General features: G+C 39.6%; 101 protein-coding genes, 4 tRNA genes, 1 rRNA gene and 1 riboswitch (1 of these 107 running past the window's edge). Of the genes, 58 read left to right on the top strand and 48 right to left on the bottom strand.

Features of this window, described 5'->3' with window-relative positions; translation table 11 throughout:
- The 3 genes in view from DPV95_RS08305 to DPV95_RS08295 are tightly spaced (at most 9 nt apart) and all read right to left on the bottom strand, a layout consistent with a single transcriptional unit that may run on beyond the window.
- Nucleotides 1-1,126: the 5' portion of a Bcr/CflA family multidrug efflux MFS transporter gene (locus DPV95_RS08305; RefSeq protein ID WP_111406926.1), read on the bottom strand. Its footprint begins 74 nt before the window's first position; only the first 1,126 of its 1,200 coding nucleotides appear in the window; its start codon is at nt 1,124-1,126; its stop codon lies off the left edge, out of view.
- 1 nt (nt 1,127) lies between these two features.
- Entirely contained in the window at nt 1,128-1,826 is a 699-nt protein-coding gene (gene rsuA / locus DPV95_RS08300) for a 16S rRNA pseudouridine(516) synthase RsuA (RefSeq protein ID WP_111406925.1), read from the bottom strand.
- A gap of 9 nt (nt 1,827-1,835) precedes the next feature.
- Nucleotides 1,836-2,465 carry a DUF1919 domain-containing protein gene (locus tag DPV95_RS08295; RefSeq protein WP_049367717.1) on the bottom strand — a complete coding sequence of 210 codons (630 nt, stop codon included), beginning with the start codon at nt 2,463-2,465 and terminating at the stop codon, nt 1,836-1,838.
- A 200-nt stretch (nt 2,466-2,665) separates the two neighbouring features.
- On the opposite strand from DPV95_RS08295, the gene DPV95_RS08290 reads away from it, so the two are divergent.
- Together DPV95_RS08290 and DPV95_RS08285 are read left to right on the top strand one after the other, a co-directional pair.
- A complete protein-coding gene (locus DPV95_RS08290) occupies nt 2,666-3,940 on the top strand; it encodes a malic enzyme-like NAD(P)-binding protein (RefSeq protein ID WP_049370485.1) in 1,275 nt (424 codons plus the stop codon).
- 146 nt (nt 3,941-4,086) lie between these two features.
- Nucleotides 4,087-6,012: an LTA synthase family protein gene (locus DPV95_RS08285; protein WP_165818934.1), complete on the top strand. Its 1,926-nt coding sequence runs from the start codon at nt 4,087-4,089 to the stop codon at nt 6,010-6,012.
- Between the two features lie 69 nt (nt 6,013-6,081).
- Here the strand turns inward: DPV95_RS08285 and ytfE are convergent, their stop codons facing one another.
- The gene (ytfE, locus tag DPV95_RS08280; protein ID WP_111406923.1) at nt 6,082-6,756 is read right to left on the bottom strand and encodes an iron-sulfur cluster repair protein YtfE; all 675 of its coding nucleotides are present in this window, start codon (nt 6,754-6,756) and stop codon (nt 6,082-6,084) included.
- 214 nt (nt 6,757-6,970) lie between these two features.
- Here ytfE and DPV95_RS08275 point away from each other — a divergent pair, with 214 nt between their 5' ends.
- A complete protein-coding gene (locus DPV95_RS08275) occupies nt 6,971-7,822 on the top strand; it encodes an endonuclease/exonuclease/phosphatase family protein (protein ID WP_111406922.1) in 852 nt (283 codons plus the stop codon).
- 58 nt (nt 7,823-7,880) lie between these two features.
- On the opposite strand, the gene DPV95_RS08270 is transcribed toward DPV95_RS08275, so the two are convergent.
- Nucleotides 7,881-9,356 carry a leucyl aminopeptidase gene (locus tag DPV95_RS08270; RefSeq protein WP_111406921.1) on the bottom strand — a complete coding sequence of 492 codons (1,476 nt, stop codon included), beginning with the start codon at nt 9,354-9,356 and terminating at the stop codon, nt 7,881-7,883.
- Between the two features lie 105 nt (nt 9,357-9,461).
- On the opposite strand from DPV95_RS08270, the gene lptF reads away from it, so the two are divergent.
- Complete coding sequence (gene lptF, locus DPV95_RS08265) at nt 9,462-10,553, top strand: LPS export ABC transporter permease LptF (RefSeq protein WP_111406920.1); 1,092 nt, start codon at nt 9,462-9,464, stop codon at nt 10,551-10,553.
- Between the two features lie 11 nt (nt 10,554-10,564).
- On the top strand, nt 10,565-11,638 hold the full coding sequence (lptG, locus tag DPV95_RS08260; protein WP_207974267.1) for an LPS export ABC transporter permease LptG: 1,074 nt from the start codon (nt 10,565-10,567) through the stop codon (nt 11,636-11,638).
- Nucleotides 11,639-11,731: 93 nt separating this feature from the next.
- Here the strand turns inward: lptG and fbp are convergent, their stop codons facing one another.
- Nucleotides 11,732-12,736, bottom strand: a complete 1,005-nt coding sequence (fbp, locus tag DPV95_RS08255; protein WP_065243994.1) for a class 1 fructose-bisphosphatase — start codon at nt 12,734-12,736, stop codon at nt 11,732-11,734.
- Between the two features lie 198 nt (nt 12,737-12,934).
- On the opposite strand from fbp, the gene DPV95_RS08250 reads away from it, so the two are divergent.
- The 5 genes from DPV95_RS08250 to DPV95_RS08230 all read left to right on the top strand — a co-directional run bounded on the left by DPV95_RS08250 (nt 12,935) and on the right by DPV95_RS08230 (nt 19,454).
- Nucleotides 12,935-14,299, top strand: a complete 1,365-nt coding sequence (locus tag DPV95_RS08250; protein ID WP_111406919.1) for a patatin-like phospholipase family protein — start codon at nt 12,935-12,937, stop codon at nt 14,297-14,299.
- Between the two features lie 246 nt (nt 14,300-14,545).
- Nucleotides 14,546-14,938, top strand: a complete 393-nt coding sequence (gene merR, locus DPV95_RS08245) for a mercury resistance transcriptional regulator MerR (protein WP_007526597.1) — start codon at nt 14,546-14,548, stop codon at nt 14,936-14,938.
- 28 nt (nt 14,939-14,966) lie between these two features.
- Nucleotides 14,967-16,625 (top strand): mercury(II) reductase, encoded by a 1,659-nt coding sequence (gene merA / locus DPV95_RS08240; RefSeq protein ID WP_049384183.1) that lies wholly within the window; start codon nt 14,967-14,969, stop codon nt 16,623-16,625.
- Between the two features lie 225 nt (nt 16,626-16,850).
- Nucleotides 16,851-18,107, top strand: a complete 1,257-nt coding sequence (locus tag DPV95_RS08235; RefSeq protein ID WP_232088510.1) for an ISL3 family transposase — start codon at nt 16,851-16,853, stop codon at nt 18,105-18,107.
- 201 nt (nt 18,108-18,308) lie between these two features.
- On the top strand, nt 18,309-19,454 hold the full coding sequence (locus DPV95_RS08230; RefSeq protein ID WP_049367017.1) for a 5-methyltetrahydropteroyltriglutamate--homocysteine S-methyltransferase: 1,146 nt from the start codon (nt 18,309-18,311) through the stop codon (nt 19,452-19,454).
- A 137-nt stretch (nt 19,455-19,591) separates the two neighbouring features.
- Here DPV95_RS08230 and lysS read toward each other — a convergent pair whose 3' ends face one another.
- The 8 genes from lysS to DPV95_RS08190 all read right to left on the bottom strand — a co-directional run bounded on the left by lysS (nt 19,592) and on the right by DPV95_RS08190 (nt 29,434).
- Entirely contained in the window at nt 19,592-21,100 is a 1,509-nt protein-coding gene (lysS, locus tag DPV95_RS08225) for a lysine--tRNA ligase (RefSeq protein ID WP_049367016.1), read from the bottom strand.
- Between the two features lie 292 nt (nt 21,101-21,392).
- Complete coding sequence (gene nrdB / locus DPV95_RS08220; protein WP_049362524.1) at nt 21,393-22,523, bottom strand: class Ia ribonucleoside-diphosphate reductase subunit beta; 1,131 nt, start codon at nt 22,521-22,523, stop codon at nt 21,393-21,395.
- A gap of 9 nt (nt 22,524-22,532) precedes the next feature.
- Entirely contained in the window at nt 22,533-23,444 is a 912-nt protein-coding gene (locus DPV95_RS08215; protein WP_049367015.1) for a hypothetical protein, read from the bottom strand.
- Between the two features lie 100 nt (nt 23,445-23,544).
- Complete coding sequence (nrdA, locus tag DPV95_RS08210) at nt 23,545-25,815, bottom strand: class 1a ribonucleoside-diphosphate reductase subunit alpha (protein WP_111406918.1); 2,271 nt, start codon at nt 25,813-25,815, stop codon at nt 23,545-23,547.
- 272 nt (nt 25,816-26,087) lie between these two features.
- Nucleotides 26,088-26,669 (bottom strand): division/outer membrane stress-associated lipid-binding lipoprotein, encoded by a 582-nt coding sequence (gene dolP / locus DPV95_RS08205; protein WP_049380346.1) that lies wholly within the window; start codon nt 26,667-26,669, stop codon nt 26,088-26,090.
- Between the two features lie 83 nt (nt 26,670-26,752).
- Nucleotides 26,753-27,337, bottom strand: coding sequence for a D-sedoheptulose-7-phosphate isomerase (locus DPV95_RS08200; RefSeq protein WP_049365806.1), 585 nt, complete (start codon nt 27,335-27,337; stop codon nt 26,753-26,755).
- A 12-nt stretch (nt 27,338-27,349) separates the two neighbouring features.
- Nucleotides 27,350-27,709, bottom strand: coding sequence for a YraN family protein (locus DPV95_RS08195; RefSeq protein WP_111406917.1), 360 nt, complete (start codon nt 27,707-27,709; stop codon nt 27,350-27,352).
- Nucleotides 27,710-27,712: 3 nt separating this feature from the next.
- A complete protein-coding gene (locus DPV95_RS08190) occupies nt 27,713-29,434 on the bottom strand; it encodes a penicillin-binding protein activator (RefSeq protein ID WP_111406916.1) in 1,722 nt (573 codons plus the stop codon).
- Nucleotides 29,435-29,503: 69 nt separating this feature from the next.
- Here DPV95_RS08190 and rsmI point away from each other — a divergent pair, with 69 nt between their 5' ends.
- The 5 genes from rsmI (at nt 29,504) to DPV95_RS08165 (ending at nt 36,080) form a co-directional block, all read left to right on the top strand.
- A complete protein-coding gene (gene rsmI, locus DPV95_RS08185) occupies nt 29,504-30,352 on the top strand; it encodes a 16S rRNA (cytidine(1402)-2'-O)-methyltransferase (RefSeq protein WP_049380348.1) in 849 nt (282 codons plus the stop codon).
- 81 nt (nt 30,353-30,433) lie between these two features.
- Nucleotides 30,434-31,882: a metalloprotease TldD gene (tldD, locus tag DPV95_RS08180; protein ID WP_111406915.1), complete on the top strand. Its 1,449-nt coding sequence runs from the start codon at nt 30,434-30,436 to the stop codon at nt 31,880-31,882.
- A 307-nt stretch (nt 31,883-32,189) separates the two neighbouring features.
- Nucleotides 32,190-33,731, top strand: coding sequence for a Re/Si-specific NAD(P)(+) transhydrogenase subunit alpha (gene pntA / locus DPV95_RS08175; RefSeq protein WP_111406914.1), 1,542 nt, complete (start codon nt 32,190-32,192; stop codon nt 33,729-33,731).
- Nucleotides 33,732-33,741: 10 nt separating this feature from the next.
- A complete protein-coding gene (pntB, locus tag DPV95_RS08170) occupies nt 33,742-35,121 on the top strand; it encodes a Re/Si-specific NAD(P)(+) transhydrogenase subunit beta (RefSeq protein WP_049367006.1) in 1,380 nt (459 codons plus the stop codon).
- A 119-nt stretch (nt 35,122-35,240) separates the two neighbouring features.
- Nucleotides 35,241-36,080 (top strand): hypothetical protein, encoded by an 840-nt coding sequence (locus DPV95_RS08165; protein WP_049367005.1) that lies wholly within the window; start codon nt 35,241-35,243, stop codon nt 36,078-36,080.
- 103 nt (nt 36,081-36,183) lie between these two features.
- Here DPV95_RS08165 and yedF read toward each other — a convergent pair whose 3' ends face one another.
- The 4 genes from yedF to moeA all read right to left on the bottom strand — a co-directional run bounded on the left by yedF (nt 36,184) and on the right by moeA (nt 39,870).
- On the bottom strand, nt 36,184-36,453 hold the full coding sequence (gene yedF / locus DPV95_RS08160) for a sulfurtransferase-like selenium metabolism protein YedF (protein ID WP_005696304.1): 270 nt from the start codon (nt 36,451-36,453) through the stop codon (nt 36,184-36,186).
- A gap of 40 nt (nt 36,454-36,493) precedes the next feature.
- Nucleotides 36,494-37,717 carry a selenium metabolism membrane protein YedE/FdhT gene (yedE, locus tag DPV95_RS08155; protein ID WP_049367004.1) on the bottom strand — a complete coding sequence of 408 codons (1,224 nt, stop codon included), beginning with the start codon at nt 37,715-37,717 and terminating at the stop codon, nt 36,494-36,496.
- Nucleotides 37,718-37,930: 213 nt separating this feature from the next.
- Nucleotides 37,931-38,653 carry a molybdopterin-synthase adenylyltransferase MoeB gene (gene moeB, locus DPV95_RS08150; protein ID WP_049367003.1) on the bottom strand — a complete coding sequence of 241 codons (723 nt, stop codon included), beginning with the start codon at nt 38,651-38,653 and terminating at the stop codon, nt 37,931-37,933.
- Nucleotides 38,653-39,870, bottom strand: a complete 1,218-nt coding sequence (gene moeA / locus DPV95_RS08145; RefSeq protein ID WP_049367002.1) for a molybdopterin molybdotransferase MoeA — start codon at nt 39,868-39,870, stop codon at nt 38,653-38,655. Before moeA ends, moeB begins: the two co-directional genes overlap by 1 nt.
- Before the next feature lie 155 nt (nt 39,871-40,025).
- On the opposite strand from moeA, the gene folE reads away from it, so the two are divergent.
- On the top strand, nt 40,026-40,682 hold the full coding sequence (folE, locus tag DPV95_RS08140; protein WP_049367001.1) for a GTP cyclohydrolase I FolE: 657 nt from the start codon (nt 40,026-40,028) through the stop codon (nt 40,680-40,682).
- Between the two features lie 39 nt (nt 40,683-40,721).
- Here the strand turns inward: folE and aroA are convergent, their stop codons facing one another.
- From aroA to DPV95_RS08125, 3 genes are all read right to left on the bottom strand, one after another.
- Nucleotides 40,722-42,020: a 3-phosphoshikimate 1-carboxyvinyltransferase gene (gene aroA, locus DPV95_RS08135; protein ID WP_049367000.1), complete on the bottom strand. Its 1,299-nt coding sequence runs from the start codon at nt 42,018-42,020 to the stop codon at nt 40,722-40,724.
- Nucleotides 42,020-42,856 carry a formyltetrahydrofolate deformylase gene (gene purU, locus DPV95_RS08130; RefSeq protein WP_049366999.1) on the bottom strand — a complete coding sequence of 279 codons (837 nt, stop codon included), beginning with the start codon at nt 42,854-42,856 and terminating at the stop codon, nt 42,020-42,022. The genes aroA and purU overlap by 1 nt, the downstream gene beginning before the upstream one ends.
- Nucleotides 42,857-42,927: 71 nt before the next feature.
- A complete protein-coding gene (locus tag DPV95_RS08125) occupies nt 42,928-43,332 on the bottom strand; it encodes an H-NS family histone-like protein (protein ID WP_049366998.1) in 405 nt (134 codons plus the stop codon).
- Nucleotides 43,333-43,628: 296 nt separating this feature from the next.
- A riboswitch (Lysine riboswitch) is annotated at nt 43,629-43,806 on the top strand.
- A gap of 60 nt (nt 43,807-43,866) precedes the next feature.
- On the opposite strand from DPV95_RS08125, the gene DPV95_RS08120 reads away from it, so the two are divergent.
- Nucleotides 43,867-45,387 (top strand): Na+/H+ antiporter NhaC family protein, encoded by a 1,521-nt coding sequence (locus tag DPV95_RS08120; protein ID WP_049366997.1) that lies wholly within the window; start codon nt 43,867-43,869, stop codon nt 45,385-45,387.
- A gap of 61 nt (nt 45,388-45,448) precedes the next feature.
- Here DPV95_RS08120 and cls read toward each other — a convergent pair whose 3' ends face one another.
- Entirely contained in the window at nt 45,449-46,909 is a 1,461-nt protein-coding gene (gene cls, locus DPV95_RS08115; protein ID WP_049366996.1) for a cardiolipin synthase, read from the bottom strand.
- Nucleotides 46,910-46,927: 18 nt separating this feature from the next.
- Here cls and DPV95_RS08110 point away from each other — a divergent pair, with 18 nt between their 5' ends.
- The gene (locus tag DPV95_RS08110) at nt 46,928-47,605 is read left to right on the top strand and encodes a TIGR01621 family pseudouridine synthase (protein WP_049366995.1); all 678 of its coding nucleotides are present in this window, start codon (nt 46,928-46,930) and stop codon (nt 47,603-47,605) included.
- Between the two features lie 10 nt (nt 47,606-47,615).
- Here DPV95_RS08110 and DPV95_RS08105 read toward each other — a convergent pair whose 3' ends face one another.
- Nucleotides 47,616-48,926, bottom strand: a complete 1,311-nt coding sequence (locus DPV95_RS08105; protein WP_049366994.1) for a cation:proton antiporter — start codon at nt 48,924-48,926, stop codon at nt 47,616-47,618.
- Between the two features lie 232 nt (nt 48,927-49,158).
- Between DPV95_RS08105 and xthA the strand changes: the two genes are divergently transcribed.
- Entirely contained in the window at nt 49,159-49,962 is an 804-nt protein-coding gene (gene xthA, locus DPV95_RS08100; RefSeq protein ID WP_049366993.1) for an exodeoxyribonuclease III, read from the top strand.
- 9 nt (nt 49,963-49,971) lie between these two features.
- Complete coding sequence (locus tag DPV95_RS08095; protein ID WP_049366992.1) at nt 49,972-50,745, top strand: TIGR01619 family protein; 774 nt, start codon at nt 49,972-49,974, stop codon at nt 50,743-50,745.
- 132 nt (nt 50,746-50,877) lie between these two features.
- Here DPV95_RS08095 and DPV95_RS08090 read toward each other — a convergent pair.
- A tRNA-Asn gene (locus DPV95_RS08090) sits at nt 50,878-50,953 on the bottom strand.
- Nucleotides 50,954-51,353: 400 nt separating this feature from the next.
- On the opposite strand from DPV95_RS08090, the gene uvrB reads away from it, so the two are divergent.
- Entirely contained in the window at nt 51,354-53,390 is a 2,037-nt protein-coding gene (gene uvrB, locus DPV95_RS08085) for an excinuclease ABC subunit UvrB (protein ID WP_049367949.1), read from the top strand.
- 36 nt (nt 53,391-53,426) lie between these two features.
- On the opposite strand, the gene DPV95_RS08080 is transcribed toward uvrB, so the two are convergent.
- Entirely contained in the window at nt 53,427-54,818 is a 1,392-nt protein-coding gene (locus DPV95_RS08080; RefSeq protein ID WP_049367950.1) for a DegQ family serine endoprotease, read from the bottom strand.
- A gap of 416 nt (nt 54,819-55,234) precedes the next feature.
- Here DPV95_RS08080 and aroG point away from each other — a divergent pair, with 416 nt between their 5' ends.
- Entirely contained in the window at nt 55,235-56,326 is a 1,092-nt protein-coding gene (gene aroG / locus DPV95_RS08075; RefSeq protein WP_049367951.1) for a 3-deoxy-7-phosphoheptulonate synthase AroG, read from the top strand.
- 123 nt (nt 56,327-56,449) lie between these two features.
- Nucleotides 56,450-57,367 carry a LysO family transporter gene (locus tag DPV95_RS08070; RefSeq protein ID WP_176697430.1) on the top strand — a complete coding sequence of 306 codons (918 nt, stop codon included), beginning with the start codon at nt 56,450-56,452 and terminating at the stop codon, nt 57,365-57,367.
- Between the two features lie 77 nt (nt 57,368-57,444).
- Here DPV95_RS08070 and hypF read toward each other — a convergent pair whose 3' ends face one another.
- A complete protein-coding gene (hypF, locus tag DPV95_RS08065; RefSeq protein WP_065242685.1) occupies nt 57,445-59,712 on the bottom strand; it encodes a carbamoyltransferase HypF in 2,268 nt (755 codons plus the stop codon).
- A gap of 13 nt (nt 59,713-59,725) precedes the next feature.
- The gene (hybG, locus tag DPV95_RS08060; protein ID WP_049370791.1) at nt 59,726-60,001 is read right to left on the bottom strand and encodes a hydrogenase maturation factor HybG; all 276 of its coding nucleotides are present in this window, start codon (nt 59,999-60,001) and stop codon (nt 59,726-59,728) included.
- Nucleotides 60,002-60,347: 346 nt separating this feature from the next.
- Between hybG and DPV95_RS08055 the strand changes: the two genes are divergently transcribed.
- The 12 genes from DPV95_RS08055 to fdhF all read left to right on the top strand — a co-directional run bounded on the left by DPV95_RS08055 (nt 60,348) and on the right by fdhF (nt 74,053).
- Entirely contained in the window at nt 60,348-60,947 is a 600-nt protein-coding gene (locus DPV95_RS08055; RefSeq protein ID WP_014065505.1) for a 4Fe-4S dicluster domain-containing protein, read from the top strand.
- Nucleotides 60,948-60,984: 37 nt separating this feature from the next.
- Nucleotides 60,985-63,006 carry a hydrogenase 4 subunit B gene (gene hyfB, locus DPV95_RS08050; protein WP_111406912.1) on the top strand — a complete coding sequence of 674 codons (2,022 nt, stop codon included), beginning with the start codon at nt 60,985-60,987 and terminating at the stop codon, nt 63,004-63,006.
- Nucleotides 63,007-63,016: 10 nt separating this feature from the next.
- Complete coding sequence (locus DPV95_RS08045) at nt 63,017-63,979, top strand: respiratory chain complex I subunit 1 family protein (RefSeq protein ID WP_049375572.1); 963 nt, start codon at nt 63,017-63,019, stop codon at nt 63,977-63,979.
- A gap of 11 nt (nt 63,980-63,990) precedes the next feature.
- A complete protein-coding gene (locus tag DPV95_RS08040; protein WP_111406911.1) occupies nt 63,991-65,436 on the top strand; it encodes a hydrogenase 4 subunit D in 1,446 nt (481 codons plus the stop codon).
- Between the two features lie 15 nt (nt 65,437-65,451).
- On the top strand, nt 65,452-66,090 hold the full coding sequence (gene hyfE, locus DPV95_RS08035) for a hydrogenase 4 membrane subunit (protein WP_005700907.1): 639 nt from the start codon (nt 65,452-65,454) through the stop codon (nt 66,088-66,090).
- 4 nt (nt 66,091-66,094) lie between these two features.
- A complete protein-coding gene (locus tag DPV95_RS08030) occupies nt 66,095-67,633 on the top strand; it encodes a hydrogenase 4 subunit F (RefSeq protein ID WP_049375570.1) in 1,539 nt (512 codons plus the stop codon).
- A gap of 19 nt (nt 67,634-67,652) precedes the next feature.
- A complete protein-coding gene (locus DPV95_RS08025) occupies nt 67,653-69,383 on the top strand; it encodes a hydrogenase large subunit (protein WP_049365604.1) in 1,731 nt (576 codons plus the stop codon).
- A 12-nt stretch (nt 69,384-69,395) separates the two neighbouring features.
- Nucleotides 69,396-70,043: a formate hydrogenlyase complex iron-sulfur subunit gene (locus DPV95_RS08020; RefSeq protein ID WP_049370802.1), complete on the top strand. Its 648-nt coding sequence runs from the start codon at nt 69,396-69,398 to the stop codon at nt 70,041-70,043.
- Nucleotides 70,040-70,816, top strand: coding sequence for an NADH-quinone oxidoreductase subunit B family protein (locus DPV95_RS08015; RefSeq protein ID WP_005697636.1), 777 nt, complete (start codon nt 70,040-70,042; stop codon nt 70,814-70,816). The genes DPV95_RS08020 and DPV95_RS08015 overlap by 4 nt, the downstream gene beginning before the upstream one ends.
- Before the next feature lie 44 nt (nt 70,817-70,860).
- On the top strand, nt 70,861-71,268 hold the full coding sequence (hycH, locus tag DPV95_RS08010; protein WP_049375568.1) for a formate hydrogenlyase maturation HycH family protein: 408 nt from the start codon (nt 70,861-70,863) through the stop codon (nt 71,266-71,268).
- Nucleotides 71,258-71,716, top strand: coding sequence for a hydrogenase maturation peptidase HycI (gene hycI / locus DPV95_RS08005; protein WP_080971641.1), 459 nt, complete (start codon nt 71,258-71,260; stop codon nt 71,714-71,716). Before hycH ends, hycI begins: the two co-directional genes overlap by 11 nt.
- A 177-nt stretch (nt 71,717-71,893) precedes the next feature.
- Nucleotides 71,894-74,053, top strand: a complete 2,160-nt coding sequence (gene fdhF, locus DPV95_RS08000; protein ID WP_232620862.1) for a formate dehydrogenase subunit alpha — start codon at nt 71,894-71,896, stop codon at nt 74,051-74,053.
- Between the two features lie 84 nt (nt 74,054-74,137).
- Here fdhF and DPV95_RS07995 read toward each other — a convergent pair whose 3' ends face one another.
- Genes DPV95_RS07995 through DPV95_RS07975 form a run of 5 tightly spaced genes read right to left on the bottom strand, consistent with a single transcriptional unit; the run spans nt 74,138 to nt 77,219 of the window.
- Entirely contained in the window at nt 74,138-74,779 is a 642-nt protein-coding gene (locus DPV95_RS07995; RefSeq protein WP_005696260.1) for an energy-coupling factor ABC transporter ATP-binding protein, read from the bottom strand.
- Entirely contained in the window at nt 74,779-75,423 is a 645-nt protein-coding gene (locus DPV95_RS07990; protein WP_065242688.1) for an energy-coupling factor transporter transmembrane component T family protein, read from the bottom strand. The genes DPV95_RS07995 and DPV95_RS07990 overlap by 1 nt, the downstream gene beginning before the upstream one ends.
- Nucleotides 75,420-76,031 carry a cobalt transporter CbiM gene (gene cbiM / locus DPV95_RS07985; protein WP_005696258.1) on the bottom strand — a complete coding sequence of 204 codons (612 nt, stop codon included), beginning with the start codon at nt 76,029-76,031 and terminating at the stop codon, nt 75,420-75,422. The genes DPV95_RS07990 and cbiM overlap by 4 nt, the downstream gene beginning before the upstream one ends.
- A 1-nt stretch (nt 76,032) precedes the next feature.
- A complete protein-coding gene (locus tag DPV95_RS07980) occupies nt 76,033-76,536 on the bottom strand; it encodes an HI_1622 family ECF transport-associated protein (RefSeq protein WP_005697614.1) in 504 nt (167 codons plus the stop codon).
- Nucleotides 76,536-77,219: a DUF4198 domain-containing protein gene (locus DPV95_RS07975; RefSeq protein ID WP_005697667.1), complete on the bottom strand. Its 684-nt coding sequence runs from the start codon at nt 77,217-77,219 to the stop codon at nt 76,536-76,538. The genes DPV95_RS07980 and DPV95_RS07975 overlap by 1 nt, the downstream gene beginning before the upstream one ends.
- Before the next feature lie 85 nt (nt 77,220-77,304).
- Between DPV95_RS07975 and DPV95_RS07970 the strand changes: the two genes are divergently transcribed.
- The 5 genes from DPV95_RS07970 (at nt 77,305) to hypE (ending at nt 81,329) form a co-directional block, all read left to right on the top strand.
- Nucleotides 77,305-77,718: a MerR family transcriptional regulator gene (locus tag DPV95_RS07970; RefSeq protein WP_005697590.1), complete on the top strand. Its 414-nt coding sequence runs from the start codon at nt 77,305-77,307 to the stop codon at nt 77,716-77,718.
- Between the two features lie 136 nt (nt 77,719-77,854).
- Nucleotides 77,855-78,196, top strand: a complete 342-nt coding sequence (hypA, locus tag DPV95_RS07965; RefSeq protein WP_005697604.1) for a hydrogenase maturation nickel metallochaperone HypA — start codon at nt 77,855-77,857, stop codon at nt 78,194-78,196.
- Nucleotides 78,197-78,382: 186 nt separating this feature from the next.
- The gene (hypB, locus tag DPV95_RS07960) at nt 78,383-79,189 is read left to right on the top strand and encodes a hydrogenase nickel incorporation protein HypB (RefSeq protein ID WP_005697615.1); all 807 of its coding nucleotides are present in this window, start codon (nt 78,383-78,385) and stop codon (nt 79,187-79,189) included.
- A 9-nt stretch (nt 79,190-79,198) separates the two neighbouring features.
- A complete protein-coding gene (hypD, locus tag DPV95_RS07955) occupies nt 79,199-80,311 on the top strand; it encodes a hydrogenase formation protein HypD (RefSeq protein ID WP_005697602.1) in 1,113 nt (370 codons plus the stop codon).
- A 4-nt stretch (nt 80,312-80,315) separates the two neighbouring features.
- A complete protein-coding gene (hypE, locus tag DPV95_RS07950) occupies nt 80,316-81,329 on the top strand; it encodes a hydrogenase expression/formation protein HypE (protein WP_005697589.1) in 1,014 nt (337 codons plus the stop codon).
- 67 nt (nt 81,330-81,396) lie between these two features.
- On the opposite strand, the gene DPV95_RS07945 is transcribed toward hypE, so the two are convergent.
- The 3 genes from DPV95_RS07945 to purR form a co-directional block, all read right to left on the bottom strand.
- The gene (locus DPV95_RS07945; protein ID WP_005697650.1) at nt 81,397-81,720 is read right to left on the bottom strand and encodes an HI1450 family dsDNA-mimic protein; all 324 of its coding nucleotides are present in this window, start codon (nt 81,718-81,720) and stop codon (nt 81,397-81,399) included.
- Nucleotides 81,721-81,833: 113 nt separating this feature from the next.
- Nucleotides 81,834-84,473: a phosphoenolpyruvate carboxylase gene (ppc, locus tag DPV95_RS07940; protein ID WP_065242690.1), complete on the bottom strand. Its 2,640-nt coding sequence runs from the start codon at nt 84,471-84,473 to the stop codon at nt 81,834-81,836.
- Nucleotides 84,474-84,645: 172 nt separating this feature from the next.
- Nucleotides 84,646-85,656, bottom strand: coding sequence for an HTH-type transcriptional repressor PurR (gene purR, locus DPV95_RS07935; protein WP_005696247.1), 1,011 nt, complete (start codon nt 85,654-85,656; stop codon nt 84,646-84,648).
- 402 nt (nt 85,657-86,058) lie between these two features.
- Between purR and DPV95_RS07930 the strand changes: the two genes are divergently transcribed.
- From DPV95_RS07930 to DPV95_RS07880, 11 genes are all read left to right on the top strand, one after another.
- Nucleotides 86,059-86,829 carry a glycosyltransferase family 25 protein gene (locus DPV95_RS07930; protein ID WP_065242691.1) on the top strand — a complete coding sequence of 257 codons (771 nt, stop codon included), beginning with the start codon at nt 86,059-86,061 and terminating at the stop codon, nt 86,827-86,829.
- 7 nt (nt 86,830-86,836) lie between these two features.
- Nucleotides 86,837-88,036 (top strand): hypothetical protein, encoded by a 1,200-nt coding sequence (locus DPV95_RS07925; protein WP_005696243.1) that lies wholly within the window; start codon nt 86,837-86,839, stop codon nt 88,034-88,036.
- Nucleotides 88,029-88,910 carry a glycosyltransferase family 2 protein gene (locus DPV95_RS07920; RefSeq protein ID WP_005696242.1) on the top strand — a complete coding sequence of 294 codons (882 nt, stop codon included), beginning with the start codon at nt 88,029-88,031 and terminating at the stop codon, nt 88,908-88,910. The genes DPV95_RS07925 and DPV95_RS07920 overlap by 8 nt, the downstream gene beginning before the upstream one ends.
- Nucleotides 88,911-88,932: 22 nt before the next feature.
- A complete protein-coding gene (locus DPV95_RS07915) occupies nt 88,933-89,736 on the top strand; it encodes a glycosyltransferase family 2 protein (protein ID WP_005696241.1) in 804 nt (267 codons plus the stop codon).
- 33 nt (nt 89,737-89,769) lie between these two features.
- A complete protein-coding gene (locus DPV95_RS07910; RefSeq protein ID WP_032822413.1) occupies nt 89,770-90,885 on the top strand; it encodes a lytic murein transglycosylase in 1,116 nt (371 codons plus the stop codon).
- A gap of 79 nt (nt 90,886-90,964) precedes the next feature.
- Nucleotides 90,965-92,104, top strand: a complete 1,140-nt coding sequence (locus tag DPV95_RS07905) for a cytochrome-c peroxidase (protein ID WP_032822415.1) — start codon at nt 90,965-90,967, stop codon at nt 92,102-92,104.
- 99 nt (nt 92,105-92,203) lie between these two features.
- Complete coding sequence (locus DPV95_RS07900) at nt 92,204-93,319, top strand: ABC transporter substrate-binding protein (protein ID WP_111406910.1); 1,116 nt, start codon at nt 92,204-92,206, stop codon at nt 93,317-93,319.
- Nucleotides 93,320-93,334: 15 nt separating this feature from the next.
- On the top strand, nt 93,335-94,384 hold the full coding sequence (locus tag DPV95_RS07895) for a FecCD family ABC transporter permease (protein ID WP_065286123.1): 1,050 nt from the start codon (nt 93,335-93,337) through the stop codon (nt 94,382-94,384).
- Nucleotides 94,384-95,157 (top strand): ABC transporter ATP-binding protein, encoded by a 774-nt coding sequence (locus tag DPV95_RS07890; RefSeq protein ID WP_005696236.1) that lies wholly within the window; start codon nt 94,384-94,386, stop codon nt 95,155-95,157. Before DPV95_RS07895 ends, DPV95_RS07890 begins: the two co-directional genes overlap by 1 nt.
- 13 nt (nt 95,158-95,170) lie before the next feature.
- Nucleotides 95,171-95,605 (top strand): pseudoazurin, encoded by a 435-nt coding sequence (locus tag DPV95_RS07885; protein ID WP_032822418.1) that lies wholly within the window; start codon nt 95,171-95,173, stop codon nt 95,603-95,605.
- Between the two features lie 70 nt (nt 95,606-95,675).
- Nucleotides 95,676-96,497, top strand: a complete 822-nt coding sequence (locus tag DPV95_RS07880) for an ATP-grasp domain-containing protein (protein ID WP_049367982.1) — start codon at nt 95,676-95,678, stop codon at nt 96,495-96,497.
- Between the two features lie 55 nt (nt 96,498-96,552).
- Here the strand turns inward: DPV95_RS07880 and DPV95_RS07875 are convergent, their stop codons facing one another.
- From DPV95_RS07875 to erpA, 12 genes are all read right to left on the bottom strand, one after another.
- Complete coding sequence (locus tag DPV95_RS07875; RefSeq protein ID WP_049367983.1) at nt 96,553-97,167, bottom strand: PM1805 family lipoprotein; 615 nt, start codon at nt 97,165-97,167, stop codon at nt 96,553-96,555.
- A 100-nt stretch (nt 97,168-97,267) separates the two neighbouring features.
- Complete coding sequence (locus DPV95_RS07870; protein WP_049367984.1) at nt 97,268-97,591, bottom strand: c-type cytochrome; 324 nt, start codon at nt 97,589-97,591, stop codon at nt 97,268-97,270.
- 5 nt (nt 97,592-97,596) lie between these two features.
- Complete coding sequence (locus DPV95_RS07865; protein WP_111406909.1) at nt 97,597-98,076, bottom strand: TlpA family protein disulfide reductase; 480 nt, start codon at nt 98,074-98,076, stop codon at nt 97,597-97,599.
- A complete protein-coding gene (locus DPV95_RS07860) occupies nt 98,066-98,737 on the bottom strand; it encodes an ABC transporter ATP-binding protein (RefSeq protein WP_111406908.1) in 672 nt (223 codons plus the stop codon). Before DPV95_RS07860 ends, DPV95_RS07865 begins: the two co-directional genes overlap by 11 nt.
- Before the next feature lies 1 nt (nt 98,738).
- Nucleotides 98,739-99,872, bottom strand: coding sequence for an ABC transporter permease (locus tag DPV95_RS07855; protein WP_049367987.1), 1,134 nt, complete (start codon nt 99,870-99,872; stop codon nt 98,739-98,741).
- Nucleotides 99,859-101,199 (bottom strand): ABC transporter permease, encoded by a 1,341-nt coding sequence (locus DPV95_RS07850; RefSeq protein WP_049367988.1) that lies wholly within the window; start codon nt 101,197-101,199, stop codon nt 99,859-99,861. Before DPV95_RS07850 ends, DPV95_RS07855 begins: the two co-directional genes overlap by 14 nt.
- Nucleotides 101,199-102,593, bottom strand: a complete 1,395-nt coding sequence (locus DPV95_RS07845; protein ID WP_111406907.1) for a Fe-S-containing protein — start codon at nt 102,591-102,593, stop codon at nt 101,199-101,201. Before DPV95_RS07845 ends, DPV95_RS07850 begins: the two co-directional genes overlap by 1 nt.
- 115 nt (nt 102,594-102,708) lie before the next feature.
- Complete coding sequence (locus DPV95_RS07840; protein ID WP_005696223.1) at nt 102,709-103,230, bottom strand: iron transporter; 522 nt, start codon at nt 103,228-103,230, stop codon at nt 102,709-102,711.
- A 28-nt stretch (nt 103,231-103,258) separates the two neighbouring features.
- Nucleotides 103,259-105,163, bottom strand: a complete 1,905-nt coding sequence (locus DPV95_RS07835) for an FTR1 family iron permease (protein ID WP_111406906.1) — start codon at nt 105,161-105,163, stop codon at nt 103,259-103,261.
- 219 nt (nt 105,164-105,382) lie between these two features.
- Nucleotides 105,383-107,782 carry a penicillin-binding protein 1B gene (mrcB, locus tag DPV95_RS07830; protein WP_111406905.1) on the bottom strand — a complete coding sequence of 800 codons (2,400 nt, stop codon included), beginning with the start codon at nt 107,780-107,782 and terminating at the stop codon, nt 105,383-105,385.
- A gap of 24 nt (nt 107,783-107,806) precedes the next feature.
- Complete coding sequence (locus tag DPV95_RS07825) at nt 107,807-108,160, bottom strand: YacL family protein (protein WP_111406904.1); 354 nt, start codon at nt 108,158-108,160, stop codon at nt 107,807-107,809.
- Nucleotide 108,161: 1 nt separating this feature from the next.
- A complete protein-coding gene (gene erpA / locus DPV95_RS07820; RefSeq protein WP_005696219.1) occupies nt 108,162-108,509 on the bottom strand; it encodes an iron-sulfur cluster insertion protein ErpA in 348 nt (115 codons plus the stop codon).
- A 125-nt stretch (nt 108,510-108,634) separates the two neighbouring features.
- Between erpA and map the strand changes: the two genes are divergently transcribed.
- A complete protein-coding gene (map, locus tag DPV95_RS07815) occupies nt 108,635-109,438 on the top strand; it encodes a type I methionyl aminopeptidase (protein WP_005696218.1) in 804 nt (267 codons plus the stop codon).
- 61 nt (nt 109,439-109,499) lie between these two features.
- On the top strand, nt 109,500-112,085 hold the full coding sequence (gene glnD, locus DPV95_RS07810; RefSeq protein WP_111406903.1) for a bifunctional uridylyltransferase/uridylyl-removing protein GlnD: 2,586 nt from the start codon (nt 109,500-109,502) through the stop codon (nt 112,083-112,085).
- A 45-nt stretch (nt 112,086-112,130) separates the two neighbouring features.
- On the opposite strand, the gene hemL is transcribed toward glnD, so the two are convergent.
- Nucleotides 112,131-113,414, bottom strand: a complete 1,284-nt coding sequence (hemL, locus tag DPV95_RS07805) for a glutamate-1-semialdehyde 2,1-aminomutase (RefSeq protein WP_111304645.1) — start codon at nt 113,412-113,414, stop codon at nt 112,131-112,133.
- A 119-nt stretch (nt 113,415-113,533) separates the two neighbouring features.
- Here hemL and wecA point away from each other — a divergent pair, with 119 nt between their 5' ends.
- From wecA to DPV95_RS07780, 5 genes are all read left to right on the top strand, one after another.
- Nucleotides 113,534-114,598, top strand: coding sequence for a UDP-N-acetylglucosamine--undecaprenyl-phosphate N-acetylglucosaminephosphotransferase (wecA, locus tag DPV95_RS07800; protein ID WP_049380007.1), 1,065 nt, complete (start codon nt 113,534-113,536; stop codon nt 114,596-114,598).
- A 182-nt stretch (nt 114,599-114,780) separates the two neighbouring features.
- Nucleotides 114,781-114,857: transfer RNA gene (locus tag DPV95_RS07795), tRNA-Arg, on the top strand.
- Nucleotides 114,858-114,887: 30 nt separating this feature from the next.
- Nucleotides 114,888-114,963 (top strand) — tRNA-His (locus DPV95_RS07790).
- A 24-nt stretch (nt 114,964-114,987) separates the two neighbouring features.
- A tRNA-Pro gene (locus tag DPV95_RS07785) sits at nt 114,988-115,064 on the top strand.
- A gap of 172 nt (nt 115,065-115,236) precedes the next feature.
- A 16S ribosomal RNA gene (locus tag DPV95_RS07780) occupies nt 115,237-115,343 on the top strand; the annotation flags it as partial.

The raw sequence follows: 115,343 nt of genomic DNA, 5'->3' as shown, positions 1-115,343 counted from the left end.
TTGTATAGAGCATTGGTGCCGCGGTTTCCATTTTAAAGCTTGCTACTAGAGAACCCATCACCGCACCGACACCAAAACGTACACTTCCCATTAATGAATTGGCAGTGCCAGCCATGGTTGGGAATTTCTCTAAAATGGAGGCTGTGGCATTGGACGATATGAGCGGGTTTTGTCCGACAAAAAAGGCTACGCCAATAGCCATTGACCAAAAACCGAAATCAAAAAGTGCGGTTAAAAATAACCAAATTCCTGAAATAAATTGTACCGCAATACCAATTTGTAACATGGTTTCCGCACCTAACTTCAGCACAAACTTCCCATTTAAATAAGACGTGGCTGTCATAATAGCGATATTAATCATAAAGAAATAGCCGAATTGATCGACTGGAATACCATAAATACCGATATAGACAATAGATCCAGCAGTGACGAAAGCAAATAAACCACCAAAACCAAAAGAGGCGGCCGCCATATAACCTAATACTTCTTTTTGTTTTGAAAGCATCATGAAGTTACGGGCAATGATATTTAGGCGAAGTGGAATACGATTTTCTTGTTTATGGGTTTCAGGAATAATGAAAAAGACGAGCAATGCCGCAAGAAATCCCATCGCACCAATCACATAAAAAATCATGTGCCAATGGAAAAATTTCACAATATATCCGCCAATCACAGGTGCAACAAGTGGTGCAATCATAAAGACAAGTGTGATGGTGGACATGATTCGAGACAGTTGATCTTTGCTAAATAAATCTCGTAATAACGCCCCAGAAAGCACAACAGGCGCAGCACCAAAGAAACCTTGAATGAAACGCAGTGCAGTGAAGCTACCAATAGAATGAATGCCGGTTAAAATAATAGCGGTGATCGCACCAATAATGACCCCTAATAAAATAATCGGTTTACGACCAAAGCTATCACCAAAAGGCCCCCAGAATAATTGTCCTGCCGCCATACCGTAAGCAAAAAATGTCAACGTGTGCTGCACTTGCTCGGAGTTGATATTTAAGTCTTCGGCAATATTTAAAAAGGACGGAATATACATATCCACGCCTAAAGGCGGTAGCATTGAGAGGATGCCGAGCGTGGCGATAAAAATAAAAGTAGGTTTAATATTTTGGCTCATATTATTTCACTAAATTATCGATTTCTTCCTGCGTGAGTGGGCGAAATTCGCCTTCTTCTAAGCTTTCATCTAATTCAACGTTGCCGATTCTCCAACGATGTAGCGCAACCACTTTATTACCAAGAGCCGCAAACATTCGTTTCACCTGATGATAGCGCCCTTCAGAGATAGTCAAATTAACGTTGTAATCATCTAATACTTCTAATTTCGCTGGCTTAGTGGGTTCTTTTTCGCCACGTAGCAGAATGCCTTCTTCACAGGCTGAAGCATAATGGTTTTCAACCGGATCGGCTAAAGTGACTAAATAGGTTTTTTCGCATTGATGTTTTGGTGAAGTAATACGATGTGACCATTGACCATCATCCGTTAATAGCACGAGTCCTGTGGTATCCACATCTAATCGACCAGCACTGTGTAACTTGCCAGAAAGAGGCGGTTCAAAGAACTGATAAATGGTTGGGTAGTCACCATCATCGTGAGAGCAAACGTAGCCTTGTGGCTTATGCAACATAAAATATTGGCCTTCTTCTACCCAAGGCAACAATTCATCTTCAAAATAAATTTCATCTTCTGGGCTTACTTTGGTCGCACCATTTTTCACAATTTCACCATTAATTTTGACCGCACTTTGGCGAATGGCTTTGGTGGCTTGTGAACGGGTTAAGTCTGTATTCTCGGCAATAAATTTATCTAGTCGCATCGTAAACTCTTATTTTTGATTGAACCAGCTGACGTAATCAAACTGGTCGTAATATTTTTCGCCATTCCAACCGGAAAAAGTAAATAAATCGCCCACTTCGTCTTCGTTTTCAAAGCCTTTAATATAGAACGCGGATTTTAATTCGGGATATGGTTTGTGGGTAAAGACGACTTTGTTTGGATAAGGCAAGTTATCGAAGGCTTGCAAATCTTCATATTTTGCACCTTTTCCACCATCTTTATCAGTCATCATAATAAATAAGTTATCGAAATCTAAACGCTGTGAGCGCGCATCCCATTTTTCCTTAGCTTCTTGTTCGGAGTGGTAGTGCATAAAGTGCACTTTAAGATCACCTAATAGACCAACTGGGTACGGTTTTTCTGTTTGTATAAATTGAAGTGGTTGTGATTGATAGAATGTGATGTTTTGTAGATATCGAACAAAATCGCTTGGGTCTAAATAAAGGTTAACAAATGGAGAATTAAAAGGTTGATTTAGGTCATGCAAAATAAATGCACCAACACAGTTTGCAGAAATTACTGACATGCCTTGGTTGGTTAACTGTTGTTGAAAGGTTTTGTTAATCGCTTTCCGTTGTAATTTATTGATGGCACTTCTAAATTTAGAAAACAAACTCATTATTTACATCCTGCATGTTTTTTGCGATATAGTAACGTTTTTGCTTATGAATGTGAAGAAAAGACAGAGGTGTGGTCGATTTCACTCATATTTTTGTAATAAATTTGTAAAATTTTTGCGGTATGTCACAAAATTCTCTTAAAAAGAGAGTATAATGGCGCAAATTTTATTTAACCTAAGTGAAAATGGAGTATATTTATATGAGCGAACAATTGCGCCAAGCTGCATTAGATTTTCATGAATTCCCAATTCCAGGAAAAATTGCTGTCACCCCAACCAAATCGTTAGAAACTCAACATGATTTAGCCCTTGCTTATTCTCCAGGTGTTGCAGAGCCTTGTCTCGAAATTGAAAAAGATCCTTCAGCTGCAAGCCGTTATACTGCACGTGCTAATTTAGTGGCTGTGATTTCAAATGGTACTGCTGTATTAGGTTTAGGAAATATTGGGGCACTTGCCTCCAAACCTGTTATGGAAGGGAAAGGGGTATTGTTCAAAAAATTTGCAGGCATCAATGTATTCGACATTGAAATCAATGAACATGATCCAGATAAATTAATCGATATTATCGCTTCATTAGAACCTACTTTTGGTGGGATTAACCTTGAAGATATCAAAGCACCGGAATGTTTCCACATTGAAAAAGCATTGCGTGAACGAATGGGAATTCCGGTATTCCATGATGACCAACATGGTACTGCCATTATCGTCGGTGCAGCAGCATTAAACGGTTTAGAAATTATTGGTAAAAATATTGCAGATGTTCGCTTAGTAGTAAATGGCGCAGGTGCTTCAGCTATTGCTTGTACTAACTTGCTTCGTGCATTAGGTTTCAAAAAAGAAAATATCACCATGTGTGACTCTAAAGGTGTGATTTTCAAAGGCCGTGGCGATAACATGGATGAAACTAAACAATTTTATGCCATTGAAGATAATGGTTGGCGCACATTAGCGGATGCCGTTAAGGGAGCCGATGTGTTCTTAGGTTGTTCTAAAGCGGGTGCGTTAAAACCTGAAATGGTGAAAACCATGGCAGAAAATCCATTAATTCTTGCATTAGCTAACCCTGTGCCTGAAATTACCCCAGATGAAGCTAAAGCCGTACGTCCAGATGCGATTGTTTGTACTGGTCGTTCCGACTATCCAAACCAAGTAAATAACGTGCTTTGTTTCCCATTCTTATTCCGTGGTGCATTAGACGTAGGCGCAACAGCGATTAATGAGGAAATGAAATTAGCAGCTTCTCATGCCATTGCGAGTCTTGCGAAAGAACCGGTTCCATTAGAAATTATTGCTAATTATGGTGCGTTATCATTTGGGCCGGATTATGTAATTCCGACTCCGTTCGATCCTCGTTTATTATTTACAGTGTCTTCTGCGGTAGCGAAAAAAGCAATGGAAACAGGTGTGGCAACCCGTCCAATTACCGATTGGGCAGCTTATGAAAAACAATTAAAAGCATTAGTTGCAGCTTAATCCTTCTCTTTCAAAGTGCGGTCAAAAATGATGATGTTTTTAACCGCACTTTGTGTTTTTTTATCTGTCTATGGAAAAAATGGCACATTAATGTGCTTTAAATTAATCAAGGGGTAGCGATTCCCTTAGGACTTATGAGTGTCAAAATGAAACAAACACGTTCTCCTTTATATCCGATTTTTCTCTTCGTCATCATTAATCTGATTATTTTCACCTTATCTCGTCTTGGGCTTGCGATTTGGCAGGCAGACCGTGTTTCTGCAGTAGAGGGATGGGGACAATTATTTTTGCAAGGCTTGCGTATGGATATCGTAGCCTTGTGCTACTTATTTGGTGTGCCAGCATTATTTACGGTGTTATTTCATCATAGCCGAATTTGGAAAATGATTTTACGCATTTGGCTTACCTTCGGTAGTGTGTTTATTCTATTCATGGAATTGGCTACGCCCGCATTTATCGAAACCTATGATTTCCGTCCAAACCGTCTATTTATCGAATATTTAATTTATCCGAAAGAAGTCTTTTCAATGTTGATGGAAGGGCATTTAACTGCGGTCATTTTTAGCCTTATTTTCACTGTTACGGCTTTCTTCTGTTATTGGAAACTATCTGGTTATGCGGTCAAAGATTTACGCCCAATGAGCTGGAAATTACGCCCTGTAATAGCATTGCTCGTGATTGCAGTTGCTTTTTTAGGTGCGCGTTCGAGTTTCCAACACCGTGGTGTTAACCCTGCAATGGTTGCCTTTTCTTCCGATGGGTTAGTCAATTCTCTCGTGTTGAACTCTGGCTATTCTGTCCTTTATGCGGCACAGCAATTTAAAGATGAAGGAGCATCTTCTGAAGCCTATGGCAAAATGGATACTGATGAAATGTTGCGTATTGTCAAAGCAAGCCGTGGGCGCCCTGAAAGTGATTATATTTCAGAGAAGATTCCAACCTTAACGAAAAACCAAGCGACTTACCAAGGTAAACCGAAAAATATCGTCATTATTTTGGAAGAAAGTTTTGGGGCGCAATTTATCGGTACATTAGGCGGAAAACCACTTTCACCTGAATTTGATAAATTAGCCAAAGAAGGTTGGTTATTTGAAAATCTTTATGCTACGGGGACGCGTTCTGTTCGTGGTATTGAAGCTACCACAGCGGGCTTCACACCCACTCCAGCACGTGCAGTGGTGAAATTGAATAACAGCCAAAGTGGTTTCTTTACCATTGCAGATTTACTTGCTAAACAAGGTTACAATACTTCCTTTATTTATGGCGGTGAAAAGCACTTTGATAACATGGCAAGTTTCTTCTATGGCAATGGTTTCCAAACCATTATCGATCAAAAAGATTACCAAAATCCTAAATTTACTGCGACTTGGGGTGTGAGTGATGAGGATTTATTTGATAAAGCGAACGAAACTTTTACCCAATTACAGAATGAAGGAAAACCATTCTTTAGCTTAGTGTTTAGTTCGAGCAATCACGATCCTTTTGAATTTCCGGATGGTAAAATTGAGCTTTACGAACAACCAAAAGCAACCCGTAATAACAGTGCAAAATATGCGGATTATGCGATTGGTCATTTCTTCAACTTAGCGAAACAATCTAATTATTGGAAAGATACCGTGTTCTTGGTGATTGCCGACCATGATTCTCGTGCAGCTGGGGCAAGCTTGGTGCCAATTAAGCATTTCCATATTCCTGCGTTAATTTTAGGTGATCATGTTGAGCCACGCCGAGACAGTCGTTTAGTGAGTCAAATTGATATGCCGACAACCTTACTTTCTATTGCGGGGGTAAGTGGTAATTATCCGATGATTGGCTTTGATTTAACGCAAGATGTGAATCCGAATCGTGCCTTTATGCAGTTTGATCAAACCCAAGCTTTAATGAAAGGCAATCATGATGTCGTTATCCAAACACCAAATAGTAAAGCAAAAGGCTATGTTTATGATAAGGAAAAAGACACATTAACCGAAAAAGACGTGCCGGAAGAAATGAAAAAAGAAGCGTTGGCACATGCCTTACTTGGCAGCTATTTGTATAAAAACCGTTTATATAAAGGCAGTGAAGAGAAGTAAAGTGCGGTCAGTTTTAGGCTAATTTTAAAGGGCGAATGATTTCGCCCTTTTTCTTTATATGGTTTGTGTTTAGTTATTCTCTGCAATAACACGTGGGAATAAGATATTGTTTTCACGATGAATATGCATCATTAAATCATCTGCAAATTCTTGGATGCCACTATAAAGCGCACGCCATGTATTGCAAGCATCTGTCGGAGGTGTCATATTGTTTGTTAATGATTTCAAAACTTCCAAATGTTCACCATGTTCTGCGTGTTCCATTTCCATCATACGAATCGGCATTTGTGCCATCATATAATTGCCTGCTTTGATCATTGGGAAAAGCACATGCTCTTCTTTCATCATATGGTTGCTCAAATCTTCATAGACATTGCGCAATTCAGCTGCAACACCCATTGGACAATCTTCACGATCGCCATGAACACTTTCTACGCGATCCGCTAACACGATTAATTCTTGAAGTTGCTCACGGTGGCGTTGGTGGTAGCGAACTAAAATATGATCGATAATTTCAGGATAAGTTGCATTAACCCAATATTCTTCAGGGTTTTCTGCTTTACTGTTTTGAAGCTCGGTTAAACGGGTTTCAATTTCTGCTAAATTTAACCCTTTTTCTGCGGCAGCGTTGGAAAGTGTATCTGACCCACCACAGCAGAAATCCAAATCGTATTCACGAAGTAGGGAAGTTGAGCCGGGTACGCTGACAGCGATTTCACTTAATTTTTTATCTCCAAAAGACATAATGAATCTCCTTATTGATGAGGTAGAGTTAGAAGTTGAGTAAAATACTAAGATAATGAAAGAAAAATGCAACGGATTTTTTAGCAAAGTATGATTTAAATCAAAGCTAAAAGTTAAAGTTACCGTGTTGTAGGTAGGTATTGATGCCGTATTAAAGTGAAAGTTGCATTGCTTTGATGAGGTGTTATTATTCGAGCATAGAGAGGGGATAATAATGAAGCGAATCTATCGATTTTTGACTATTGGCTTAGTGTTAGTGGTTTTAGGGGCTGGATATTTTTTTACGAATTTAACGATTTTTGACCGTGTATTAATTCAATTAAATACGTCACAAAAACTGAGTTATATTCCTTTTGAAAACAGCTCAAATATGCAATGCGACAAGGCTAATGATTCGGTGCCTATATTAACCAGTTCTCGTTTTCATTTAATAACTTGGAATGTGCATAAGGGGCAAGATAAGGGATGGCAAGAGGATTTAGAAGGACTCTCTAAACAAGCGGATTTTGTGTTATTGCAAGAGGCGACACAACATCAAAATTTAAGTACATTTTCGACCGCACTTTTTGTGTCCTCTTTTTCTTTTAAAGATCTCTTATCAGGTGTAAAAACATTCACCAACACGCAACCGGAATGGTATTGCGGTGGTGGGGTGGCAGAACCATTAATACAAATTCCCAAAGTGGCAAGTGTGATGAGTTTTCCATTAGAAAAAGGCAATAGTTTGCTACTTATTAACGTGCATTTGATTAATTTTGAATGGGGGATTTCTGCTTATCAAACTCAGTTAGAGCAGCTCTTTTCCTTTATTGAAAATCATCAAGGTCCTATCATCATGTCTGGTGATTTTAATGCGTGGAATGAACATCGCTTGAATTTAGTGAATAATCTGATGCAAAAATATGGCTTAGATTCTGTGGTGCTCTCTCAAGATGAGCGGGTTAGATTTTTAGGTTATCCACTAGATTATATTTTTACGCGAGACGTAAAAGTGGTAAGTGCGACATCAGAAGTGGTTACTTCGTCAGATCATAATCCATTACTGATGGAATTCGAATTGGAATAAAGTGCGGTCAGATTTTGGAAAAATTTAGGGCTAACGTAATGTTAGCCCTATGTATTAATTATTTAGTTTGGTTAATTAAAAATTGCGTTAATAAAGATACTGGACGACCTGTTGCACCTTTATTGGCACCTTGAAGCCAAGCTGTCCCAGCAATATCTAAATGCGCCCAAGTATATTTTTTCGTAAAGTTAGAGAGGAATGCCCCCGCAGTAATTGCACCGCCCCAACGACCGCCAATATTAGCCAAATCGGCAAATGGGGATTTTAATTGCTCTTGATATTCTTCACTTAACGGTAAACGCCAAGCTTTATCAGTAGTTTGTTGTGCGGCTTGTAATAACTGTTCAGCCAAGACATCATCAGTTGAAACTAAGCCACTGTTATGTTGACCTAAAGCCACTACGCAAGCACCTGTTAGGGTTGCGACATCAATCACATATTGCGGTTCAAAACGTTCTACATAGGTGAGCGCATCACAAAGCACTAAACGTCCTTCAGCATCAGTATTTAACACTTCTACGGTTAAACCATTCATCGTGGTGAGAATATCACCTGGACGATAAGCATTCCCATCAGGCAAGTTTTCACAACCCGCTAATACACCGATAACATTGAGTGGTAGATTTAATTCAGCAATGGCTTTCATTGTACCGAATACTGAAGCAGCACCGCACATATCGTATTTCATCTCATCCATATCTGCGGCTGGTTTTAAAGAAATACCGCCCGCATCAAAGGTCAATCCTTTGCCCACTAATACGATAGGTTTCGCATTTTTATCAGGTGCATTGTTGAAATGTAAAATAGACATATAAGCCGGATTTTGCGAACCTCGAGATACGGCTAAATACGCATTCATGCCAAGCTTTGTCATGTCTTCTTCATCAATCACATCGAGGGAAAGTGCGGCTGATGTTTCGGCTAAATTTTTAGCTTGTTCAGCTAAATAAGCCGGTGTACAAATATTAGGTGGCATATTCGCGATATTACGCGCAGCTTTTACACCATTTGCAATGGCTTGCGCTTCTGTGATGGCTTGTTGAGCTTGCGAATCATCGGTATTAAAAACGATTTCTTGAAGTGAGATAGCATCCGCTTTTTTACTTTTAAATTCATCGAATTGATAAAGGCCCTGCTCGATGGTTTCAACAGTAAAACGTACATTCCAAAATAGATCGCGATCTTTAATTCCCACATCCGTTAAATTATTCACCGCTTGTTGAATATTTAATTCTTTTAATGTTTGGGTTACGCGTTGGATGATTTGTTTAAATTGGCGTTCAGTCGTTTCGCCTTTTTTACCACAACCTGCGACTAACACGCGTTTAGTCGCAAGATTAGGTAATGAATGAAGCAGAGTCGCTTGCCCAATTTTGCCTGAAAGATCTTGGCTTTGAGCTAATTGGCTGAGGTAACCTTGTGTGATTTGATCGATTTCATTGAAACTTTTTGTCAATTCATTGTTCTCATAAATGCCGATAATAAGGCAATCGGTTGATTGAGAAAGTGCGGTTGAGTTTGCTTGATATTTCATGTTATTTCCTTATGTTGCTAATTTGCTATTTAAATCAGTCAAAATAAGGTATCATACGCCATCTAATTTAGCCAGTTTCCCGTGTTTTTTAGTTAGAAAAAAAGAATGATATTAACCCGATATTTAACAAAGGAAGTCTTTAAAAGCCAGATTGCGATTTTGTTTATTTTGCTTTTAATTTTCTTCAGCCAACAACTTGTTCGCGTGCTTGGTTCAGCAGCAAATGGTAAAGTGCCTGCCGATCTTGTGTTCTCTTTACTCGGATTAGGGATGCCAACAATGGCGCAATTAATGTTGCCATTATGTTTGTTTATCGCCATTTTGCTAACTTTCGGTCGACTCTATGCAGAAAGTGAGATCACCGTTATGCGAGCCTGCGGTGTGGGTCAACGTATTCTTGTTCGCGTGGCGTTAATTCTTTCTTTACTCACAGCGGGCTTGGCGGCTTACAACGCTTTGTGGCTTTCCCCATGGGCGATTCAAAAACAAGCAACCATTGTTGAAGATGCTAAAGCAAATCCTACCATGGGTGCGTTGACTTCGGGTCAATTCATGTCCACAAGTAACAATAATTTCGTTTTATTCATTGATAAGATTAACGGTAATCAAATCAGTGATGTTTATCTTTTCCAAATGAAAGCCAAAGGGCAAACGAAGCCATCAGTGGTTACCGCTGAAAAAGGTGAGTTAAAAGCGTTACCAAATGGCGATCAAGTGCTAAATTTACAAAATACCTTGCGTGTCGAAGGGACTTCGGTACTTCCTGATTTCCGTATTACACATTTTGATGATTACCAAGCGTATTTAGGTCATCAAGAGACAAATACAGAAAGTGATGAAGCGGCTGAATTATCTTTTGAGCAATTATTGAAAGATAAAAGTCCCGCAGCTAAAGCAGAATTGCATTGGCGTATTACTTTAATTTTAGCGGTGCCTTTAATGGCGCTTATTGCTGTACCAATGAGTAAAGTAAATCCTCGCCAAGGCCGTTTTGCGAAAATCTTACCGGCATTATTGCTTTATTTAATTTACTTCTTATTACAAAGCTCATTTAAATCTGCGGGTGGCGCAGGTAAGCTTGATGCAGGTTTGTTAATGCCGTTGGTAAATATCGCCTTTTTAATTTTAGGAATTGTGCTGAATAGTTGGGATAGCACCGCTATGCATAAATTCCGTCGTGTATTCAGAAAAGGATAATAACAATGTTGATGAATACTCTTGATCGTTATATCGGTAAAAGCATCTTAGGGGCAATTTTTGCTACACTATTTACGTTAGTTGGTCTTTCGGCAATCATCAAATTTGTAGAACAATTCCGCAGTGTAGGGAAAGGTTCTTATGATATTTGGCAAGCGGTGGCTTATACAGGATTAACCATTCCCAAAGATGTGGAAACCTTTTTCCCAATGGCAGCTTTGTTAGGTGCCTTAATTGCTTTAGGTAATTTAGCCAGCCGTAGTGAATTAGTGGTCATGCAATCTGCAGGTTTTTCTCGCTTTAAAATTGGATTAGCCGTCATGAAAACGGCACTTCCACTGGTGCTTTTTACCATGATTATTGGTGAGTGGGGTATTCCACAAACTGAACAGTTTGCCCGTGATATGCGTACTCGTGCACTTTCTGGTGGCTCAATGCTTTCGGTGAAAAATGGTGTATGGGCAAAAGACGGTAATAATTTCGTGTATGTTCGTCGAATTAAAGATGATGCAAAATTAGAAGATATTTACATCTATACCTTTGATGACCAGCGTAACCTCACTCATTTGAAGCATGCAAATCAAGCGCAATATTCTGCTGAAAATAATCAATGGCAGTTGCGCCAAGTGAATAATTCAGCGGTATCAAAAGAGCAAATTACCACGACAAACCGTTTAACAGAAGATTGGGCGACGAGCTTAACGCCAGATAAATTAGGCGCAGTTTCATTACGTCCAACATCATTATCCATTTCCGGTTTGTATGAATATATTGCGTTCTTAAAACAAACAGGACAGGATTCTCGCCGTTTTGAATTAACCTATTGGCGTAAGATTTTACAGCCCGTTTCTGTAGGTGTGATGATGATGCTTGCATTGTCTTTCATCTTCGGTTCATTGCGTAGTGTTACTGCTGGGGCGAGAATCGTAACGGGGATTTGCTTTGGTTTCTTGTTCTATGTCGTCAATGAAATTTTTGGACAAATGAGTGTGGTATTTAATGCACCAGCTTTTTTAGGTGCACTGATGCCAAGCCTCTTGTTTATGGCGATTATTTGGTGGCTACTGGCGAGAAAACGAGATTAATTAACAAACCATTAATGAAAAAGGCGAACTGATAAGGTTCGCCTTTTTTTTTTACTAAAAAAGTGCGGTCAAAATTGACCGCACTTTAGGAGTTTAATCTTCTTTAAATTCTCTCATCATTTCTTCTGCTTTTTTCACCATTTCTGCGGAACCGATGAAAAGTGGTACACGTTGGTGAAGTTCACTTGGTTGAATATCTAAAATTCGATTGTAACCATCAGATGCAATACCCCCCGCTTGTTCTGCTAAGAATGCCATTGGATTGCCTTCATAAAGCAAACGAAGCTTACCATTTGGATAGTTAGTTGCACTTGGATAAATGTAGATACCGCCTTTTAATAAGTTACGGTGGAAGTCTGCCACTAATGAACCAATATAACGTGACGCATAAGGTCGGTTAGTTGCTTTATCTTCTTCTTGGCAGTATTTAATGTATTTTTTTACCCCTTGTGGGAATTTGAGATATTGTCCTTCATTGATGGAATAGATTTTGCCCTCTTTTGGCATCTTCATATTTTCATGAGAAAGACAGAATGTACCGATAGATGGATCATAAGTGAAACCATTTACACCATGACCAGTGGTATAAACCAACATGGTAGACGAACCATATACGATATAACCCGCAGCCACTTGTTTATTACCTGGTTGCATAAAGTCTTCTAAGGTAACAGGTGAGCCAATAGGGGATACACGACGGTAAATAGAGAAAATCGTACCAACAGAAACGTTTACATCAATATTAGATGAACCATCAAGAGGATCGGTCAAAATAATATATTTTGCATTGCGAGCACGTTCAGTATCAAAAGCGATAAAGCTTTCTTCTTCCTCTGAAGCAAAACCCGCTACCTCTTCACGCGACATAAGGGCCGCATTCATGGTGTTATGGGCGAATAAGTCCAATTTCATTTGGCTTTCACCTTGCACGTTTTCAACACCAGACTGGCCAAGGATATTGGTTAAACCCGCTTTGTTGATATCACGATGAATGATTTTTGCTAATAAACGAATAGAAGACAAAATACCACTAAGTTCCCCTTTTGCATTTGGGTACTCCGCTTGGCGTTCAACAATAAATTCACTCAATGTTTTCATGTTTATTCCTTTTTTATAATTGTTAAATAAATAATAGACCCTTTTATTATATGTTATTTAGCACTTTTGATTGAGATCAAAATGTAAAGAATGAGATCTTTGTCACATTTTATTTTTGATACAAAGCCTTGACAAAACGTATATATCCTTTAAAAAAGATATAATAGATAAATAACGTCACAGTAAAGGAATACTGTTATGAAATTTACTCATTTTCCTTTCAAATCAAGTTTACTTGCTTGCAGTATTGCTTTGCTTGCTGCGTGCAATTCAATTACTTATCATCCCACTAAAACGATTGAGAAAATAGATCCACAAAAGGGATATCGTTTAGAAAATGCGATGCAGCAGGCATTACAAAAAGAAAATCTGGTGATTATGACTTTTTCAGGTGGTGGTTCTCGCGCGGCATCTTTAGGTTATGGCGTGTTAGAGCAGTTCCAAAATGTCTCAGTGCGTCCAACAGAGAAAGGTAGCACCTTATTGCAAAATATTGATATTGTGTATGGGGTGTCTGGCGGCTCAGTATTAGCAGCCTATTTTGCTTTAGAAGGACAGGACATTATCCCTAAATTTAATAATTCTTTTTTGAAAAAGAATTTCCAGAAAAAAGTCATCAATGAAGTATTTTCGGTGAGTAATGTGCCTCGGCTTACTTCTCCACAGTTTGGTCGTAGCGATTTGTTGCAGGAACAGCTCAATCTTGCTTTATATAAGGAGAAAAAATTTTCGGATCTTGAGCAACGTAAAGGACCTTTTGCCGTGATTAATGCCACAGATATGACAGCAGGACAGGAAGTTTCTTTTACGCAAGATTTCTTTGATTGGCTTTGTGTAGATTTAAATGATGTCGAAATTGCAAGAGCTGTGGCAGCATCCAGTGCTGTTCCATTAATTTTTTCACCCATTACACAAAATAATCATGGTGGTGCTTGCCAAGCCGAGAGTAAAAAAGAATTATTGACACAGATGAAAGTAGGGAATCGTTTGTGGCTAAACAATTTTGAAACCATGAAAAAACGTACGGCTTCTTATCAAAATAATGAGGAAAAACCTTATTTACATTTGGTTGACGGTGGTTTAACGGATAATTTGGGCTTGGCAAGCTTGTTGGATATGTCGAATTTACTCACTGTCAAAAAATTGTATGCAGAGCTGAAAAATTACAATTTACGCAATATTGTCGTGGTAAACGTCAATGCGCAAAGTGAGCTATCGAGCCATATTGATAAGTCTGCTGATGTGCCAGGAATCAAAGAAGTGGTGAACACGGTGATAAATGTACCGATTGATAAAACAACGGAATCTACCGTGAAATATTCACAAAAATTTGCTGATCAATGGAATGCTTACACTAAACATAAAAAAGGTGCAAAAATTAAAGCTTATTTTGTGAATTTAAGTTTGAAAGATTTGCCTGATGGGCAGTTAAAAAATGATGTGCTTAATATCGGAACATCTTTCTATTTACCCCAATCAGATGTGGACAAATTGCGTGAAGCGGCCAAGATTTTATTGGAACAATCGAAAGAATATCATAAGGCACTGAAAGCATTACAATAGCCCAATAATTAAAGTGTGGTTAAAAATTATGGGTCTTCGGAATATATAGTGGAATTACTTTCTTAATAGTTTAAAAACAACTGGTGTTTAAATCGGATTTTCTGGTGGGATGTTAGGATAATCAATAGTATTATATAAAAGTATCAATCACATACGAGTGATACTTTGGGAAAAAAATAAAATAGTCCAATTTACTTGACCGTGTACTATAGTACATGGTTTATAATATTCAGGGGGTGAAATAAGATGATTTATCGCATTAGTGAGTTTGCAGATAAATGTGGAGTTAATAAAGAAACGATCAGATATTACGAGCGAAAAAATTTATTACAAGAACCTCACCGAACGGAAGCTGGTTATCGGATATATTCATATGATGACGTTAAGCGTGTTGGGTTTATTAAACGAATACAGGAACTTGGTTTCTCTTTAAGCGAGATTTATAAATTACTTGGTGTTGTAGATAAAGATGAAGTTCGTTGTCAAGATATGTTCGAATTTGTTTCTAAAAAACAAAAGGAAGTGCAAAAACAAATAGAGGATTTAAAACGAATTGAAACTATGTTAGACGACTTAAAACAACGATGTCCAGCTGAAAAGCAATTACATTCGTGTCCAATAATAGAAACATTAACATGAGAGATTAATTAACGAAAGGAGCTTTTTTATGAATAAATTTAAGGTAAACATTTCAGGAATGACCTGTACGGGTTGTGAAAAACACGTAGAATCAGCACTTGAAAAGATAGGTGCTAAAAATATTGAGTCTAGTTATCGTCGTGGTGAAGCAGTATTTGAACTGCCCGATGATATTGAGGTTGAAAGTGCAATAAAGGCGATTGCTGACGCAAATTATCACCCGGGCGAAGCAGAAGAAATACAAGTGCAATCGGAAAAAAGGACAGATGTAAGTTTAAATGATGAAGGTAACTATGATTATGATTACATCATCATCGGTTCTGGTGGAGCTGCCTTTTCATCTGCCATTGAAGCCGTTACTTTGAACGCAAAAGTGGCTATGATTGAGCGTGGAACGGTGGGTGGAACTTGCGTTAATGTCGGATGCGTTCCTTCTAAGACCTTATTAAGAGCAGGGGAAATCAATCATCTAGCAAAAAATAATCCATTTGTGGGATTACACACTTCGGCTTCAAATGTTGATTTAGCGCCATTAGTAAAACAAAAGAATGATTTAGTAACCGAGATGCGAAATGAAAAATATGTGAATTTAATTGATGATTATGGTTTTGAATTAATAAAAGGTGAAGCAAAATTCGTAAATGAAAATACAGTTGAAGTAAATGGCAATCAAATCACAGCCAAAAGATTTTTAATAGCTACAGGTGCTTCTTCAACTGCACCTAATATTCCCGGATTAGATGAAGTAGATTATTTAACAAGCACTAGCTTATTGGAATTAAAGAAGGTTCCAAATCGTCTTACCGTAATTGGTTCAGGATATATCGGCATGGAATTAGGACAACTATTTCATAACCTCGGGTCAGAAGTCACTTTGATTCAAAGAAGCGAGCGTCTATTAAAAGAATACGATCCTGAAATTTCAGAAGCCATTACTAAGGCCTTAACAGAACAGGGAATTAATTTAGTAACAGGTGCAACCTATGAACGAGTTGAGCAAGATGGAGACATTAAAAAAGTTCATGTTGAGATAAATGGTAAAAAGCGAATTATTGAAGCAGAACAATTGCTAATTGCCACTGGAAGAAAACCAAATACAGAATCATTAAACTTACATGCAGCAGGCGTTGAAGTTGGTTCCCGTGGTGAAATTGTCATTGATGATTATCTTAAAACGACCAATTCCCGAATTTATTCAGCTGGAGATGTCACTCTCGGTCCCCAATTTGTTTATGTAGCTGCTTATGAAGGTGGACTTGCTGCTCGTAATGCAATCGGAGGACTAAATCAAAAGGTCAATTTAGAAGTGGTTCCAGGCGTTACGTTTACTTCTCCATCGATTGCAACGGTTGGTTTAACGGAGCAACAGGCAAAAGAAAAAGGATATGAAGTGAAAACATCGGTATTGCCGTTGGATGCTGTTCCAAGAGCGCTCGTTAATCGGGAAACAACAGGTGTTTTCAAATTAGTGGCAGACGCGAAAACATTGAAAGTGTTAGGGGCGCATGTAGTGGCAGAAAACGCAGGAGACGTAATTTATGCAGCAACATTAGCTGTGAAATTCGGTTTAACTGTTGGAGATCTGAGAGAAACGATGGCTCCATATCTAACAATGGCAGAAGGATTGAAGCTGGCTGTCCTAACTTTTGATAAAGATGTTTCGAAATTATCTTGCTGTGCAGGCTAAGGGAACTTTTTTACAACTCCCTATTCAAGTGAACCAGCTAATGCTTTAAGGGATTTTCTAAGTGCATTTGTGGTCACAAAAATAATTTAACACTGATGATTTCGACATCAAATCTATAATTGATACCTTAACACCGCAGAGTAATAAAGGATGAATAATATGTCAGACTTATTATCCCTACCAGACATTAAAACAATAGAACCGCCACAATAAAATGAAACCGATATGATGTTTAAAGTTGAAGCAGTCGGACCACCTGAACGTTGTCCTGAATGTGGTTTTGACAAGTTGTACAAACACAGTTCAAGAAATCAACTAATTATGGATTTGCCCATTCGTTTAAAGCGAGTGGGCTTACAATTGAACCGTAGACGATACAAGTGTCGTGAATGCGGATCTACCTTCTGGGAACGCCTAATATCTGTAGATGAAAAGCGTAGTATGACCAAAAGGCTTTTAAAGTCCATTCAAGAGCAATCCATGTCTAAGACCTTTGTAGAAGTCGCAGAAAGCGTTGGTGTTGACGAGAAAACCATTAGGAACGTTTTTAAGGACTATGTGGCACTCAAAGAACGTGAATACCAGTTTGAAACTCCTAAGTGGCTTGGGATAGACGAGATACATATTATCCGTAGACCTCGGCTTGTATTGACTAATATTGAACGCAGGACTATTTATGACATCAAGCCTAACCGTAACAAGGAAACAGTCATCCAACGTCTTTCAGAAATCAGTGACAGGACTTACATTGAGTACGTCACAATGGATATGTGGAAGCCCTACAAAGACGCAGTGAACACTATCCTTCCACACGCTAAAGTTGTCGTAGATAAGTTTCATGTAGTTAGAATGGCTAATCAAGCCTTAGATAACGTCAGAAAGTCTTTGAAAGCCCATATGAGCCAAAAAGAAAGACGTACCCTTATGCGTGAAAGGTTTATCCTTCTAAAGCGTAAACACGATCTAAATGAACGTGAATCATTCCTCTTAGATACTTGGTTAGGTAATCTTCCTGCTTTAAAAGAAGCCTATGAACTCAAAGAAGAGTTTTACTGGATATGGGATACTCCTGATCCAGATGAAGGTCATCTTCGTTATAGTCAATGGAGACACCGTTGTATGTCCAGCAACTCTAAAGACGCATATAAAGACCTCGTGAGAGCCGTAGACAACTGGCATGTTGAAATATTCAACTACTTTGATAAAAGGCTCACTAATGCTTATACGGAGTCAATTAACAGCATTATTAGGCAGGTAGAGCGAATGGGTAGAGGTTACTCGTTTGATGCCTTACGAGCCAAAATCCTTTTCAATGAGAAGCTCCATAAAAAGCGTAAGCCACGATTTAATTCAAGTGCTTTCAATAAAGCTATGTTATACGATACTTTCAATTGGTATGAAGTGAATGATCACGACATTACAGACAACTTAGGTGTCGATTTTTCCACACTTATTAAGAATTTGGAGAAGGGTGATTTATAAGCCCTTTTCCACCATAAAATCCGAATACCCAAAATTATCAGGAATATTAACCGCACTTTTCTTTTTAAATTTTATATCAATTCCATTCATATAAAATCACAATAAAATTCACATCCATCTAGACGTCTAAATATTTAATGAAGACGTTAATTTTGTTACACTCAGTCCATCATTAAGATGAATTAAATATAGGAAAGCAAAATGAGTAAACTTTTTCCCAATGCCACTATTCGTACTTCCGCACCATATCGTTTTGATATTGTTGGCAGTTTTTTACGTCCAGAGAAGTTAAAACAGGCTCGTCATCAATGCAGCTGTGGTGATATTTCTTGTGCTGATTTAACGCAAGTTGAAGATGCAGAAATTGCTAAATTAGTTGAGCATCAAAAAAATGTCGGATTGCATGCAGTGACCGACGGCGAATTTCGTCGTACTTTTTGGCATTTAGATTTCTTAGCCGCATTAGATGGCGTGAAAGAAGTGGATGCTGAAAAATTCTCAGTGCAATTTAAACACGATAATGTCCGCCCGAAAACATTAAAAATTGTGGATAAGATCGGTTTTTCAGAGATCCATCCTTTCGTTGAACATTACCGCTCATTGCAAAAAATGGCAGGGGAGACTGAAGTTAAATTAACCATTCCTTCTCCGTCTATGCTTCATTTAATTTGTACAGTCCGTGCTACAGATTATCAGCCAATTGAACGTTATAAAGATAACAATCAGTTGTTATTAGATGATATTGCTGATGCTTATATTGATGCGATGAATATCTTCTATAAATTAGGTTGCCGCAATTTACAGCTGGATGATACAAGTTGGGGCGAATTCTGCGCAGAAGATAAACGTAAGACCTATACTGAACGTGGTTTAGATTTAGATCAAATCGCCAAAGATTATGTGTATATGTTAAACAAAATCGTGGCAGCAAAACCGGCTGATTTAGCGATTACAATGCATATTTGTCGTGGTAACTTCCGTTCAACTTGGTTCTCTGCAGGTGGTTATGAGCCTATCGCAGAAACCTTATTTGGCCACTGTAATGTGGATGGTTTCTTCTTAGAATATGACAGTGATCGTGCAGGCGATTTCAAACCTTTACGCTTTATTAAAAATCAACAAGTGGTGTTAGGATTAATTACCTCTAAATCGGGCGAGTTAGAAAACCGTGATGAAATTATTGCCCGCATTAAAGAAGCAGCGCAATATGTGGATATCAATCAACTTTGCTTAAGCCCACAATGTGGTTTTGCTTCAACAGAAGAAGGCAACATTCTGACTGAAGAACAACAATGGAAGAAACTCGAATTTATTCGTAGTATTGTGGAAGAAGTTTGGGGTAAATAATCTAGCTTAGAATGTAAAAGAGATAATCGTAAAGGTGGTTATCTCTTTTTTTTATAAAAGTGCGGTTAAAAATGACCGCACTTTTACACAATAAAAAAGGAAGTCCGTAGACTTCCTTTTAGGTTATTTCAACTTAATTATTTTTGACGCATTGCCGGGAATAGGATCACATCACGGATAGATGGTGCGTTAGCAAAAAGCATTGCTAAGCGGTCGATACCTAAACCTTCACCTGCTGTTGGTGGCAAGCCGTGTTCAAGTGCAACAACGAAGTCATCATCTTTAAACATTGCTTCATCATCACCCGCTTCTTTTGCTGCAACTTGTGCATCAAAACGTTCGTTTTGGTCTTCTGCATCGTTTAATTCTGAGAAACCGTTACCAATTTCACGTCCGCCGATGAATAATTCAAAACGGTCAGTCACTTCAGGGTTTTCATCATTACGACGTGCAAGTGGTGAAATCTCTGCTGGATGTGCCATTAAGAAGGTTGGTTGAATTAGATGATGTTCAGCCACTTCTTCAAAGATTGCATTCACAATAGAGCCTAAGCCCCAAGATTTTTGTACTTCGATACCTAAGCGTTCAGCGGTTGCTTTTGCACGATCGAAGTCGTAAAGATCTTCTTTTACGATACCTTTATCTGCACCATATTTAATGGTTGCATCATGTAATGTAATACGCTCAAATGGTTTGCCGAAGTCAAATTCTAAATCACCGTATTTCACAATGGTGGTACCAAGAATATCAATGGCTAGTTTGCGTAATAATTCCTCGGTATTATCCATTAAATCGTGATAATCCGCATAAGCTTGGTAGTATTCAAGCATGGTGAATTCTGGATTATGACGAACAGAAACCCCTTCATTACGGAAGTTACGGTTTAATTCGAATACGCGTTCAAAACCACCAACCACTAAACGTTTTAAGTAAAGTTCTGGTGCAATACGAAGATACATATCAACGTCTAATGCATTGTGGTGAGTGATAAATGGACGAGCAGACGCACCGCCTGGAATCACTTGTAGCATTGGAGTTTCAACTTCCATGAAACCTTTAGAAATAAAGAATTCACGAATACCAGCAACCACTTTTGAACGAATAATAAATGTGCGGCGAGATTCTTCATTAGAAATTAAATCTAAGTAACGTTGACGATAACGCGCTTCCATGTCGGTTAAACCATGGAATTTGTTTGGTAACGGACGAAGTGCTTTGGTTAAAAGTTGAACTTCAGTTGTTTTGATGGTTAATTCATTGGTTTTGGTTTTGAAAAGTGTACCTTTCACGCCAATGATATCACCTAAATCCCAGCTACCCACATCTTCAGCATAAATTCCTTCTGGAAGATTATCACGAGCAACGTATAATTGAATTTTGCCACTCATATCTTGCAAGGTAATAAAGGTGGCTTTACCCATTGCACGACGAGTCATAATACGACCGGCAACAGCTACTTCAATGGCTTTTTCTTTTAATACTTCGCCATCTTCGGCTTCGTACTTATCATGTAAATCTTGGGCAAGGGCGTCACGACGAAATTGATTTGGAAATGCATTACCTTTTGCTCGTAATGCAGCTAATTTTTCACGGCGAACAAGCATTTCGCCATGGAGATCTAATTCTTTCACTTCTTGTTCTGACATATCCTTTACCTCACTGGTTTTACTTAGAATGTGATTTATTAAAAATAGAATCTTCTTATTCTACCTATAGCATTGTTTTTTGTTAAGCCTTTTTTAATTAAGTCATCTTTTTTAGTCAGAAAGTTTAACAAATTGAATAGTAGCAAGAGAAATCATGTAATTTTATGGCATTAATACTTATTTCTAGATTGTGGGCTACTATATAAAAATATAAATAAAAAAGTGCGGTCAATTTTATCAGCGTTTTTAAAAATGTTTGAAAAGTTGACCACACTTTTAGCGATATTAAGAATTATAGATCGAAATCGTCGAAATCTTTGGTGTCTACTTTGGAGTCAATTTGACCCACAAGATAAGAACTTACTTCCACTTCTTGTGGCGCCACTTGTACGTTATCAGAAACAAGCCATGCGTTAATCCATGGAATTGGGTTAGAACGCGCACCAAATGGTAATGGAAGCCCAACCGCTTGCATACGGATGTTGGTGATGTATTCCACGTATTGCACCAAAATGTCTTTGTTCAAACCAATCATTGAACCGTCTTTGAATAAGTAATCCGCCCATTCTTTTTCTTGTTCCGCTGCCGCTAAGAATAAATCATAGGCTTCTTGTTTACATTCTTCTGCAATTTCCGCCATTTCCGGATCGTCTTGTCCCGCCGCCATGATATTTAAAATGTGCTGCGTACCGGTTAAGTGCAACGCTTCATCACGGGCGATAAATTTAATAATTTTCGCATTGCCTTCCATTAATTGACGTTCCGCAAAGGCAAAGGAGCATGCGAAAGACACATAGAAACGAATGGCTTCTAAGGCGTTGACGCTCATTAAGCAAAGGTAAAGTTGTTTTTTCAAATTACGCAATGTGACGACACATTCTTTGCCATCCACGGTGTAAGTGCCTTCGCCGTACAGGCTGTAAAGTTGGCTATCACGGATTAAATCATCGTAGTAAGAAGAAATATCACGCGCACGTTTGATGATTTCTTCGTTGGTCACGATGTCATCAAACACGATAGATGGGTCGTTCACAATGTTACGAATAATGTGGGTATAAGAACGCGAGTGGATGGTTTCAGAGAAGGTCCAAGTCTCAATCCAAGTTTCTAATTCAGGAATCGACACTAACGGTAATAATGCAACGTTCGGGCTACGGCCTTGAATAGAATCTAATAAGGTTTGATATTTTAAGTTACTGATGAAAATGTGTTTTTCATGCTCAGGTAACGCGGCATAGTCGATACGGTCTTGCGACACATCTACTTCTTCCGGACGCCAGAAGAAAGAAAGTTGTTTTTCAATGAGCTTTTCAAACGTCTCATATTTTTGTTGATCGTAACGGGCAACGTTAACGTTTTGACCAAAGAACATCGGTTCTTTTAACTGGTCGTTTTTGTTTTGTGAGAAAGTGGTGTATGCCATTTTATTTCCTTAAAGACTATTTACAATGAAATGTTTTAAATTATGTGGTACATATTGCGTTCCAAAATTACATATTAAATCTTCGAAATTTAATTCAATCAGATAGTTATTAAATCCATAACTCTTTAATTTTTTTATTTTTTCTGTGCTTAAACTTGAGTTTTTATGTAAATTATTTTCTGGTGGTTTAAAATAATTAATTAAAATTTGCTCGCAAGCTTCAATATATATGTCTTTAGGTATTTTTAAGCTATTAGAAAATGCAATTTCAAACATAAATACACATATTTCATCACCATCAAGATTACTTCTTGGGCTTAAAATAGGTAACCATTTTTCATGATTAATTATTCTGGATATTATTCCTTTTTTATCATTTGATTTTCCTATATAGATAATATCGCTTTTTATAAAATTTTTATCTATAGGATACTTAAAATAATTGATTAGTTTATATGTGTCTAATTCTAGATTCTTTTGGCTTAGAGGGTCATATAAACTAGCGAATGATAAATTTATTTCAGTAATACTAGCAAGCTTTTTATACTTATTTTCCAATTCTAATTGAGAAACACATTTATTTGGATAGTATAAATTTGCCATTTTTTGGTTTATTATATATTCTAAAGATAACTTTTTTTCTTTTGCTATAGGTAGCAATAGTTCTTCATAGTATTGATACATATCAAAAGCAAATCTTTTCTTCTGTTTTAGATTATTTATGAAATTACCTGTTATTTTATACTCTTCTTTTATTTTAATGCTTTCAAAAAATATATTTTTCTTAATAAAAAAATATATGTTAGCTTTTTTTGTTGTTAGCTCATTAAATAATAAATGCTTTTCCTCTATACTAAGATCTCTAACAGAAAAGAATTGGAAATTTCTAAAATGAATATGAAATATATTATTCATTATCATATATCTTCTTCCTGATTTTCTTAAATAATAATCTTTTTAATAAAAAAAGGTCAATTTTGAAAATTCTTCATTTTTTTACTGACCTAATTCTTTCTCTATATTAAATCTTACACGCTCCGCCCGCACAGCCGTCATCTAAATCTTCTTGGCTGTCTTCGGCACCATCACGGGTGTTTTGATAGTAGAGGGTTTTTAAGCCGTATTTGTAAGCGGTTAACAGATCTTTTAACAACACTTTCATCGGTACTTTGCCGTCTTCAAAACGTTTCGGATCGTAGTTGGTGTTGGCGGAGATGGCTTGGTCTACGAATTTTTGCATGATGCCGACCAAGTGCAAGTAGCCGTCGTTGCCCGGGATGTCCCAAAGCAATTCGTAGTTTTCACCGAGGTTTTCATAATCCGGCACCACTTGTTTCAAAATACCGTCTTTCGAAGCTTTGACGCTCACGTGGCCGCGTGGCGGTTCGATACCGTTGGTGGCGTTGGAAATCTGTGAAGAGGTTTCCGACGGCATTAAGGCAGTGAGGGTAGAGTTGCGCAAACCGAATTCTTTAATGTCGCGGCGTAGGCTTTCCCAATCATAATGCAACGGCTCGGAGGTTAAGCTGTCGATGTCTTTTTTGTATGTATCGATTGGTAAAATGCCTTGCGCATAAGTGGTTTCGTGGAAGTATTCACACGCACCTTGTTCTTTCGCCAAGTTCATGGAGGCTTTCAATAGGTAATATTGAATGGCTTCGAAAGTGCGGTGTGTTAAATCGTTTGCACTGCCATCAGAATAACGCACGCCGTGTTTCGCCAAGTAGTACGCATAGTTAATGACGCCGATACCTAAAGAACGACGGGCAAGTGAACTGCGTTTTGCCGCAATCACCGGATAATCTTGGTAATCCAATAAAGCATCTAATGCACGCACCGCAAGATCCGCCAGATTGTCTAGCTCGTCTAAGTTTTCCAATTTGCCCAAGTTAAAGGCGGAAAGGGTACAAAGGGCGATTTCGCCTTGTTCATCGTTAATGTGGCTTAACGGTTTGGTCGGTAAGGCGATTTCCAAGCAAAGATTAGATTGACGCACTGGCGCCACTTTCGGATCAAACGGCGAGTGGGTGTTGCAGTGATCCACATTGTGAATGTAAATACGACCGGTGGACGCACGTTCCTGCATTAATAAAGAGAACAATTCCACGGCTTTCACGGTACGTTTACGAATGGACGGATCCTGTTCGTATTGTACGTAAAGTTCTTCAAACTTGTCTTGATCCGCAAAGAACGCTTCGTAAAGTCCCGGCACGTCGGACGGGCTGAATAAGGTAATGTCGCCTCCTTTGATTAAGCGTTGGTACATTAATTTGTTAAGTTGTACGCCGTAGTCCATGTGACGCACGCGGTTGTCTTCCACACCACGGTTGTTTTTCAACACTAACAGGCTTTCTACTTCTAAGTGCCAAATCGGGTAGTACACGGTTGCCGCACCGCCACGCACGCCGCCTTGAGAGCAGGATTTCACGGCAGTTTGGAAATATTTATAGAACGGAATACAACCGGTATGGAATGCTTCACCGCCACGAATTTGGCTACCAAGGGCTCGAATCGCACCGGCATTTACACCGATACCGGCACGTTGAGAAACGTATTTCACGATGGCAGAGGCGGTGGCGTTAATGGAATCTAAGCTATCGCCACATTCAATCAACACACAAGAGCTGAATTGACGGGTTGGAGTGCGTACGCCTGCCATGATTGGGGTTGGCAAGGAAATTTTGAAGGTGGAGGTTGCATCATAGAAGCGACGGATATAATCCAAACGGGTTTCTTGCGGGTATTTGGAGAACAGACTTGCCGCCACTAATAAATAGAGGAATTGTGCGGATTCGTAGATCTCACCGGTCACGCGGTTTTGGACTAAATATTTGCCTTCTAATTGCTTCACTGCCGCATAAGAGAAGGTCATGTCGCGCCAATGGTCGATAAAACCGTCCATTTCGTCCCATTCTTCACGGGTGTAATCATCCAACAAAGCATGATCGTATTTGCCCATGCGCACGAGTTTTTTCACATGATCGTATAAGCGTGGCGGATCGAAATGGCCGTAGGCTTTTTTACGCAAATGGAACACCGCAAGGCGCGCAGCAAGATATTGATAATCCGGCGTATCTTTGCTGATTAAGTCCGCAGCCGCTTTGATAATGGTCTCGTGAATATCGGAGGTACGAATACCTTCATAAAACTGAATGTGTGAACGTAATTCTACTTGCGACACGGACACATTTTCCAATCCTTCTGCTGCCCAAGTGATTACACGGTGAATTTTATCAAGATTAATTGGTTCCAGTTTTCCGTCACGTTTTGTGACCATCAATGCCTTATTCATGGAAGATAAACCTGTTAGAGTAATGATTGAAAAAACACAATATATTGTGTCATAAATTTAATATTGCACAAGATAGAGTGTTTTGACATTGAATTCAAGTAGTAAATTTTTTGTCAAAATTATTGACAAAATATAAGTTATTTAAAATAAATAACTTTTTTTTTCGAATGGTGTTTTTTTAAACAAAATCTTTTTCATAAAACCTTGTAAAGAAAAAAGTGCGGTCAAAAACAAGATGGTTTCTGACCGCACTTTAATCTTTAAAAAAATAGTTAATTCAAATACTTAAATACTTTAATGACTTTTTGAACACCTGTGACTTTACTTGCAATTTCTGCGGCTGAATCACCTTGTGATTGAGTAACGTTTCCAAGTAAGAATACTTCACCATTTTCAGTGATCACTTTTACATCCGTTGCTTTTACATTGTCACCAACAAAGAGCTTCGATTTAATTTGTGTGGTAATCCAGCTGTCTTTGGTAATTTGACCAAAGTTAATTTTATTGCCTACGCGTAATTCGTTATAAACATCACTTACACCTTCTACGCCTTTTGCAAGGCTGGTTGCAGTTTCTTTTACACTTTCATTCGGAACTTGACCAATTAATAATACGCGACCACTATAGGAAACCGCATGTACACGACCTTCAGATTTAATCTGTGCATCTTTATCTAATGCATTTTCGACTTTTACTTCTAATGTTTCATCATCGACTTGCGTCCCCATTGTTCGAGGATCTGTTGCAATTTTTGCTCCCGCAGCGGCGCCACCGAGTACAGCAGCTACACAGCCTTGTAATATAATGGATGCCCCGAGCACGAAAGCTAATTTTTTAAATGGGGTTAATTTCATTATTAATCTCCTTTTCATAAATGAGTGAGTCAACTATTAGTCAATTAATTTTAGAAATAGTTTGGTTGGAAAATCCTTTAATGTCAAGCTCTTGGGAAAAGTGTACTATCAACAAGCTCACAAAGTGCATTAATGACGAATAAATGATTTTCTAAGATACGCGCTTCTTTGGTAGCAGGAATAGAGATTTCTAAATCTGCTTCAGCTAACACACCTTGAATCGCATCATTGTTTGCACCGGTTAAGGCAATGACCTGAATTTCTTTGTTGACGGCATTAGCAATCGTATTTAGCACTGCTTTTTCTGTTCCAAGAGGCGCAAAGGCTATCAATAAATCGCCAGGCTTTGCGATGGCGTTAAATTGATGTTGATACAGTTGATCGATAGGTTGATCAAAAACCAGTGAAGAACCGACCGCACTTTCAAGGCTAAGATGTACGGATGGTAGACTTGGGCGCTCAAAATCGTAACGATTGAGCAAGTTTGATACTAAAAATTGGGCATTCGCGTAAGAGCGAGCGACGCCACAGGCAATCACTTTATGACCACTTAACAAACATTGCATGACCATTTGTGTGGCAGTGGCAATATTTTCTGATAATAGACTTGAAGCAGAGATTTGAATCTGAATACTTTCGCTATAAATATCTTTAACTTTTTGTAACATAATCGGAAAAGGTTAATCGAGAAAATTAGGAATCCATTGGATATCACTGGCGTTTTTTCCAAAGGCGATAAGATCAAAACGACAATCCGCATCTTCGAGGCTTAGGTTGCGTTTAGCAAGCCATAAATTTGCGGCATTTAGCCATTTTTGTTGCTTTTGCCAATCCACACTTTCAACGGCGGATCCAAATGCTGAGCTGGAGCGTTGACGAACTTCAACAAACACAATAGTTTGTTCGTCTTGCATAACGAGATCTAATTCACCGCATTTGAAATGTTGATTCGCCGCGATGAATTTGAGACCTTTAGACTCTAAGAAAAGGCGGGCTTGATGTTCAAAGCCCGCCCCTTGTTGACGTTTTAATGAAAACATGGATTAGTTCGCAACCGCTACCACGTTACCATCTTGTACTTGATACCATGTCATATCGCGATCCACATCACAGTTTGAATCCGCGCTAAGCTGACCGGTTAAACCGCTTAAGGTATAACCTGGTACTTGGCGTAATTCATTAAAGTGGTTGATGAGCAACCATGCATCAGAACCCATTGCATATAAACGCATTAATTGGAATTCACCACCAGTTGAGCCAGCCACTTTTTGATATTGTGAAGAATCGCTTTGTTTAAAGAATGGAATATCACTAAATTGAATGCCATTCATTTTTGCATAGTATTCCGGTGTATTACTTGCCGCATTAGAACGAGAGCTTGCATAAATACGGACGTTCGGATTGCTGGTATCTAAATAACCTTTGATTTCAGCCAATTCATCTGGTGAGGAGATGACATAAAGCGCACTTGTATCTTGCGGTGCACCTTGGAAGAAGTAGGTAATATCAGCTGGTAAGTTATAGTAGCGAATATTCGCATCTGTGCCCGCTAAACGTTGCCAACGCACGTTGAATGCATTACCAACACGTTGCCCTAAATCATTTTGTGGCATTGCAACGATTGGATTACGAATACCATCTTTCCACATTTTGTTTGCTGCTGATTCCGCTTCATCTTCAGGTGATAAACCGTAATAGCACATTTGGTTAATTGCACGCGCATTTGGTGTTGCATTTAATGCGAGCACGTCCATACCTTGCACTGCGCTTGGATTCGCAATGATGGCATCAACATTTTGTTTAAGTAATGGACCCACTAACGCTTTAATACCCGATGCTTTTGCCTGTGCAATAATGTCATTAATCGGGGTGGTCGATGAGTCAAACACTTGTACTGGAATGGTTGAGTCACCTTTTGCATCATTGAAACCTGATTGAATCGTTGTACCTAAGATTTGGCCATCGCCGCTTAAAGGTAAAACTAAACCAATTTGAGCTAAATTCGTTTGTTGGAAATTCAACAAGCTTTCTAGCTCTTTAGGGAAAAAGGTTGCCGCAACGTGATTTGGATAAGCTGATTTCCAGCTTTGTAATGCTTGGCTTAATTGTACCGGCTGACGGATGTTGTCATTATAAGCTTTAATTAGGGTGAGCCAACCGCCTAATGCCACGCTACCTTCATCAGAGGCATTATTGATGACAGCAGTATTCGCAGAACGGAGTAACGACCACGTTTTATCAACATTATCTTTACGACGTTGCATGTCTGTTAAGTTCTCATCCATTTTAATACGCGCTTTCACCGCTTCAATCACATCTTTACGATTTTCTGCTGTTTGAGCAAAGGTTTCGTAATAACGAGATTTTTGTGATGGACTTAATTTAGTCAGATCGAGTGCACGCAATTTACCTTCAGCAACATCATTATTGCCTTTTGCTGCGGCGATGCGCGCTTCAATTAACGTGCGATCTAATTGTTGTGCTTCGTTTAAGTCAACTAACTCCGTTAATAACTCTTCCGCTTGGGGTACTTTATTTTCAGAAATTAGTACACGAGCGGCTAAGAGTTTGTAAGTTTGTTGATCTTCTTTATCCTGTGTTTGCCCTAATTTGTTCATATAAAATTCAGAACTTGCATTGGCATCACGTTGTAATGTTTGGGTAAAGCTACTACCAAATAAGTTAGAACAACCTGCTAATGCAACAGACAATAAAATCGGCATTAAACGTTTTTTAAAACGACCGCCTTGTAATAGAATAGACATATTCGCTCCATAATGAATAAATCAATAATGGGCGATCTTACTTATCTCACAATGTAAAAGCAAACAAAAATGAATGATTTAACCGGAATTTTATATATTGTCGCCACACCAATCGGGAATTTACAAGATATTACACAACGTGCTTTAGAGACCTTTTCGCAAGTAGATTTAATTGCTGCGGAAGACACGCGCCACAGTGGTTTATTGCTCAGCCATTATGGTATCAAAAAGCCTTTTTTCGCCTTGCATGATCACAATGAACAAGAAAAAGCACATGTGTTGGTAGAAAAGCTAAAACAAGGTACCAATATTGCATTAATTTCTGATGCAGGAACGCCCTTGATTAACGATCCGGGTTTTCATTTAGTGCGTCAATGTCGTGAGGCAGGCATTAAAGTAGTACCGTTACCCGGTGCTTGTGCAGCAATTACGGCATTATGTGCATCGGGCATTGCGTCAGACCGTTTTTGCTTTGAAGGTTTTTTACCTGCGAAAACTAAGGCGCGTAAAGATAAGTTAGAAAACGTCGCAGAAGAAGACCGCACTTTAATCTTCTATGAATCAACTCACCGCATTTTAGATACCCTTGCCGATATGCAAGATGTATTAGGTGGCGAACGCTATGTTGTACTTGCACGTGAAATTACGAAAACATGGGAAACCATTGCAGGGGATAAATTAAGTGATCTTCGTCAATGGTTAAGTGAAGATCCGAATCGTACAAAAGGTGAGATGGTGTTAATCGTGGAAGGCAAACCCAAATCAGAAGAGAGCGAAGAATTTTCACCACAAGCAATTAAAGCGCTCACTTTGATTGCTAAAGAACTCCCTTTAAAAAAGGCTGCGGCGATAGTGGCAGAACTTTATGGTTATAAGAAAAATGCCTTATACCAATTTGGATTGGATAATTTAGATTAGTCAAAAAACTATCTCTCTCTTTAGCAAAGAGGGGCTAGAGGAGATTTGGCAGAATTAATTTTTATAAATTTCGGAGAACAAATGTTAAAACAGGTTTCAGATACCTTACTTGCACCAAGCAATTTATCGCATCAATCATTGCTTAATATTTTTGATGTGATGTCACATCGTCATATTGATTATGCGGATCTTTATTTTCAATTAAGTCAAGATGAAAGCTGGGTATTAGAAGACAGCATTATTAAAGAAGGTGGCTTTCATATTGATCGCGGTGTTGGTGTGCGCGCCGTTTCTGGCGAGAAAACAGGCTTTGCGTATTCTGATCAAATCAATTTAGCGTCATTACAACAATGTGTCGAGGCTGTAAAAGGTATTGCACAAATTAAAGAAGGCAATTTAATTTCGCCTCAAGCATTTAATGCGGTGAATGCGGTTCAGCGTTATGCGGCGATTAACCCGTTAGAAAGTTTAAGTAAAGAAAAAAAGATCGAGTTATTACACCTCGTGGATCGTACAGCGCGAGCCGAAGATCCTCGAGTTACGCATGTTTCCGTAGCATTAAGTTCGATTTATGAAGAAGTGTTAGTGGTCGCAACAGATGGCACACTTGCTGCAGATATCCGTCCACTTGTGCGTTTATCCATTTCTGTTCTTGTGGAGGAAGATGGTAAACGTGAGCGCGGTAGCTGTGGTTCAGGTGGACGCTTTGGCTTAGATTGGTTCTTTGAAGTGGTAAATGGGGATATTCGTGCCGTTAATTTTGCAAAAGAGGCTGTTCGTCAAGCCCTTGTGAATCTAAGTGCGGTCGCTGCACCGGCAGGATTAATGCCTGTGGTATTGGGAGCCGGTTGGCCTGGCGTCTTGCTTCATGAAGCTGTAGGGCATGGTTTAGAAGGGGATTTCAACCGTAAAGAAAGTTCCTTATTTACGGGTAAAATTGGTGAGTTAGTGACGTCGCCATTATGTACGATTGTGGATGACGGTACATTACAAAACCGCCGTGGTTCTTTAACCATTGATGATGAAGGTGTACCAAGTCAGTGTAACGTTTTAATCAAAGATGGGATTTTGCAAGGCTACATGCAAGATAAACTCAATGCACGATTAATGGGCGTGAAACCAACGGGGAATGGTCGTCGTGAATCTTATGCACATTTACCAATGCCACGAATGACGAATACCTATATGTTAGCGGGGCAAAGCAAATTTGACGATTTAATCGCTTCTGTGGATCGCGGTATTTATGCACCGCACTTTGGTGGTGGGCAAGTGGATATTACCTCAGGTAAATTTGTGTTCTCAACTTCTGAGGCTTATCTCATTGAAAAAGGTAAAATCACGAAACCGGTTAAAGGCGCAACGTTAATCGGTAGCGGTATTGATGTCATGCAAAAAGTCTCTATGGTCGCAGATGAAACCGATTTGGATCTCGGGATTGGCGTTTGTGGCAAAGATGGTCAAAGTGTGCCGGTCGGTGTCGGTCAGCCAGCCTTGAAAATTGATGAAATCACCGTTGGTGGAACAAATTAAACATAGAGCCCGATAATCATATCGGGCTTTTTATTTCCTTCGTATCTAAGTGCGGTCAGTTTTTCATCTATTTTGATTAGTCAGTTTCTGATGAATAATCATTGCGTTAGGCTAAAAGTTAAACACACCACGCATTTATCTCGATTCTTTTATGATCCCTATCACAATATCTTGTAAAACCAGTTAAAAAAATTCCCCAAATAACCCTAATAAGTGATACATTTACCGTCGCATGACTTTTTGTCATTTAAGAGACAGGGACAGGCGTGAGTTTGTCTGAAATTTCATCAACCAGAGGGAAACATTTATGTTAATTGGTGTACCTAGAGAACTGCTTGATAGCGAAAATCGTGTGGCGGCGACGCCAAAAACGGTTCAGCAGATCTTAAAACTGGGCTTTGACGTCATCGTAGAATACAATGCGGGATTTAAAGCAAGTTTTGAAGACCAAGCATTTATCGACGCCGGCGCAAAAATTGGCTCAAGTTCAGAAGTGTGGCATTCGGATGTGATTTTTAAAGTGAATCCACCAACGGATGCAGAAATTGATCAAATGAAGGAAGGTGCAACACTTGTGAGCTTCATTTGGCGCGCACAAAATCCGGATTTAATGAAAAAACTCACGTCGAAAAAAATTAATGTATTAGCGATGGATTCTGTGCCACGTATTTCCCGTGCGCAAGCGCTTGATGCATTAAGCTCTATGGCGAATATTTCTGGTTATCGTGCGGTGATTGAAGCAGCTCATGAATTTGGTAGTTTCTTCACTGGACAAATTACCGCCGCAGGTAAAGTGCCACCGGCAAAAGTGTTAGTCATTGGTGCGGGTGTTGCAGGTCTAGCGGCGATTGGTGCAGCGAATAGCCTTGGTGCGATTGTACGAGCTTTTGACTCTCGTCCAGAAGTAAAAGAACAAGTACAAAGTATGGGCGCGTCTTTCTTAGAAATTGATTTCAAAGAAGAAGGCGGCAGCGGCGATGGTTACGCGAAAGTAATGTCAGAAGAATTTAACCGTCGCGCGATGGAGCTTTATGCGGAACAAGCCAAAGAAGTGGATATCATTATTACCACTGCGGCGATTCCGGGTAAACCAGCACCTCGCTTGATCACGAAAGAAATGGTTGATTCCATGAAACCGGGTTCTGTGGTGGTGGATTTAGCGGCTGCAACAGGCGGTAACTGTGCTTACACTGAAGCTGGCAAAGTAGTCACCACTGAAAACCAAGTGAAAGTGATTGGTTACACCGATTTCCCAAGCCGTTTACCGACACAATCTTCCCAACTTTACGGTACAAACTTAGTTAATTTATTAAAACTACTTTGTAAAGAAAAAGACGGCAAGATCAATATCGATTTTGACGATGTGGTATTACGCGGTGTGACCGTGGTACGTGATGGGGAAGAAATTCCACCGGCACAAATCCAAGTGTCCGCACAACCAAAACAAGAAGCAAAAGCGGCACAAAGTGCGGTTAAAAAAGAGGAAGAAAAACTGGCAGATCCTCGTATTAAATACGGTGTGATGGCGGGTGTTGGTGTGTTATTCCTCTGGCTTGCGTCTGTGGCGCCAGCGGCATTCCTTTCTCACTTCACCGTATTCGTATTGGCTTGTGTAGTTGGTTACTATGTGGTTTGGAACGTTAGCCACGCTTTACACACTCCACTTATGGCGGTAACCAATGCGATTTCAGGTATCATCATTGTGGGTGCATTATTGCAAATCAGACAGCCAACAGGCAACTTCTTCATTGATGTATTAGCCTTTGTGGCAATCTTGGTGGCAAGCATCAACATCTTTGGTGGTTTCCGTGTAACCCAACGTATGTTGGCGATGTTTAGAAAAGGTTAAGGAGAAGACGATGTCTGAAGGTTTAGTACAAGCAGCCTATATTATCGCTGCATTACTTTTCATTATGAGCTTAGCCGGTCTTTCTAAACATGAAACGGCAAAAGCCGGTTGTTGGTATGGTATTGTCGGTATGACAATTGCCCTTGTTGCAACCATTTTCGGCCCACAATCTGAAGGCACATTATGGATCATCATTGCGATGATCATCGGTGGCGTGATTGGTGTTCAACGTGCATTAAAAGTTGAAATGACTGAAATGCCAGAACTCGTTGCGATCCTTCATAGCTTTGTAGGTTTAGCAGCCGTACTCGTAGGCTTTAACAGCTATGGCTTAACACATGAAACTGATCCTGTGTTAATGAATATCCATAACGTTGAAGTATTCTTAGGGATCTTCATCGGTGCGGTAACATTCACGGGTTCTATCGTCGCATTCGGTAAATTAAGCGGCAAAATCAATTCAAAAGCGTTAATGTTGCCACATCGCCATAAATTAAATTTAGCAGCGTTAGTCGTATCTGCTTTATTGATGATAGCCTTCTTAAATAATCCAGATAGTATATTCCCAGTATTACTCATGACCGCGATTGCACTTGCATTCGGCTGGCACTTAGTGGCATCTATCGGTGGTGCGGATATGCCGGTTGTGGTTTCAATGCTTAACTCTTATTCTGGTTGGGCAGCGGCTGCAGCAGGTTTCATGCTAAGCAATGACTTGCTTATCGTTACTGGTGCATTAGTGGGTTCTTCTGGTGCGATTCTTTCTTACATTATGTGTAAAGCGATGAACCGCTCATTTATCAGCGTTATCGCAGGTGGTTTTGGTAATGATGTTCAAGTATCTTCTGATGAAGAACAAGGCGAACACCGTGAAACAACCGCAGAAGAAGTGGCTGAATTACTCAAAAATGCAAGCTCTGTGATTATCACGCCAGGATATGGTATGGCGGTAGCACAAGCGCAATATCCAGTCGCAGAAATTACGGCGAAATTGCGTGAGCGTGGTATTAACGTGCGTTTCGGTATTCACCCTGTTGCAGGTCGTTTACCCGGCCATATGAACGTACTTTTAGCAGAAGCGAAAGTGCCTTATGACATCGTGCTTGAAATGGATGAAATCAATGATGATTTCGCGGATACCGATGTGGTATTAGTTATCGGTGCAAACGACACCGTAAACCCAGCAGCGATGGAAGATCCAAACAGCCCAATCGCAGGTATGCCAGTGTTAGAAGTATGGAAAGCACAAAACGTTATCGTATTCAAACGCTCTATGGCGGTGGGTTACGCAGGCGTTCAAAACCCATTATTCTTCAAAGAAAACACTCAAATGCTCTTTGGTGATGCAAAAGAACGTGTTGATGACATTCTTACAGCATTAAACAAATAAGCAAAAAATTGAAGTAAAACTGACCGCACTTTGAGAGATTAAAGTGCGGTTTTTTATCGATTGAATTTTTCTTGTAATTATTTAGAATGATTCAATATTTAATTTTTAAAGAGAATTTTATGAATAAATCCTTATTTTTCTTATTGCTTTTTTCTTTTTCAACTTCTGCTTTCGCATTATTTCCAATTGAGAATGATTGGACAAAGCATCACTTGCAAGGAAAAGTGAAATCAATTAAATCCAAGGATGAAGGTAATTCAGCCTTGCCCGATAATGGGACAGTAAGTTATCTAGATAGCTTTTATAACGAACAAGGCTTTTTGATAAAAGAAAAGGAACAGGGCGTTCTTTTTGATAAAGAAAAGATCACAATTCGTTACTATAAGTATGATGATCAGAATCGATTATTAGAAATTCAAGATGACAATGTAACTGAAACCAATCCTGAGCTGAAAACATTTAGTACATTTTATCGTTATGTAGATAATCCAGATGGTAGTGGTGTCGTGCAGTTTGTAGAATATAAGGACACACCAGATTTTTCATCATTATATAAAGAACATTTTTATGATAAAGCGGGTACTTTGCTCAAAACTCAAGAGTATGATGTAGAGAATAAAACAACATCAGAGATAAAAAAATACGACTATGAGAATGGTAAACTGAGCAAAATATGTCGTATTGAAGATAATGTAGAAAAAGATTGCGATATTTATCATTACGAAAATGATGGTTCATTTACCGAATCTTTAAACGTTTTTATCAATAGTGTGAAAAATTCTTTTGATAAAAATCATCGCTTATTAAAAAGTGAAATTTTTAGCGTTGGAATACGCATCAACTGGATAACCGTATCATACCAATTTGATAAACATGGCAATGTTATTGAAGAGATAATCTATAACAAAGATGGTGTATGGAAAAGTAAAAAGACTTATCAATATGAATATTATGAATAGGCTTCAATGTAAGCGCTGACAGTAAAAATGGGGTTGTTTTTTATTAGATGTGTCTTGCTAAAAAATACAAAAGTGCGGTCAAAATTGACCGCACTTTTTTACATTAACGTTGAATCAAATAGCGTAATTTGGTGCCATCTTGTTCTACGCTTAATAGTGTGTAACCGTGGTTTTTAGTATCAACAGGAATGTTGTTGATAGATTGAGCACAGTCACTTAATAGCTCTAAAATTTCGCCTTTTTGCAATTGAGGCATGGTTTCGAGCATCACGATTGCTGGATACGGGCAAGGTTCACCTAGCGTATCTAACGTGTAATCTGGGGTGATGTCTTTTGGATCTTTATCTAATTTTTGAACAACGGTAAATGCCATAATAATGTCCTCTTTTTTGAATGAATTCGTTAATATTTTATTAGCAGCCACAAGCTTGTGGATTTGCTGCGGCGATTTTTGCTTTGGCTTTTTTCAAGAAATGGCGTTCCCACCAAACTACGGCAATTAAGCAAAGAATAAGCAAGCCATAATTCACTAATAAACCGCCAACAGGGCCAAAGGATTTCAATAAGTTAAGTTTTTCGTAATCTAACGCAAGTACAGGGGCAAGATCGTCCCAGGCGTAGGCTAAATAGGTTGAACCAATAACGTTACCCACACCTACCCACATAAAGTGAACTTGGCCTTCCATTGAGCGATACATCCAACCGGTTTCACATCCGCCTGCTAACACAATACCGAAGCCAAATAATAAACCACCGATAATTGCATTTGGACCCGCCCACATGATTTTGGCAGGGACGCCTAATTGAATGTAGCTGAATACGCCAAGCGTACCCACGATAATACCGAAGATAATCGCTTTTGCCATATAAGCACGACCTGTTACCCATAAGTCACGGAAAGCCGAGGTAAAGCAGATTTGAGCACGTTCAATTAATAAGCCAAATGCTAAACCACAAAGCATTGCAAAACCCAGTTTAACTGAGTTTGTCATCACATAAAGGGAAGCGATAAGATAGGCAAAAAAGACCACCATGCCAATCCAAAAACGACGATTTGCTTGTTTCGGGTCAGTTTCTTGTAATTTTGCCGCGCCTTTTTTCAATTCTAATTTCACACGGAATATCGGAAGTAAGGTGACTTTCACCCCGGCATAAGTACCCACAGCAGTGGCAATAGTAAAGAACCAAGCATGAACCGAAAATTGTGGAATACCCGTGAAGAGAGAGGCAAGGTTACAGCCCATTGCTAAACGAGCGCCGAAACCGGCTAATGCACCACCAATGAGCGCTTGAATAATACGGCGTTTGTGCGGCTGGTTACGCCATTTCACATTATTTGCCCAAAGTGCAGCAGAAATACAACCGGCGAACATACCTAAGATCATTACACCATCAATACGGGTGAAGATCGTGCCTTGCATGCCGATAATTTTATAATAGCTCCAGTCGGACACATCGACGCCTAGCGCTTGCAAAGCATGACCGCCCCAACGGGTAAATTCCCCGGTAACCGCCCAATAAGTGCCAGTTACCCCAAAGTAATAAGCTGAAATGAGCCCTGCAGCAATAACTGCCGCGACAGGATTCCAGTATTTGATCAGATAATTTTGTTTAAATTGCTGCAAAATCTCTTTCATGAGTGAGTAAATCCTTAAAATGAAATGATGATTTGCAAGTGCGGTATAAAATGAAGAGATTTTTTAAGTGTCTGCCATTTTCCTATACACAAAACTTGCGATATAAGACAAATGAATTGTCGAGCAAGATAATAGCATTTGTTTTTTAGTAATGCACGAGGGAAGAGATAATTATTTTGGATAATTTGAGAAAAGGACAGACTTGTGGTCTGTCTAGACGGGCAATTTCATTTCTCGGATACGCATGGTTAATCCATCGATCAACAACAAGCGTCCACATAAATTTGAACCGATTTTTAACCGCACTTTGAGCGCTTCTAAGGCTTGAATTGAACCCACAATCCCTACAATTGGCGCCAGTACGCCTGCTTCTACACAACTTAAAACATTTTGTCCAAAAAGTTGGCTGAGTTGGCGATAGGTTGGAGTATTGGGTTCGTAAGTAAAGACAGAAACTTGCCCTTCTAAACGAATCGCCGCACCTGAAATTAGCGGGATCTTCGCTTTCTCACAACCACGATCGAGCGCATTACGAATATCCACGTTATCGGTACAATCTAATATCACATCAAAGTGCGGTATGATTTCCGCGAGTTTTTCTTTGGAAAGTTGTGCATTGATGGTTTCAATTTCGACGTGTGGATTAATCTGTTGTAACGCGATTTTAGCCGATTCCACTTTAGGCATATTTAATCGGCTATCAGTATGTAACACCTGACGTTGTAAATTGGAAAGCGATACGGTGTCGAAATCTAACAAGGTTAAATGACCCACGCCAGCAGCTGCAAGATATTGACTTGCCGCACAACCTAAACCGCCCAGACCGACAATTAACATGCGGCTGTCTTTGAGTTTTTCTTGTCCGTCAAAATCAACCGCTTTTAAGATGATTTGGCGGTTATAACGCAGTTCTTCTTCGTAGCTTAATTCAGCCATTATTGCCCCAATAGGTGATTAAACGGTTCAATGGTGACGATTTCACCTGCAGCGACATTGCCACGATCTTTTTCGAGACGAATAAAACAGTTACTTTTCACAAAAGAGCTGAATAAATGCGAGCCTTGGAAACCCACTGGATGCACTTCAAGTTGACCATTTTCATTGATTTGATAAAAACCACGTTGGAAATCTAAACGGCCAGGCGCTTTTTTCAAATTAGTCTGGGCAATCGCTTGAAAGTGCGGTTGTTTTTTCGGGTGTTTTTTACCGCTTAATTTGCCAATAGCCGGTTGAACCAATTGATAGAATGTCACTAATGCAGAAACCGGATTGCCAGGTAAACCGCAGAACCAAGCATTTTCTAATTTACCGAAAGCAAATGGTTTGCCGGGTTTCATCGCAATTTTCCAGAAATTCACCTGACCGACTTTTTCTAACACAGTTTTCGTGAAGTCAGCTTCACCCACCGAAACACCGCCACTCGTGATAACCAGATCAGCTTGAGCTTGTGATTTCACAAAAGCTGCTTCAAATTCTGCTTGGTTATCTGGCAGAATGCCGAAATCAAGCACGTCACAATTTAATTTTTCTAGCATTAATTTCACGGTGAAACGGTTGGTATCATAAATTTGTCCCGCTTGTAACGGTTGACCGACTGGGACTAATTCATCACCGGTTGAAAGCACGGCCACTTTTAAACGTGGGTAAGCTTTGACTTCAGCGATACCTAATGAGGCGAGCAAAGGTAAAGAAACGGTATTTAACTCATCGCCTTGATGTAAGACCACATCACCTTTTTTCACATCTTCACCAATGCGACGAATATTCTGATTGGCTTTAGGTAATGCCGCAAAGGTAACTGTACCATCTTCATTGACGGTGACCTCTTCTTGCATGACCACCGCATCGGCACCTTCAGGAATCATCGCACCCGTCATAATTCTGACCGCACTTTGTGCTACCCATTCCCCTTGAAATGGATTACCCGCAAAAGATTTTCCTGCGACAGAAAGTGTCATGGATTGCTGTAAATCGGCTAAACGAACCGCATAGCCATCCATCGCTGAGTTATCAAAAGAAGGCACATTAATCGGAGAAATAACATCTTCCGCACAGACACGATCCGCCGCTTCAGTTAAAGCTAGCGTTTCAGTTTTTGTTGGGAAGGGAAGTTGGTGGAGCATTTGCGCCAAGGCATCTTCAAGTGGCAACATAATTAATCCTTTGGGTTAATCAGAATAAAAGTGGATATATTGTAGCCCGAAATACAATATGAAGGAAATTAATAAATTAGGGTGATTTTTCGCATTTTACGAATAATTCATCTTTTGCTAAAATGCCGCATTATTTTTTTATAAATGGAAAGTGAATGAACGCGATTTCACCTGATGCGGAAAATGTCCGCCGAGCCTTGTTAGCCAAAGGCATCGAAACCCCAATGATTGACCCGACTCAATGTAAAGATGAGCGCCGTGTGGCGATTGCTTCGCATATGCGTGAAGTGATGAAATTGATTGGGTTAGATCTACGTGATGATAGCCTAGAAGAAACACCAAATCGCTTAGCTAAAATGTTTATTGATGAAATTTTCAGTGGAATGGATTATGCCAATTTCCCGAAAATGACGAAAATCAAAAACCAAATGAAAGTGAGCGAAATGGTGCAAGTGAATGACATCACCTTAACCAGTACTTGCGAACATCATTTTGTGACGATTGATGGCAATGTTGCTGTGGCATATTACCCGAAAGATTGGGTAATTGGTTTGTCTAAAATCAATCGCATTGTGGCGTTTTTTGCACAACGTCCACAAGTACAAGAGCGTTTAACTGAACAGCTTTTAACGGCATTTCAAACCATTTTAGAAACCGATGACGTAGCCGTTTATGTAAAAGCGACGCATTTCTGTGTGAAAGCGCGCGGGGTAAAAGATACCCACAGTTATACCGTGACATCAGCCTACGGCGGAGTCTTTTTAGAAGATCGTGAAACCCGAAAAGAATTTTTATCTTCCATTCAGAAATAACAAAAAGCACCGAGTATTCGGTGCTTTTTTATATGTTTTTTAGCTTCGAACACTTAATTTCTCAAATTCTTCGAAGAATGTTGGAAAAGTTTTAGCCGTACATTTGGGATCTAAAATCGTGACGGGTGTATCCGATAACGCAATCAACGCAAAGCACATTGCCATACGGTGATCGTTATAGGTCTCAATTTCAGCATGCTTAAATTGGGAGAGCGCAAGCGGTTGGATACGAATAAAATCTTCACCTTCTTCAACTTCTGCACCAACTTTTCGTAATTCAGTCGCCATTGCTGCAAGACGATCAGTTTCTTTTACTCGCCAGTTATAAATATTGCGAATAACGGTTTCACCCTTTGCAAATAAAGCGGTTGTTGCTATTGTCATGGCCGCATCAGGAATGTGGTTCATATCCATATCAATACCATGGAGTCCAGCTTGTTCTGCCTGAATAAAATCTTCACCCCAAGTGATTTTTGCACCCATGTTTTCTAGCACATCGGCAAATAGGCGGTCACCTTGAATGGAATGTTTGCCAATTCCTGTCACTTTTACGCGGCCTTTAATCGCGGCAGCGGCAAGGAAATAAGAGGCGGATGAAGCATCACCTTCTACCATATATTTGCTAGGTGAGACATAGGATTGGTTACCTTTCACCTTAAACACTTGATAATGTTGATTTTCAACTGAAATACCAAAATCTTTCATCATCGCGAGGGTGATATCAATATAAGGTTTTGAAACTAAATCACCCACAATATGGATATCTAAATCGCCTTCAGCAAGAGGTGCTGCCATTAAAAGTGCGGTCAAAAATTGAGAAGAAATTGAACCGTCAATTTTAACTACGCCACCTTTAATCCCTTGGTTGCGAATCGCAACAGGTGGATAGCCGTCATTTTCTAAATAACGAACATTAGCGCCCGCTTGAAGAAGTGCATCTACCAAATGTTTGATTGGACGCTCTTTCATACGAGGCTCACCGGTCAAAATAATTTCGCCTTCAGTTTTGCCTTTTAAACAAAGTGCAGCCGTTAAAGGACGCATGGCTGTACCGGCATTACCGAGAAACAGCGACAAGCCATTTTCAACCTGAAATGCACCACCTAAGCCTTCAACTTCACAGCAAGTTTTGTCTTCAGAAAGCTGGTAATTCACCCCTAAAGCTTTAAGGGCATTTAGCATATGACGAATGTCATCACTGTCTAATAAGTTAGTAACCGTTGTGGTGCCTTTAGCTAATGCCGCTAATAATAATGCACGGTTCGATAAACTTTTCGAACCCGGTAAGTTGATTTCACCTTCAATACGGGAAATCGGCTCTAAGGTGATAGCTTTCATTACAAGACCACCGTTTTGTTTTTATACACAAAAATACGATCGTGTAAGGCAAGATCGAGTGCACGGCTTAATACGGTTTTTTCCACGTCACGGCCTGCACGCATCATTGCATCGGCAGAGTAGGTGTGGTCTACGTTAATCACGTTTTGCATAATGATCGGACCTTGATCCAATTCATTGTTAATAAAATGAGCCGTTGCACCGATAATTTTCACGCCGCGCTCATAGGCTTGTTGATAAGGTTTTGCCCCAATAAATGCGGGTAAGAATGAATGGTGAATATTAATCACACGATTTGGATAACGCGCCACGAATTCAGGATTTAATACACGCATATATTTAGCTAAAACAATATAATCAGGTGCATATTCATCAATTTTTTCAGCGAGCAATTTATCGTGTTCCACGCGCGTGAGTCCTTCATGGCTGACACAATGGAATGGAATATCAAAGCGTTCAACTAATTCGCGTAAATTATCGTGATTTCCAATTACTGCCGCAATTTCTACATCTAATGCACCGTAGTAATTTTTCATTAAAATATCACCTAAGCAGTGCGCTTCTTTGGTGACTAAAATCACGATTCGTTTACGTTTTGCGCTGATTAGGTGGCAATTTGTCCCAGCCGGCAAACTATAATTTAAGTCAGCTAACAAGGTTTCTTCATTAAAAATGCCTTCCAATTCAGTACGCATAAAGAAATGTTTCGTTTCAAAATCAACGAACTCATTATTGTGGAGGATATTTAATTGATGTTTGTAACAAATGTTGGTGATTTTAGCGATTAAGCCTTTATCATCAGGACAGTCGGTCAGTAATATTTTCTTTTCTAACATAATGAATGTCTTGCCAGGTAAATAAAAAAAGAGAACCCATAAAAATGGGTTCTACATAGTCGATAATAAAATTAGATTTCAAAAGAAGCTAAAGAAACACCTTTATCTAAGGCCTTTTGAATCACACGAGGTGTACGACCTTGGCCAGTCCATGTTCTCTCTTGACCAGTTTCATCAGTATATTTGTATTTTGCTGGACGAGGTTCACGTTTTTTACGAATTGAAGAAGGTGCAGCACCAATAATTGCAGTTAATTCTTCAGCAGTGATGCCTTCTTGTTTAATTAATTCTTTATATTTTGCAATACGTGCTCGACGTTCTTGTTCTGCTTGTTCAATTTCCGCGGCTTGAGCACGCTTTTCTTCAATTGCAGTTTGTAATTTTAAAAGTGAGCTCTCTGCTTGCTCTAATGTTAAATCACGTACCGCAGCACGTAAACTTCGAAGATTTGTTAAACCTTTTGTCAATTCATTCATAAATAACCCCTATATGATGTGTGAATATTTAATTTATCTCTGCTAGCTATAATAACGAAAAGTAGAAGTTAGGTAAATATTAAACCTTGCAATTAAAACTCAAAATTAATTGGTCAGACTTCATTATGACAATAACGATAAATATTCCCTACTTTGTAATTGAGTATTTATTGTAATAATAGTTCATAAAATGTTAACAATACATGTAACTTTTTTGAAAAAAAGAAAATTTTATCTAAGATGATAAGATTTTATTGGTAATGTTATTCGTTTTAATGTAATCTTTCCACATCCTATACAACAGTAGAGGTGCGGTCATTATAAGTATTTTCCTGGAGTGGATAGCGTTGAAGGGAAAGGAAAGGAATGATTGCCGAAATCGAATAGGCGTCATCTTATTCGGTTGGTCACGTCTTCGAAAGGAACGTGACTGTCATAGTTTTTGTGTATTAACTATGGAGCGCTACGGTTCGGTCTGGTCATCATTGTGTCTTTTCTTGCCGTTGTCTCCATTAAATTATTAGGTATAACTTAATGGAACTAGTCGATTATTCTTCATCTATTTATTCAATTATACCCGCATTACTAGCGATTATTTTAGCGATTGTAACGCGTCGGGTTTTAGTTTCGCTGAGTGCTGGGATTATTGTCGGTGCGTTAATGTTGGTTGATTTCAACCCATTGAATGCGCTCATTTATTTAAAAGATAATGTTATTGCATTAGTTTATAGTAGCGAAGAAGGCATGAATTCAAATATGAATATCGTGTTTTTCTTAGTTTTACTTGGCGTATTGACCGCACTTTTAACCGTATCAGGCAGCAACCGTGCATTTGCTGAATGGGCGCAAAATAAAATTAAAGGTCGTCGTGGTGCGAAATTATTAGCGGCATCTTTAGTGTTTGTAACCTTTATTGATGATTATTTCCACAGTCTTGCAGTGGGTGCCATTGCACGTCCAGTAACCGATCGTTTTAAAGTTTCTCGTGCTAAATTAGCGTATATCCTTGACTCCACTGCTGCACCAATGTGTGTCATGATGCCGGTATCAAGCTGGGGTGCATACATTATTACACTCGTGGCAGGTCTATTGGCGACGTATTCTATTACCTCTTATACACCAATGGGTGCATTTGTCGCCATGAGTTCAATGAACTACTATGCAATTTTCTCATTATTGATGGTGTTCTTTGTTGCTTATTTCTCATTTGATATTGCATCAATGGCACGTCATGAAAAATTAGCCATGGAGCGCGATTATAAAGAAGAAGTCATTGAAGGTGTGAAAGGTAAAGTTCGCAACTTAATTTTACCGATTTTAGTCTTAATTACCGTCACTGTTTTCATGATGATTCATACGGGTAGCGAAGCCTTAGCGGCAGATGGAAAACCATTTAGCCTCTTAGGTGCATTTGAAAATACAACCGTCGGTATTTCGCTTGTGGTTGGTGGTTCAAGTGCAGTTGCGATGTCAACATTATTGATTATTCTTGAGCGTCAAGTTTCTTTACAAGAATACGGAAAAGCGTGGGTTGCCGGTATTAAATCTATGTTAGGTGCAATTGCAATCCTATTCTTTGCTTGGACAATTAATAAAGTGGTGGGTGATGCACAAACCGGTAAATACTTATCTTCTTTAGTGAGTGGCAGTATTCCTGTTCAATTTTTACCTGTGATTTTATTTATCCTTGGTTCAGCAATGGCATTCTCAACCGGAACAAGCTGGGGTACATTTGGCATTATGTTACCAATCGCAGCTGCAATGGCGACCAACTCTGCTCCAGAGTTATTACTTCCTTGCCTATCTGCCGTCATGGCTGGCGCGGTATGTGGCGACCACTGTTCACCAGTTTCGGATACAACGATTCTGTCATCAACTGGGGCAAAATGTAACCACATGGATCACGTCACGACACAATTACCTTATGCGGCAACTGTTGCAACAGCAAGTGCTGTGGGCTACATTGTGGTTGGCTTTACAGAATCTGGTTTAGCTGGATTTGTGACAACTGCGGTTGTTTTAGTGGCTTTAGTGTTTATCGTGAAAAAACGTTAATCATAAAAGATAAAAAGAAAGGGCGTACTTATGTACGTCCTTTTTGTATTTATTGTGAAAATTAGAGTAATGGACTAAACAAGAAAAATAACCGCTCGATGATTCGATGATAGAAAGGACGATTGATCCATTCTTGCATATTGAGTGCAGAAGAATTCGCTAAATAATTTTCATGAAGTGTGGCGACTTCATTGGCAAAATTACGATCTTCTACAGCAACAGTGATTTCAAAGTTAAGCAAGAAGCTACGTAAATCCATATTTACTGTACCAACGAGTGCAAGTTTATTATCAATTAGCACGCTTTTAGTATGGAGAAGCCCAGCTTCAAAATGATAAATTTTGACACCGGCTTCGAGTAAATCATCAAAGAATGTTCGACTCGCCCAACGAACCATTAAGGAATCATTGTTTTTAGGTAAAATGAGCGTGATATCCACTCCGCGGAATGCGGCAATACGTAATGCTTCAGCAATATTGTGGCTAGGCACAAAATAAGGTGAAGTGATAACAATACTTTCTCTTGCTGCGTAAATCACTGTTGCAAGAGACTGTGCAATTAAATCATCTGGGAACGCTGGACCACTCGCAATGACTTGTACAGAATGGGTATCATTGTCATCAATTTTCACGAGCGGACAATTTGGTAATAAAAGTGGTAATTCTTCAGTAGTTTCAATTTCCCAGTCCCAAGCATGTAGACTATTTAAAATTGGCGAAACAGGACCGTTGATTCGCACCATCACATCTATCCAATTACCAACATTGCTTTTTTGTTTAAAGAAATTCGGATCGACCATATTCATACTGCCAGTATAGGCAATTTGATTATCAATGACGATAATTTTACGGTGTTGGCGTAAATCAATTCGGTTGAAGAACATACGGAATAAATTTACGTGTAGCGCCTCTGTAATTTTGATGCCTTTAGCCCTCATTTCCTTACAAACAGGGCTTTTCAGAAAAGTATTACTGCCAACAGAATCGAGTAAAAGACAAACTTTAACTCCACGTTGCACAGCTTCCTCTAAGGCTTGTTTAACTTCATTAATTAGACCATCATTGCTCCAAATATAGAACACCATATTAATAGAGTGATGTGCTTGTTGAATATCACTAATGATGCTTCGAATAATGGTTTCCGGTGTATCGAGAATATGTAATTCATTTCCTCGGATATTTGGAATACCTAAGCGTTGGTGGACTAATTTAAATAGGGCTCGATAACGAGGATCCTGGGAATGCGTAACTAGATCTTTTTGTTCTGAGAGTTGCTGAAGCCATTGCATATATTTAGGTTTTAATAATTGAAATACTTTGGCTCGTCGAGCTCCGAGTTTAATCTCTCCAAAAATTAAATAAGCAATGACGCCAATTAATGGTACAAGGTAGATAATCATCAGCCATGACAACGTAGCTGAAACCGCTTGTTTTTTTACTAGCAAACGCAATGTGACAGAAATAACAGCTACCCAAATTAACACGGGAATAATATAAACCAGTATAATATGTTCAAAACTCATTAATTTTTAACCGCACTTATGAAATTAGACATTGTTTATCAGACCGGTGATTTTATCATTATTTATAAGCCTTGTGGGCTAAGTGTGCATAAAGATCAAAGTAAAATTGGTTTAACCACTTTGCTTGCTAAGCAGCTTAATGTGCCACAAGTATGGCTTGTACATCGGTTAGATAAAGTGACATCAGGTTTGCTCATTTTGGCATTGAATGCTGAAAGTGCGGCTGAATTTTATCGACTTTTTTCTGAACATTGTATCCAAAAGACTTATTTTGCTCTCAGTACTCAAAAGCCGAAAAAGAAACAGGGATTGATTATCGGAGATATGCAAAAGGCACGTAATGGAGCTTGGAAACTTTGCCAATCAAAAGAGAATCCCGCAATTACGCGTTTTGAAAGTGTAAGTTGTGAGCCTAATTTACGATTATTTATCTTAAAGCCACAAACCGGTAAAACCCATCAATTGCGTGTTGCGATGAAAAGCTTAGGGAGCCCAATTTTAGGGGATCTGCTTTATGGTAAAAACACTGAAAATATTAACCGCACTTATTTGCACGCTGCAAGATTGCAATTTGAATTTAAAGGTCAGGCATTTGATGTGTTTACTCTTCCTAAAGAAGGGGAGTGGTGGCATCTTGACTGTGTCATGTCTCAGATTCAAAAATTTGGCTCAGTAAACACTGAGCCAAAGAAATAAACTTTATTGATTATTTTGCTAATCCGATACCTGTATAGCCTCGTTCACGCATGGTAGCTTCTTTTGATTTACGAATTAGGGTCTCAATTGTCATGCCTTGTACGAGAATTGAGAATGCCACAACCGCATATGTCATACCTAAAATAAGATCACGAACATCCATTTCTAATCCTTCAATATAAAATTGACCACTTGGAATAGAAAGCGCCATAGCCAGTGCTAATCCGCCTCGTAATGCACCCCAAGTGAGCACTTTCATGGTGTAAGGATTGTATTTACGGTAACGTTTCATGACTTGGAATGGCAACCAAACACTTGCATAGCGACAGATTAAGCAAACCGGAATAGCGAGGAAAATTAAGATTAAACCTTGCCAAGACACATGAATCAATAAAATCGCTAAACCTATCAATATGAAGAGTAAGGAGTTGAGGAAGTGATCAATCATTTCCCAAAAGTGATCTAAATAGCGTTGGCTTTGTTGAGAAAAGCCTGTGTATCTTGTCCAGTTCCCAATTAAAATCCCCGCGACAACCATAGCTAATGCACCTGAGACGTGTAAGAGATTAGCAAGCATAAAGCCCGCAGTTGGTACGATTAAGGTTAAGAGAATTTCTAGCGAACCATCATCTGTAGCTGAAATCAAATAATGGGCAAATAGGCCTAAAACCAATCCAAATGCAATCCCGCCTAACGCTTCTTTAAAAAATAAATGGAGAATACTGCTTGCTGTCGGTTCATGTCCGCCAAATGCGACGGCAAAAACCGTGGTGAAAATCACCAATCCAATCCCATCATTAAAAAGTGATTCGCCTTCCACCTGCATGGATAGGCGTTTTGGTGCTTTTAAGTTTTTGATAATGGCGAGTACAGCAATAGGGTCATCAGGCGATATTAGTGCGCCAAATAAGATGCAGTAAATTAAATCAATATGCCATCCGAAAAGTAAGGCAATGCCATAAAGTAGAAAACCAATAAAGAAAGTAGAGGCAAGCGTTGAGAACAGGGCGAAAGTGGTAATTTCCCATTTTTGATTATTTAATACAGGAAGTTTAATCCCTAAGGCTCCGGCAAAGAGTAAAAAACCTAAAATTCCATTTAATAAGAAATCTTTAAAATCAATACGTTCAATAACACGAGTTGCAATATCATCTAAATTAAACCAGTTGAAATAACCTAGCAAAACGAGAAACAGTGATCCTGCCATGGAAGTGGCTGTGATAGCGATGGTATATTGGATATTATCATTCAGTTTACGGGTGATAAAACTAATAAGAATGGCTATTGTGGTAAGGAAACACAAGTAAGTATAAGTATTCATAAAATGATCCGAGAGAGTAATAAAAACATTGTAAGTATAAGCAAGTTACTTTTATTTATAAAGTGCGTTTTTAGGAAAAGTTTTAATGAGAACAGAGGATAAAATTTATTTGATTGCAACTGAAGCGTAATTACATTAATAGGCGCAACTTCTTCCGTTACAAGAGGAAAAGTGCGGTTAAGATTTCAATTATTTTGTATAATAGACCCAATTTTTCACATTAGGAACAAAAATGAAATTTATCTCTTTTAATATTAATGGCTTACGTGCCCGCCCTCATCAGCTTGAAGCAATTATTGAAAAATACCAACCGGATGTGATTGGTTTACAAGAAATCAAAGTGGCGGATGAGGATTTTCCTTATGCGATTACTGAAAATCTGGGTTATCACGTTTTTCATCACGGGCAAAAAGGCCACTATGGTGTAGCCTTATTAACTAAACAAGAACCAAAAGCGGTACGTCGTGGTTTTCCAACCGATAATGAAGATGCGCAAAAACGCATTATTATGGCAGATTTAGAAACCCCATTTGGTTTGTTAACGGTAATTAATGGCTATTTTCCACAAGGCGAAAGCCGTGCACATGAAACCAAGTTCCCGGCAAAAGAAAAATTTTATGCGGATCTTCAACGTTATTTAGAACAAGATCATGATAAAGCCAATCCGGTTTTAATTATGGGCGATATGAATATCAGTCCAAGCGATTTGGATATTGGTATCGGCGATGAAAACCGCAAACGTTGGTTACGTACCGGTAAATGTTCATTCTTACCCGAAGAGCGTGAATGGTATCAACGCTTATACGATTATGGATTGGAAGATACGTTCCGCAAATTAAATCCAACAGTCAATGACAAGTTCTCGTGGTTTGATTATCGCTCAAAAGGTTTCGATGATAACCGTGGATTACGTATCGATCATATTTTAGTGAATCATCAATTAGCAGAGCGTTGCGTGGACGTCGGCATTGCATTGGATATTCGTGCGATGGAAAAAACGTCAGATCACGCACCAATCTGGGCAGAGTTTAAATAGGAAAGCAGCATGGATATGGCAAATTGGCAGAATTACCGTTCACAAGTAAATGGTATGCCTGCCGTGTTTACCGCAAATATTGAAGATTTAGATGTTTATCATGGTAAACATCTCAGTAAGGTTGTGCAATTTACCGTGCCTTATCAGGGAGATGAGGATGGTTTACCGAATGAAGACGAATATGAAAAATTGATTAATCGTCTTTTTAAAATCCTTGCACAATTGACCGCACTTCCAAATGTTTTCTTTGCTGGGCACTTTATTTGCAACCATCAGGCAAAAATGCATTTTTATTGTGAACATGATGCTTTGCTTAAAGAAACCCTTCAACAACTCGATTTTGTCTCAGAAATCAATGTGCAGGATGATCCCAATTGGGATACCTATTTCGATTTCTTATTGGCTTCTCCATTGGAAATGAAATTAAATGCGACAGAAGAGATTTTGAGTATGCTGAATAGCAAAGGGCGCAATTTAAGCGATACTTATTTGATTGAGCATACTTTTCATTTTGATGAAGAAGAAAAAATGTTCCCTTTCATGGATGAATTAACGCTTGGAAAAGTGTCTTTTAACACTCTTAAATATTCTAGCCAAGCTATTCAAACAGAAGAAGATGAACAACCTTATTTCATGGTGAAATTGGAGCAAGAGCTTTCATTAGATAGTAATGAGATCTTCGATTGGGTAGAGCGTTTTGAAAAATTAGCTATAGAGTTTTCAGGCGACTATATTGGCTGGGAATGCGATAATTTAATGGATGATCGTTCATCATTAAATTAGCCTGATAATCCATTCAATCAGTATAGATTAGATAAAAATAAAGCCCATCAACACGATGGGCTTAAATTCTTTTGGCTACAAATTTAGGATTCGTAAAAGGAGACAAACGAAAGCTAAACCAAAAGAGAAAATTGGCTCCTCCTGCGGGACTCGAACCTGCGACATATGGATTAACAGTCCACCGTTCTACCGACTGAACTAAGGAGGAATAAATTTGGTATCACAAAGAATAGGCGCGCATTTTAATGAGCGACCTGTCGCTTGTCAATACTCAAAATGAAAAAAATCACAAAAAAATTTACCGTTTTTGCTATCCACAAAGCCTGTGGATAACTTTGTGGATTGTTTTTGTTTAAAATGGTCAACCACTGGTGCAGACTGGCTTTGTCTCAAATTGTTCATCTATTAGTCATTTGCTTATATTTGTTTAAATATCAATATGTTACATAAAGTCCAGCAAAAAAAATAAAATATTTTTCAATTTTGAAGTGTTTAAGACTTGACACACCTAAGTATGTGTAAAACTTGGATTTTTATCACTCAATTTAGAGCAATAAATGTGCTAAAATAGCTCCACTTCTAAAATACCTAAAAAATTGACCGCACTTATGGCAGAGAAAATTAATACTAAGCCTTTTATCCTTCATTCTGATTTTAAACCGTCCGGTGACCAACCCCAAGCAATCGAAAAATTAGTCGAAAATTTAGAGGATGGTTTGGCCCATCAAACACTTCTTGGGGTAACGGGGTCAGGCAAAACATTTACCATTGCAAATGTTATAGCGACATTAAATCGCCCGGCGATGTTACTTGCCCCAAATAAAACCCTTGCCGCTCAGCTTTATGCGGAAATGAAGGTGTTCTTTCCTGAAAACGCGGTGGAATATTTCGTTTCATACTATGATTATTATCAGCCGGAAGCTTATGTACCGAGTAGTGATACCTTTATCGAGAAAGATGCGTCTATTAATGATCAGATTGAACAGATGCGTCTTTCGGCTACGAAGTCGTTCTTAGAGCGTCGAGATACTATTGTAGTGGCGTCTGTATCCGCGATTTATGGTTTGGGTGATCCGGATAGCTATTTGCAGATGATGTTGCATTTACAGCAAGGTGCCATTATCGATCAACGTCAGATTTTAGCGAAATTGGCGGAATTACAATACACAAGAAATGATCAAGCCTTTCAGCGCGGTACATTCCGGGTGCGCGGTGAGGTGATTGATATTTTTCCTGCGGAATCTGACGATCGTGCGGTACGAATTGAATTATTTGATGATGAAATTGAACGCCTAAGCTTATTTGATCCTTTAACGGGTACTAGTTTTGGCGCTGTTCCGCGTTTTACGGTGTATCCGAAAACCCACTATGTGACGCCAAGAGAGCGTATTTTAGATGCTATTGAAAAAATCAAAGCGGAACTTGTGCAACGCCGTGAATATTTCATCAAGGAACATAAATTGCTGGAAGAGCAGCGTATAACCCAACGTACGCAATTTGATATTGAGATGATGAATGAGCTTGGCTATTGCTCAGGCATCGAAAACTATTCACGCTATCTTTCTGGCAGAAATGAAGGCGAACCGCCTCCGACATTATTTGATTATATGCCATCTGATGCGATTTTGATTATTGATGAATCACACGTGACCGTGCCGCAAATTGGTGGAATGTATCGTGGTGACCGTTCTCGTAAAGAAACCTTGGTGGAATATGGTTTCCGTTTGCCTTCAGCATTGGATAATCGTCCATTACGCTTTGAAGAGTTTGAGCGTTTAGCACCGCAGACGATTTACGTTTCTGCAACACCTGGCCCTTATGAGTTAGAAAAATCGGGTACTGAAATTGTCGATCAGGTGGTACGTCCAACGGGATTGCTCGATCCACAAATTGAAATTCGTCCTGTATCCATTCAAGTAGATGATTTACTGTCTGAAGCGCGTCAAAGAGCGGATAAAAATGAGCGAGTTTTAGTGACGACGCTAACGAAGAAAATGGCGGAAGATTTAACGGATTACTTAGACGAACACGGAATTCGTGTACGTTATCTGCATTCAGATATTGATACTGTTGAGCGTGTAGAGATTATCCGTGATTTACGTTTAGGTGAATTCGATGTGTTGGTCGGCATCAACTTATTACGTGAGGGGCTGGATATTCCAGAGGTTTCTCTTGTTGCGATTTTAGATGCGGATAAAGAAGGTTTCTTGCGTTCTGAGCGTTCCTTAATCCAAACCATCGGTCGTGCTGCTCGAAACTTGAATGGTAAAGCGATTTTGTATGCTGATAGCATGACTAAATCTATGGAAAAAGCCATTACCGAAACGAATCGCCGTCGTGAAAAACAAATGAAATACAATGAAGAGCACGGTATTGTTCCACAGGCATTGAATAAGAAAGTCGGCGAGTTGTTAGATATTGGTCAAGGTGCAAATCAAAAAGCGAAATCGAAACAGCGTGGAAAAACGGCAGCTGAACCGACCGCACTTTACAATGCACCTAAATCAGCCAAAGAATTCCAACAACAAATTAAGAAATTGGAACAACAAATGTATAAATTTGCTCAAGATCTCGAATTTGAAAAAGCCGCTGCAGTACGCGATCAGCTTCATCAATTGAGAGAGCAGTTTATGATATCTGAATAAGAAAAGAGCGGTCAAATTGACCGCTCTTTTTTCATTTTATTGCACCAATAAGTAGAAGTTGTTTTTACCGCGTAAGATATTGAGTGCAACAGCAGATGGTTTTTCATCTAGCGCTTTACGTAAATCTTGCGTGCTTTCAATTGGCTGACGGTTGATGCCGATGATGATATCACCCGATTTTAAACCGCGTTGTGCCGCCATTGAATTTGGCTGTACTTTGCTAATTTCCACACCTTTTACGCCTTTTGCATCATAGTTGTTTAAGGTTGCACCGTCTAATGCTGGAAGTTCTGTTTTGCTCGCAGTTTGAGAACCATCATCTGCTTGTAAAGTCACTTTTACGTTGTCAGTTTTGCCATCACGTAAGTAAGTGAGTTCAATTTCTTTACCCGCACCAGAGGTCGCGATTTTTGCACGCATTTCGGCGAAACTTGAGATTTTTTGACCATTCATTGCGGTAATTACATCACCCGCTTTTAAGCCTGCTTTTTCGGCGGCAGAATTTGGAATGACTTCACTCACAAAAGCACCTTGTTGCGCACTGACATTAAAGGCTTTCGCTAAATCTGCATTTAATTCACCGCCCTTAATACCGAGTAAACCACGGCGTACTTCACCAAATTCTAAGATTTGTTGCACAAGATTGTTTGCTTGGTTGCTTGGAATTGCAAAGGCAATCCCTGCGTTACCACCATTTGGAGAAATAATCGCGGTATTGATACCAATTAATTCACCTTGTAAATTCAATAATGCACCACCAGAGTTACCACGGTTTACCGCAGCATCGGTTTGAATATAGTTTTCATATGCACCGCTATCTGAACCAGTGGAGCGACCTAGTGCTGAAACAATACCAGAGGTTACGGTTTGACCTAAACCAAATGGGTTACCGATAGCAACGGTAAAATCACCTACACGTAATTTATCGGAATCAGCCATTTTGATTGCGGTGAGGTTTGTTGGTTTTTCGATTTGTACTAAAGCGATATCAGATTGTTCGTCTTTTCCAACGAGTTTTGCTTTGAATTCACGCCCATCTTGTAATTTTACGGTGATTTTATCCGCACCATCTACCACGTGATTGTTAGTTAAAACATAGCCTTTATCTGCATTGATGATCACGCCAGAGCCTAAACCACGGAAGTTGCGTGATGAGCCACGGTTTCCACCAAATTGTTCGCCAAATTGATCACCAAAGAAAAATTTAAATTCTTCAGGAATATCATCAGGTAATGCTGAACGGCTGTTTGCTTTTGCTTTGCCTTCAACTGAAAGAGTCACAACTGCTGCTTGCGCTTTTTCTAACATTGGCGCTAGGCTGCCTTGTTCTACGATTTCATTCGGAATAGCCGCTTGAGCGGATAAAGAGGTCGCAAATACGCTTAAACCTAATGCAATGCCGGTTAATACAAAATTTTTTTTCTTCATAGAGTTCTCCAAGTAAAAAATAAATGACTGAATAAGTGTTCAATCTGACAAAGAAATGGGGGAAATGTTCAGTAAAAACAAGGGAGTTCAAAAAATATTTTAAAAAGTGCGGTCGGAATTGAAATTGTTTTTTATGACCACATTTTATTTAAATTTATTTGTTCATTTTAGAGGATAAAAAAATAATCTATTTTAAATGGAGCAGGTACAACCTATTTTTACGCCAAAATCCTTGCCAGCTAAGGCTGAAATATAATTTAATAGTGTCCTGTTTTACTGTTTTGGAAGTACAAATTTTACGCAATTACATAATAATTGTGTATAAATTCAAATGAACTAGTTTACTAGTACAAAAAAAGGGTGTAGAGTAACGCCATTAGATTTAAGCACAACATTTAAGATTTAGAGAGTGACATATGGCGACGAAGAAAGAAGAAATCGAAGTAAAAGTTGCAAATGATGATACCCGAATTGAAAAAGTGGATCAGGTATTGCCTCCCATTGCTTTATTAGAAAAATTTCCTGCAAGTGAAGAAGCAGCTGAGTTAGTTCGTGAAACCCGTTTACATGCCCACAATATTGTTCATGGAAAAGATGACCGTTTACTTGTGGTAATTGGTCCTTGTTCTATTCATGATCCTAAAGCGGCATTAGATTACGCTAAACGTTTAAAAGTATTACGTGATAAATATAAAGATACACTTGAAGTGGTGATGCGCGTTTACTTTGAAAAACCGCGTACAACAGTGGGCTGGAAAGGCTTAATTAACGATCCTTATTTAAATGATACATATCGTTTAAATGATGGTTTGCGTATTGCACGTAAATTATTATCAGATATTAACAACTTAGGCGTACCATCAGCGGGTGAGTTCTTAGATATGATCACACCACAATATGTAGCTGATTTCATGAGCTGGGGCGCAATTGGTGCGAGAACAACTGAATCTCAAGTTCATCGTGAATTAGCTTCAGGCTTATCTTGTGCGGTAGGCTTTAAAAATGGCACAAATGGTGGCGTAAAAGTCGCCTTAGATGCAATGGGGGCGGCAGAAGCTTCCCATTACTTCTTATCCGTGACAAAATTTGGCCATTCGGCTATTGTTTCAACAAAAGGAAATGAAGACTGCCACATCATTTTACGTGGTGGGGATAAAGGTCCTAACTATAAAGCGGAAGACATTGCAAAAGTTTGTGTAGAGATCGAAAAATCAGGTCGTATTCCACATGTAATGGTTGATTTCAGTCATGCAAATAGTAGCAAACAATTCAAAAAACAAATGGAAGTTTGTGAAGATGTTTGCCAGCAAATTGCAGGCGGTTCAAAACAGATCTTCGGTGTCATGGTAGAAAGCCATATTGTTGAAGGTCGTCAAGACTTAGTCGATGGTAAAGCTCAGACTTACGGGCAAAGTATCACTGATGCTTGTATCGGTTGGGAAGATACAGAAATCGTGTTAAAACAGTTATCCGATGCTGTATTAGCACGTCGCCAAGTAAATGGCTAATAAATTTAATTTTTTAGATGATTAAAAGTGCGGTCAATTTTGACCGCACTTTTTTTATGCGCTTTGAAAAAATGGGATAAAAAGGGTATGCTAGCTCTAATGGAATAAGAAAGGAAATGTATGATGCAGGATATGATAAATGGCTTATTAATTGTCTTAATACCAATGGTGTTAGGTTATTTATTAAAGGTCAATAATAAATCCTATATTGCAAAAATAAATCATATCGTGATGTTTTTGCTTTATATTATTCTTTTCTTAATGGGCTATTTACTTGGTCAGTTAGATGATTTAGAGCATAAACTGCCGATTATTGGCACAACTGCGGTGACACTGTCTGCGATCATTTTGGGATCTAATATGGTTGGTTTGATGCTTTATGACCGCTTTAACCCCGCTGAGCCACTTAAATCACAAGGTAAAATTGATTCTCGTTGGCACTCCTTAATTGACTCACTCAAACTTTCCGGCACGGTAGTGATCGGCACCCTTTGTGGTTTCTTATTCAAATCCTATCTCATGTTGCCTACCGGAATTAATCTGTATGTATTGATCGTACTGATTTTCTTTGTGGGGATTCAGCTAAGAAATAACGGTATTTCCTTAAAAGAGGCCCTTTTCAATAAACGAGGTTTCCAAACAGGGATGGTGTTTACTTTTACTTCATTATTAGGTGGTATCATTGCTGCTTTCGTTTTGGCTATGCCAATTACACAAGGGCTGGCATTTGCCTCTGGAATGGGTTGGTATTCGTTATCTAGTGTAGTATTGACCAATGCATGGGGACCAGTGCCGGGCAGTATTGCCTTTTTTAATGACTTATCCCGTGAAATTGTCAGCTTATTTGTGATCCCATTATTTATGCGTAATTTCCGTTCGACTGCAATTGGGATTACGGGTGCGACAGCAATAGATTGTACCTTGCCAATTATTCAAAAAGCAGGAGGTATTGAAGTCACGCCAATTGCGATTTCATTCGGTTTTGTGACGAATATTCTGCCACCGTTACTATTGGTTTTCTTTTCCAGTATTCCGTTATAAAAAAGAAATACAAAAACAAAAGAGTTAATCGTCACTTTTCGATTAACTCTTTTTTTTATATTTAACATTAAGGATGATCAGTTTCTATGCATGGCAATAACCGCCTGACCTAAACTGAGTCCGCCATCACCCATCGGTAGTTTATGCGCACTCAGTACATGGAATTCGCCCAGATGTTCTTTTAATAAGCGACGTAGCAGTTGGTTATGCATCACACCACCAGATAACACGATAGTACGGCATTGGTGCCGGCGTGCTTGGTTTGCAGCAAGTTCAGCAAAACCTTGGGCGAGAGCATAATGAAAGGCAAAGGCTTTATCTTCAACAGGCGCATGGTAATTCAACCAACTTTGCCAAAAGTACGCCAAATCCAGTTTATTGCTTATAAGTGGAATTTTTACTGGAATATTGACCGCACTTTGTGCTTGTGTCACCAAAGACGAGGTGTTTGCTAGTGCTTCTAAATGACAGGCAGCTTCGCCCTCCCAAGAAACAATGGTTGGTGCAATACCGAGAGCATAAGCTACGGCATCAAATAAACGACCCGCAGATGATATAGGTGGACAATTGAGTCCGCGCTCAATGGCATTAACTAATATTTGCCAATTCGGTTCAGTGCAAGTTTTTGTGAGTATTTCTTGCCACTGTGGCACAAATTGATGCAGGTGAGCTAGCCAGTTACGCCAAGGTTGTTTGGCCGCAAGATCACCACCAGGTAGAGCAACAGCTGGCAGACCACCTAAATATTGACTATGTTGATAATCAACAAGTAGGCATTCGCCCCCCCAAAGTTGTCCATTTTCACCCATGCCGATACCGTCTAGAGCAAGACCAATAACAGGTTCATTACAATTGTGCTCGACCATTACGCTGACAATATGAGCATGATGATGTAGAACTTCTATTGGTGTGATTTGTTGCTGTTCGGCAAGTTGTTTACCAATGGAAGATGAAAAATAGCCAGGGTGAGCATCGACAGCGATAATGTCAGGTTTAAATTGATAAATATTTTGAAATAATTCAAGATTTTCACTTAATTGTGACCGCACTTGTTCATTTGCTGTATCGCCAATATGTTGACTCAGTACGGCTTTATTGTGACGTAGTAAGCAGAATGTATTTTTCAGATCGGAACCTAACGCCAATACATTCTTCGCACTTTGTGTTTCAAGTGGTATTTCATCGGGCACATAGCCACGAGCACGACGCAATGTTTCTAATCCATCGAAGGCAACACGAACGAGACTATCATCGGCACGTTGTAGAATATCGCGATTGTGACAAAGATAAAAATCAGCCAAGCCAGCTAATTGTTCCACAGCATATTCATTTTTCAGCACGGGAGGTTGTCCGCTAGCATTCGCAGAAGTCATCACGAGTGGACGATTAACTGCTCGTAGTAATAAATGTTGTAGTGGATTGCTCGGTAGCATCACACCGATTTCCTGTAGGTTTGGTGCGATGTTATCGGCAATATGTGGTACTTTATGTTTTGCTAGTAGTACAATTGGCGCTGCACTACTGGTTAGCAATTCTGTTTCTTGGGCGCTTAAATCTTGTAAAAACTGCAGGTCAGGCACCATAATGGCTAACGGTTTTGTCGGACGATGTTTCCGTTGTCGTAATAAATTAACAGCCTTTTGATTATTTGCATCACAGGCTAGGTGAAAACCGCCTAAGCCTTTAACCGCGACGATGTGACCTTGTTGCAATAAAAGTGCGGTCTGTTTTAGTGCGGTTTCATGAGTAGCAAGCGTTTGTTCTCGATCTTGTAACCAGATATGGGGGCCGCAAACAGAACAAGCATTGGGTTGAGCATGAAAACGACGATCACCGGGATCTTTATATTCTTTTTCACATTGTGGACAAAGCGGAAAAACAGACATCGCCGTGTTTTTTCGGTCGTAAGGAATTGCCTTGATGATGGTAAAACGCGGGCCACAATGGGTACAATTGGTAAAGGGGTAGTGATAACGTCGATTGTTGGGATCGAATAAGTCAGCTAAACAATGTGGACAGGTTGCTGCATCGGGAATAATTTGCGTGTCCATTTGATTGTTTTCGCTTTCCCGGATAGTAAAGCTTGTTACTGTGGCTGCGTCAGGCCAATCTATGGTTCGCTGAGTAACGTCAGTAATTTGCGCTAGAGGTGGGAGTTTATTTTGTAGGTCGGATAAAAATTGCTCGAGTGCATCTGCTGGTGGAGAGACAAAACGAATTAATACGCCTTGTCCATCATTATTGACATCTCCATTTAATCCATATTGATTTGCCAGAAGCCAGACAAAAGGGCGAAACCCCACACCCTGAACTTTTCCTTTTATGCGTAATTCGATCCCTTGCATAACGCAATCCTGTTTATTTTTGATTTAAGCCAAGAAAATCGCCGACTTCGTGTTCTAGTTGGCTCATCGAAATTAAGGCTTCTTGAGTCTGTTTGGCTTCTTCTTCATCAATAATCGTCATGGCGAAACCCACATGTACGAGAACCCATTTGCCAACCAGAGGTTTTGGGTCATCCTGACAAATTAATGAAATATTAACTTCTCTTTTTACTCCGCAGACATCGACTACAGCAAGCTGTAATGCGCTGTCAGCTACTTGAATGATCTGTCCCGGAATACCTAAACACATAATCTGTCCTTAGTTAGAATGTTTATGAGATGAATCGTTTATTGTGTTTCAATAAACGTACTGCGCGTGTGAAATTTTATCATGTAACCACCTAAATTTGTATAGCCATATCTTAAATAAGGCTACTGCATTTTTGTTTAAAATCTGTTCACATTTTTAACATAAAATTATTATGTTTCACTGTTATTTAACAGGTGTATCACAGTAATAGAAAAACAATGAAAATCTTTTGATCTTAATCACAAATTTTCGAATTAGTTCTTGAGCTTTACTTTTTTACAGGAGTATCCTTACTTCTAGAGTGGTTATTGTAAAAAACGTTATTTACATACAAGGAGGGGAGTGTATGAATCGTTTTGTAATCGGTGATCCGAAGGATTGCATTGGATGCAACACCTGTATGGCCGCTTGTAGCGAAGTGCATAAAGCTTTCGGATTACAATCTTTTCCACGCTTACAAGTCATGCGTAATGATGATGTAACCGTGCCAATTCTCTGTCGTCATTGTGATGATTCACCATGTGCTACCGTGTGCCCGGTGCACGCAATCACACACATTAATGACACCATTCAACTTAACGAAAGTCTCTGTATCGGTTGTAAACTTTGTGGTATTGCTTGCCCATTCGGTGCAATTACTCAACATGGTTCTGCACCGATTGACGCACCAACCTATTATGAAGGATTCTCCTTCACTGATGCGGTAAAACGAGATATTCGTACTGCACCAGATAATACGGATTTACACAATATGCTGGCATGGCAACCTGGCGTGAAAGCTATTGCGGTGAAATGCGATCTTTGCTATTTCCGTGAAGATGGTCCGGCTTGTGTACAAACCTGTCCGACCAAAACATTATTTATTATTAGTGATGAGAGTATCAAGCAGGCTAACGAAAGAAAACGTGAAATGGCAATGGTTTCTTCGCCTGCTATTCCAAGATAATTAGTGTGTTTTAACTTGTAATCAATGGAGTGATATTATGAGTTTACCTATCAATTTACTCATCACGACCCTGTTGATTTATGTCGTAGGTGCGTTTATTTCGCTCGCAGTGAGACGAAACGAACAACTTTCAATCAATATATCCGGCGTGACCGGTGTACTTGCTGGAGTGTTAGGTATTGTTGCCTGCATCCCCGTTCTGATCAGCAGCGACACAGTCGTTGATGTTTTTAAAACCCCATTTGAATTTGCCTCATTTTCCATCCGTATTGATGGATTGGCGGCGTTTATGGTGTGTGTCATTTCTTTATTAGTGATTGTGACCGCACTTTATTCTTTCTCTTATGTGAAAGAATACAAAGGTAAAGGCGCTGGTTCTATGGGGTTCTTTATGAATTTATTTATCGCTTCCATGGTTGCGTTAGTTACCAGCGATAATGCGTTCTACTTCCTTGTATTCTTTGAAATGATGTCATTGGCATCTTATTTCTTAGTCCTTACCGAACAAGATGACAATGCTGTAAATGCAGGCTTGCTTTATTTCTTTATTGCACATGCCGGTTCGGTATTAATTATGATCGCCTTCTTCATTTTCTACTGCTATGCCGGTAGTTTTGAATTTAGCGCATTCCGTCAAACCACTTTACCGGCACCGCTTGCCTTTACTGCCTTTATTTTGGCATTTTTAGGTTTTGGTGCCAAAGCGGGGATGATTCCATTACACAGCTGGTTACCGAAAGCTCACCCGGCTGCACCTTCTCATGCATCAGCGATGATGTCTGGTGTGATGGTTAAAATCGGTATCTTCGGGATCATTAAAGTCGGTGTCGATCTTCTCGGTTCTACCAATGTTTGGTATGGCGTTATCGTACTCGGTTTCGGTGCGGTATCTTCCGTACTTGGCGTTCTTTATGCCTTGGCAGAACATGACATCAAAAAACTCTTGGCTTATCACACAGTAGAAAATATCGGTATCATTATGATGGGTGTGGGCGTCGGTATGATTGGTATCGCGACACATCATCCAGTGTTGGCAACCGTGGGATTACTTGGTGGTTTATATCACTTACTTAACCATGCTGTATTCAAAGGCTTGTTATTCTTAGGTGCAGGTTCAGTAATGTATCGCTTGCATACTAAAGACATGGACTTAATGGGCGGCTTAGGCAAACTTATGCCTTACACTGCATTCTGTTTTTTAATTGGTACCATGGCGATCTCTGCATTGCCACCGTTTAACGGTTTTGTCAGTGAATGGTTTACTTATCAATCTTTATTCACCTTAAGCCAAAGTGATGTTTTCGTATTAAAACTTGCCGGTCCAATTGCCATCATTATGTTGGCATTAACAGGTGCGTTAGCGGCTCTTTGTTTCGTGAAAGTGTACGGTATCAGCTTCGGTGGTGCACCACGTAGTGAAAAAGCAGCTAATGCACGCGAAGTACCAAAACCAATGGTGATTGCCATGGCAGTGTTGGCCTTATGTTGTGTGTTGTTAGGTGTGGGTGCATCTGTGGTAACCCCAATAATTGCGAAAATTTCGACCGCACTTGCTCATAGCGAACCGTTCATGTTGGCTCAAAATGGAGTAGTGGTTGCACAAGCTGAACCACATACTACACTTTCAACACCAATGGTGACTATCATGTTATTGGCATTTTTCTTCTTGCCATTTAGTTTCTATGCGTTCACCAAAAATCAACGTTTATCCGATCGTGCAAAAGGCAATCCATGGGCTTGTGGTTATGCTTATGAACAAGATATGGCTGCCTCTGCAGGTAGTTTCACTCGTCCGTTACGTACGATTTTCAAATCACTTTATACCTTGCGTGAAGTGTTGGATCCTGCACCTTTAGGAGATAAAGGCATCCAAGCGGTAATTAAAGGCGCAACAAAAGCTGAACCTTTCTGGGAAGAAAAAATGACGATGCCTATCGCTCGTTTTATTCCGTGGTTAGGAACAAAAATCCAATGGTTGCAACAAGGTGACTTCCGTGTGTACTGCGTGTACTTCGTGATTGCCTTGGTGGCAATACTACTTTCCATTGCGTTGATGTAGGAGGTTGAAAATGATTACGTTACCTTCAGAAATTGCAACATCTGCCGGAATGTTTGTTTTTGCCATCGTGCAAGCCTTGATTTTGCTTGTCCTTGCACCGTTATTTTCCGGTATTTCACGTATGATCCGTGCGCGTATTCAATCTCGTCGCGGTCCTGGCGTGTTACAAGATTATCGCGATATTGCGAAATTAATGAAACGTCAAAACATTTGGCCTGACAATGCGGGTTGGGTTTCTAAAGTGATGCCTTATGTGCTAATTAGTACCGTGATGGTAGTCGCCATGAGTTTGCCTTTATTTACTCGTGTTGCACCATTTGGCGCTGGCAGTGATTTAATCACCGTGATTTACTTATTCGCCTTGTTCCGTTTCTTCTTTTCAATTGCGGGTTTGGATTCAAACAGCACATTCTCAAGTTTAGGGGCAAGTCGTGAAGTCACATTAGGAGTCTTGGTAGAGCCAATTCTCATGTTGGCATTCCTTGTCATTGCGTTAATTGCCGGTTCAACCAATTTTGCGGTTATCGGTAATGCGCTTTCCGAAAACACTTGGCAATATCCAATTGCGACAGTGATTGCTATCGCTGCAGCATTCTTCGCCGTATTTATTGAAATGGGTAAAATTCCATTTGATTTGGCAGAAGCAGAACAAGAATTACAAGAAGGTCCATTGACTGAATATTCTGGTCCAGCACTCGCCTTATTAAAAATCGGCTTAAGTTTAAAATCTATGGTTGTAGCCTCTATCTTTGTGAGCGTGTTGCTTCCTTTCGGTATCCCGACAGAGATGAGCTTAAGTGCGGTCATTTTAGGTGGTATTTTATTCTTCGTGAAATTATTAGTGGTGTTCGTATTGGCTTGTGTCTTTGAAAACACACTTTCTCGTACCCGCTTTATGTTAACAGGACGTTTAACCGTGGTCGGCTTCGGCATTTCTGTGTTGGCGTTTGTATTTTACTTCACTGGGTTGTAAGGAGGACAAATATGGAACGTTTAGCTCTGATTACAATCATTTTACCTTTCGTAGGAGCGTTTATTGTCGGTTTGAACAAAAAACATTTTGCTCAAATTGCCACAGTATTTGCTGCGCTTACTACGCTGGGCACCTTGTTAGTCGCAGGACAATGGTTTGCCGATGGTCATCAAAGCGTCACTTATGACATCGTCGCTTTTGATAAAACCGCGATCTTTGGTGTAACGCTTGATGCAGTCAGTACATTAATTGCCTTTGCCGTTGTGGCCTTAGGTTTCTTAATCTGCTTATATTCTTGTGGTTACTTAACCGATAAAAACCGTGAACACCCACATAATGGGTTACCACGTTTTTATGCATTCTTGCTCATCTTTATCGGTGCCATGGCGGGCTTGGTGTATTCCTCAACTTTAGCAGGACAATTATTGTTCTTCGAAATTACTGGGGGATGTTCTTGGGCATTAATCAGTTATTACCAAACACCAAAAGCTCAAGCAGCCGCAATGAAAGCCTTGATTATCACCCACGTGGGGGCAATTGGGTTATATATTGCCGCAGCCTATTTATTCAGCCAATCAGGTACTTTCTCTATCACTGCGTTAGAACATTTAGATCCGAGTGCGAAAACCATCGTGTTATTCGGTGTGATGTTTGCTGCGTGGGGTAAATCAGCACAATTACCAATGCAAATTTGGTTGCCTAATGCGATGGAAGCACCAACACCGGTGAGTGCGTATTTGCACGCTGCGTCTATGGTGAAAGTTGGGGTATATATTTTCGCTCGTTCTGTTATGTCCGCCGGTGATATTCCACATATTGTGGGTGAGGTGGGCATCATCATGGCGATGATTACCTTAATTTACGGTTTCTTGATGTACTTGCCACAAACAGATTTAAAACGTTTATTGGCGTATTCAACCATTACCCAACTTTCTTATATTTTCATTGGGATTTCTCTTGCTGCATTAGGCTCTAAATTGGCCTTTGTGGCAGCGATTAGCTACATCTTCAACCATGCTTTCGCGAAGAGTTTGTTCTTCTTGGTTGCCGGTTCGTTAAGTTATGCCACCGGAACCCGCTCTATGCCATTGTTACAAGGTATTATGCGTACCATGCCAGTGGTTGGTGCAGGATTCGGTGTTGCGGCTTTAGCTATTGCTGGGGTGCCACCGTTTAACGGATTCTTCAGTAAATATCCGTTATTCGCTGCCGGGTTTGAATTAGGCCATGAATATGGCTGGATCACTTGGTTGATGGTACTTGCTTTAATTGAATCTACCGCGACATTCGTGTGGTTGTTGTATAAATTCGGACAATGTGTGATCGGTAAACCGTCGGAAGCGGTAGCCAAAGCACAACCGATAACACTTTCAATGAGCGTTGTATTAGTCGTTCTCATGGTGATGTCCGTCTGCTCCAGTTTTATTGTCGCATATTGGCTGGGTTTGGCCGGTTAGGTTAAGGAGGAATCTATGTTAATGATAAATGGTCTTGCGTGTTTACTCATTATTACCTCTCTTTGCGTAATTATGGTGCGAACCGCCAAAAAAGCTGCGTTATTTTATAGCTTGCAATCTTTGGTATTGGTATTGCTGTTTGTATATCTTGCCTATGAAATGCAAGCCCATGAACTTTATATGTGGTCAATCAGTGCATTTATTACCAAAGTGATTTTAGTACCGATGATTTTAGTCTATGCCATGAAAAAAATTGACGAGAATCAAACACCTGTCGGAATTAATGTCGCTTGGTTGATCCCGATCACAGCAGTGATAGTGACATTGTGCTATTTTGTAGTCATCCCAATCGATTTGCCGTTGGTTGCACATCTTAAACCGGCGCTGTCCGTGTCATTAAGTCACTTCTTGTTAGGTTTGGTGTGCATCGTCAGCCAACGCAATATCGTGAAACAAGTGTTCGGTTATTGTTTGATGGAAAACGGTTCTCATCTCACATTAGCCTTATTGGCAAACAAAGCACCTGAGTTAGTGGAAATCGGAATTGCCACAGATGCTATCTTTGCCGTCATCATAATGGTGGTGTTGGTGAACAAAATTTACCGTACATTCCATTCATTAGATGCCAAACAACTTATGAGTTTGAAGGGGTAACGCTATGTATGAACAATGGATAATCGCGTTATTAATCGCACCTTTAGCAATATCACTTGCCTGTTTCGCTTGTGGCGTGACAAAAGCACGGACAATTTGTACCGCTCTTCATGTTACAGGTTTGATTTTGATGTTAGCATTTGCCTTACAAATTATTAATGGCGTGCTAACTCAGGGGGAAATCCGTGCATTAAATAACTGGGTTTACATCGACAGTCTATCTGCTATTTTCTTAGGTCTTATCGCTATTGTCGGAACGTTAGCCGGTATTTATTCTATCGGTTACATTAGTACTGAATATCGCGAAGGGCATCTTGATTTGAAAACATACTGCAATTATTACGGCTTTTTGCATTTGTTTTTCTTCACCATGATCATTTCTGTGATCACCAATAATGTGATTTTGATGTGGGCAGCCATTGAAGCAACCACATTAAGTTCAGCATTCTTGGTCGGTACATACAAACACAAAACTTCTCTTGAGGCTGCATGGAAATACATCATTATTTGTTCAGTTGGGGTGGCGTTTGGATTGTATGGCACAATTTTAACGTTCTCTAATGGAACAAATCTTTTAGCTGATCCAAGCCAAGCTATTTTCTGGACAGAAATCAATCAACAGGCAGCAGGTTTAAATCCAATGCTCATGTATCTTGCTTTTGCCTTTATTTTGGTTGGGTTTGGTACTAAGTGCGGTCTATTTCCAATGCATACTTGGTTATCTGATGCACACAGTGAGGCTCCAAGTCCTGTGAGTGCGATTTTATCAGCGGTATTATTGAACTGTGCCATGTTGGTGGTATTGCGTTATTACATCTTAGTTTCTAAAGCAGTTGGTTCTACATACCCTCAAACCTTGTTGTTAGTATTTGGTTTACTTTCTGTATTAGTCGCGGCGTTGTTTATTATCGTTCAATTCGACATCAAACGCTTATTGGCATACTCCAGTATTGAAAACATGGGTTTAATCAGCTTCGCTTTTGGTTTAGGTGGCCCAATAGGTGTATTTGCTGGGTTATTACATACCATTAACCATAGCTTAGCGAAAACCTTGCTGTTCTGTGCTTCTGGTAACATTTTATTGAAATACAAAACCCGTGATATGAACCAAGTACGTGGTTTATGGCGTGTGGCACCCATGACAGCGGTATTATTTGCCGGTGGTGCATTATCACTAGGTGGTATTCCACCATTTAACGTATTCGTCAGTGAATTCAGTATTGCTGTTGCGGGTATTTACGCAGGTAAAACTTGGTTAATGGTATTCTGTTTAATTTTACTTACTATCGTGTTAGCTGGATTGTCTTTAATGGTATTAAAAACCGTATTAGGTAAACAACCGGATAATGTTGAAGTGGGGGATGTGAACAAAGTTTCACTCGTGGCGATGGCAATTTTATTGTTATTCATGTTTATTATGGGTATTCATATTGCCGAACCAATTTTGCAGTTATTAAAAAGTGCAGTCGGAATTGTACTCGGATCTGAACAAGTGTCCTTTGGTGAAATGTTAGTTTTACCTTGGCAAAGTTTAGCGCAATGATCGACAGGAGGATAAATATATGGAATTAACTAAAAATACATCAGTCGATCCAGCCAAAATGATTGGCAAAAATTACATTGAAGCAGTCAATGCAAAATTTCCAAATACCATTTTGGATGAGGAGTGGTCAACACCAAATCAGGTTACCCTTACCATTAAAACTAATATGTTACCTGATGTTGTTGAATACCTTTATTATCAACATGAAGGTTGGTTACCTTTGGTGTTCGGGAATGATGAGCGTTCAATTCATGGCAACTATGCAGTGTACTACGTGCTTTCCATGGAGGGGGAAGTGAAAACTTTTATCACTATTAAAGCCTTAGTTGATCCTGTGAGCTTAGAATTTCCGTCTGTGACACCAAAAGTCAAAGCGGCGGTTTGGGGCGAACGTGAATTATTCGATATGTATGGTTTGAAAGCCGTCGGTTTACCAGACCAACGCCGCTTAGTGTTGCCAGATGATTGGCCGGATGATCTTTATCCATTACGTAAAGACTCAATGGATTACCGTTTACGTCCCGATCCGACAACTGCAACAGAAACATACGAATTTATTAACGAAAAAGGCGAAGCACGTATCGTTCCACTTGGCCCGTTACATATTACTTCCGATGAACCAGGACACTTCCGTTTGTTCGTGGATGGGGAAGATATCATTGATGCGGACTATCGCTTGTTCTATGTGCACCGTGGTATGGAAAAATTGGCAGAAACCCGTATGGATTACGACCAAGTTAACTTCCTGGCTGACCGTGTGTGCGGGATTTGTGGTTTTACCCACAGTGTGGCCTACGCTAATTCCGTCGAAAGTGCTTTAGGAATTCAAATTCCAAAACGCGCTGAATGGATCCGTGCGATTTTATTAGAAGTAGAACGTTTACATAGTCACTTATTAAACTTAGGTCTATCTAGCCACTTTACCGGCTTTGATACTGGCTTTATGCAATTCTTCCGCGTTCGTGAAAAATCCATGACCTTGGCAGAAGTGTTAACCGGTGCACGTAAAACCTATGGTATTAACCTTATCGGTGGTGTGCGTCGTGATATGTTGAAACATCAACGTGAGCAATGTATCAAACTTATCGGTGAAATGCGTGAAGAACTCAAAACCTTAACCGATATTTTATTGAATACACCGAATATGGAACAACGTACGGTGGGTGTCGGTGTCTTGGCAAAAGATATCGCTCGTGACTTCAGCCCGGTTGGTCCAATGATTCGTGGTTCTGGCTTTGCGCGTGATGTACGTAAAGTACATCCATTCTCTGGTTATGGCGATATACCTTTCAATCTCTTCACTGAAGCAAATGGTGACGTGTTATCTCGTGTGAAAGTGCGGATTAATGAAGTGTTTGAATCCATGAATATCATCGATTACATGGTGGATAATTTGCCAAGTGGCGAAATCTTAAAAGAAGGTTTCAATTATACCCCTGGACGTTTTGCTTTAGGGATTACTGAGGCACCACGTGGCGAAGATATTCACTGGTCAATGCTAGGTGACAACCAAAAACTTTTCCGTTGGCGTTGTCGTGCTGCCACTTATGCTAACTGGCCAACCTTACGCTATATGTTGCGTGGCAATACAGTGTCTGATGCACCACTTATTATTGGTAGTCTTGACCCTTGCTATTCTTGTACCGACCGTGTCACCGTGGTGGATGTGCGTAAACGCAAAGCGAAAACCGTAGATTATAAAGAGATTGAACGCTACGGTATCGAACGTAAAAATTCACCATTGAAATAGGGGAGGCGGAAAATGTTTAAATTACTAAAAACGGTATTTAAAGCAGGTGATGTCACCACCAAATATCCGTTCAAACCTTATGAAGTCGATGATGATTTTAGAGGAAAACCGGAACTTAATTCTGATCAATGTATTGTCTGCGCGGCTTGTACCATTGCCTGTCCAGCCAATGCGTTGACCATGAGAACGGATCCGGTTACAGGCGACCGTACATGGTCATTATTCCTTGGTCGTTGTATTTTCTGTGGTCGTTGTGAAGAAGTTTGCCCAACTAAGGCGATTCGCTTATCACAAGATTTTGAACTCTCAGTGACCAATAAACAGGATCTTTTCCAAGAAACCACCTTTGCTACTGTAACTTGTCAGGAATGTGGTAAACCGTTTATTTCTTATAAAGAACTGAATTACACCATCGATTTATTCAAACAAACTTTGGATAATCCAGAGTTAGTGAAACGAAAATTGGCAGAATTACATACCTGTCCGGTTTGCAAACGTCAACATAGTTTAGAAAAAACCGCAAATATGGAATCCAATATGCGGATGAAATTGATCGACTTTAAGGAGCCAGTTCGCTTGAATTTCAAAAAAGCAATCGAACAACGTGAGGAAAGTGCGGTTGATTTACCTAAAGTTTTAGCAGGAGGCGAAAGACGATGAACACTCAAATTCCAATGCCGGTTAATGGTATATCAACACCGTTTAGTATTGATGAAAATATAGCCAAAATGAAACAAACATTGCTGAAAGATATTCAACGTTCAGCTTACGTTTACCGTGTGGACTGTGGCGGTTGTAATGGGTGTGAAATCGAGATTTTCAGTACTATTACGCCAACATTTGATGCGGAACGTTTTGGTATTAAAGTGGTAGCGTCACCTCGCCATGCGGACATTCTCTTGTTCACTGGTGCGGTTACCCGTGCGATGCGTACGCCAGCCATGCGTGCTTATCAAGCCGCGCCGGATCCAAAAATCTGTATCGCTTACGGGGCTTGCGGTTGCGGCGGCGGTATTTTCCACGATCTCTATTGTGTATGGGGTGGTTCTGACCAAATCGTACCGGTTGATGTCTATATTCCTGGCTGTCCACCAACACCTGCCGCCACTATTTATGGTTTTGCTGTCGCGCTTGGTTTACTTGATCAAAAACTTAAAGGCAAACAAGAAAAAGCCGATCCTAACGCAGAAGCTAAATTACGTTTCCCAACCATTCCGTTGGATTTGCGTATTAGTCTTGAACGAGAAGCTCGTCGTCTTGCCGGTTATCGTCAAGGCGGTAACATCGCTAACCAATTTATGGCAATGATGGCAGAAAATGACAAAGTGCCATTTGGTGTACGTTTAGGTGAATACCTAGAACGAGAAGCCGATCCTCGTTTAAGCGAAATCGTCAATCGTTTGCATGCGATTAGTCTGCCGTTTTCGGGATAATTAATAATGGGGCAAGTGATTGCCCCTATAAAAATGGGAATGTTATGACAACGAAAGTCTTTTTCTATTTATTAAACGAACGTTTCGTCGAAAACGATGAGCAAGTGCCAGAGCAAGCAAAACAGGTGATGTATTACTCTTTGGCGATTGGTCACCATGTTGGCGTAATTGATTGTTTTAAAAAATTACTGGTTTGTGACTACGATGCTTATCAACGTTTTGTAGATAGCTTTCCAGAAGGGGATGCTAAACGTAAATTTGCCGGCTTAATGCGATTCGGTGAAATCGTGATTGATTCTAGCCATGTCAATTTATTGGCGAAAGCGATGGATGAAAACAAAGCCAATTTCACGCCACAACATCAAGAGTGGGTTGAAATTTTGATGGATACGCTGGCGTCCATTCAGCGTGAACCTGTGATGTATATTATGGTGAAACGACGTGACGAATAATGTGATCTTAACCGTTGGCAACAGCATGATGGGCGATGATGGCGCTGGGCCTTATCTCTATCAATTATTGAGTGAAAATCCATTGCCAAAGTGGACCGCACTTGATGGTGGTTCAGCACCGGAAAATGTTGCCCATATTGTGCGAGACATGAAACCCGATTTGCTTTTAATTTTCGATGCGGCTGATATGGAATTAGCGCCAGGTAAAATCCGAATCATTGAGAAAGAAAGCATTGCGGAAATGTTTTTCATGAGTACGCATAATATGCCGCTCAATTACCTCATTGAACAACTGGAACAGGATATTAAACAAATTGTTTTTGTAGGACTTCAACCTGATCTTGTTTCTTTTGGTTTTCCGATGACAGACAGGGTAAAAGAGTCTGTGCAATTTATGTATGATTTTTTAAACGAGGGAAGATCGCTTGAAGAGATTCCTGTTTTGTAGAAAAAGTGGGGGGATTTTCTAAACATAGTTTAAAAATATTACGAAAACCTGTTTTATATCAATAAATCCATGTTTTTTGTAAGACTATAAGCTGATTTTGGGTGTAATATATACCCAGAATTAATTATTCTAATTCTATCTCTAACCTCGTGTTGTATCTAAAATAAGGACGTTACTATGGCTATTAAAAAAGTAATTACCGTATGTCCGTATTGTGCCTCAGGTTGTAAAATCCATCTTTTGGTGGAAAACAACAAAATTGTGGGAGCTGAAGGTGCAAACGGCAAGACAAACGAAGGGGAGTTATGCCTAAAAGGATATTATGGCTGGGATTTTGTGCATGACACAAAAATCCTGACTCCTCGCCTAACTCAACCGATGATCCGCTACAAACGTGGCGAACCATTCACACCAGTGAGCTGGGAAGAAGCGATTTCTTACACAGCAAAACGTCTCAGTGAAATCAAAGAAAAGTACGGTAACGAATCAATTATGGTAACGGGCTCTTCCCGTGGACCAGGTAACGAAGTGAACTTCGTTATGCAAAAATTCGCCCGTGCGGTATTAGGAAATAACAACATTGACTGTTGTGCGCGCGTGTGACACGGCCCTTCTGTAACAGGTCTGCTCAAATCGGTCGGTAACGGCGCAATGTCCAACTCAATTGTTGAGATTGAAGATACCAAATGCGTATTTATTTTTGGCTATAATGCCTCCACTTCACACCCTATTGTGGCGCGTCGGATTAACCACGCCAAAGCAAAAGGGGCGAAAGTGATTGTTTGTGACCCTCGTAAAATCGAAACAGCCCGTATTGCGGATATTTATGCGCCGCTTGCTAACGGGTCTAACGTGGCATTCTTGAATGCGATGATGAATGTGATTTTAGAAGAAGGATTACAAGATCAAAAATTTATTGATGAACACACCGAAAACTTCGATGCGTTCTATGAAACCGTGAAAGCTTATACACCGGAATCCACTCAACACATCACAGGTATTGAACCTGAGATGTTGCGTGAAATTGCCCGCACTTATGCGAAAGCGGAAACTGCTACTATCTTATGGGGTATGGGCGTTTGCCAATTCCGTCAAGGTGTAGAAACCGTACGTGCGTTAGCAAGCTTGGCAATGCTTACCGGTAACTTAGGTAAACCAAATGTTGGTGTAAACCCAGTGCGTGGTCAAAACAACGTACAGGGTGCGTGCGATATGGGTGCGTTATTCAACACATTACCGGGCTATCAAAGTTTTGCTGACCCGGAAATTAATGCAAAATTTGCGAAAGCTTGGGGCGTACCGTCTATTCCAAGCAAACCAGGTGTACCGTTGAGTGAAGTACCTGAAGCGATCATGGAAGATAAAATTAAAGCATTCTATATCATGGGTGAAGATACATTACAAACTGAGCCTGATATTAATGCTGTTAAAAAAGCCTTCGAGAAAGTTGAACTTCTTATCGTTCAAGATATTTTCATGACTCAAACAGCCGCAGAAGCAGATATTTTATTACCTGCGACTTCTTGTGCTGAACATGAAGGTGTATATAGTGCTGCTGACCGTGGTTTCCAACGTTTCTATAAAGCCGTTGAACCAACCGGCGACGTCAAGGATGACTGGGTAATCATTAGCGAACTTGCTACAGCAATGGGCTACCCAATGCACTATAACAATACCAAAGAAATTTGGGATGAACTTCGTTCGCTTTGTCCAATTTACAAAGGGGCAACTTACGAAAAAATGGAAGGCTTGGGTTATATCCAATGGCCATGTACTGACGAAGGTCCTGAAGATCAAGGTACGCAATATTTGTATAAAGGCCAAATCTTCGACCGTCCGAACGGCAAAGCTGAATTCTTTGCTTGCGACTGGGAACCACCGATGGAAGATCTTTCAGAAGAATTCCCATTGGTACTTTCTACCGTACGTGAAGTTGGTCACTATTCCTGCCGTTCTATGACTGGTAACTGCCGTGCACTTGCGGCACTTGCGGATGAACCAGGATTCGTACAAATGAACGATCAAGACGCCAAAGAATTAGGCATTAAAAACAACGACTTGGTTTGGATTGCATCATCACGCGGTAAAGTGATTTCTCGCGCGGATGTGAGTACGCGTACCAACAAAGGCGCTTGTTATATGACCTATCAATGGTGGATCGGTAAATGTAACGAATTAACCGCTGAACATTTGAATCCAGGTTCTAGAACGCCGGAATACAAATATAGCGCGGTTCGTATTGATAAAATCGAAGACCAAGCCTGGGCTGAACGCTATGTGGTAACTGAATACGCGAAATTAAAAAATCGCTTAAAAGAAACCGCACTTGTGGCTTGATTAGCGTCATAAATGAATGACGGGCGAACTTAAATGGTTCGCCCGTTTTTTATTGAATTATTTCCTTACGCATTATGAACGCATTCAGCCATCGTTATCTGTAGCTAAAGATAAGCAGGAATCGGCGAGTGTTTCACTAAAGCGTAAATCATGTGAGGCAATAAGCATTGGTAACTGTAGTTCACGTAAAAGTGCGGTCAGTTTTGCGATATTTTTTACATCCAGTCCATTGGTTGGCTCATCCAATAATAATACTTTTGGCTGCATCGCTAGCACGCCAGCCAGTGCAGTAAAATTCTGTTCACCACCAGATAAGGTATTCACAGAGCGATCTTTTAATCCAACAATATTTAGACGCTCCAACTGTTGTAATGCAATTTGATAGGCTTCATCTCTGTTCAATCCTTGATTGAGAGGACCAAAGGCCACATCATCAAGTACAGTTGGGCCGAAAAGTTGATCGCCAGCATATTGGAAACAGATGCCTACCTTTCCACGTAGTGGTACAAAATCTTTTTCTTGTCTACATACATTACCGAACCAGCGAATTTCTCCTTGTTGGTAAGGTATAAAACCTAATAAGCAATGTAGTAATGTCGATTTCCCACAACCAATATCACCTTGTAAAAAAAGGCGATGGCCTTCAGGGAGTTCAAAAGAAAGGTTATCAATAATCACGCGTTGCTCGCGCATGATCTGTAATTGTTTGACTTCGAGGACGTTCATCAAGATTTATCCTGTGTTTTTTTCACATCATGCAGCTGAAAGCCACGAGCTTTTAGCGCCATTTCTGTTTTTTCTGCTTTAACGAGTGCATGAATTAATAATAGGGCGACACTCTGCGCCGCGATAAATAAGGTTCTGCCATTAAGTTTTGGCTGGTAGCCACGTGCTCGCATTGCCATATCCATCTTTTTATGTACTTCACTGAACACTGAAATATAGCGCACAGTGAGAACAAATAGGTGAAGTAGTTTTTCAGGTAATGGCAAACGGCACAATGCTTGCAATAAAAGGCTCTCGTTCATATCAATTAACAAGAGTCGAGTTAGACTTAAAATCAAATTGAAACGTAGTGTGATGAGCAGTGCAAGCTGAATCCCTATTAGATTTAATGCTAAACTTTGTTCGGTGATTTTCCAGCTTAAGGTTAACCAAACAAGCAAAGTGAAGAAATTTAGTTTTAGCCAATATTTAAAATAACCGGCAAGGGATTTTCGATAGCGTATTAGCGCAATAAATAATCCACTGAGTACCACAAGATTGAGGATAACAAGCGTTGAAATATGTGTCATTGTGCTGACGATAAGTCCACACAAAAACACATAAATTAATCGTAAGTGCGGTTGGAAAATAGCAAGAAAATTCATTTCACCACACTGAGCGCTGTTGGATACATTTTGTTTAACAATAAGACCACACCAACACTGACGATACTGTCGATAATAAATACAGGGATATGTGATATCACCAGTAACATGATCAGATCGCTGTAGGCTTTACCACCATCTAATGCTAAGACAAGAGAGGCAAGCAAGGCTGAACCGCCAACGCCGATCACGCCAGCACCAATACCGGCAGTAATTTGAGTGCGACGGGAATTGTCATTTTCAAGTCTTTTTGCAAATAGCCAATGTACAAGAAGGGCAGGCAATGCCATCACACATAAATTGACACCAAGCACGGCAAATCCACCGAAGGAAAAGAGCAAGACTTGTAATACCAATGCGATTAAAAAGGCAGGGAATACCGCCCAACCAAGAAATAGACCGGCCATGCCGTTTAAGATGAGATGCACGCTGCCAATGCCAACTGGTACATGAATGGTACCGGCAACAAAAAAGGCAGCGGCAAACAATGCCGTTAGCGGCAATTGCTGCGAATTGAGTCGTTTAAGACCAATCATTACGCAGACTAATGCGACAGCTGCACCACCAAGCAATACGGGTGTATGCAACACACCTTCCGATAAATGCATATTATCTTTCCTTAGATTGCGACGCACGCGTCATCTTTGAGGCTCTAATCAATGCCCATAAGCCAAAAATACCAACAATATAGCCGATACCGCCAATAATATCGTGCAGGTAAATTTTGTCTTTTAATTTAGAAATATCTTCGCGGACCAACATCAATGCATTGTCACTGTTATTAGTGGTTTGCGCAGATACTCTGTTGGCAACAATTGAGGCTCGATGTCCTTCTTCACCTTCTATCACTACTTTAATGGCACCTTCGGCAGTCGTATTGATCGGATAGGCAAATTGCCCATCGCGATCCGTTTTACCTTCCAATAGAGGGGAGTCCTGACCAGCTTGAAAAATCTCCATATAGGTTTCTGCCGCTGGGGTCATATCGGAATAATAGGCTTTGCCAGAAACTGTGCGTCCATCATATTGTGCAAAAACATGCAAACTATGAGCCAATGCTGATGGTGCGCACAGCCAGGTGAAAAGTGCGGTTAAAAATACAACTCTTTTCATTATTTCGCGTCAAAAGTTAGCATATATTCAACACTACGTTTGTTATAGTCAGGATTGTCTTGAACCGGCTCGTCAAATTCAGCCCAGACTTTGTTATAGCCCGCTTTAGGGGTGAATTGTGCAATACCTTTTTCATTGGTTAAGTTGAATGGGTGATCTTCGCCTAAACCCACTTTGATGCCTTGCTCAGGTTTACCTTTTACTAACACGAGAATATCGAGTGGTTGTCCCGCTTTCGGTTCACTTTGTGGAATAAGCTCATAATCCATATTGTGTGATTTATTCGCTTGTGCATCCCAGTGTAAAATCGCTTTGCCGAATTTGACTGGATTAACACTGAGTACAGCTTCAGGTGCTTGCTGTTTGGTTTTTTCGACATATTTACCGCTTGGCAATTTTGACCAAACGCCATTATCAAAGCGAATAAATGCGATGGCAGCATCAGGTGCAGCAAAGTGTGCTTCGCCTTCTTTAAAGTTTACTGTGGCATTTTGCAATTGGCCTTTAGCATCAAGTAGGCGTACCGCTTTTAATTTGCTTTGAGGATAGGTTTCAGTTTCCTCATGACCAAATTTAACCACATATTGCCCTTTTACATCCTTAACGGGCTCCAACCAAACATTATGTGCATTAGCGAGTGAAGCACCGAATAGTGCAGTGATAAGTAATGCTGTTTTTTTCATGGAAGTTCTCCTTTTCTAACATGTGAATACTGTGATAAAGTATAAAATATGAAGTAACTTCAGAGTCAAGTGTAATTTTAAAAAAATGAAAATTGGTCAGCTAGCCAACATTGTTGGCTGTACGGTGGAAGCCGTACGTTTCTATGAAAAACAAGGATTGATTGAACCCGCTAAGCGAACAAGTGGTAATTTTCGCGTTTATACGGAAGAGCATTTGAAACAACTTTCTTTTATTTGCTATTGCCGCAGTTTGGATATTTCACTAAAAGAAATCAAAATGTTGCTCAATCCTCAATGTGCTACTCAAGAGCAGGAAAGAGAAATTAATGAGTTGCTAGATCGACATATTCGAGAAGTATCAAAACGGATCCATGAATTGGCTCACTTGAGAATTCGCTTAATTCAGCTCAAAGGCAAATGTAGCCAGTTTGAACAAAATAATGATTTAATGAATACTTTATTGCAACATAGCGGCATTAATTTTGTGCCACTAAAATGATTTCTTGTACGAGTACCAGTAAAAATTTTTCACACAACGTTTAAATATCAAGCAACGAAACACAGAAATGCTGAAAATAAACATTAAAAAAGAGTAGAATTGGAAGAAACTGCTTTTTTATTTTAAGGAGAAAATCATGCATGAGATGTCTCTCTGTCAGAATATTATGGAAATTATTGATCAACAAAAGAAAAAGCATGAAATCCATGAAGTGACAGATATTTGGCTAGAAATTGGGGCGCTGTCTTGTGTCGAGCAAAGTGCGGTAGAATTTTGCTTTGAAATTATGCGAAAAGATACCGTTGCTGAAAACTGTCAGTTACATTTTATTCATTTACCTGCGATTGCATGGTGCTGGCAATGTCAAAAGGAAGTTGAGATTGAAGCCTATCAAGATTGCTGTCCACATTGTCACAGTGCATGTTTACAACGTCGAAGTGGCACCGAATTTAGAGTGAAAGAAATTGCCGTAAAATAGCAAGACGTCTAAATTGGCAAATTTAACCTGATCTTTTGAATATAAAATACGCTAACTACTTGATAGTATGTATTTATCTCTCTTCAAAGAATATATTTAAGATAGAGAATATGGTATTCTAACGCATGTGAATTACCATAGATTCTAAGTATTTACAGAATAAACGAAACATTATTGAGGTGACTTATGTGTACAACCTGTGGCTGTGGCCATCCAGACCAAGTCAGAATCGGAGAATTACCGCATGTTCATAATGATTCCAATGCGCAACATGCAACAAAACTACCTAATTTTTCTCACTCCTCCTTCCGCATGCCAGACTTTCCACAACAAGAAGAAACCCAGCAACGATTACTGAAAGTAGAACAAGATATTCTTGGTGCCAACAATCAATTAGCCGATATGAATCGTCGCTTTTTCGCGAATCAACATATTTTGGCACTTAATCTTGTTTCAAGTCCAGGTTCAGGCAAAACAACTTTATTGACGACCACACTAAATGCATTAAAAAATGACTATCCTTGTTATGTGATCGAAGGGGATCAACAAACAGAAAATGATGCGGATCGTATTCGTCAAACGGGTGTGCCGGCGATTCAAGTTAATACAGGAAAAGGTTGTCATTTAGATGCACAAATGATTGGTAATGCATTGGTGAAATTGCAGCCACAGGAAAATAGTCTGATGTTTATTGAAAATGTCGGAAACCTAGTTTGTCCATCAGAATTTGATTTAGGTGAGCATGCCAAAGTAGTGATTTTATCTGTGACAGAAGGCGAAGATAAACCACTCAAATATCCACATATGTTTGCGGCTTCGAAGTTAATGATTTTAAACAAAGTGGATTTACTGCCGTACTTAAATTTTGATGTGGAAAAATGTATTGCTTATGCGAAACAAGTGAATCCAACAATTGAGGTTATCCAGTTGTCTTCTCAAAGTGGAGAAGGGTTACAGCAATGGCTAGACTGGTTAAAAGCGCAAGAACGATAGGAGCATCAAATGCAGTTTGTTGATGAATTTCGTGATCCTGAACTGGCTAAAAGTCTGTTGCAGCGGTTACAAAAAATAATGGAAAACCAACCGCACTTTACGCCAGAAAATCCGTTATATCTGATGGAGGTCTGTGGCGGACATACTCATACCATTTTTAAATTTGGGCTGGATCGCTTATTACCCAAAAGTATTGAATTTATTCACGGTCCAGGCTGCCCGGTGTGTGTATTACCGATGGGGCGAATTGATGTATGTATTGAGATTGCTCGTCGTCCAGAAGTAATTTTCTGTACTTTCGGTGATGCCATGCGAGTACGTGGACGTTTAGGTTCATTATTAGAAGCTAAAGCACAGGGCGCAGATGTTCGAATCGTTTATTCGCCGCTCGATGCATTGAATATTGCATCAAATAATCCAGATAAAAAAGTGGTGTTCTTTTCACTCGGTTTTGAAACGACGATGCCGAGTGCTGCAATTACCTTGCAACAAGCGAAAAAACAGCAGGTAAAAAACTTTTTTGTGGTATGTCAAAATATCACTATCATCCCAACATTACACAGCTTATTATCACAAGGACAAGTCAAAATTGACGGCTTTCTTGCACCAGGTCATGTCAGCATGGTGATTGGTTCTGAACCTTATCAGGAATTGTGTGATACCTACCATAAGCCTTTTGTGATCACTGGTTTTGAGCCTTTAGATATCCTACAAGCAATTTTAATGTTGGTGACACAGATTGTTGAAAAACGCTGTGAAGTGGAAAATCAGTATAAACGTATCGTACACCAACATGGCAATGAGTTAGCACAACAGGCAATCAGTGAAGTGTTCCGCTTGAAAGCCAGCAGTGAATGGCGTGGATTAGGCGAAATTGCGGAATCGGGTGTTGAACTGACAGATGATTATCAATGCTTTGATGCAGAAGCGCATTTTGCTTGCCAGCCACATCAAGTTGCCGATGATCCTGATTCTCGCTGCGGTGATGTACTGATCGGAAAATGTAAGCCGGCGGATTGCCCATTATTTGCTAAAAAATGTAATCCTGACAATGCTTATGGTGCATTGATGGTGTCTTCCGAAGGGGCATGTGCGGCCTATTATCAATATAGACGGGAATAAAACAATGACTGATTTTATTACAATGGCACACGGAAATGGTGGTGCCACAATGCAAGAGTTGATCCGCGATTATTTTGTCGAGGCATTTGATAATCCAATACTTTCACAAGGCGAAGATCAGGCTCGTATTGCTTTACAAGAGTTAGATGCTTTAGGTGGAACATTGTCATTTTCTACCGATAGTTTTGTGATTGATCCGATTTTTTTCCCTGGTGGCGACATTGGTAAACTCGCTGTATGTGGTACCGCTAACGATGTAGCGGTATGCGGTGCCGTACCAAAATATTTGTCTTGTGGCTTTATTTTGGAAGAAGGCTTACCACTGGAAACTTTAAAAAAATTGATTCAATCTATGGCAAAAGCCTGTCAGTCAGCCGGTATTCAAGTGGTAACAGGTGATACCAAAGTAGTACAAAAAGGCGCGATAGATAAAGTGTTTATCAATACAGCCGGTATTGGTGTTATTCCAAACGGACTCGACTGGGGCGTGCATCGCATTCAACCAGGTGATCAGATTATCGTGAGTGGTACTTTGGGTGATCATGGTGCAACCATTTTGAATTTACGTGAAAATCTTGGTATTCAAACGGATTTACGCAGTGATTGTGCTGTGCTTGCCCCGCTTATTGATTGTATTCGTCCGATTGAAGGGGTGAAAGCTGTACGCGATGCGACCCGTGGTGGTGTGAATGCGGTACTTCACGAATTTGCACAGGCACAAAAAGTAGGGATTCAAATTGATGAAACGGTATTACCAATTCGTCAGGAAGTACGTGGTATTTGCGAATTACTCGGTTTGGATGCATTAAATTTTGCCAATGAAGGCAAACTGGTGATTGTGGTGGATAAAGAAAAAACAGCTGAAATTCTGACCGCACTTCGTAGCCATCCATTAGGTGAAAATGCGACCATAATCGGCGAGGTAACGACTGATGGTAAAGTTCGAGCAGTTGGTCTTTTCGGTCAAAGTCGTTTATTAGACTTACCACGCAACGAACCTTTACCACGAATCTGTTAAGCAAAAACCGGTTTAATTTAAAATTAAACCGGTTTTAGTTTGTAAATTGATATGTGTGAGAAGAGTGCTATTTTTTCCAAATAACGTGGAATTCACGATCTTCTTCTCGGTGTGAAATTAAGAATTTCGCAAACACATCATCCATTTCATCTTTCTCATTTACTAATCCGACCCAAACTTCAGCAAAAGCCTCAGGATCGATTAACACCCCAATTTCTTGTTCCCAATCATCGGCAGTTTCGACAAACTCGACTGCACCACGATCTTCAAATTGCAGATTGAATAGCATAATATCAGCGGGATCGAGATTTTCGCCTGCCATCTCTAAGAAAATATCATAAGCAAGATCAATCGCTGCATCTGGATCGAGTTTTTGAATATCAGTTGTCATTGGGTTTTCCTTCATCAAGTCAATTGCGCGTATGATACCGCAAGAAACAGAAAACAAAAAGTGCGGTCAAATTCATCGTTGTTTTTGACCGCACTTATTTATATTTGTTGTAACTAGCCCGTATTTCGCATACCTGCTGCAATACCAGTGATGGTAATCATCAAGGCTTGTTCGACATCAGGGCTTGGGTTTTCAGGTGATTCACGGAAACGACGGAGCAATTCCACTTGAAGGAGATTGAGCGGATCCGTATAAACATTACGTAATGCAATAGAATCCGCGATCCACGGTAAGTCCGCCATTAATTCATCTTTGTGAGAAAGCGAAAGCACAGTTTTAATATCTGCATTGAGTTGATTACGCAGATTTTCACCTAAGTACCAAAGCTCTTTTTTCACCAAGTTATGATCATATTGCTCAGAAAGCCAAGTATCGGTTTTACTGAACACCATTTCTAACATCCCCACACGAGTAGAGAAGAATGGCCAAGCTTTACACATTTCTTCAATAATATGACCTTTGCCTTCATCTACAATTTTTTGAATTGCCGCACCCGCACCAAGCCATGCTGGTAGCATTAAGCGGTTTTGCATCCAAGCAAAAATCCATGGAATGGCACGCAAGCTTTCCACGCCACCATTTGGATTACGTTTTGCAGGGCGAGAGCCAAGTGGTAGTTTAGACAGTTCTTGTTCCGGTGTGGCACTGCGGAAATAAGGCACGAAGTCTTTATCACCACGAACAACACTACGGTAAATGTCGCATGAAGTAGCGGAAAGCTCATCCATGACGGTACGCCATTCTGCTTTTGGTTCTGGCGGTGGAAGTAAGTTTGCTTCCAAAATTGCACTCGCGTAAAGGTCAAAGGTTTCAACTGCAACTTCGGGTAAACCGAGTTTAAAGCGAATCATTTCCCCTTGTTCGGTGACGCGTAAACCATTTTTGAGTGAGCGTGGAGGTTGAGAAAGTAATGCTGCATGTGCAGGAGCACCACCACGACCGATTGTACCACCACGACCATGGAATAAAGTGAGTTCAATACCCAGTTCTTCGGTTAAATTAACTAACGCTTCTTGTGCACGATATTGTGCCCATGAAGCTGCCATCATGCCTGCATCTTTAGCTGAGTCAGAATAGCCAATCATCACCATTTGATGATTATTAATCACACCACGATACCAACCAATATTAAACAATTGACGCATGACGCCTTCAGAGGCATCTAAGTCATCTAAGGTTTCAAAGAGTGGCACGACAGGAATATGATAAGGCACCCCCGCTTCTTTTAATAATAAATGTACGGCAAGCACATCAGAGGCACTTCTTGCCATAGAAATAATATAGCAAGCAATCACGCCTTGTTTTTGTTGGGCAATGACTTTGCAAGTATCTAAAATTTCTTGGGTTTCAGCAGAGGGTTCCCAATGGGTTGGAATTAATGGGCGACGAGAATTTAACTCGCGTACTAAGAAAGATTGTTTTTCTGCTTCGCTCCATTGTGCATAATCGCCAATGCCAAGATAACGGGTAATTTCAGCAATGGCATCTGTATGACGGGTACTTTCTTGACGGATATCCATTTGTGAAAGAGTGACACCAAAACAACGAATACGATGCAAAATATCTAATAATGAACCATTAGCGATAATCCGCATGCCACACGCCATTAATGATTGATAGCAATCATAGAGCGGTTCCCAAAGTTGATTATCTTCCATGATGATATCCGCTTGGCTTACGCGTGGCGGACGATTTGCCAGGCAATCATCAAAGTAATCAAGAGTGGCGATAAGTTTTGTACGAAGCGTTTTGACTACAAAACGATAAGGCTCTAAATGTTCACCATATTTTTCGGTAAATTCTGGTGTGCATTTCACCATGGATAATTCATCGGCAAGGGATTTGATGTCATTTAAGAATAAATCCGCCGCTTTCCAACGAGCAAGATAGAGTACTTGTTGAGTAATTTTTGAAGTAACAAATGGGTTACCATCACGGTCACCACCCATCCAAGAAGAAATTCTGACAGGACGTAAGCCCACAGGTAAATCGTAGCCTAAGAATTCACGAGCGTGTTCATTTAGTTGACGTAAGAATTCCGGTACCCCTTGCCATAGGCTATTTTCAATCATGGCAAAGCCCCATTTTGCTTCATCGAATGGGGTAGGGCGAACAGTACGGATTTCATTAGTATGCCAAGCTTCAGCAATTAAACGAAGCAACAGGCGTTCAATAATGCTGCGTTCTTTAGGCGTCAAATCATCGTGCTCTAATTTGCTTAAGCATTTATTGATCTCGACGTGTTTATGGACTAAAGAACGACGCGTGGTTTCAGTTGGGTGTGCCGTTAATACAAGCTCAATAAGCAAGTTTTCAACGGTTTTGTAAACCTCTTCTTTTGAAGTATTTAATGCTTTTAAGCGTTGGAATAAAGCACTTAATGAACGATTAGAAGATTGTAAATCTTTATGTTGACGAGAGACCGTTTGGTATTGTTCAGCGATATTCGTTAAGTTAAGGAAATGGCTGAATGCTCGTGCAACAGGAATAATATTTTCATTTGAAATGGTGGAAAGGGTATCCAACAATGTTTTACGTGCTTGGCTATCGCCAGCTCGAGATTGTTTGGATAATTGGCGAACATTTTCAATTAAGGTGAGAATGTCTTCGCCTTGTGCATCATTAATGGTTTCTCCAAGAAAACGCCCTAACATATTAATGTTATGGCGGAGAGTGCGATACTCATCAGTCATATGAACTCCGATAAAGAAAAAAATAAAACTAGGGGAGATATAACCAAAAATATGTATCGGGATCAAATGCTATACGTCAAAAACTTGCATTAAATCAAAAAAGGCTAAAATAAGTAAAAAATGACCGCACTTTTTTAGATAAAATTTAAAGTGCGCTCAAAAAGTTTAATGTTTATTTAAGGTTGCGAACTGATTTTCGAATGACGAGTTCAGGATGGATCGCAATGCGGTGTTTTTCGTGATTATCGTTATCTTTATTGGCAATACGCTCAAATAAAAGATTAACCGCTTGTGCACCTAAACGAGACTTCGATTGGTGAATCGTTGTGAGTGGTGGTGCATAGAAACGCGATGAGTGAATATTATCATAGCCGATAATCGAGATATCATCAGGCACACGCAAGCCTTTTTCCGTAATCGCAGAAATTGCGCCTAATGCCATCACATCATTACAACAGAATACGGCAGTAGGTAGGCTGTCTTGTGCAAGAATTTTATTCATACACTCATAACCGTCCTCAGGTTCGAAGAAACCTTCCATAATCCAATTTTCATGGATCGGTAGATTGGCTTCATTCATGGCTTTTACAAAGCCTTCGTAACGGGTTCTTGCCGTCGTTTTATCTAATTCACCCGCAATAAGACCGATCTCTTTATGACCACAATCAATTAAATGCTTAGTAGCAATATAACCGCCCGTAAAGCTGTTATCTTCAATGATATCGGTATCAGCATTTGGGCCCCAATCCATTACCACCATCGGCACAGACGAGAAACTAGAAAGCACATCAAGTGAATGTTGTGTGTATTCAGAACACATGACCAATAAACCATCTACGCGTTTTTTGGCAAGCATTTCGACGTGGTTTTTAATTTTTTCAGGATCATTTTGTGTATTACACAAAAAAAGTGAATAGCCTTGACGATAACAATGATCTTCAACGGCATGAATGATTTCAGCAAAATAAGGGGATTCACTGGTGGTAACAATCATCCCAATGGATTTTGTCGTATTGACTTTTAAACTCCGAGCAACAGCACTTGGTGAGTATTTCAAGCTTTTAATGGCTTGCATCACCGCCTCTTCGGTTTCTTTTGCTACAAAACGGGTTTTATTAATTACATGGGAAACAGTGGTGGTGGAAACACCGGCCATTTTTGCGACATCTTTAATTGTTGCCATAATTTTGCCTCTAGAGAATTTTTCCTATTATAAAGACTGTCACCAAATAGGTTAAGTAAATTATAAAAAATTTTTGAAAAAACGCGCTTTATTGTTAGAATGGGATATCTTTAACTAAATAAGTGAGAAATTAAAATGAGTGATTTTGGTTACGCAATGTTAGCTGTAGTGCTTTCTTTAAGTGTTGTTGTGGGTTTAGCGACTGCAATTTTCTAATTGAAAGAAATAACATATTAATCCATTTAAAATAGACCGCGCTTTAAGCATTTAAAGTGCGGTTATTTTTTAGGTCTTTTAAAGTTGTACTAAAAGCCATGCTATTGGATTATTTCTTTAGTATAATTTGCAACTATTTCCGTTTGTTGTAATCAAAATACTGCAAAAACCAAATTTGAGATAATTATGAATAAATATTTGATTTCACTAGATAAAGATGTTCAGCGTCGTGAGCTGTTTTTTGCTCAACCGGATACAGCAGATTTCGTTGTATTTTCAGCGATTAATACCATGCAAAAAGAGTGGGATGAATTGGCAGAAGTATTCAATCCAACGAAGTTTGAGCAACATTATGGACGCAACGTCACAAAAGGCGAAATTGGTTGCACATTAAGTCATTTAGCGGTTTATTGTCAGATCGTAGAAGATCAAAATGTGACGGAAAATGATTATGCATTAGTCTGTGAAGATGATGCGTTATTTAATGCTAATTTATCACCAAAAACAATCGCACTCTTAACCGAAAAATGTGATGCGGATATTGTATTAATCGGGCAGTCAAAAATTGCTGAATTTAATAATGTGGAATTAGAGATCAATTATCCAACCACTTTTTCATTCTTGCGCCAAACTATTGGTGATGTCACCGTGGCTTATCCATATAAAAGTTATTTTGCAGGTACGGTGGCATACTTAATCAAAAAATCAGCGGCACGTGCATTTTTGAAACAACTCGAACAAGAAAAACCGTTTTGGCTTGCTGATGATTTCTTATTATTTGAAACCCAATTCCAGATTAATAACAATGTGGTTCGTCCGCTTGTGGCCATTGAAAATCCACAATTAGTGAGTAATTTGGAAGCGATTCGTGGTTCAAAATCTAATAATTTAGTGAAGAAATTAATTAAATATCCACTCAAAAAAATCTTAGCAGTGAAAAAGAATTTAGGAAAATAACGTAAAAATGACCGCACTTTTTAATCTTTTTTATCTTTACGATCCTTGGCTGTTTCATGTTGTACGAATGTCATTCGTCGCAGGTTTAGCGGCATTGGTTGTATTGGCTTATCAATATTTTAAAAAGCAGAAACCACAAGGTATCACTGTACCAGTAGATAGTTTAGCCGTCATCATTGGGCTGATTGCATTTAGCGTGATTCCGCTTTTAGTTAACGGTACGCGAGATTTTTCTGTCATCACCATGTATGTAAAAGAGCTGATTTTATTTATCTTTGGTGTGGGGCTTTATAATGCCTTCTATGCCAATGTAAATGGTCAACAGAAAGTGGTGCGTGATTTACAACTCGGTGTAGTAGTGCAGTTTGTAGTGGGCGTGATTGGCTTGCTTGGTGCATCATTTATGATTGATTTCTTGCTTTCAACTAATGCGGTGTTGCCTGCACGTTTTTATGGTTCAGAGCAGGAGTATCGCTTATATAACATCACTGCAACCGCCTTTTTCCAATTGAGTTTGTTCTATTTAATGCTGTTGCATTTTTTATTGGCTTACAACGCTAAACATAATACGCTTCCAAATGTTTTAGTGTTTTTTATGCTATGTATTGGGTTGATTTCAGGACGTACATTCCTCCTATTATCCGTCGTGAGCATTTTAGTGTATTTCAAATGGCGTTATGTGCCATCCCTAATAGCATTCGCCGTTTTAGTATTATTATTGGCCTATTTCTTACCAGAAAATCCTTATGTGGCACATGCTTTAGAGCCTGTGATTAATTTATTACACGGTGCAGGATTTGTCAGTTCGTCAACGGATACGTTGATGAAAAACCACCTCTTTATGCCAACACTTAAGCAGTTCATTTATGGCGATGGCATGTATATGACCGGTGAGTTAGAGGTTGGCCGTTATTATGGGCATACGGACTCTGGTTTCTTACGCCAGATTCTTTATGGTGGCCTGTCTTACGCTTTGGTGTGTTTTGCTGTGACCTTCTATTTTGTGCGCAAAGTCGCCTTAAATTGGTTTGATGGCAGTTGGAAATTTATCCTTTCTGCTTTCGTGATTTTAGCGTTCTGTAACATCAAAGCGGATACCTTTGCTTTCCCGGGCATTATGTTTGTCATGTTGATGTTCTTATCGCTTTTTGGCACTCAAGGTAAACAACTTATTTTATTTAAACAAAAGGAGCCGAAAGATGTTTAGTATCATCGTGCCTTCTTATAATCGGAAAGAAGAAATTCCTGCGTTATTGGAAAGTTTAACCAAGCAAACCACCTATAATTTTGATGTGGTGATTGTGGATGATTGCTCAAAAGAAGCCGTTGAAGTAACACAATCATATCCATTTGCAGTTAAAGTGATTCGTAACGAAACCAATCAAGGGGCGGCAGAAAGCCGTAATATTGGGGCACGAAATGCGGATAATGAATGGTTGTTATTTCTTGATGACGATGATCGTTTTGCAAATGATAAATGTCAGAAATTAGCCGATGTGATTGTCGAGCATCCCGATGTTAACTTTGTTTATCATCAAGCTAAATGTGAAATGGTCAATGAAGGTTTTAGCTATGTGACTAACCCAATTGAGCCACAAGAGATTAGCGTAGAGCGAATTTTACTGGCGAATAAAATCGGTGGTATGCCGATGGTTGGAGTGAAAAAAGATCTGTTTTTAAAAATCGGTGGATTATCGACCGCACTTCGTTCATTGGAAGACTATGATTTCTTGCTGAAGCTTGTACAAGATCCAACGTTTAAAGCGTACAAAGTGGCAGAACCATTAACTTATTGTACCTTCCATACCAAGCGTTCTAGCGTATCAACAGATACCACTAATACGCAAAAAGCGATTGATTATATCCGTGAACATTATGTGAAAACGGCAGAACAAGAAAAGAATTTTGCCATCAACGCACAATATATGTTGGCTTACCCACATATTATGAATTTATCCCGTAAAGCGGCTTTTTACTATTTTGAAATTTTTAAATTAACGAAAAGTATTAAGCAGCTAGTCATTGCCTTTGTGGTTTTAATTTCACCTAAATTGGCAATTAATTTGAAGCGATTTATGTAGATAACTTATTAGATAGAGAAGTATGAAATTTTCAGTTTTAATGTCCTTATATATTAAGGAAAACCCACAATATTTAAGAGAATGTTTTGAAAGTTTAGTGGCTCAAACCCATCCGGCAGATGAGATTGTGTTGGTGTTTGATGGTGCTGTCACACCTGAATTGGAAGCCGTGGTTTCTGAATTCGAAACAAAATTACCCTTAAACTTAGTGAAATTGCCAAAAAATTTAGGTTTAGGTAAAGCACTCAATGAAGGATTGAAACATTGTTCACCCGATTGGGTATTCCGTATGGATACCGATGATATTTGTGTGCCAGAACGTTTTGCGAAACAAGTGGCGTTTATTGAGCAGCACCCGGATACGATTATTTTCGGTGGGCAGATTGCTGAGTTTGGCGAAAATATTCAAGACATTGTGGCATATCGTAACGTGCCGACTGATGCACAAGATATCGTTAAATTTACCCAAAAACGTTGTCCGTTCAACCACATGACGGTGGCATATCAAAAAAGTGCGGTCATTAATTGTGGTGGATATGAAGATTTACAGGAAGATTATTACCTGTGGATTAAGCTCATAGCACAAGGACAAAAAGTGGCAAACTTGCCAGATATTTTAGTTTATGCCCGCGTGGGCAATGGCATGGTAGGGCGTCGTCGAGGTTTAAACCAAGCGAAAGCAGAATGGCGTTTATTTAAATTGAAACATCGCTTAGGTATTCAAGGTTTATTTTCTGGCCTATTCACCTTTGCCTTGCGTTCAGGTTCTCGCTTATTACCAACCTCATTATTGAAAGCTGTTTATAACCAATTTTTACGCAAATAATGCGATATTTTGATAATTAAAAAAGGAAAAGAAATGAATTTAATCTCAACGTTAAAAATGACGGCATTATCGACCGCACTTTTATTAGTGGGTTGTTCAAGCAATACGACAACAACCACGTCATCCACAAAAAGTATTCCGTCAGTAAGCAGTAATGCTGTTTATAGCAAACCGAGAACTTTAGATAACTTTAATGATTATGTACAGTTCTTAAAAGGCAAAGCGGCTGCTGAAGGCGTATCGTTGTCAATATTGAATGCACAAAATAATATTCAATATATGCAAAAAGCTGTGGATTTGGATCGTGCTCAAGCGGGGAGAAGTCAGCGTAATGCGGATCAACCACAGTTACCGAATCCAAACGGTACAACGAATTATTTGAATAAAGTACTGACCCAAAACAAAGTAGACATTGCCGAAGAGCGTTATTGGGAAGTCCAGGCACCATTACAACAAGCCAGCCAACGCTATGGCGTTCAACAAGAATATATCCTTGCTTTATGGGGTATGGAAAGTAGTTTTGGCTATTATCAAGGTAGCTATGATGTACTATCAGCTTTAGCCACATTAGCCTTTGATGGCAGACGTGAAGCCTTATTTAGCAAAGAATTTGTGAATGCGATGAAGATGTTAGAACGTGATCATATTCAACGCCACAGAATGTTAGGTTCTTGGGCGGGTGCAATGGGGCAAACCCAATTCATGCCAAGTGCATTCTTAAATTATGCAGCAGATGGCAATAATGATGGTGTGAAGGACATTTGGACGAACCAATTTGATGCGTTTGCTTCAATTGCAAATTATCTCCACACTGTAGGTTGGGATAACAAATTGCCTTGGGGTGTAGAAGTAACATTAAATCAACCATTAGATTTATCGCTTTCTGGTATTGAGAAGAATAAAGCACGTTCACTCAGCGACTGGCAGTCTAAAGGTGTCACTTTAGCGAGCTTTAGCCAACAAGAACAAGATAAACTTGCCGCGCTTTCGCAAGCCGATCTTTGGCTAGTTCGCCCAGATAAAGAAGTTGGGCGTGCATTCTTAGTCTCCAATAACTACCGCACGATTTTAGATTGGAACAAATCAAATTACTTCGGCGTGAGCATCGGTATGTTTGCTGATCGCATTAAGATGGCCACCGGCTTGTAGAAAATTATTTTCCTTTTATAATCCAACAAAGCTTTGTTGGATTATTTTTTATCTATAATTTGAATATTTGGAGAACATGATGCAAAAAAAATGGCTTTCTATTTTACTGTTTGCACCTTTGATGCAGAGTAATTATGCATTGGCTGATCAAGCAGCAAAAAAAGAATTGGACTATAAAGCACTGGGTGAAGTGCTGTTTTTTGATAAGTCTATTTCTTTTAATAAAACACAAAGTTGTTCGACTTGCCATAGCCCAGATACCGCCTTTGTGGATCAACGTAAGAATTCTGCAAATCAAATGGTCTCAGAAGGGGATAATCCTCATCTTCATGGTAATCGCAATGCCAATACTGCGCTTTATGCGATGTTCTCTCCGGATTTTCATTTTGATAAAAAAATTAAAGATTATGTAGGCGGACAGTTCTGGGATGGTCGAGCGAAAGATTTAGCTGAGCAAGCAGGTGGGCCACCAGTAAACCCTGTGGAAATGGGCATGCCGGACAAAAAAGCCATTGTTGAACGTTTAAAAGCAGATCCGACCTATTACAAACCTATTACGGATCTTTATGGTGAAAGCATTTGGGCAGATACCGACAAGATTTATGCCATCATGGAAAAAGCCATTGGCGAGTTCGAAAAACAGGAATTATTTGCGCCATTCTCTTCAAAATATGATCGAGCTTTAAAAGGTGAAGCAAAATTGACCGCACTTGAAGCCGAAGGTAAGGCATTATTTTTTGATAAAACACGCACAAATTGTAGTAACTGCCACCAATCAAGTGAAGCGAATTCAGTAAAAGAAACCTTTACGAATTATCGTTATTACAATATTGGCGTACCAAGTAACCAAGAATTAATTAAGCACAATAAATTAGCTGCAGATTTTGTAGATAATGGACTATTGGATAATCCGATGGTGAAAGGTGATAAAAAGCAAAAAGGTAAATTTAAAGTACCAACTTTGCGTAACATTGGTGTCACTGCGCCTTATATGCATAACGGTGTTTTCCGCGATTTAAAAACCGTTTTACTATTTAAAGACAGTTTCAATAATCCTAATCGTAAAGTGAATCCTGAAACAGGGAAAGCGTGGGATAAAGCCGAATATGCTCAAACCATTAATCCTGATGTTTTAAAAGCAAAACCGCTAACAGATGAAGAGATTAATGCGTTAGAAGCATTCTTAAAAACGTTAACTGACGAAGCTTACGAAGAATAATTAAACGCCTGAGTTGAATTTAGCAATCGTTTTCGCTATTATTCGTATTAATAATTATTATCATTTAAATTATTTGATTTTACTCAGGAGATTTTTCTTATGAAAAGACGTTTTTCAACTTTAGCGATTGCCACTATTCTTGGTTTAACTGCAGGTTTTGCCAATGCTGATCCCGTGAAAGTAAAAGATATACTTGATCGTGAAGTCACCGTTGATTTACCAGCAAAACGTGTGGTGCTTGGTTTCTACTATCAAGATTATATGGCAGTTGGTGGTGACAAAGCGTTAGATAACGTTGTCGGTTTTTCTAAGAAAGTATGGTCTTCTTGGGCACCTGTAAGCTGGGAGTTATTCAGCAAAGCGGTGCCAAAATTGAATCAATTAGATGATGTAGGTGAAGTAGAAGAAGGCACGTTCTCTGTGGAAAAAGTGCTTTCATTAAAACCAGATCTTTTAGTCTTAGCTGATTGGCAGTACGAAATGCTAGGATCTGATTTAGATGCTATCAATGAAGCGGGTATTCCAATTGTTGTATTAGATTACAATGCTCAAACCTTAGATAAACACATCAAATCAACGGAAATTATTGGTCAATTGACGGGGCAGAAAGATCGTGCTGCGAAAATGGCGAAAGAATACAAAGACATCGTAGAACATATTCAAACGACGGTTAAAAATGCGAAAGTAGCAAAACAACCAAAAGTGTATGTAGAGTTCGGTCGTGGTGGCCCAGCTGAACAAGGGATGACATTCTTCTCAAGCATGTGGGGCTCTATGATTAGCCTTGTAGGCGCAGAAAATGTGGCGCCAGCAGAAATCGGTAAATGGGGTACATTAGCTGCTGAAAAAGTATTAGCCGCGAAACCGGATGCGATTATTATTACCGGCCGTGAAACTGAATTGAAGAAAAATCAAGAAGGCATGGTAATGGGCTTTGGTATTGAAAAAGCAGAAGCGGAACGTCGCTTAAATGGATTCAAACAACGTGCTGGCTGGGCTGAATTACCGGCAGTGAAAAATAACCGTGTTTATGCAGCATATCATGCGAACTCTCGTACTTTATCTGATAGCGCTTCCGTTCAGTTTGTGGCTAAAGCGGCGTATCCTGATCTTTTCAAAGATTTAGATCCGCAACAAACTTACTTAAACTTCTATAAAAACTACTTACCGGTTACGCCGGAAGGTACGATTTATCTTTTCCCTGAAACTAAATAAGGGAAACGTTAATCAATGAAAAACAATTCTGTTGTAGCAGATATTGTGGCTAACCAGCGTAAGCTTGAACGCAAACGCTGGTTTGTTATTTTATCTTTTCTTGTGATTGGCGTGGTCAGTCTTATCCTTGATGTGATGACAGGCCCCGCGATGCTATCCGTGTCGGAAGTCGTGAATGCGTTATTCAGTATCGGTGAAGTCGATAAAATGACAAACAATATTGTGCATAATTTACGTTTACCCATGGCATTGATGGCGCTTGTAGTGGGGGCAACATTGGCTGTTGGTGGGGCCGAGATCCAAACCTTATTAAATAACCCGATGGCGAGTCCTTATACTTTAGGATTGGCTGCTGCGGCTGGTTTTGGTGCTTCTATTGTGATTGCTTTCGGGAGCTTTGGTTTGCCCGTACAAGTTGCCGTACCAATAGGCGCGTTTGTCATGACTATGCTCGCCTCTGGAATTCTTTTCTTGTTCGCGTCTAAACGTCGTTTTAATTCTGAAATGCTCGTGTTGGTAGGGATTGCATTACTCTTTATTTTCCAATCCTTACTTTCATTGGTGCAATTTATTTCGGCTCCTGAAGTCTCGCAACAAATTCTGTTTTGGCTATTTGGTAGCTTAAATAAAGCGACATGGCAAAGTTTAATCATCATTATTGTCGTAACCACAATTTGTGTCGCATTACTTTCAAAAGAGCTTTGGAAATTGACCGCACTTCGTTTAGGCGAAGATCGTGCGGCGAGTCTTGGCATCAATTTGCAAGTATTACGCATTAAGGTTTTAGTTCTTGTCGCCATGATGACGGCGACAGCAATCAGTTTCGTGGGCGTGATTGGCTTTATCGGCTTAGTTGCTCCACATGTTGCTCGAATGTTACTTGGTGAAGATCAACGTTTCTTCTTACCGGGCGCAATGTTAGTTGGTGCAGCATTCTTATCCCTTTCTTCGGTATTGTCCAAAGTTATTATCCCTGGAGCATTGTTCCCAGTGGGGATTGTTACCTCGTTTATTGGGGTGCCTTTCTTCTTTTGGATTATTTTAAATAACAAGAGGGGACAATAATGTTAGAATTAAAGAATCTTACGGTAAAACGAGGTGATCTCACCGTTGCTGATCACATTAATGTCCGTTTTGAAGAAGGTAAAGTTTACACGGTGCTTGGGCCAAATGGCACGGGAAAATCCTCCATGCTGAAAACCATTTTTGGTGAATTACCACATGAAGGAATGATTACCTATCAAGGCAAACAGCTAGAACGGACGAAGTTAGCAGATTGGCGTAAACCAATTGGCTATATGCCTCAAGATAGCCGAGTAGATGCAAGCTTGACCGCACTTGAAGTGGTCCTTTTGGGACGAATGGATAGTCTAACGATGCGAGTAAGCGATGAGCTTCTTACTGAAGCGGCAAGTATTATGGCACAATTAGGCATTGGTCATTTAGCGCATCGTGATATTCTGAATCTCAGTGGTGGACAACGCCAAATGGTGATGTTTGCTCAGGTTTTATTACGTGAGCCACAGATTTTAATGTTGGACGAGCCGGTGAGTGCGTTAGATATGCATCATCAGCTTAATCTATTAGAAGAAGTTTACACCTATACGAAACAGAAAAATCTGATTACTATAATGGTATTACATGATTTAAGTCTTGCCGCTCAATTTTCAGATGAGTTGATTTTACTTGGTGAAGGTAAAGTGCAAGGCGTGGGCGATGCTCATCATGTTTTACAAGTAGAAACCATTAATCGTTTATATCGTGTAAACGTTGAATTATTACAATGTAGCGCAGGTTTGCCGGTGGTTCGTCCACAACGTAAATCAGCACATTCTTAAGAAGGAAATGAAAATGAAGAAAATCGCACTTGCAGTATTATTAGGTTTAAGTTTTGCTGCTCAAGCCGCTCATCATGACATCAAAATGCTGAATTCTAACAGTGAAGGCTCAATGGTTTTTGAACCGGGTTATTTAAAAGTACAACCAGGTGATACCGTGACATTCCGTGCAGAAAATAAAAGTCACTTTGTGCACAGCAAAGCAATTCCTGAAGGCGCACAAAAATTCCAATCTGAAGAAGATCAAGAACTCACTATCACTTTAGATAAAGAAGGTGTTTATGTTTATACTTGCCCAGTGCACCGCTCAATGAATATGAATGGTGTGATTCAGGTGGGTGATAATCTACCAAACAAAGAACAAGCAGAGAAAGTGGTGAAAGATCTTGAGAAGAAATCCATGACGAACAAAGGTCGTCTTGAAAAATATTTTGCTCAAGTAAAATAATCATTGAAATCGATGCGCCAGTTAAATAATTGGCGCATCTTCTTTATGTTTAAATCCGTTATTATTTACTATGCTTACGATTACCACTTGTAAAACGTATCCTTCGGTCCCTCAAAATCTTATTCCTGTTCAAACACAACTTTCTAATCAAGGTATTCCTACTCAATTTTTGCCTTGGCAAGAAACATTACAGAGTCATTTTATTCTGCCTTTAGCAGCATGGGATTATGCGAATTTCTACAATGAATTTATTCAATGGATGAAACAGCATAAGAATGCGTTCATCAATCCTGCGGAATTAATGTTATGGAATAGCCATAAAGGCTATCTATGTGATTTGCAGAATTGGGGCATCAATGTTATTCCAACCCTTATTTGTTCAGCAAAAACATCTGAAATTTTGACCGCACTTGAACGCCAAGATTGGCCTGAATTTGTTATTAAACCCGCTGTAGGGCAAAGTGGTAATTTGGTGACAAAACTCAAACAAGGTGAAGCATTCCCCGATCTTTTTGCGTATGGTGAGCAAGTTGTGTTACAGCCGTTTATTCCTGAAGTAGCCACAAATGGTGAAACCAGTTTGATTTTTTTCAATGGCGTATTTAGCCATGCTATTCGCCGACAGCCACCTCAAAATGAATGGCGAGCGAATTCACAATATAAAGTTGAAATTGTCCCTGTTGAGGTTGATCGTCATATTATTGAAACAGCACGCTATGTTTTACATAAATTGCCAGAGATGCCTGTCTATGCGCGAGTAGATGGAACGATTATTAACAATATATTTTTATTGAATGAATTAGAGTTGATTGAGCCTGCGTTATATTTAGATCGTTGGGATGGGGTGACAGAGCGATTTGTGGATGTGTTGAAAAGCAGAATACTAAAATAAGCGCATAAAAAAACCTTACTTTTTACAGTAAGGTTTTTTTCATCTTAACGATTAATTATTTTGCAGCTGGAGCGGCTGGAGCAGCTGGTGCTGCAGGTGCAAATTTTTGTGCTAAATCAGCACCGTCTTTTTGTAATTTAGCTACTGCAGCTTGTAGTTTTTCAACTTTAGCTTGGTAAGCTTTAGTTTGTTCTTCAGTTGGCGCTTTAGTTGCTAAGTTTAATTGATCAACTAATAATTCGCTTGATAATGAAAGCACTTCTTTATTTTGATCTTTAATGCTTTTCACTGAAGGTGCTGTAATATCTAATTTATCTAAGCTTGCAATTGTATCTTCAACAGTTTTGTTGAAGGTTTTGATTGCTTCTTCAATTTTTTTATCATCTTTTGCTTGAACAGCAGCAGTTAAATCAGATTGAAGTTTTTGTTGAGCAGCCATTTGAGCTTGCGCTTGGCTTGCGTTCCATTCAAGTAATTTGTTGTAGTCAGCTTGTTCTTGCGCTGGTGTAGCTTCAGCTGGTTTTGCAGCTTCAGCAGCTTCTTGTTTAGCTTCCGGTGCAGGCTGAGTGGTTTCAGGTTTTGCTGGAGCCGGTTTATCTGCTGGTTTATCACAAGCAGTTAAGAATAATGCAAATAATGCCGTAGCGCTAATTTTAGTGAATTTGTTCATAAAAAATCCTTTATTGATATAATAAAAATATCTTAGTTTGTAAAAACTAAGCCCTTTTTAAGACCTTGTATTTTAAAATTAGTTTAAAAAAATTTCAAAACTATTTTAGTGTTTGAATATATTCACTTAAATTATGTATCTCTTGTTCACTTAAACGTTGTTTTGCGGGACTTCCTGCACCGATAATCTTTCCTGCTTTTCGTTCTGAAAGTGCGGTTGATATTTCTTCTGGTGTGAGCTGATTAATAATTTTTGACTCACCCATTGCTGGTTTTTCGCCTTGTTTCCCATGACAAGTTGCACAAGAGCGCTTATATATCTTTTCTGCTTTAACTAAATCAGCTTCGGCAGAAAGCGCAGGTGTTGCAAATAAAAAGCCTAAAACGGGTAAAAGTGTAGAGAGTAAGTAAATTCGTTTTTGCATTTTGGCTAGCCTTTAAATAATTTATCTAAATCTGTAGCAGGAATTGCCCCTTCATATTTAGCCTGAATATTGCCTTCAGGTGAGATCACAAAGCTTGTTGGCGTGCCGATAAGCTGATAGCGTTCCGCTGTAATTTTTAATTGGTCTTTGATAACCGGCAACGTAAGCTGACGTTTGGTGACCACCGCTTTGGTATCCATTTTATCCCCATCCACATTAATAGCGATAAGTTGAACCTTATTTGGATTAGCTTCAGCCAACTTTTCGAATTCTTTTAATTCTGCGACACATCGTCCACAGGTTTCAGACCAGAATGTCAGTAAGCGAGTGCCTTTCCAATCATCAAGTTTCACTTCTTTACCTTGTAAATCATAGGCAGCGATGTCTGGTGCTTTTTGACCAATTGCAGCGACTTCATCTTTACAAGAAACGCTGCCAAAAATGACCGCACTTATGGCAAGTAGTTTGACGAATTTATTTTTCATGAATTTCCTCTTTTACAAATTTTCCGTGATGGAGATAAATAACACGATCGGTTAATTCGCCCAATTCTGGATTGTGTGTCACCATCACAATGGTTCTCCCTTGGCGATTTAATTCTTGTAGTAAATCCAGTACAAGCGCTTCATTTTTTTCGTCGAGATTACCCGTAGGTTCATCGGCAAAAATGACTGGTGGTTGGTTCACCAACGCGCGAGCAATACATACCCGTTGTTGTTCCCCCCCAGAAAGTTGGCTTGGACGGTGATCTATACGATGACCCAATCCTACTTGTTCGAGTACTGCTTTAGCCGCTGCTTCATCAATCACACTGTGATAGTGCTGTGCGAGCATCACATTTTCAAGTGCGGTCAAATAAGGGATCAAATGGAATTGTTGGAAGACTAAACCAATTTTTTCTGCACGAAAACGCTGACGACCGATTTCATCCAATTGTGCCGCATCGACACCATCTAGAATGACTTTACCTTCACTAGCCGTATCTAAGCCGGTCAGAATATTCATCAGCGTGGTTTTACCGGAACCTGATGCACCCATTATCGCAATAAATTCACCTTGGCGAATTTTAATATTAATATCTTCTAAAGCGGTGACTTGCCCGAATCGTTTATATAAATGTTGCGTTTCAATTACAAATTCACTCATTTTATTCCCCTTTTAACACATTTGCGGTTTGAATATTTAAAGCGCGTTTGGTTGGTACAATCACCGCAATAAAGGCAACCAATAACGATAAGACGATAGTAATTGGAATAACCGGTAGACGCATATCAATATAAGATTTGAATACGGTTAATCCAAGTAATTGTGCCAAAATGTAGCCGAGAATCAGCCCTGCTACAATTGCACAAAGCGCAATGATCAGAATCTCGGTACTAATTTGCTTAATGATGTCACTCTGTTTCGCCCCCAAGGCTTTTTGCAGCGCAAATTCTTTTGCTCGCTCACCAACAATCGCTATCAACGTGGTATTCACACAAAGGGTGGCGAGAATCAAAATGACCAATGAGATTAAGCCCATCAATCCTTTAATTTTATCTAAAATTTGCCCTTCAGACGCTGAGACTTTTCGAATTGGGCGGGCGGTTAGATCGGGTTGGCGTTGCATAATATCCTGCGCAAATTGTGCGACGTTACCTTGTTCATTTTTCACATTGAGCAAGGCATTGTTTGCCAATCCTTCTTTATCTAACCAACTTTGTGCAAATTCTAAGCTAACGATTAACATATTGTCTGTGGCATCGCCTGCCTCAACTATCGCTTTAATTGTGAATTCATGTTTTTCAACAGAATTTTTAGAAAGCTTTAATTTACTTCCAACGCCTAAATTAAGGCGTTCAGCTAAAGTTTTGCCAATCATGGCATTACGATCGTCAAAATTGACATTAATAGCTGACCCGGTAATTTGCCAATAAGGCGCGAGAACATGCATATCTTCAAACCACACGCCCATAATAACGATTTTTTCTAAATCACTTCGCGCTACGCCATATAAATAAGGGCTGGCTGCTGTGATGAAATTATCCGGTGCATGATGAAGAATTTGCTTTAATTGGCGCTCTTTCATCAAACCACCATTGGCCGCACCAATGTAAAAGTTTGCCCCAAAAGTACGGAGCTCTTGGCTCATTTTGGTATTAATATCAAAATATACTGCTGCCATTGCGGTCACAATAGACGCACCGACAGTCAACGCAGAGAAGATAATAAATACCCGTTGTAAACGTAGGCGTAATGCTTGGAAGATTAAACGCCAAAACATACTTTTATTGGCGGCCATACAGCACCTCCACAGGGTAAAGTTTGGCAATACGATGGGCTGGGAACCAAGTGCCCACCACAGCAATTAAAATAGACAGCATCAATACGCAAGGGATTACAATCCAAGCGAAACTCAGTGGTACGCCAAATAGCGCTGAACCAATAAATCTTGCTAAGCCCCATCCTGCAATACAACCAAGAGTGCCACCAATTAAGGCACTGATAATGGCTTCACAATAAAATAATAAGGCGATTTGCCATTGATAGGCACCTAACGCTTTCATTAAACCAATTTCTTTTGAACGCTCAATGATCCCTGTACTCATTAATGAGGCAATCCCCATGGCTGCCGCGATTAAAGCAGCGAGAGTAACGACAGCAAGCAATAACTGGATTTTACCAATGACGACCCCTTCTGACGCTGCAACCTGCCAAATTGGGCGAACAATAGCACCAGAAATGGCTTCTTCTAATTGGTGTGAAATAGACGAGACATAAGCCGTACAATACCAACGATCGTATTCTTCAGCATCCAATGCATCGGTATTGGCACGGGCTTTACGAGAAAGATCATTTTCTGGCACGGTAAGCGCAGAGACTTTAACTGATTGAATTTTCCCTTCTAAACCCAGTAATTTTTGTACAGCATTGAGTGGCATGACTAATTGATTATCTTCAGCACCACCCGTGGATAAAATACCGGTAATTTCGACCGCACTTTGATTATCTAGCTCATTATTTTGATAGCGAAGCTGGATTTTATCACCTTGTTTTAAGCCAGTTCGTTGAGCCAATTGCTCACCAATCAATGCAGGGGTAAATTCTCCCTCAGATGTTTCAAGGTCGTTGACCCATTCACCTTGCACATGCCAATACGGACTAATAATTTTTTGTCCTGTATGGTAATCATCTTCATCCGGTACAGGGATGTTATGATCAAAAAACGTACCCAGCACATTAATTTGTCCAAGTGCGGTTAATTTTTCATGAGTATTTGCGGAAAGCGTTTCCGCTTTTACATCTGCACTTAATAACGGTGCAAAACCCACGATATTATTTCGCCAGAAAATATCTTTAATATTCGGCAGTTCTTTTTCATCAAGAAAATCTTGACTACTCAAATCTGCGTTATGACTAAGTTCATCAGGCAGGGCGGCATTACTTGCAGGCTCAACTAAAATATTGGCTCCGTAAGATTTGAGCTCTTTTGCCATTTTATCGCCAATATCAATGGATACAGCCAAGAGTGCAGAGACTAAGCCCGCCGCTAAGAAAATAGTAATAACGGCCAACAGTTTACGTTTAATGCTAAAACGCCAAGATTGAAATAACATTCTTGCTAGCATTATTCCCCCTTACCTAAATACTTTTCAGGGTTATCACGGAATAAATCAAGATTTTTCTCACTTTCAAAGAAGTAAGTTTTACCTTCGTAATTATATTTGTGCTCCGTTTTAGTGTTTTTCATTTGGGCGCCACTAATCGGATCTTTTACATCGATTTCAACAATCGTGCTAAATAAATTTAACCCTTCTTCTAAGCTGGTTCGATTAATGAGAATTTCAGTCTCAGTTTGTTGCCAATCTTCAATTGGTACAGGATTACAGCCACCCGGTTTACCAATAGATGGAATAAACATATGTACACCGCAGCCTACACAAACGACTTGGTTACCTTCCATCACATAACCTTGGTCACCACAAAGCAAGCAGGCATCAAATACCGCGGCTAGACTTAATTTATCTGGTTGACGATTAATGACAAAGAAACGTACGGCTTTACCGTCATCAGCGATCCAGACAAAACGGTGTAATTTACCGTCTTTTACTTGTTCAATTGGAATATGGACTTGTTGCTTTTCATCTAAGGTCAGAGGAATAGCTTCTGAAAGTTGTGGTGGACGAGAAGCAATCTGCTCCCAATAAAGCTGCGTGGCAAAAATAATTGCTACGGCCAAATATCCCCACCCAAGTAAGCGAGAGGAAGTACGCAATGCGGCCAATTTTTGGCGTTTTTCAATGGGTTCTTGTGTCACATTAACTTGTTGCTTGCGTGATAAATGAATTTTGCCGTAGAAGATGGCAAGTACAACAAAGAGTAAAGCTGCACAAATATAATTTAACCAGCGAGTGATTTCGCCCGATTTCGCAACGAAGCTTAAACGTAGTTTGGTGAGTTCAAGCACTTGAAGCTTCATTAAAATTAATAAGAGTTCACCGATAAGTGGCACAAGCAAGCAAACTAAGAGAAGGCTCATCACACCTTTTAAAAGTGCGGTCGATTTTTGTTGTGTTTTTTCCGCTTGTTTTAAAAGTAAATCAATCCAACCTTGTAAGCATAAACAAAAAATAAAGGCAAAAATGACCGCACTTATGTGCAGGATAGAGTCTGTGTTGATGACATCAGTGGAGACAAGTGCGGTAATGTTAGGATCTTTTGCCCAGAAGCTTCCCGCGATGAGCATTAATACCGTTTGCCAAAAGGCAGGTAAGCGACCGTTGCCGAAAATTAAACATAAGGCAAAGATAATCAATAGCGCCAATATCACTGTATTGACGATTAAATTGGTTATTTGTCCCGTAGGTAAACTAAGGCGCAGTACGATACCTGCAATAAAGCCAAATAAGCTAAGCCAAATTATTTTTTTTGCACTCACAGTGGATTGTTTGCTGTGATAAACACCGAGCAATAATGAAAAGGGTAAAAGTGCTTGAAGGAAAAAAGTAAAAAAATAATTCATAGTTTGATCATTTTATGGAATAAAACAGACGATATTTTAAGGTTAAATTAAATGCTATTGCCTTCCCCTGAAATACAAGGGAAGGCAAGTCGGTAAAATCGATGTTTACCTGAGATTATTTGATGCCAGTGAATTTGAATTCATAGCTAACATCAAATGGTTTCCACCAACGACCTACACCCGTTTCAGAGTCGGTATGACGGTGCATACCCGCTTTTGATGGTGGGTCGATGTGGTAAGTTAATTTATAGTTACCCACACCCATCATTTTCACGTTAGCGCCGTAGTGAGGACCATCACCTGCCACCATTGGCATGAACGTACCTTCTTGTTTTTCACCGGTATCGGTATTCACTAAAGTGTAGTTGATGGTTAAGTAAGGCATCCATTCACCATCACCAAAGCCATTTTTGTTACCTTTTACTGCGTGGATATCCGCTTCTAAGTGGATATCTGATTTCGCAGCAGGTAAACCCATGCCACGTGGTTCCATATCGATTGGTTTGAGATAAACCGCTGCAATTTCCATTTCATTCATGGTTACCGCTTCACCGATTGGGTACTCTTGGAATGCGTTTGCAGTAGACGCGGTGAAAATACCCGCAAATAATGCTGTTGCTAAAAGTGCTTTTTTCATTGTTTTTCTCCTAAAGGATTGTTGGGTATTACGCGGCTTTTTTGCTTTGATATTTCATAATAAACAGAGCAAATACGGCTGCGACGAGTAAGATTGCTTGTGGAATTAAGGTTTCCATATAAGGATAAATACCTAACCACGAAATTTCAGGCACACCGCTAATCAGCGTAGGCTCGAAAAGTTTGCCTTCAATGAGTTCTAAAACAGATTTACCGGCGAATACAAAGGCCATTAAGTACATAAATGAGCCTGTAAACATAAAGAATGGTTTAAGCGGTAATTTCACCACGGTATAACGCATCACGAAGTAGCAAATGGTGAGAATAATTGCGCCGACAATGATACCTGCGAAAAGGTAGATGAAACTGACCGCGCTTTTCGCATCACCTACAAGGGCATAATAGAACAATACCGTTTCCGCCCCTTCACGATATACGGCTAAGAAGCTGGTAAGCCATAAGCCAATAAGCGATCCTGTGGTGAGGGCAGTTGAGAGTTTACCTTCTAAATAACGTTTCCAGTTTTGTGCTTCGACTTTGGATAATAACCAGTAACTCATCATAAATAGCATGACGACGGCAAAAATCATCGTAAAGCCTTCGAGCAATTCACGGTTTTGACCTGAATTTTCAAAGATAAGTTGGAAAATAAATGCGGTAACCACACTGGCAATTAACGCCACATAAACAGACTGACGAATAACCGGCAATTTATCTTGGTGGTTATTTTTAATTAAGTAAGTCACGATAGCTGCAACAATCAATAACGCTTCTAAACCTTCACGAAGAATGATTAAAAGGCTATATAAGAACATCGACCAATCACTTTGCTCTTCGCCCTGTAACATTTCAACCGCTTTAGTTAAATTCTGGTTTAAACCATCAGCTTGAGCTTGTAACTTATCACCTTGTCCAGCTTTCATTAAACTGACTAGACGAGTAAAGTAGCCTTCAAGTTCTGCTTTAAAGTTACTATCACGGGAACCCACTTTGTTTTCCATTCCTGTACTTTCAAACACGTCGAAATAGGTGTCTTGTACGGAAAGAATCGCTTTTTTGCTTTCACCTTGTTGATAGAGCGCAATAGCCTGTTGAATACGTTGGTTGATCTCTTGTTTAATCTTATTCCAATCTTGTTCTTGTTGATTATCTGTTGCTTGCTGTGCTGCATTAGATTGAACATTTTGTTCTTCACGTGTCGTTGGCAGGTTAGGCAAGTTTTCTTCAATATCTTGTAATAATTGCGTGCTTTGGTAGCCAAGCTCCGTAATTTGATCGGCTTGTTCACTTAAACGAATGATGTTGTAAAACTGTTGGTTAATTGCGGCTGAGATTTCTGCAGAGCGATTTTGGCGAATGGACATTTCCATTTCTGAGTTTTTATAGCCATCATATTGTGCTTGTTGGAACAATTTTTTGGCATTAGCAAGATCACCATTTTGATAAGCATCGATCCCTTGAGCGATTAAGTCATCAATGGTTTTAAAACTTTGTTGCCAATAAGGGGCGATCTCTTGATTATCATAAACACCATGTTGACCATCGGCATTGAGCTGATGACCTTCAATCAATGATGGCAACACTTCTTGTAATTCTTTTTTGAGCTGATCGATTTTAGCTTGAATCTCTTTTTGTGAACTGCCTTCACCGATCATTTTACGGATCTCGCCAAAAGTCGCTTCCATTTGGTAACTTTTTTGTGCCGAAAAATTGATACGAATTGGACCTTCTAGATTTTCAAACACTTCAAAATAAGCCATTTGCACTTCAGTACGCGCATCATCGGTATTACCTTGCTGGACAAGTTGAGCCGTTTTGTCTAAGCGGGACGTAATATCATTAACCCACTGTTGGTAGTTGTCTTGCGCAAAGAGTGAAGAAGAGAAGGCGAGTGAAAAAATTAAAAAGAAAAATCGAATAGAACGGAGTAGCATCGTCTATTTACCTCATTACCTAAAATGAAATTAATTCCTATTTATAATTATCTTTTGATATCAGTGAAATGACAATAAATAATTTTAATTTTTGTGATGGAGATCAAAAAATTTACAAGAGTCGGAAATGTCTAGAGGGTGATTGTATGCTTAAAAGAATAAAGCGCCTTTGTTAGGCGCTTTATGGAGATATAAAAGTGCGGTCAAAAATAAGCGAATTTATTGAGCGGGTGCCGCTTCTTCAACAGGCGCTTTATTATCTAACACATCCCATACACTTTCTTGTTTTGCGGATTCAGGTTGCTCAGGTTGTGGCGATTGTGTAGTCTGCGCCGCTGTAGCAGTTGCAGTACTCGTCGTTGGTGCAGAAGCGCAGAAGTTTTGATCTTTATTTATCCACACAGGAATCGTTCGACTGCTACCACAACTCCAACTGCCGTAAGCATTGATGCCAACCCATTTAATGGTAGAAGGTTGACCGAGTTTCAGTTTTTCAATGACAACACGGTTTAAATAATCTTTATAGATTTGTAATGCACCAGAGGCACCCGTCAATTTGGTTTCACCGTTATCATCACGACCTAGCCAAATGGTGCTGACATTTTTACCATCTATACCTACAAACCACGTATCACGGGCATCATTGGTGGTGCCTGTTTTACCTGCAAGACGAAGATCGGCATAATCATTTTGCAAGCTACGCGCAGTACCACGTTCGACTGTTTGTTGCATCGCATATAAGGTTTGATAAGCCGCTTCTCTCGGCACTACTTGATCCGGCACGGTATTGTGTTCGTAAATAATATTGCCTTGGCGATCGGTAATGCTTTGAATGGTGCTTAACTCGATTTTACCACCTTGATTGGCAATGGTTTGGTAGAGTTTTGTTACATCATAAGGTGAAATACTGTAAGAACCAAGCAAGGTTGCCGGCACTTTGGGAATCGTCACATTGTCCCATCCCATGGCTTTTTGCGTATCAATGACCTTGCTTAAGCCAACTTTCATCCCAATATTTACCGTTGGAATATTCAATGAGCGGGCAAGGGCATCCATCAACATAACCGAACCGCTATATTTACGATCGTAGTTACGAGGTTGCCAAGGTTGGCTGCCTTTAATATGAATCGTGATCGGCTGATTCTGAATTGGTGTATTTAAGCGGAATTGTTCCGGATTCATCAGTGCGGTCAAATAAATAGATGGTTTTACTAATGAGCCAATTTGACGTTTTGACATTAACGCACGGTTAAAGCCCGCATATTCTGTTTGTAATCCACCTACGACAGCACGTATTTCACCCAGATGATAATCTGCCACAATCATGGCACCTTCAAGGTGTGGGTTTTTGGTTTGTAGTTGTAATTGATTAACCGTATTCACCACAGCATTTTCAGCTTGTTCCTGTTGTTTTAAATCCATGGTGGAGAAAATACGTGCACCAAGTAGTGCAGAGGTTTTATTTTCCCCTAATTGACGGCGAAGATCCGCTTGTAAGGTTTGAATGAAAGCAGGATATTTACGTGAAATTTGACCTTTAGCTTGCACGCCTAATGGACGTTTACTCAACAGCTCATAAAGCTCATCCCCAATCATTTGGTGATCAAGCATCAGTTTTAACACCACATTTCGACGATCGAGTGAATATTGTGGATTTCGCCATGGATTATAAAGGGATGGCCCTTTCACCATGCCAACTAAAAGGGCAATCTGATCTAGGCTAATTTCACGGATAGAACGACCAAAATAGAATTGGCTCGCCAATGCAAAACCGTGAATTTGGATATCACCATTTTGACCAAGGTAAATCTCGTTCAGATAGGTTTCTAAAATACGGTTTTTATCATATCGCCAATCTAATACTAATGACATCAACGCTTCATTGGCTTTACGGGTAATAGAACGTTCACTGGATAAGAACAAGTTTTTAACTAATTGCTGAGTGAGTGTACTGCCGCCTTGAACTGTTTGACCGGCTTTAATATTGGCAATCATTGCTCGCACAATACCCACAGGATTAATCCCGTTATGCTCATAAAAACGGCGATCCTCTGTCAGTAATAAGGCATCAATGAGTAATCGAGGGTAGTGCTGTAATGGAATCGCTAAACGATCTTCATTATCCGATTCCAACATGGCAATTAATTTAGGCGCAAGACGGAATTCATCAACCGCTTTTACGTTGACTAAGTCTTCAATACGAGAAAGTTTGTTATCGGTAAAACGTAAACGTAATACCCGTTGTGGTTCAGGCTTATCAGGATAAGGGAATGCACGACGAAGTAACACGATAGTATCCTCTTCGAGTTTAAAATCGCCCGGTGCTGCAATCATAGTCGTTTGACGGTATTCGTTATCCAATAAGATTTGAATCACTTCGTCAAAAGAAAGGTTATCAGACAGTTTTACGCTTTCTAAGCGACTATACACTTCAGCCGGTAAACGCCAAATCTGGCCATCCATTTTGGAGCGAATTTGCCAATCTAAATAGCCACCATAAAATACGGCAAGCGTCCCTAAAGTAAAGGCTGTTTTGGCTAAAAAGATTTTACAAGAACGGCGCTTATTCGGCACTTGCGTTTCTTGTTGTTCTGATGAGGTGTTTTCCGTTTCCGACATAATAGTTCGCTTCAGAGAATGAGGTTAAGCAATAAATTCAAAATATGCATTAAGAAAGTGAATGAAGTCTGTTGTTCCGCAGAAGGCGATACTTTCTTCATCATAATAATGGAAGTCGTCTTCTAAAATTTCATCTGTTTCAATTGCAAGGTTATTGGCTCGAATCATCACTTCATCGGCATTAATAAAAAGCGTGTATTCAGAACCAATCAGTGTGACTTCATCATTATTTTTAATCTGCTCACAGGCAGAAAGTGCGGTCAAAAACGCTTGAGGATTTGACCGCACTTCTGAATTAAACCAATTAGCTAGTGCAATGTGTTCCATCGAACATTTAGCATGTACATTGCCGAGATAATGGGTAAATTGAAAATCCATGTTAGATGCTGAATGACGAACCGCAACCACAGGTACTGGTTGCATTTGGATTGTTCACCACAAAACGCGAACCTTCCAAGCCTTCAGTGTAATCCACGGTGCCGCCAATTAAGTATTGTAAACTCATTGGGTCAATCACTAATTGCACACCTGCTTTTTCAATGGTTAGGTCACCTTCATTGACTTTATCGTCAAAGGTGAAACCGTATTGGAAACCGCTGCAACCGCCACCAGTAATATAAACGCGTAATTTTAGTTCGTTGTTTTCTTCTTCGCTAATTAAACTTTTTACTTTATTGGCTGCCGCATCAGTAAAAGTTAGCGGTACGGCCATATCTAAATCTGACATATCTCTATCCCCACTTTCCTAAAAATAATCCTTGTATTATCTAATAACCTGTTAATTCATTCAAGATTTTTCACGGAATTAGTGCTATTATATGCGAATAAATCAGAATTAAATAAGGAGAAATAATGGGCATTCCATTAAGAACTGAAGAAGAAATTGTTAAGTTACGTGAAGCGTGTAAATTAGCGTCCGATGTTTTGGTCATGATCGAACCTTATGTCAAAGAAGGGGTGACCACTGGTGAATTGGATCGCATTTGTCATGATTACATGGTGAATGTACAAAAAGTGATTCCTGCGTGCTTAAATTATCATGGTTTTCCTAAAGCAACCTGTATTTCTATAAATGAAGTGGTTTGCCATGGTATTCCAAGCGACGATAAAAAATTAAAACGTGGTGATATTGTCAATATTGATGTGACTGTAATAAAAGACGGTTATTTCGGTGATAATTCGAAGATGTATGTCGTGGGTGAAACCAATATTCGTAGCCAAAAATTAGTTGAAGCGGCACAAGAAGCGCTTTATGTGGGATTACGCACGGTTAAGCCGGGTATTCGTTTAAATGAAATTGGTAAAGCGGTACAAAAATATACTGAAAGCCAAGGGTTTAGCGTAGTGCGTGAGTACTGTGGCCACGGCGTGGGAACTGAATTCCACTGTGAACCACAAGTATTACACTATTATGCGGATGATGGTGGCGTGATTTTAAAACCGGGGATGGTCTTCACCATTGAACCAATGATTAATGCGGGTAAAAAAGAAGTGCGCATTATGGGTGATGGTTGGACGGTAAAAACCAAAGACCGTAGCCATTCTGCACAATATGAACACCAAATTGTCGTGACAGAAACCGGTTGTGAAGTGATGACTATCCGCGATGAAGAAATTGCGGAAGGTCGAATTCAACGTATGATGAATAATCTTTAAGTTCAGCTAAAAGCCTACGATAGTGGGCTTTTTTTATAATTGTTTTGTTTGTGGAATACCTATGCTTTTTCCTTATCATTTCGACTCTCCACTCACGCTAAGTGCGGTCAAAATTCAGCGTGAAAATTTAAAGGAATTTGAACGTCAGCATTTCGATGATTATTCTGTTTTTGAGCTGATTGCTAACCGAACACAGTTTTGTGATGATTTGTTAAAACAGCTTTGGCAGCAATTTGGATTAGATAAAGCTAATCTCACCTTAATTGCAGTAGGCGGTTATGGCAGACAAGAAATCTTTCCTTTATCTGACCTCGATGTTCTTATTCTTTCAAAAGAAGAAAGAGAGTCTGAAACGGAAGAAAAAATTGCTCAATTTGTGCAGTTCTTGTGGGATTGTGGATTTGACGTAGGACATAGTGTTCGTTCTTTAGAAGAATGTGAAAAGGAAGGCAAACAGGAGATTACTATTGCCACTAATTTGCTTGAATCTCGTTATTTATCGGGTGATTTATCCCTTTTTAATGCTTTAGAGGAAATACTGAAAAAGCCAGATTTTTGGGCGATAAAACCATTCTTTGACGCTAAAGTACAAGAGCAAATTGAACGTTATCAGCGTTATCACAACACCAGTTACAATTTAGAGCCCGATTTAAAATACAGCCCTGGCGGCTTGCGAGATCTTCATCTTTTATATTGGATCGCATTACGACACACTGGGGAAATGACCCTTGATGGCATTTTGAAAAGTGGCTTTATTTATCTATCAGAACACCAACAATTATTAGAAAGCCAAGAATTTTTATTTAAAGTGCGGTTCGCTTTACACTTGATTTTAAAACGTTATGACAACCGCTTGTTGTTTGATCGTCAAATCAAAGTGAGCGAGATGCTTGGTTTTGAAGGTGAAGGAAACCGTGGTGTCGAAAAAATGATGAAACGTTTTTTCCAAGCTTTACGCACGATTTCACGTTTAAGCGATATTCTAATTAAGCATTATAAAGAGCATTTTTTATCTTCAAACGGAGAGGGATCAGTTCACCATTTGGATGACGATTTTGAAATAGTGAATCAAAGTTTGTGTTTACGTAAGGAAGACGTGTTTTTACGTTTGCCAGATCGTATTTTGGATCTTTTTTTCTATCTTACGCAGCATGAACAAGCCGAAATTCATTCCTCAACATTACGCCAACTTCAGATTGCATTGGAAAGCTTGACGCAGAAATTATGTGATATTCCTGAAGCAAGAGAGAAATTTATTCGGTTATTTAATCAACCGAAAGCCATTCAGCGAGCATTTCTCCCAATGCACCAATATGGTGTGTTAACAGCTTATTTGCCACAATGGCAGGGAATTGAAGGTTTGATGCAATTTGATCTCTTCCATATTTACACTGTGGATGAGCACACCTTACGAGTGATGTTGAAATTGGAAAGTTTCTTAGCTGAAGATGAAGCCGAATTCCATCCTATTTGCCATCAAATATTTAGCCAAATTTCTGACCGCACTTTGCTTTATGTTACCGCACTTTTCCATGATATTGCGAAAGGTCGAGGAGGGGATCATGCAGAGGTAGGGGCTGAAGATGTTGCTGAATTTGCCCGTTTGCATGGTTTTGATCGTCGAGAAATTGAAACGATGGCTTGGCTAGTGAGAGAGCATTTGCTCATGTCAATTACTGCACAGCGTCGAGATATTCATGATCCGGAAGTCGTGATGAACTTTGCAGAAAATGTGCAAAATCATGTGCGTTTAGATTATCTCACTTGTTTGACGGTCGCGGATATTTGTGCAACAAATGGTACCTTGTGGAATAGCTGGAAACGTTCTTTATTTGCCTCACTCTATGATTATACGTCGCAACAATTCCGACAAGGGATGAATTTATTATTAGATAATAACGAAAAGATCCTTGAAAATCGCCAATTGGCGCTGGCAATTTTATCCGAAGAGCAACCAGAATTATCGGAAGAAAAAATTTTAGCACTCTGGCAACGTTGTCCAGATGATTATTTTTTACGAAATAGCCCAAAACAAATTGCGTGGCATACAGAGTTATTGGCTGAATTTGATGGTGAAGTTCTCGTTAAAATCAGTAATCGTTTTTCTAGTGGTGGGACTGAGATCTTCGTTTATTGCCCAGACCAAGCCAACTTATTTAATAAAGTGGTCTCAACCATTGGCGCGAAAAAATTCAGTATTCATGATGCGCAAATTTTAACATCCGATGATGGCTACGTATTCGACAGCTTTATCATCACAGAATTAAATGGTGAATTGGTTCGTTCAGAACGTCGCCGAGAATTAGAGACGGTATTAACCTCTGTTTTATTAGGCGAAAAATTGCCATCCATGTCTTTTGCAAATAATCGACAGTTGCAACATTTCACCGTAAAAACAGATGTACGTTTTTTGAAAGAAACTAAAAAAGAACATACCGAATTAGAAGTGGTGGCTTTAGATAAACCCGGTTTATTGGCTCAAATCAGTCAAATTTTTACTGAATTAAAACTCAATATTTGTAATGCAAAAATCACAACAGTAGGAGAAAAAGCCGAAGACTTCTTCATTCTGACAAATGAAAAAGGAATTGCATTAACCGAAGAGGAAAGGGGATTATTAGAAAACGTGCTCTATGGGCGTTTATAGTATGAAATAAAAAAGTGCGGTTAAATGTAACCGCACTTTTATATTTTAAGCAACTGCTGCAAATGCAATATCAGCGGCAGCAAGCGTTTTTTCAATGTCTTCATTTGTATGAGCTAAAGACATAAAGCCAGCTTCAAAAGCAGAAGGCGCAAGGTAAACGCCTTGATCGAGCATTTTGTGGAAGAACACTTTGAATTTTTCGGTATCACATTTCATGACTTCTGCATAAGAGGTAACTTGTTTTTGGTCAGTGAAGAAAATACCAAACATTCCACCAACATGATTAATCACAAATGGTACATTGTGTTTTTGAGCTAATGCTTTTAAGCCGTTACAAAGTTTTGTGGTTAATTCTGCAAGGTGTTGTTCGTTACCTGCTTTTTTCAATTCAGTTAGACATGCTAAACCCGCCGCCATTGCAATCGGGTTGCCTGAAAGGGTACCCGCTTGATAAACTGGGCCGGTCGGTGCAAGGTGTTGCATAATCACTTTTTTACCACCAACAGCACCCACAGGCATACCGCCGCCAATGACTTTACCTAATGTGGTGAGATCCGGTGTTACACCATAATAAGCTTGTGCGCCTGCAAGTGAAACACGGAAACCTGTCATGACTTCATCAATAATGAAAAGTGCACCATATTGATTACAAATTTCACGAATGCCTTGTAAGAATCCTTCTTTTGGTGGAACACAGTTCATATTACCTGCAACTGGTTCAATAATCACACAAGCGATATCGTTAGGGAATTCTTCAAATAGTTTTTTAACTGAATCAAGATTGTTATATTCTGCAGTTAAAGTGTGTTTCGCAAAATCTTCAGGTACACCTGGTGAGCTTGGTTGACCAAGTGTTAACGCACCAGATCCTGCTTTTACTAAAAGTGAATCAGAATGACCGTGGTAACAACCTTCAAATTTTAAAATTTTGCTTCTATTTGTATAACCACGCGCAAGACGAATGGCTGTCATGGTTGCTTCAGTACCTGAACTCACCATACGAACCATTTCAATAGATGGCACAATTTCACAGACTAATTCCGCTAAATCAATTTCAGAGGGAGTTGGCGCGCCAAAGCTTAAACCATTCTCCGCTGCTTTTAATACAGCATCTAAAATAGCAGTGTGGTTGTGACCTAAAATCATTGGCCCCCAAGAACCCACATAATCGATATATTGTTTGCCTTCAGTATCATAAATGTAGGCGCCTTTGGCTTTTTGAATAAATACAGGGGTGCCACCTACGCCTTTAAAGGCTCGAACAGGGGAGTTTACGCCACCAGGAATAACTTCTTGTGCACGAGAGAAAAGTGCGGTTGATTTTGTCATGATTTTAATCCTTATATTAAAAGTGGCCATATTGTACTAAAAAACTGAATTTGAGAAAAATCTTTGTGTGCTGATTTTTCTTTGTGTTATCCTTTGCAAAAAAATTTTAGGATGAAACTATGCTAAGTCTTCTCGTCACTTTTTTAGGGGCATTTTTAACCTTAATTGTCATGCGACCAATTGCCAATAAAATTGGCTTGGTGGATAAGCCGAATTATCGTAAACGTCACCAAGGTGCAATTCCACTTATTGGCGGAGTTTCTCTTTTCATGGGAAACCTTTGCTATTATTTAATGGAGTGGGATCAACTTCGTTTACCTTACCTTTATATATTCAGTATTTTTGTTCTACTGGCAATTGGTATCTTAGATGACCGCTTTGATATTAGTCCCTTCTTGCGTGCAGGGATTCAAGCGGTGCTTGCGATTTTAATGATCGATTTGGGTAATGTTTATTTAGATCATTTAGGCCAAATTCTAGGTCCATTCCAATTAACACTTGGTTCTATCGGATTGATTATTACCGTATTTGCCACAATCGCGATTATTAATGCCTTTAATATGATTGATGGTATTGATGGATTGTTAGGTGGGTTGTCTATTGTTTCATTTGCTGCCATTGGTATCTTGATGTTCCGTGATGGACAAATGGATATGGCATATTGGAGTTTTGGCTTAATTATCGCAATTTTGCCTTATCTATTATTAAACTTAGGCATTCCATTAGGACCTAAATATAAAGTATTTATGGGAGACGCGGGGAGTACTTTAATTGGCTTTACCATTATTTGGATTTTGCTTTTAAGTACGCAAGGAAAAGGACATCCGATGAATCCAGTGACCGCACTTTGGATTATTGCTGTTCCTTTAATTGACATGGTAGCCATTATTTATCGCCGTTTACGCAAAGGAAAAAGTCCATTCCGTCCGGATCGCTTACACGTACACCACTTAATGGTTCGTGCTGGATTAACTTCTCGCCAAGCCTTTTTATTAATTACTTTCTTTGCCGCCATTTGTGCGACAATCGGGATCTTAGGCGAAGTCTTCTATATTAATGAATGGGCAATGTTTATTGCATTTATTATATTATTCTTCCTTTATGCTTATTCAATTACAAAAGCATGGAAAATCACCCGATGGGTACGAAGAATGAAACGTCGCGCACGTCGTAATAAGCAATAAATTAAATAAAGAGGATAGCAATTTGCTATCCTTTTTTATGTTTTAGCACTAAAAATAGACGAATACATAATAAATTCTATACAAATTGAACAAAAATTTATCTTTTGATATTTTTTTTCAAAAAAGTGCTAGACAAGGTATTGGGAAATCATTAATATACGCCCCTGCAACGACGCAGTAACGCGTTCGTAGCTCAGTTGGATAGAGCGTTGGCCTCCGGAGCCAAAGGTCGCAAGTTCGAATCTTGTCGAGCGCGCCAGAAGTCAGTGCGGTAAACAACTAATCAATGGTGGCTATAGCTCAGTTGGTAGAGCCCTGGATTGTGATTCCAGTTGTCGTGGGTTCGAATCCCATTAGCCACCCCATCTTCTCTTAATTGAGAAATCTGACGGCGAGTAGCGCAGCTTGGTAGCGCAACTGGTTTGGGACCAGTGGGTCGTAGGTTCAAATCCTATCTCGCCGACCAATTTCTTTTTTGCTCTTTAACAATATATCAGACAATCTGTGTGGGCACTTGTTGATTGACTTGTTTTAAAAATATTTTTTAATTTTGAAGTCTTAATAGGTGCTAACTAGAAATTCATAATACTTTTTTAAGTAGTGACATTTTATGTCAGCAGTATTGAGCGATTGAACTTGAATTGAAGAGTTTGATCATGGCTCAGATTGAACGCTGGCGGCAGGCTTAACACATGCAAGTCGAACGGTAACATAAAGAAGCTTGCTTCTTTGATGACGAGTGGCG

Origin of the sequence: Haemophilus parainfluenzae (assembly GCF_003252755.1) — a bacterium.
Taxonomy (GTDB): Bacteria; Pseudomonadota; Gammaproteobacteria; order Enterobacterales; family Pasteurellaceae; genus Haemophilus_D; species Haemophilus_D parainfluenzae_N.
The sequence above is the reverse complement of the archived record's forward strand: the minus strand, read 5'-3'. Positions and strand labels throughout refer to the sequence as shown.

Excerpts from the sequence above, each read along its gene's own strand:
- DPV95_RS07885 (WP_032822418.1), top strand. The coding sequence starts at position 95,171 with ATGAAGAAAATCGCACTTGCAGTATTATTAGGTTTAAGTTTTGCTGCT.
- hybG (WP_049370791.1), bottom strand. The coding sequence starts at position 60,001 with ATGTGTTTAGGTATTCCGGGACAGATCATTCAAGTAGCTGACAGCGCA.
- DPV95_RS08080 (WP_049367950.1), bottom strand. The coding sequence starts at position 54,818 with ATGAAGAAAAAAAATTTTGTATTAACCGGCATTGCATTAGGTTTAAGC.
- lysS (WP_049367016.1), bottom strand. The coding sequence starts at position 21,100 with ATGTCAGAACAAGAAGTGAAAGAATTAGATCTCCATGGCGAAATGCTT.
- hyfE (WP_005700907.1), top strand. The coding sequence starts at position 65,452 with ATGTTAATGATAAATGGTCTTGCGTGTTTACTCATTATTACCTCTCTT.
- DPV95_RS07905 (WP_032822415.1), top strand. The coding sequence starts at position 90,965 with ATGCAAAAAAAATGGCTTTCTATTTTACTGTTTGCACCTTTGATGCAG.
- rsuA (WP_111406925.1), bottom strand. The coding sequence starts at position 1,826 with ATGCGACTAGATAAATTTATTGCCGAGAATACAGACTTAACCCGTTCA.
- DPV95_RS08120 (WP_049366997.1), top strand. The coding sequence starts at position 43,867 with ATGGAACTAGTCGATTATTCTTCATCTATTTATTCAATTATACCCGCA.
- DPV95_RS07875 (WP_049367983.1), bottom strand. The coding sequence starts at position 97,167 with ATGAACAAATTCACTAAAATTAGCGCTACGGCATTATTTGCATTATTC.
- DPV95_RS07975 (WP_005697667.1), bottom strand. The coding sequence starts at position 77,219 with ATGAAAAAAACAGCATTACTTATCACTGCACTATTCGGTGCTTCACTC.
- erpA (WP_005696219.1), bottom strand. The coding sequence starts at position 108,509 with ATGTCAGATTTAGATATGGCCGTACCGCTAACTTTTACTGATGCGGCA.
- DPV95_RS08230 (WP_049367017.1), top strand. The coding sequence starts at position 18,309 with ATGAGTAAACTTTTTCCCAATGCCACTATTCGTACTTCCGCACCATAT.
- DPV95_RS07895 (WP_065286123.1), top strand. The coding sequence starts at position 93,335 with ATGAAAAACAATTCTGTTGTAGCAGATATTGTGGCTAACCAGCGTAAG.
- DPV95_RS08095 (WP_049366992.1), top strand. The coding sequence starts at position 49,972 with ATGGATATGGCAAATTGGCAGAATTACCGTTCACAAGTAAATGGTATG.
- DPV95_RS07860 (WP_111406908.1), bottom strand. The coding sequence starts at position 98,737 with ATGAGTGAATTTGTAATTGAAACGCAACATTTATATAAACGATTCGGG.
- DPV95_RS07850 (WP_049367988.1), bottom strand. The coding sequence starts at position 101,199 with ATGCTAGCAAGAATGTTATTTCAATCTTGGCGTTTTAGCATTAAACGT.
- DPV95_RS08040 (WP_111406911.1), top strand. The coding sequence starts at position 63,991 with ATGGAACGTTTAGCTCTGATTACAATCATTTTACCTTTCGTAGGAGCG.
- wecA (WP_049380007.1), top strand. The coding sequence starts at position 113,534 with ATGCTAAGTCTTCTCGTCACTTTTTTAGGGGCATTTTTAACCTTAATT.
- glnD (WP_111406903.1), top strand. The coding sequence starts at position 109,500 with ATGCTTTTTCCTTATCATTTCGACTCTCCACTCACGCTAAGTGCGGTC.
- nrdA (WP_111406918.1), bottom strand. The coding sequence starts at position 25,815 with ATGAATAAGGCATTGATGGTCACAAAACGTGACGGAAAACTGGAACCA.
- DPV95_RS08250 (WP_111406919.1), top strand. The coding sequence starts at position 12,935 with ATGAAATTTACTCATTTTCCTTTCAAATCAAGTTTACTTGCTTGCAGT.
- moeB (WP_049367003.1), bottom strand. The coding sequence starts at position 38,653 with ATGGCTGAATTAAGCTACGAAGAAGAACTGCGTTATAACCGCCAAATC.
- lptF (WP_111406920.1), top strand. The coding sequence starts at position 9,462 with ATGATATTAACCCGATATTTAACAAAGGAAGTCTTTAAAAGCCAGATT.
- DPV95_RS07890 (WP_005696236.1), top strand. The coding sequence starts at position 94,384 with ATGTTAGAATTAAAGAATCTTACGGTAAAACGAGGTGATCTCACCGTT.
- pntB (WP_049367006.1), top strand. The coding sequence starts at position 33,742 with ATGTCTGAAGGTTTAGTACAAGCAGCCTATATTATCGCTGCATTACTT.
- hypA (WP_005697604.1), top strand. The coding sequence starts at position 77,855 with ATGCATGAGATGTCTCTCTGTCAGAATATTATGGAAATTATTGATCAA.
- cls (WP_049366996.1), bottom strand. The coding sequence starts at position 46,909 with ATGAGTTTTGAACATATTATACTGGTTTATATTATTCCCGTGTTAATT.
- yedE (WP_049367004.1), bottom strand. The coding sequence starts at position 37,717 with ATGAAAGAGATTTTGCAGCAATTTAAACAAAATTATCTGATCAAATAC.
- hemL (WP_111304645.1), bottom strand. The coding sequence starts at position 113,414 with ATGACAAAATCAACCGCACTTTTCTCTCGTGCACAAGAAGTTATTCCT.
- map (WP_005696218.1), top strand. The coding sequence starts at position 108,635 with ATGGGCATTCCATTAAGAACTGAAGAAGAAATTGTTAAGTTACGTGAA.
- purU (WP_049366999.1), bottom strand. The coding sequence starts at position 42,856 with ATGTTAGAAAAGAAAATATTACTGACCGACTGTCCTGATGATAAAGGC.
- DPV95_RS08025 (WP_049365604.1), top strand. The coding sequence starts at position 67,653 with ATGGAATTAACTAAAAATACATCAGTCGATCCAGCCAAAATGATTGGC.
- DPV95_RS07835 (WP_111406906.1), bottom strand. The coding sequence starts at position 105,163 with ATGCTACTCCGTTCTATTCGATTTTTCTTTTTAATTTTTTCACTCGCC.
- DPV95_RS07920 (WP_005696242.1), top strand. The coding sequence starts at position 88,029 with ATGTTTAGTATCATCGTGCCTTCTTATAATCGGAAAGAAGAAATTCCT.
- moeA (WP_049367002.1), bottom strand. The coding sequence starts at position 39,870 with ATGTTGCCACTTGAAGATGCCTTGGCGCAAATGCTCCACCAACTTCCC.
- DPV95_RS08190 (WP_111406916.1), bottom strand. The coding sequence starts at position 29,434 with ATGTCTATTCTATTACAAGGCGGTCGTTTTAAAAAACGTTTAATGCCG.
- hypE (WP_005697589.1), top strand. The coding sequence starts at position 80,316 with ATGACTGATTTTATTACAATGGCACACGGAAATGGTGGTGCCACAATG.
- DPV95_RS08030 (WP_049375570.1), top strand. The coding sequence starts at position 66,095 with ATGTATGAACAATGGATAATCGCGTTATTAATCGCACCTTTAGCAATA.
- fbp (WP_065243994.1), bottom strand. The coding sequence starts at position 12,736 with ATGAAAACATTGAGTGAATTTATTGTTGAACGCCAAGCGGAGTACCCA.
- aroA (WP_049367000.1), bottom strand. The coding sequence starts at position 42,020 with ATGAAAGCTATCACCTTAGAGCCGATTTCCCGTATTGAAGGTGAAATC.
- merA (WP_049384183.1), top strand. The coding sequence starts at position 14,967 with ATGAATAAATTTAAGGTAAACATTTCAGGAATGACCTGTACGGGTTGT.
- DPV95_RS07945 (WP_005697650.1), bottom strand. The coding sequence starts at position 81,720 with ATGACAACTGATATTCAAAAACTCGATCCAGATGCAGCGATTGATCTT.
- merR (WP_007526597.1), top strand. The coding sequence starts at position 14,546 with ATGATTTATCGCATTAGTGAGTTTGCAGATAAATGTGGAGTTAATAAA.
- pntA (WP_111406914.1), top strand. The coding sequence starts at position 32,190 with ATGTTAATTGGTGTACCTAGAGAACTGCTTGATAGCGAAAATCGTGTG.
- DPV95_RS08015 (WP_005697636.1), top strand. The coding sequence starts at position 70,040 with ATGAACACTCAAATTCCAATGCCGGTTAATGGTATATCAACACCGTTT.
- DPV95_RS08045 (WP_049375572.1), top strand. The coding sequence starts at position 63,017 with ATGATTACGTTACCTTCAGAAATTGCAACATCTGCCGGAATGTTTGTT.
- DPV95_RS08165 (WP_049367005.1), top strand. The coding sequence starts at position 35,241 with ATGAATAAATCCTTATTTTTCTTATTGCTTTTTTCTTTTTCAACTTCT.
- yedF (WP_005696304.1), bottom strand. The coding sequence starts at position 36,453 with ATGGCATTTACCGTTGTTCAAAAATTAGATAAAGATCCAAAAGACATC.
- DPV95_RS07840 (WP_005696223.1), bottom strand. The coding sequence starts at position 103,230 with ATGAAAAAAGCACTTTTAGCAACAGCATTATTTGCGGGTATTTTCACC.
- DPV95_RS07870 (WP_049367984.1), bottom strand. The coding sequence starts at position 97,591 with ATGCAAAAACGAATTTACTTACTCTCTACACTTTTACCCGTTTTAGGC.
- DPV95_RS07910 (WP_032822413.1), top strand. The coding sequence starts at position 89,770 with ATGAATTTAATCTCAACGTTAAAAATGACGGCATTATCGACCGCACTT.
- folE (WP_049367001.1), top strand. The coding sequence starts at position 40,026 with ATGAACGCGATTTCACCTGATGCGGAAAATGTCCGCCGAGCCTTGTTA.
- DPV95_RS07855 (WP_049367987.1), bottom strand. The coding sequence starts at position 99,872 with ATGGCCGCCAATAAAAGTATGTTTTGGCGTTTAATCTTCCAAGCATTA.
- nrdB (WP_049362524.1), bottom strand. The coding sequence starts at position 22,523 with ATGGCATACACCACTTTCTCACAAAACAAAAACGACCAGTTAAAAGAA.
- DPV95_RS07990 (WP_065242688.1), bottom strand. The coding sequence starts at position 75,423 with ATGAATTTTCTTGCTATTTTCCAACCGCACTTACGATTAATTTATGTG.
- purR (WP_005696247.1), bottom strand. The coding sequence starts at position 85,656 with ATGGCAACAATTAAAGATGTCGCAAAAATGGCCGGTGTTTCCACCACC.
- DPV95_RS08195 (WP_111406917.1), bottom strand. The coding sequence starts at position 27,709 with ATGTTTTCATTAAAACGTCAACAAGGGGCGGGCTTTGAACATCAAGCC.
- DPV95_RS08110 (WP_049366995.1), top strand. The coding sequence starts at position 46,928 with ATGAAATTAGACATTGTTTATCAGACCGGTGATTTTATCATTATTTAT.
- aroG (WP_049367951.1), top strand. The coding sequence starts at position 55,235 with ATGGCGACGAAGAAAGAAGAAATCGAAGTAAAAGTTGCAAATGATGAT.
- hypF (WP_065242685.1), bottom strand. The coding sequence starts at position 59,712 with ATGCAAGGGATCGAATTACGCATAAAAGGAAAAGTTCAGGGTGTGGGG.
- dolP (WP_049380346.1), bottom strand. The coding sequence starts at position 26,669 with ATGAAATTAACCCCATTTAAAAAATTAGCTTTCGTGCTCGGGGCATCC.
- DPV95_RS08290 (WP_049370485.1), top strand. The coding sequence starts at position 2,666 with ATGAGCGAACAATTGCGCCAAGCTGCATTAGATTTTCATGAATTCCCA.
- uvrB (WP_049367949.1), top strand. The coding sequence starts at position 51,354 with ATGGCAGAGAAAATTAATACTAAGCCTTTTATCCTTCATTCTGATTTT.
- DPV95_RS08295 (WP_049367717.1), bottom strand. The coding sequence starts at position 2,465 with ATGAGTTTGTTTTCTAAATTTAGAAGTGCCATCAATAAATTACAACGG.
- ppc (WP_065242690.1), bottom strand. The coding sequence starts at position 84,473 with ATGACTGATGAGTATCGCACTCTCCGCCATAACATTAATATGTTAGGG.
- DPV95_RS08275 (WP_111406922.1), top strand. The coding sequence starts at position 6,971 with ATGAAGCGAATCTATCGATTTTTGACTATTGGCTTAGTGTTAGTGGTT.
- hycH (WP_049375568.1), top strand. The coding sequence starts at position 70,861 with ATGACAACGAAAGTCTTTTTCTATTTATTAAACGAACGTTTCGTCGAA.
- ytfE (WP_111406923.1), bottom strand. The coding sequence starts at position 6,756 with ATGTCTTTTGGAGATAAAAAATTAAGTGAAATCGCTGTCAGCGTACCC.
- hypD (WP_005697602.1), top strand. The coding sequence starts at position 79,199 with ATGCAGTTTGTTGATGAATTTCGTGATCCTGAACTGGCTAAAAGTCTG.
- DPV95_RS07845 (WP_111406907.1), bottom strand. The coding sequence starts at position 102,593 with ATGAATTATTTTTTTACTTTTTTCCTTCAAGCACTTTTACCCTTTTCA.
- mrcB (WP_111406905.1), bottom strand. The coding sequence starts at position 107,782 with ATGTCGGAAACGGAAAACACCTCATCAGAACAACAAGAAACGCAAGTG.
- DPV95_RS08285 (WP_165818934.1), top strand. The coding sequence starts at position 4,087 with ATGAAACAAACACGTTCTCCTTTATATCCGATTTTTCTCTTCGTCATC.
- DPV95_RS07880 (WP_049367982.1), top strand. The coding sequence starts at position 95,676 with ATGCTTACGATTACCACTTGTAAAACGTATCCTTCGGTCCCTCAAAAT.
- DPV95_RS07865 (WP_111406909.1), bottom strand. The coding sequence starts at position 98,076 with ATGAAAAATAAATTCGTCAAACTACTTGCCATAAGTGCGGTCATTTTT.
- DPV95_RS07915 (WP_005696241.1), top strand. The coding sequence starts at position 88,933 with ATGAAATTTTCAGTTTTAATGTCCTTATATATTAAGGAAAACCCACAA.
- DPV95_RS08235 (WP_232088510.1), top strand. The coding sequence starts at position 16,851 with ATGATGTTTAAAGTTGAAGCAGTCGGACCACCTGAACGTTGTCCTGAA.
- DPV95_RS07980 (WP_005697614.1), bottom strand. The coding sequence starts at position 76,536 with ATGAAAAGAGTTGTATTTTTAACCGCACTTTTCACCTGGCTGTGCGCA.
- cbiM (WP_005696258.1), bottom strand. The coding sequence starts at position 76,031 with ATGCATTTATCGGAAGGTGTGTTGCATACACCCGTATTGCTTGGTGGT.
- DPV95_RS07900 (WP_111406910.1), top strand. The coding sequence starts at position 92,204 with ATGAAAAGACGTTTTTCAACTTTAGCGATTGCCACTATTCTTGGTTTA.
- DPV95_RS08215 (WP_049367015.1), bottom strand. The coding sequence starts at position 23,444 with ATGATAATGAATAATATATTTCATATTCATTTTAGAAATTTCCAATTC.
- tldD (WP_111406915.1), top strand. The coding sequence starts at position 30,434 with ATGTTAAAACAGGTTTCAGATACCTTACTTGCACCAAGCAATTTATCG.
- DPV95_RS08125 (WP_049366998.1), bottom strand. The coding sequence starts at position 43,332 with ATGAATGAATTGACAAAAGGTTTAACAAATCTTCGAAGTTTACGTGCT.
- DPV95_RS07825 (WP_111406904.1), bottom strand. The coding sequence starts at position 108,160 with ATGGATTTTCAATTTACCCATTATCTCGGCAATGTACATGCTAAATGT.
- DPV95_RS08020 (WP_049370802.1), top strand. The coding sequence starts at position 69,396 with ATGTTTAAATTACTAAAAACGGTATTTAAAGCAGGTGATGTCACCACC.
- DPV95_RS08200 (WP_049365806.1), bottom strand. The coding sequence starts at position 27,337 with ATGTTACAAAAAGTTAAAGATATTTATAGCGAAAGTATTCAGATTCAA.
- DPV95_RS07930 (WP_065242691.1), top strand. The coding sequence starts at position 86,059 with ATGAATAAATATTTGATTTCACTAGATAAAGATGTTCAGCGTCGTGAG.
- hypB (WP_005697615.1), top strand. The coding sequence starts at position 78,383 with ATGTGTACAACCTGTGGCTGTGGCCATCCAGACCAAGTCAGAATCGGA.
- DPV95_RS07995 (WP_005696260.1), bottom strand. The coding sequence starts at position 74,779 with ATGAACGTCCTCGAAGTCAAACAATTACAGATCATGCGCGAGCAACGC.
- DPV95_RS08070 (WP_176697430.1), top strand. The coding sequence starts at position 56,450 with ATGCAGGATATGATAAATGGCTTATTAATTGTCTTAATACCAATGGTG.
- xthA (WP_049366993.1), top strand. The coding sequence starts at position 49,159 with ATGAAATTTATCTCTTTTAATATTAATGGCTTACGTGCCCGCCCTCAT.
- hyfB (WP_111406912.1), top strand. The coding sequence starts at position 60,985 with ATGAGTTTACCTATCAATTTACTCATCACGACCCTGTTGATTTATGTC.
- DPV95_RS08270 (WP_111406921.1), bottom strand. The coding sequence starts at position 9,356 with ATGAAATATCAAGCAAACTCAACCGCACTTTCTCAATCAACCGATTGC.
- DPV95_RS08105 (WP_049366994.1), bottom strand. The coding sequence starts at position 48,926 with ATGAATACTTATACTTACTTGTGTTTCCTTACCACAATAGCCATTCTT.
- DPV95_RS07925 (WP_005696243.1), top strand. The coding sequence starts at position 86,837 with ATGACCGCACTTTTTAATCTTTTTTATCTTTACGATCCTTGGCTGTTT.
- rsmI (WP_049380348.1), top strand. The coding sequence starts at position 29,504 with ATGAATGATTTAACCGGAATTTTATATATTGTCGCCACACCAATCGGG.
- lptG (WP_207974267.1), top strand. The coding sequence starts at position 10,565 with ATGAATACTCTTGATCGTTATATCGGTAAAAGCATCTTAGGGGCAATT.
- DPV95_RS07970 (WP_005697590.1), top strand. The coding sequence starts at position 77,305 with ATGAAAATTGGTCAGCTAGCCAACATTGTTGGCTGTACGGTGGAAGCC.
- DPV95_RS08055 (WP_014065505.1), top strand. The coding sequence starts at position 60,348 with ATGAATCGTTTTGTAATCGGTGATCCGAAGGATTGCATTGGATGCAAC.